General features: G+C 51.2%; 101 protein-coding genes. 69 read left to right on the forward strand and 32 right to left on the reverse strand.

Going from position 1 to position 114,327, the window contains the following annotated elements:
* Positions 1-116: 116 nt before the first annotated feature.
* Positions 117-437 (reverse strand): AzlD domain-containing protein, encoded by a 321-nt coding sequence (locus O9139_RS01970; protein WP_270877772.1) that lies wholly within the window; start codon positions 435-437, stop codon positions 117-119.
* On the reverse strand, positions 428-1,159 hold the full coding sequence (locus O9139_RS01975) for an AzlC family ABC transporter permease (RefSeq protein WP_270877773.1): 732 nt from the start codon (positions 1,157-1,159) through the stop codon (positions 428-430). The genes O9139_RS01970 and O9139_RS01975 overlap by 10 nt, the downstream gene beginning before the upstream one ends.
* Before the next feature lie 163 nt (positions 1,160-1,322).
* Here O9139_RS01975 and O9139_RS01980 point away from each other — a divergent pair, with 163 nt between their 5' ends.
* The 4 genes from O9139_RS01980 to O9139_RS01995 all read left to right on the forward strand — a co-directional run bounded on the left by O9139_RS01980 (position 1,323) and on the right by O9139_RS01995 (position 10,752).
* Positions 1,323-2,927 carry a GGDEF domain-containing protein gene (locus tag O9139_RS01980; protein ID WP_270877774.1) on the forward strand — a complete coding sequence of 535 codons (1,605 nt, stop codon included), beginning with the start codon at positions 1,323-1,325 and terminating at the stop codon, positions 2,925-2,927.
* 141 nt (positions 2,928-3,068) lie between these two features.
* The gene (locus O9139_RS01985; protein WP_377526947.1) at positions 3,069-3,239 is read left to right on the forward strand and encodes a hypothetical protein; all 171 of its coding nucleotides are present in this window, start codon (positions 3,069-3,071) and stop codon (positions 3,237-3,239) included.
* A gap of 26 nt (positions 3,240-3,265) precedes the next feature.
* A complete protein-coding gene (locus O9139_RS01990; protein ID WP_270877775.1) occupies positions 3,266-6,163 on the forward strand; it encodes an alpha-L-rhamnosidase in 2,898 nt (965 codons plus the stop codon).
* Between the two features lie 446 nt (positions 6,164-6,609).
* On the forward strand, positions 6,610-10,752 hold the full coding sequence (locus O9139_RS01995) for an S-layer homology domain-containing protein (protein WP_270877776.1): 4,143 nt from the start codon (positions 6,610-6,612) through the stop codon (positions 10,750-10,752).
* Positions 10,753-10,787: 35 nt separating this feature from the next.
* On the opposite strand, the gene O9139_RS02000 is transcribed toward O9139_RS01995, so the two are convergent.
* Genes O9139_RS02000 through O9139_RS02015 form a run of 4 tightly spaced genes read right to left on the reverse strand, consistent with a single transcriptional unit; the run spans position 10,788 to position 15,664 of the window.
* On the reverse strand, positions 10,788-11,954 hold the full coding sequence (locus tag O9139_RS02000; RefSeq protein ID WP_270877777.1) for a Ger(x)C family spore germination protein: 1,167 nt from the start codon (positions 11,952-11,954) through the stop codon (positions 10,788-10,790).
* A gap of 9 nt (positions 11,955-11,963) precedes the next feature.
* Positions 11,964-13,142, reverse strand: a complete 1,179-nt coding sequence (locus O9139_RS02005; protein WP_270877778.1) for a Ger(x)C family spore germination protein — start codon at positions 13,140-13,142, stop codon at positions 11,964-11,966.
* Between the two features lie 27 nt (positions 13,143-13,169).
* A complete protein-coding gene (locus O9139_RS02010) occupies positions 13,170-14,579 on the reverse strand; it encodes a spore germination protein (protein WP_270877779.1) in 1,410 nt (469 codons plus the stop codon).
* A complete protein-coding gene (locus tag O9139_RS02015; RefSeq protein ID WP_270877780.1) occupies positions 14,576-15,664 on the reverse strand; it encodes an endospore germination permease in 1,089 nt (362 codons plus the stop codon). The genes O9139_RS02010 and O9139_RS02015 overlap by 4 nt, the downstream gene beginning before the upstream one ends.
* A 212-nt stretch (positions 15,665-15,876) precedes the next feature.
* Here O9139_RS02015 and O9139_RS02020 point away from each other — a divergent pair, with 212 nt between their 5' ends.
* The 11 genes from O9139_RS02020 (at position 15,877) to O9139_RS02070 (ending at position 23,305) form a co-directional block, all read left to right on the forward strand.
* Positions 15,877-16,251 carry a hypothetical protein gene (locus tag O9139_RS02020; protein ID WP_270877781.1) on the forward strand — a complete coding sequence of 125 codons (375 nt, stop codon included), beginning with the start codon at positions 15,877-15,879 and terminating at the stop codon, positions 16,249-16,251.
* A gap of 215 nt (positions 16,252-16,466) precedes the next feature.
* Complete coding sequence (locus tag O9139_RS02025) at positions 16,467-16,805, forward strand: ArsR/SmtB family transcription factor (RefSeq protein ID WP_270877782.1); 339 nt, start codon at positions 16,467-16,469, stop codon at positions 16,803-16,805.
* Positions 16,774-17,238, forward strand: coding sequence for an SRPBCC family protein (locus tag O9139_RS02030; protein ID WP_270877783.1), 465 nt, complete (start codon positions 16,774-16,776; stop codon positions 17,236-17,238). The genes O9139_RS02025 and O9139_RS02030 overlap by 32 nt, the downstream gene beginning before the upstream one ends.
* 37 nt (positions 17,239-17,275) lie before the next feature.
* Positions 17,276-17,455, forward strand: a complete 180-nt coding sequence (locus O9139_RS02035; RefSeq protein ID WP_270877784.1) for a hypothetical protein — start codon at positions 17,276-17,278, stop codon at positions 17,453-17,455.
* A gap of 2 nt (positions 17,456-17,457) precedes the next feature.
* The gene (locus O9139_RS02040) at positions 17,458-17,847 is read left to right on the forward strand and encodes an SRPBCC family protein (protein WP_270877785.1); all 390 of its coding nucleotides are present in this window, start codon (positions 17,458-17,460) and stop codon (positions 17,845-17,847) included.
* On the forward strand, positions 17,847-18,293 hold the full coding sequence (locus O9139_RS02045; protein ID WP_270877786.1) for an SRPBCC family protein: 447 nt from the start codon (positions 17,847-17,849) through the stop codon (positions 18,291-18,293). The genes O9139_RS02040 and O9139_RS02045 overlap by 1 nt, the downstream gene beginning before the upstream one ends.
* A gap of 127 nt (positions 18,294-18,420) precedes the next feature.
* Positions 18,421-18,921 (forward strand): GNAT family N-acetyltransferase, encoded by a 501-nt coding sequence (locus O9139_RS02050; RefSeq protein WP_270877787.1) that lies wholly within the window; start codon positions 18,421-18,423, stop codon positions 18,919-18,921.
* Between the two features lie 72 nt (positions 18,922-18,993).
* Positions 18,994-19,935: a sensor domain-containing diguanylate cyclase gene (locus tag O9139_RS02055; protein ID WP_270877788.1), complete on the forward strand. Its 942-nt coding sequence runs from the start codon at positions 18,994-18,996 to the stop codon at positions 19,933-19,935.
* A gap of 158 nt (positions 19,936-20,093) precedes the next feature.
* Positions 20,094-21,038, forward strand: coding sequence for an aldo/keto reductase family protein (locus O9139_RS02060; protein ID WP_270877789.1), 945 nt, complete (start codon positions 20,094-20,096; stop codon positions 21,036-21,038).
* An 89-nt stretch (positions 21,039-21,127) separates the two neighbouring features.
* Positions 21,128-22,024 carry an aldo/keto reductase gene (locus O9139_RS02065; protein WP_270877790.1) on the forward strand — a complete coding sequence of 299 codons (897 nt, stop codon included), beginning with the start codon at positions 21,128-21,130 and terminating at the stop codon, positions 22,022-22,024.
* A gap of 21 nt (positions 22,025-22,045) precedes the next feature.
* The gene (locus O9139_RS02070) at positions 22,046-23,305 is read left to right on the forward strand and encodes a nickel pincer cofactor-dependent isomerase, group 22 (RefSeq protein ID WP_270877791.1); all 1,260 of its coding nucleotides are present in this window, start codon (positions 22,046-22,048) and stop codon (positions 23,303-23,305) included.
* 31 nt (positions 23,306-23,336) lie between these two features.
* Here O9139_RS02070 and O9139_RS02075 read toward each other — a convergent pair whose 3' ends face one another.
* Positions 23,337-23,834, reverse strand: a complete 498-nt coding sequence (locus O9139_RS02075) for a heme-degrading domain-containing protein (protein WP_270877792.1) — start codon at positions 23,832-23,834, stop codon at positions 23,337-23,339.
* Between the two features lie 48 nt (positions 23,835-23,882).
* The gene (locus O9139_RS02080) at positions 23,883-24,716 is read right to left on the reverse strand and encodes a sugar phosphate isomerase/epimerase family protein (protein ID WP_270877793.1); all 834 of its coding nucleotides are present in this window, start codon (positions 24,714-24,716) and stop codon (positions 23,883-23,885) included.
* 204 nt (positions 24,717-24,920) lie between these two features.
* Here O9139_RS02080 and O9139_RS02085 point away from each other — a divergent pair, with 204 nt between their 5' ends.
* Entirely contained in the window at positions 24,921-25,961 is a 1,041-nt protein-coding gene (locus O9139_RS02085; protein WP_270877794.1) for a LacI family DNA-binding transcriptional regulator, read from the forward strand.
* Positions 25,962-26,013: 52 nt separating this feature from the next.
* On the opposite strand, the gene O9139_RS02090 is transcribed toward O9139_RS02085, so the two are convergent.
* Positions 26,014-26,895 (reverse strand): 3-keto-disaccharide hydrolase, encoded by an 882-nt coding sequence (locus tag O9139_RS02090; RefSeq protein ID WP_270877795.1) that lies wholly within the window; start codon positions 26,893-26,895, stop codon positions 26,014-26,016.
* A gap of 355 nt (positions 26,896-27,250) precedes the next feature.
* On the opposite strand from O9139_RS02090, the gene O9139_RS02095 reads away from it, so the two are divergent.
* The 8 genes from O9139_RS02095 to O9139_RS02130 all read left to right on the forward strand — a co-directional run bounded on the left by O9139_RS02095 (position 27,251) and on the right by O9139_RS02130 (position 35,253).
* Positions 27,251-28,954 (forward strand): extracellular solute-binding protein, encoded by a 1,704-nt coding sequence (locus O9139_RS02095; RefSeq protein WP_270877796.1) that lies wholly within the window; start codon positions 27,251-27,253, stop codon positions 28,952-28,954.
* 78 nt (positions 28,955-29,032) lie between these two features.
* Positions 29,033-29,893, forward strand: coding sequence for an ABC transporter permease (locus O9139_RS02100; protein WP_270877867.1), 861 nt, complete (start codon positions 29,033-29,035; stop codon positions 29,891-29,893).
* A 19-nt stretch (positions 29,894-29,912) separates the two neighbouring features.
* A complete protein-coding gene (locus O9139_RS02105) occupies positions 29,913-30,812 on the forward strand; it encodes a carbohydrate ABC transporter permease (protein ID WP_270877797.1) in 900 nt (299 codons plus the stop codon).
* 48 nt (positions 30,813-30,860) lie between these two features.
* Positions 30,861-32,261: a mandelate racemase/muconate lactonizing enzyme family protein gene (locus tag O9139_RS02110; RefSeq protein WP_270877798.1), complete on the forward strand. Its 1,401-nt coding sequence runs from the start codon at positions 30,861-30,863 to the stop codon at positions 32,259-32,261.
* 21 nt (positions 32,262-32,282) lie between these two features.
* The gene (locus O9139_RS02115; protein ID WP_270877799.1) at positions 32,283-32,987 is read left to right on the forward strand and encodes an SDR family oxidoreductase; all 705 of its coding nucleotides are present in this window, start codon (positions 32,283-32,285) and stop codon (positions 32,985-32,987) included.
* Between the two features lie 73 nt (positions 32,988-33,060).
* Entirely contained in the window at positions 33,061-33,834 is a 774-nt protein-coding gene (locus O9139_RS02120; RefSeq protein ID WP_270877800.1) for a sugar phosphate isomerase/epimerase family protein, read from the forward strand.
* 60 nt (positions 33,835-33,894) lie between these two features.
* The gene (locus O9139_RS02125) at positions 33,895-34,776 is read left to right on the forward strand and encodes a TolB family protein (RefSeq protein WP_270877801.1); all 882 of its coding nucleotides are present in this window, start codon (positions 33,895-33,897) and stop codon (positions 34,774-34,776) included.
* 27 nt (positions 34,777-34,803) lie between these two features.
* Positions 34,804-35,253: a VOC family protein gene (locus tag O9139_RS02130; protein ID WP_270877802.1), complete on the forward strand. Its 450-nt coding sequence runs from the start codon at positions 34,804-34,806 to the stop codon at positions 35,251-35,253.
* A gap of 130 nt (positions 35,254-35,383) precedes the next feature.
* Here the strand turns inward: O9139_RS02130 and O9139_RS02135 are convergent, their stop codons facing one another.
* A complete protein-coding gene (locus O9139_RS02135) occupies positions 35,384-35,611 on the reverse strand; it encodes a hypothetical protein (RefSeq protein WP_270877803.1) in 228 nt (75 codons plus the stop codon).
* Between the two features lie 144 nt (positions 35,612-35,755).
* Here O9139_RS02135 and O9139_RS02140 point away from each other — a divergent pair, with 144 nt between their 5' ends.
* From O9139_RS02140 to O9139_RS02180, 9 genes are all read left to right on the forward strand, one after another.
* On the forward strand, positions 35,756-36,994 hold the full coding sequence (locus tag O9139_RS02140) for a D-alanyl-D-alanine carboxypeptidase family protein (RefSeq protein WP_270877804.1): 1,239 nt from the start codon (positions 35,756-35,758) through the stop codon (positions 36,992-36,994).
* A gap of 50 nt (positions 36,995-37,044) precedes the next feature.
* Entirely contained in the window at positions 37,045-37,884 is an 840-nt protein-coding gene (locus O9139_RS02145) for a polysaccharide deacetylase family protein (protein ID WP_270877805.1), read from the forward strand.
* Positions 37,885-37,974: 90 nt separating this feature from the next.
* Positions 37,975-38,742 carry a sugar phosphate isomerase/epimerase family protein gene (locus tag O9139_RS02150; RefSeq protein ID WP_270877806.1) on the forward strand — a complete coding sequence of 256 codons (768 nt, stop codon included), beginning with the start codon at positions 37,975-37,977 and terminating at the stop codon, positions 38,740-38,742.
* A 342-nt stretch (positions 38,743-39,084) separates the two neighbouring features.
* Positions 39,085-40,920 (forward strand): ABC transporter substrate-binding protein, encoded by a 1,836-nt coding sequence (locus O9139_RS02155; protein WP_270877807.1) that lies wholly within the window; start codon positions 39,085-39,087, stop codon positions 40,918-40,920.
* 101 nt (positions 40,921-41,021) lie between these two features.
* Positions 41,022-42,032 (forward strand): ABC transporter permease, encoded by a 1,011-nt coding sequence (locus O9139_RS02160; protein ID WP_333742439.1) that lies wholly within the window; start codon positions 41,022-41,024, stop codon positions 42,030-42,032.
* A gap of 2 nt (positions 42,033-42,034) precedes the next feature.
* Entirely contained in the window at positions 42,035-42,871 is an 837-nt protein-coding gene (locus O9139_RS02165) for an ABC transporter permease (protein ID WP_270877809.1), read from the forward strand.
* A gap of 3 nt (positions 42,872-42,874) precedes the next feature.
* Positions 42,875-43,942, forward strand: a complete 1,068-nt coding sequence (locus tag O9139_RS02170; RefSeq protein ID WP_270877810.1) for an ABC transporter ATP-binding protein — start codon at positions 42,875-42,877, stop codon at positions 43,940-43,942.
* Positions 43,872-44,675: an ABC transporter ATP-binding protein gene (locus O9139_RS02175; protein WP_270877811.1), complete on the forward strand. Its 804-nt coding sequence runs from the start codon at positions 43,872-43,874 to the stop codon at positions 44,673-44,675. Before O9139_RS02170 ends, O9139_RS02175 begins: the two co-directional genes overlap by 71 nt.
* A gap of 86 nt (positions 44,676-44,761) precedes the next feature.
* Positions 44,762-45,745 carry a phosphotransferase family protein gene (locus O9139_RS02180; protein WP_270877812.1) on the forward strand — a complete coding sequence of 328 codons (984 nt, stop codon included), beginning with the start codon at positions 44,762-44,764 and terminating at the stop codon, positions 45,743-45,745.
* A gap of 39 nt (positions 45,746-45,784) precedes the next feature.
* On the opposite strand, the gene O9139_RS02185 is transcribed toward O9139_RS02180, so the two are convergent.
* Positions 45,785-45,976, reverse strand: coding sequence for a hypothetical protein (locus O9139_RS02185; RefSeq protein ID WP_270877813.1), 192 nt, complete (start codon positions 45,974-45,976; stop codon positions 45,785-45,787).
* Positions 45,977-46,176: 200 nt separating this feature from the next.
* Between O9139_RS02185 and O9139_RS02190 the strand changes: the two genes are divergently transcribed.
* From O9139_RS02190 to O9139_RS02200, 3 genes are all read left to right on the forward strand, one after another.
* A complete protein-coding gene (locus O9139_RS02190; protein ID WP_270877814.1) occupies positions 46,177-46,590 on the forward strand; it encodes a protoglobin domain-containing protein in 414 nt (137 codons plus the stop codon).
* A 17-nt stretch (positions 46,591-46,607) separates the two neighbouring features.
* Positions 46,608-47,417 (forward strand): methyl-accepting chemotaxis protein, encoded by an 810-nt coding sequence (locus O9139_RS02195; RefSeq protein WP_270877815.1) that lies wholly within the window; start codon positions 46,608-46,610, stop codon positions 47,415-47,417.
* A 120-nt stretch (positions 47,418-47,537) separates the two neighbouring features.
* A complete protein-coding gene (locus tag O9139_RS02200; RefSeq protein WP_270877816.1) occupies positions 47,538-48,098 on the forward strand; it encodes a DJ-1/PfpI family protein in 561 nt (186 codons plus the stop codon).
* A 46-nt stretch (positions 48,099-48,144) separates the two neighbouring features.
* Here O9139_RS02200 and O9139_RS02205 read toward each other — a convergent pair whose 3' ends face one another.
* On the reverse strand, positions 48,145-49,707 hold the full coding sequence (locus tag O9139_RS02205) for a sensor domain-containing diguanylate cyclase (RefSeq protein ID WP_270877817.1): 1,563 nt from the start codon (positions 49,705-49,707) through the stop codon (positions 48,145-48,147).
* Positions 49,708-49,891: 184 nt separating this feature from the next.
* Between O9139_RS02205 and O9139_RS02210 the strand changes: the two genes are divergently transcribed.
* Complete coding sequence (locus tag O9139_RS02210) at positions 49,892-51,130, forward strand: hypothetical protein (protein WP_270877818.1); 1,239 nt, start codon at positions 49,892-49,894, stop codon at positions 51,128-51,130.
* Positions 51,131-51,158: 28 nt separating this feature from the next.
* On the opposite strand, the gene O9139_RS02215 is transcribed toward O9139_RS02210, so the two are convergent.
* The 4 genes from O9139_RS02215 to O9139_RS02230 all read right to left on the reverse strand — a co-directional run bounded on the left by O9139_RS02215 (position 51,159) and on the right by O9139_RS02230 (position 55,992).
* Complete coding sequence (locus O9139_RS02215) at positions 51,159-52,238, reverse strand: Ger(x)C family spore germination protein (RefSeq protein WP_270877819.1); 1,080 nt, start codon at positions 52,236-52,238, stop codon at positions 51,159-51,161.
* Positions 52,235-53,347 carry a hypothetical protein gene (locus O9139_RS02220; RefSeq protein ID WP_270877820.1) on the reverse strand — a complete coding sequence of 371 codons (1,113 nt, stop codon included), beginning with the start codon at positions 53,345-53,347 and terminating at the stop codon, positions 52,235-52,237. The genes O9139_RS02215 and O9139_RS02220 overlap by 4 nt, the downstream gene beginning before the upstream one ends.
* Positions 53,348-54,670, reverse strand: coding sequence for a spore germination protein (locus tag O9139_RS02225; RefSeq protein ID WP_270877821.1), 1,323 nt, complete (start codon positions 54,668-54,670; stop codon positions 53,348-53,350). It abuts the gene before it with no gap.
* A gap of 68 nt (positions 54,671-54,738) precedes the next feature.
* The gene (locus O9139_RS02230) at positions 54,739-55,992 is read right to left on the reverse strand and encodes an MDR family MFS transporter (protein ID WP_270877822.1); all 1,254 of its coding nucleotides are present in this window, start codon (positions 55,990-55,992) and stop codon (positions 54,739-54,741) included.
* Between the two features lie 157 nt (positions 55,993-56,149).
* Here O9139_RS02230 and O9139_RS02235 point away from each other — a divergent pair, with 157 nt between their 5' ends.
* Complete coding sequence (locus O9139_RS02235) at positions 56,150-58,021, forward strand: SgrR family transcriptional regulator (protein WP_270877823.1); 1,872 nt, start codon at positions 56,150-56,152, stop codon at positions 58,019-58,021.
* Positions 58,022-58,225: 204 nt separating this feature from the next.
* Here O9139_RS02235 and O9139_RS02240 read toward each other — a convergent pair whose 3' ends face one another.
* Complete coding sequence (locus O9139_RS02240) at positions 58,226-59,074, reverse strand: nicotianamine synthase family protein (protein WP_270877824.1); 849 nt, start codon at positions 59,072-59,074, stop codon at positions 58,226-58,228.
* Positions 59,075-59,335: 261 nt separating this feature from the next.
* On the opposite strand from O9139_RS02240, the gene O9139_RS02245 reads away from it, so the two are divergent.
* The gene (locus O9139_RS02245; protein WP_270877825.1) at positions 59,336-60,124 is read left to right on the forward strand and encodes a sugar phosphate isomerase/epimerase family protein; all 789 of its coding nucleotides are present in this window, start codon (positions 59,336-59,338) and stop codon (positions 60,122-60,124) included.
* 104 nt (positions 60,125-60,228) lie between these two features.
* On the opposite strand, the gene O9139_RS02250 is transcribed toward O9139_RS02245, so the two are convergent.
* Both O9139_RS02250 and O9139_RS02255 read right to left on the reverse strand, forming a co-directional pair.
* Positions 60,229-60,687 carry a hypothetical protein gene (locus O9139_RS02250; RefSeq protein WP_270877826.1) on the reverse strand — a complete coding sequence of 153 codons (459 nt, stop codon included), beginning with the start codon at positions 60,685-60,687 and terminating at the stop codon, positions 60,229-60,231.
* Positions 60,688-60,846: 159 nt separating this feature from the next.
* Positions 60,847-61,749 (reverse strand): DMT family transporter, encoded by a 903-nt coding sequence (locus tag O9139_RS02255; RefSeq protein ID WP_270877827.1) that lies wholly within the window; start codon positions 61,747-61,749, stop codon positions 60,847-60,849.
* 219 nt (positions 61,750-61,968) lie between these two features.
* Here O9139_RS02255 and O9139_RS02260 point away from each other — a divergent pair, with 219 nt between their 5' ends.
* From O9139_RS02260 to O9139_RS02375, 24 genes are all read left to right on the forward strand, one after another.
* A complete protein-coding gene (locus O9139_RS02260) occupies positions 61,969-62,673 on the forward strand; it encodes an ArsR/SmtB family transcription factor (RefSeq protein ID WP_270877868.1) in 705 nt (234 codons plus the stop codon).
* A 638-nt stretch (positions 62,674-63,311) separates the two neighbouring features.
* On the forward strand, positions 63,312-65,612 hold the full coding sequence (locus tag O9139_RS02265) for an AraC family transcriptional regulator (RefSeq protein WP_270877869.1): 2,301 nt from the start codon (positions 63,312-63,314) through the stop codon (positions 65,610-65,612).
* A gap of 225 nt (positions 65,613-65,837) precedes the next feature.
* Positions 65,838-67,472 (forward strand): type 2 periplasmic-binding domain-containing protein, encoded by a 1,635-nt coding sequence (locus O9139_RS02270; protein WP_270877828.1) that lies wholly within the window; start codon positions 65,838-65,840, stop codon positions 67,470-67,472.
* A 25-nt stretch (positions 67,473-67,497) separates the two neighbouring features.
* Complete coding sequence (locus O9139_RS02275; RefSeq protein ID WP_270877829.1) at positions 67,498-68,415, forward strand: ABC transporter permease; 918 nt, start codon at positions 67,498-67,500, stop codon at positions 68,413-68,415.
* Between the two features lie 12 nt (positions 68,416-68,427).
* Positions 68,428-69,303, forward strand: coding sequence for a carbohydrate ABC transporter permease (locus O9139_RS02280; RefSeq protein WP_270877830.1), 876 nt, complete (start codon positions 68,428-68,430; stop codon positions 69,301-69,303).
* 6 nt (positions 69,304-69,309) lie between these two features.
* Positions 69,310-72,693, forward strand: coding sequence for a glycosyl hydrolase family 95 catalytic domain-containing protein (locus tag O9139_RS02285; RefSeq protein WP_270877831.1), 3,384 nt, complete (start codon positions 69,310-69,312; stop codon positions 72,691-72,693).
* A 216-nt stretch (positions 72,694-72,909) separates the two neighbouring features.
* Positions 72,910-74,025 carry a 4-hydroxyphenylpyruvate dioxygenase gene (gene hppD, locus O9139_RS02290; protein ID WP_270877832.1) on the forward strand — a complete coding sequence of 372 codons (1,116 nt, stop codon included), beginning with the start codon at positions 72,910-72,912 and terminating at the stop codon, positions 74,023-74,025.
* 42 nt (positions 74,026-74,067) lie between these two features.
* Positions 74,068-75,021, forward strand: coding sequence for a hypothetical protein (locus O9139_RS02295; RefSeq protein ID WP_270877833.1), 954 nt, complete (start codon positions 74,068-74,070; stop codon positions 75,019-75,021).
* 4 nt (positions 75,022-75,025) lie between these two features.
* A complete protein-coding gene (gene fahA, locus O9139_RS02300) occupies positions 75,026-76,297 on the forward strand; it encodes a fumarylacetoacetase (protein ID WP_270877834.1) in 1,272 nt (423 codons plus the stop codon).
* 4 nt (positions 76,298-76,301) lie between these two features.
* On the forward strand, positions 76,302-77,459 hold the full coding sequence (locus O9139_RS02305) for a homogentisate 1,2-dioxygenase (protein ID WP_270877835.1): 1,158 nt from the start codon (positions 76,302-76,304) through the stop codon (positions 77,457-77,459).
* Between the two features lie 255 nt (positions 77,460-77,714).
* A complete protein-coding gene (locus O9139_RS02310; RefSeq protein ID WP_270877836.1) occupies positions 77,715-79,517 on the forward strand; it encodes a cache domain-containing sensor histidine kinase in 1,803 nt (600 codons plus the stop codon).
* On the forward strand, positions 79,514-81,028 hold the full coding sequence (locus tag O9139_RS02315) for a response regulator transcription factor (RefSeq protein WP_270877837.1): 1,515 nt from the start codon (positions 79,514-79,516) through the stop codon (positions 81,026-81,028). The genes O9139_RS02310 and O9139_RS02315 overlap by 4 nt, the downstream gene beginning before the upstream one ends.
* Before the next feature lie 189 nt (positions 81,029-81,217).
* The gene (locus tag O9139_RS02320; RefSeq protein WP_270877838.1) at positions 81,218-82,576 is read left to right on the forward strand and encodes an ABC transporter substrate-binding protein; all 1,359 of its coding nucleotides are present in this window, start codon (positions 81,218-81,220) and stop codon (positions 82,574-82,576) included.
* 68 nt (positions 82,577-82,644) lie between these two features.
* A complete protein-coding gene (locus O9139_RS02325; protein WP_270877839.1) occupies positions 82,645-83,511 on the forward strand; it encodes a carbohydrate ABC transporter permease in 867 nt (288 codons plus the stop codon).
* A complete protein-coding gene (locus O9139_RS02330; protein WP_333742440.1) occupies positions 83,508-84,395 on the forward strand; it encodes a carbohydrate ABC transporter permease in 888 nt (295 codons plus the stop codon). Before O9139_RS02325 ends, O9139_RS02330 begins: the two co-directional genes overlap by 4 nt.
* Before the next feature lie 175 nt (positions 84,396-84,570).
* A complete protein-coding gene (locus tag O9139_RS02335; RefSeq protein WP_270877840.1) occupies positions 84,571-85,503 on the forward strand; it encodes an AraC family transcriptional regulator in 933 nt (310 codons plus the stop codon).
* Complete coding sequence (locus O9139_RS02340; RefSeq protein WP_270877841.1) at positions 85,500-86,489, forward strand: Gfo/Idh/MocA family protein; 990 nt, start codon at positions 85,500-85,502, stop codon at positions 86,487-86,489. The genes O9139_RS02335 and O9139_RS02340 overlap by 4 nt, the downstream gene beginning before the upstream one ends.
* An 18-nt stretch (positions 86,490-86,507) precedes the next feature.
* Positions 86,508-87,311 (forward strand): sugar phosphate isomerase/epimerase family protein, encoded by an 804-nt coding sequence (locus O9139_RS02345; RefSeq protein WP_270877842.1) that lies wholly within the window; start codon positions 86,508-86,510, stop codon positions 87,309-87,311.
* Between the two features lie 13 nt (positions 87,312-87,324).
* Complete coding sequence (locus O9139_RS02350; protein WP_270877843.1) at positions 87,325-88,761, forward strand: sulfatase family protein; 1,437 nt, start codon at positions 87,325-87,327, stop codon at positions 88,759-88,761.
* Between the two features lie 20 nt (positions 88,762-88,781).
* Positions 88,782-89,795, forward strand: a complete 1,014-nt coding sequence (locus tag O9139_RS02355; protein ID WP_270877844.1) for a Gfo/Idh/MocA family protein — start codon at positions 88,782-88,784, stop codon at positions 89,793-89,795.
* 27 nt (positions 89,796-89,822) lie between these two features.
* A complete protein-coding gene (gene cysC, locus O9139_RS02360; protein WP_270877845.1) occupies positions 89,823-90,374 on the forward strand; it encodes an adenylyl-sulfate kinase in 552 nt (183 codons plus the stop codon).
* On the forward strand, positions 90,371-91,774 hold the full coding sequence (locus O9139_RS02365) for a sulfatase (RefSeq protein WP_270877846.1): 1,404 nt from the start codon (positions 90,371-90,373) through the stop codon (positions 91,772-91,774). The genes cysC and O9139_RS02365 overlap by 4 nt, the downstream gene beginning before the upstream one ends.
* Positions 91,775-91,779: 5 nt before the next feature.
* Positions 91,780-93,216, forward strand: a complete 1,437-nt coding sequence (locus tag O9139_RS02370) for a sulfatase-like hydrolase/transferase (RefSeq protein WP_270877847.1) — start codon at positions 91,780-91,782, stop codon at positions 93,214-93,216.
* Between the two features lie 48 nt (positions 93,217-93,264).
* On the forward strand, positions 93,265-93,429 hold the full coding sequence (locus O9139_RS02375) for a hypothetical protein (RefSeq protein WP_270877848.1): 165 nt from the start codon (positions 93,265-93,267) through the stop codon (positions 93,427-93,429).
* 123 nt (positions 93,430-93,552) lie between these two features.
* Here the strand turns inward: O9139_RS02375 and O9139_RS02380 are convergent, their stop codons facing one another.
* Complete coding sequence (locus O9139_RS02380; protein ID WP_270877849.1) at positions 93,553-94,626, reverse strand: branched-chain amino acid aminotransferase; 1,074 nt, start codon at positions 94,624-94,626, stop codon at positions 93,553-93,555.
* A gap of 292 nt (positions 94,627-94,918) precedes the next feature.
* On the opposite strand from O9139_RS02380, the gene O9139_RS02385 reads away from it, so the two are divergent.
* Complete coding sequence (locus tag O9139_RS02385) at positions 94,919-96,652, forward strand: methyl-accepting chemotaxis protein (RefSeq protein ID WP_270877850.1); 1,734 nt, start codon at positions 94,919-94,921, stop codon at positions 96,650-96,652.
* Between the two features lie 68 nt (positions 96,653-96,720).
* Here the strand turns inward: O9139_RS02385 and O9139_RS02390 are convergent, their stop codons facing one another.
* The 6 genes from O9139_RS02390 to O9139_RS02415 form a co-directional block, all read right to left on the reverse strand.
* Positions 96,721-97,797, reverse strand: coding sequence for a glycoside hydrolase family 130 protein (locus O9139_RS02390; RefSeq protein ID WP_270877851.1), 1,077 nt, complete (start codon positions 97,795-97,797; stop codon positions 96,721-96,723).
* A 15-nt stretch (positions 97,798-97,812) separates the two neighbouring features.
* The gene (locus O9139_RS02395; protein WP_270877852.1) at positions 97,813-99,369 is read right to left on the reverse strand and encodes an extracellular solute-binding protein; all 1,557 of its coding nucleotides are present in this window, start codon (positions 99,367-99,369) and stop codon (positions 97,813-97,815) included.
* 65 nt (positions 99,370-99,434) lie between these two features.
* Positions 99,435-100,334 carry a carbohydrate ABC transporter permease gene (locus O9139_RS02400; protein ID WP_270877853.1) on the reverse strand — a complete coding sequence of 300 codons (900 nt, stop codon included), beginning with the start codon at positions 100,332-100,334 and terminating at the stop codon, positions 99,435-99,437.
* A 1-nt stretch (position 100,335) separates the two neighbouring features.
* Entirely contained in the window at positions 100,336-101,250 is a 915-nt protein-coding gene (locus O9139_RS02405) for an ABC transporter permease (protein WP_270877854.1), read from the reverse strand.
* A gap of 5 nt (positions 101,251-101,255) precedes the next feature.
* Positions 101,256-101,423, reverse strand: a complete 168-nt coding sequence (locus O9139_RS02410) for a hypothetical protein (protein ID WP_270877855.1) — start codon at positions 101,421-101,423, stop codon at positions 101,256-101,258.
* A complete protein-coding gene (locus tag O9139_RS02415) occupies positions 101,410-103,728 on the reverse strand; it encodes a helix-turn-helix domain-containing protein (protein ID WP_270877856.1) in 2,319 nt (772 codons plus the stop codon). The genes O9139_RS02410 and O9139_RS02415 overlap by 14 nt, the downstream gene beginning before the upstream one ends.
* Positions 103,729-103,954: 226 nt before the next feature.
* Here O9139_RS02415 and O9139_RS02420 point away from each other — a divergent pair, with 226 nt between their 5' ends.
* Positions 103,955-104,467, forward strand: coding sequence for an acyl-CoA thioesterase (locus O9139_RS02420; RefSeq protein ID WP_270877857.1), 513 nt, complete (start codon positions 103,955-103,957; stop codon positions 104,465-104,467).
* Between the two features lie 75 nt (positions 104,468-104,542).
* Here the strand turns inward: O9139_RS02420 and O9139_RS02425 are convergent, their stop codons facing one another.
* Genes O9139_RS02425 through O9139_RS02440 form a run of 4 tightly spaced genes read right to left on the reverse strand, consistent with a single transcriptional unit; the run spans position 104,543 to position 108,581 of the window.
* Positions 104,543-104,704, reverse strand: coding sequence for a hypothetical protein (locus O9139_RS02425; RefSeq protein ID WP_270877858.1), 162 nt, complete (start codon positions 104,702-104,704; stop codon positions 104,543-104,545).
* A 7-nt stretch (positions 104,705-104,711) separates the two neighbouring features.
* Positions 104,712-105,941, reverse strand: a complete 1,230-nt coding sequence (locus tag O9139_RS02430; protein WP_270877859.1) for a Ger(x)C family spore germination protein — start codon at positions 105,939-105,941, stop codon at positions 104,712-104,714.
* Complete coding sequence (locus O9139_RS02435; RefSeq protein WP_270877860.1) at positions 105,928-107,028, reverse strand: GerAB/ArcD/ProY family transporter; 1,101 nt, start codon at positions 107,026-107,028, stop codon at positions 105,928-105,930. Before O9139_RS02435 ends, O9139_RS02430 begins: the two co-directional genes overlap by 14 nt.
* Entirely contained in the window at positions 107,025-108,581 is a 1,557-nt protein-coding gene (locus O9139_RS02440; protein WP_270877861.1) for a spore germination protein, read from the reverse strand. Before O9139_RS02440 ends, O9139_RS02435 begins: the two co-directional genes overlap by 4 nt.
* 177 nt (positions 108,582-108,758) lie before the next feature.
* Here O9139_RS02440 and O9139_RS02445 point away from each other — a divergent pair, with 177 nt between their 5' ends.
* The 3 genes from O9139_RS02445 to O9139_RS02455 are packed head-to-tail and all read left to right on the forward strand — an operon-like array spanning position 108,759 to position 109,768.
* Positions 108,759-109,106 (forward strand): hypothetical protein, encoded by a 348-nt coding sequence (locus O9139_RS02445; RefSeq protein WP_270877862.1) that lies wholly within the window; start codon positions 108,759-108,761, stop codon positions 109,104-109,106.
* 14 nt (positions 109,107-109,120) lie between these two features.
* Positions 109,121-109,306: a hypothetical protein gene (locus O9139_RS02450; protein WP_270877863.1), complete on the forward strand. Its 186-nt coding sequence runs from the start codon at positions 109,121-109,123 to the stop codon at positions 109,304-109,306.
* A 6-nt stretch (positions 109,307-109,312) separates the two neighbouring features.
* Positions 109,313-109,768 (forward strand): dihydrodipicolinate synthase family protein, encoded by a 456-nt coding sequence (locus tag O9139_RS02455; RefSeq protein WP_333742441.1) that lies wholly within the window; start codon positions 109,313-109,315, stop codon positions 109,766-109,768.
* A gap of 336 nt (positions 109,769-110,104) precedes the next feature.
* Here the strand turns inward: O9139_RS02455 and O9139_RS02460 are convergent, their stop codons facing one another.
* Positions 110,105-110,509 carry a CBS domain-containing protein gene (locus O9139_RS02460; protein WP_270877864.1) on the reverse strand — a complete coding sequence of 135 codons (405 nt, stop codon included), beginning with the start codon at positions 110,507-110,509 and terminating at the stop codon, positions 110,105-110,107.
* Between the two features lie 281 nt (positions 110,510-110,790).
* Here O9139_RS02460 and O9139_RS02465 point away from each other — a divergent pair, with 281 nt between their 5' ends.
* Positions 110,791-112,491 (forward strand): peptide ABC transporter substrate-binding protein, encoded by a 1,701-nt coding sequence (locus O9139_RS02465; RefSeq protein WP_270877865.1) that lies wholly within the window; start codon positions 110,791-110,793, stop codon positions 112,489-112,491.
* A 271-nt stretch (positions 112,492-112,762) separates the two neighbouring features.
* Here O9139_RS02465 and O9139_RS02470 read toward each other — a convergent pair whose 3' ends face one another.
* Entirely contained in the window at positions 112,763-114,214 is a 1,452-nt protein-coding gene (locus O9139_RS02470; RefSeq protein WP_270877866.1) for an IS1182 family transposase, read from the reverse strand.
* Positions 114,215-114,327 lie beyond the last annotated feature (113 nt).

Below are 114,327 nucleotides of genomic sequence, written 5' to 3' on the forward strand. Positions count from 1 at the left end.
AATCAAAATTAAAAGGCATGAGCCCGGTACAATACCGTGCTCACGCCCAACAGGTTGCATAAAATATTTGTCTAACTTTAAGGGGTCACTTCAAATCTGGAGCGGCTGCCTTTCTTTTATAACAAACGCAAAATCATCATCGAAACAATGCCGACCACGACCGTGCCGAGTAAACTGCGAGTGAATATAGCTACGGCAAACGTAGGTAAAGCGGCAAGAAGCTCGATATTATGTAATATCGAAATGTTGCCATCCTGCAGCAAAAGCTCCTGCCCGACCAAAGCGGCCATGACGGCGACCGGCACATAATTCAGCCAGCGCATCCCCCAATCCGGTAATTGGATTCGGCTAAGAACGATCAGAGGCAGCACCCTTGGGAGAACGGTGACAATCGATGAACCAACAATGATGAGAAAAATATACCATCTTATTTCCATTTTTCGACCACCATTCCAATCAACGATGCGATGCATGTAGCCACGATCACGCCCGCGCTCCCTGATACAAGCTTAGTAACGGCGATAACAATGACAACGGAGCATAGCACAACGATGACATCGATCATGATCTTGCGGCGGCTGACCAGCTGCAGGACAAGCAGCCCGATGAACATCGCGGGCAGTGCAAAATCCAGACCCAACCGCTCAGGATTCGTGATCCACTGGCCGAAAAAGGCGCCCGCAATATTCGCGGCAATCCAATTCAAGTAGGCCGTCACGTTGAGGCCATGCATCCATTTTTCGCTTATCGCTTTCTTATCTGCGGTCTGATTAATTGCGACGCCGAACGTCTCATCCGTGATCAAGCAACCGATAAATAGATTTTTGAGCGGGGTGAGGTGGCGAAAATAAGGCGACAATGCTGCGCTCAGCAGAAGATGGCGTAAATTGACAAAGAAAATCGTAAAAATAATAGCCATGACAGAGCCGTTCGCCGCAACCATCCCGGCGGCAATGAATTGTGCCGAACCCGCATAGACAAGGATGCTAAGCATGGTGATTTCGAGGATGCTAAGTCCAGAAGTTTTTTCCACAACTCCCGCGGCAAAACCGATGCTTAAATATCCCAATAACGTAGGAATACAAGCTTTTACACCTTGCAAAAAGCTTTCATCGCTCTTTTCGACGCCCTGACGTTCTATGTAAACATTCTCTTGCATCGTATGCGCTCCTTATCTGTATGGTATAACCTCCGAATTGTACAATATATGATACGAAAATATGTACGCAGTGTCTAGACTATTTAATTTTCTTTATAAAAGAGTTCGAGCAACCTATAATTGAAATTGGCATAAAATGACGACGATAAGGAACTTGCTCACAATGAATGATCTATTCATGGATTTCTTGACAATTTTGCTGCCTACCTATTTTTTCTTTTATATGGCGGTTGCACTTTTTGCCCGTAACAGGAAGAGTTTGCTGAATCGGATTGCGGCGCTTTTAATGCTGTCATTCCTCTTTTATTTTTTAGGTGAATATATCAAAACCTCCTTGCTTCCGCAGTATCAAATGCAGATCGTCCTATATGGAAGCGGCCCGATGCTGCTGTTGATCATCTGTTTTTTAGTCCATTTGTGCGTATTGATGGGCAGGCCGGTTACCACGCCGATGGTGAGGTGGCTGCCGGTTATTTACGCTTCTCCTTTTATTTGCTTATTTATTATGCTGTTCAGCCAGGACCATCGCGTTCTGTTCAACGCTAATGTGACAGACGGCCGCAGTCCGCTGGCCCCGATGCTATTGTTTCTGACGCTTTTCTTCGTGGCCGGTTATATTTTACTCTCGGTGATCATTCTGGCCTATTCGTGGTATCGGACTACCGAAACGAAAAGCAGAATCATTTTACGGTCTCTTTTGATCAGCTTATTTCTGCTATTCGCCTGGTTTATGGCGGTAACGGTCTTCTTACAGTCCCGATTTTTCACGAGCCGCGAGGCGATGATTTTTTATTTTATCGGCTATTTGTTGTGGGCGATGGCCTTGCGCCATCTCGTTACCAAATATGATATTTTGCCTGACTACCGGCAATTGTTCCATATCCTGTTCAAATCCGCGCCGACAGCGATCTTACTTTTGGATAAAAAAGGAAATGTCAAAGAGCTCAACCCGCAGGCCCAACTGCTCTTCAAACACTACCCGGTTCAAGACATTCCAGAGCTGTTGAGCGCAGATGGAGCGATACATGTCAGTGAAAGATTGGCCTTGTTCTTTCAGGAGCGTCGCGCGGAAGCTGCCCAGTGGGAGATAAGCTTGAACAATCCTGACAAAGGGCATCTGGATCTGATGGCCTGGCTCGAAAAGGTCGAGGAATCCGACGACGAACTGATCGTCATGCATTTGACGGATGTGACCTCGATGAAGGATACCGAGCGGAAGCTCCTGGAATCCGAGCGCAATTACAAATACTTGGCACATCACGATTCCTTGACTGGTCTATGGAACCGGGCGGCGATCCGGGAACAGCTGCTGCAAAAAATAGCCAAGCAAGAGCCGTTCGCTTTGGTGTTGATCGATCTGGATAATTTCAAACTGATCAATGATACGTACGGGCATGTGTCGGGGGACCGCTATTTGCAGCATATTGCGGCACTGTTGCAGCAGCATGCACAAGCGGATGAGCTGATCGGACGTCTTGGCGGCGACGAATTTGTCATGGTTATTCCTGGAGGGAACGAATCCGGCATTTATGAGGAATTACAAAGGCGGTTATTCCCTTTGCTGAATAATGCCTATTGCTCTGATTTGATTAAGCTCCCCATTACCTTCAGTGCGGGAGTCAGCTTATATCCGACTCATGCGGCGGATCTGACCTCTTTGCTGCGTAAAGCCGATGAAGCGATGTATGCGGTGAAAAAAAGCGGGAAGCATGAGATTTCTATTTTTTCGGGCGCCCCCAAAAAAGTGGACCAAGATCCAAAAAAATAGCAACGAGTGGCTTGAGGGTATGGGCGCCAAATAGAATCAGACCGCACCTGCCCTTCAAAAATAAGAGCCAAGAGCTATCTAAGGTCAGTGATATTTTTCCCGACACTCCTTAGTACAATAGCAGTAGGACTAACCTTCGGTGTGCTGATGCACCCTTCGCAGCGAATGATCAATGCGGCGCTGAACGCCATCGGCATCACCGGTCCGGACTTTATGAACATGTTACTTATTACACTACCGCCGTTTGTTTTATTTATTTTCTTTAATAAAAAAATCGTGGCCGGTATGACGGCAGGATCCGTCAAGGTATAGTAACCGGCACAAGAGGAGTGTTTATGATGTCCGAACTTAAGGTGACAGGTCTTACATGCGAATATCAAGTGAATCCGCTTGGAATCGGCGTTCACCAGCCGCGGCTAAGCTGGCTGCTGCAGTCGGACCGCCGCGGGACGATGCAGAAGGGGTACCGGCTCGTGGTGACGGTACGCGAGGACGGTTTCAGCGAGCCGCTTTGGGATACCGGCTACGTGGAATCGAACACGTCGATTCAGCTTGCCTATGCGGGAGGGGCGCTGCAGCCGCGGACCCGATACCACTACCGGGTGAAGGTGTGGGACAACTTCGGCCGTGAATCGGCGTGGAGCGAGGCCGCTTGGTGGGAGACGGGGCTGCTGGAGATAAGCGAATGGACAGCCCAATGGATCACCCCGCAGGCGAGCGAGATTGATCCGCAGACGGAGGCCTCTTTTCTGCTGCGCAAGCGCTTCCAGCTAGGCGACGGGATCGCATCCGCTCGCATCTATGCAACTGCAGCAGGGGTTTACGAGCTGTACGTCAACGGCAAGCAGGCGTCCGACATGCTGCTGGCTCCCGGATGGACCAGCTACCATCACAGATTGCAATATCAGACGTATGACGTGACGACGCTGCTTCAAGCAGGTGGCAACGCGATCGGCGTGGTGCTGGCTGACGGGTGGTATCGCAGCGGCATGGGCTTCGAAGGCAAGAACTTTACATATGGCGAACACCGCGCCGCCCTGCTGCAGCTGCACGTTCGTTATACGGACGGCACCGAAGCTGTGATCGGCTCGGATCTTTCGTGGAAAGCCTCGACTGGCGCAGTCCGCTATTCGACGATCTATCATGGAGAGATTTATGATGCCCGTGAAGAGCAGGAGGGTTGGAGTGAGGCTACTTTTGATGAAAGCGCATGGAAGCCCGTGCAAGTGGGAGCAGGCTTATCTTATGACGTGCTGGTCGCGCAAGAGAACGCACCGACGCGAGTGACGCAAACGCTGCGCCCGATTGCCGCGTTCGTGACGCCTGCCGGCGATCATGTGCTCGATATGGGTCAAAATATGGTCGGCCGCGTGCGCTTTACCGTCGATGCTCCTGCAGGAACACGAATCGTACTGAAGCATGCGGAAGTGTTGGATAAGAACGGCAATATTTATTTCGGCAACTTGCGCCCGGCGAAGCAAAAGGTTGAGTATATGGCCAAAGGGGGCGGGAGTGAAAGTTATGCGCCGCATTTCACTTTTATGGGCTTCCGCTATGTGCTCGTGGAGGGGTATCCGGGGCAGGAGAACGGCCTGCCGCTGAACGCTTTTGCCGGTGAAGTGATGCATACCGAGATGGAGCCTGCGGGCGAGTTCGAATGCTCGGATGCCAGGGTGAACCAGCTGCAGCGCAACATCCAATGGGGACAGCGGAGCAACTTCCTCGATGTCCCGACGGACTGCCCGCAGCGCGATGAGCGACTGGGCTGGACGGGGGATGCGCAAGTATTTATTAGCACGGCGCTGTTTAACTATCAAGGCGGACCGTTCTTCACCAAGTGGCTGCATGACTTGAAAGCGGAGCAGCATGCAGATGGCGGCGTGCCGTTTGTGATCCCGGATGTCGTCGGCGGTTCCAGCTCCGCGGCGTGGGGAGATGCCGCCGTCATTTGTCCGTGGACGGTTTATCAATATTATGACGATACGCGGCTGCTATCTGAGCAGTATGAAAGTATGAAGCAATGGGTCGGGTACATCCGCGCGCAAGGCGAGCAGGAGTTCTTGTGGAACACCGGCTTCCATTTTGGGGATTGGCTTGCGCTGGATGCCAAGGAGAACAGCTACATCGGGGCGACGCCGACAGCGCTGATTGCGACAGCGTACTACGCGTATTCGGCGCGTATTGTCCGTGATGCGGCGCTCGTCCTCGGTAAGGAAGACGAGGCACGTCATTACGGCGAGCTGTATGAACAAGTCAAACTAGCTTTTCATGACGAGTTCATCACGAAGAACGGCCGCATTGCTTCACCGACGCAGACTGCGCATGTGCTCGCCCTTGCTTTTGACTTGGTGGAAGGCGATGTGAAGGAGCGCGTTGCCCGTGAGCTTAATGAGCAGATCGTGGGCAACGATTATCATCTGACGACGGGCTTTGTGGGCACACCGTACCTGTGCTTTGCCTTATCGAACAGCGGCTACCACGATACGGCTGTGAAGCTGCTCCTGCAGGAGAGCTACCCGGGCTGGCTGTATTCGGTTTCCCAAGGTGCGACGACGATCTGGGAGCATTGGGACAGCATCAAAGCGGACGGCTCCTTCTGGAGCGATGATATGAACTCTTTTAACCATTATGCTTATGGCGCGATCGGTGACTGGCTGTACCGCAAGGTAGCCGGACTTAACATGGATCCGTCTGCGGCGCCGGCTTATAAGCACATCCATTTGGAGCCTTTGTTCGGCCTCGATAAACTGACGTCGGCCCAAGCTGCCCACCGCTCCTTGTACGGCCGCATCGCTGTAGCTTGGCGCGTGGAAGGCGAGCATATCGAAGTTGCCGCGGAAATCCCTGCGAATACAACGGCTAATCTCGTGCTGAAGGGGGCCGCGCTGCAAAAGCTGCAAGAGAGCGGCGGCGCTCTTGCTGAAGCAGAAGGGGTGCAAGCAGCGGTCGAGACGGATCATAGCGTCCGGTTGACGATTGGCTCGGGTAGCTACAGCTTTACTTACGCGAATAAGGAACTATTCCGGCATGTTTTTACAGAAAATACCAGAGTGGATGAGGTGTTGAATGACGAGACGGCTGCCGCCGTGCTTCGGAAGCATATTCCGCAATTTTTCTCTGGAGCGGGCTTTCATTTTATGAAGAAGTCCACGTTCAAGCAGCTGACTGAAAATACGATGGCCGGCATATCCCGAGGACAAGTCGACGCGATCCTGGAGGACCTTGCCCGTTTGTAACCTTGATGGGGAGCGGAATGTTGGCATTGGCAGGAGCAAGAGCATGCTTTAGAGGAGTCGCCTGACGTTTCGCGTGGGGCGTACGAGTGACTAGATGACTGGAAAGGATGTGAATCCTGCCAGTCTTTTTTTTGATCGGGGCTTGTAATTTGCGGCGGGAGGGGGCTCCTCCCCCCGAGATTGCAGCTGTCGTGGGATTGAGCCCAATTAAATGGGGCTATTGCCGTCCGTCACCCTTCATTGCGCGCTGCAAGCGGTTATTTCGGGCATAGCTAAGCAGATGCAAGGAGGCCCACTTGTCATTAACTCAGCCCAGGCACTTATACCTATTTAGGGGTATAGAGCAATCACAGTTTCGATGATATAATGGACAGGCTCTACATCCAATGTAGATCCTTAGTCCTAACAATACGAATTCATTGAAGGCGGTGACTTTTTTTCGCAGCATGAAAGTTAACAGATTGGCACTACCCTTTTTCGCTCCATTGCTCTCATTATCTTTACTCTTTGCATCACCTATGCAGGCATTCGCTCAGACGACGGTCGCCATAACGTATGAAGCTGACGGCACGGTCCGGGGGACTGTCACTTCAGACACTTATGTGGATTCATCCCCAAATAAGCTGATGCTGTTTAACGATTTCGCACCAGAGCATTCATGCCTGGATGTTCATGCATCGCCATGGACGGTAACCAACGGAGTGTACCGTTTCGAGTTTTCCGCTTTGCCGGACGGTTCAGGGGGGAATTCTGCGGAGGCAAGTGAAGGGGGCACCGGAGCAGGTGGAGGGTCATCGCAGTTCGGCGAAACCGCTCCTCCGGCAGCATTTGCCTACGGCTCATGTTCCGATACGAAGCTTCGCACCTATGCCACGCATCAGGACTTTGTAGGCGGCAAGGATTATTACTTTAATCAAAATCCGCTAACAGCGAAATCAGGCTCTGGACTTATTGTGTCGCCTGCAGAGGACGACGCCTCGGCATATGAGCTAAGCTGGGAGACGCCTAACGGCACAGGACCCTTCCAATACAACGTAAATGTGCAAATGGAAGCTGAAGACGATCCAACAGCCGTTGAAGAAACGAGCTTTGGCCCTTTGACCTCGACGAGCTATGTGCTGGATACGTCCACGCTCCCGCATCCGCCCGCCGGCCCTGTGACGATTTCCGTCTATGACACGGAAACCGGTGTAATGAGCCGCTTGTATGGCAACGATCTTCTGAATCCGATGAACACGCCGGTTTCGCCTGATGAAGATATCCGCAGCCAGACGAAAGCTACGGTTGACCTATACGACAACGGTCAGTGGGTGCCAATGCCGGATATCACCGTCCAAAATCAATTCGCAGGCCTGTATTCGGCCGGCTATGTGACGGCTGATACTTCCGTGCAGATGAACCTTGTGAATGCGCAAGGCTCCATGGATATGGAAGCTTATAAAGACCGGACGTTCAGGATAACCTACGAGTTTGGCAGCGCACCTTTTCACCCGGGGGTCCTTTCGACGCTTGATTTTGATACGCAGTTCGCGCCGAACGGGTGGACGTTTAATGCCGAAACCGGCACCTTACAGCTTTTTCTCAAACCTGCTCATTTTGAAGAGTCCGATGACGCCTATTGGAATGTGTATGCGGGCATTTACCAGACAGGGGGGAGCGTTGACCCGGATTTAGACGGAAGTACGCTGGCTACTTTTCATGCCCGGAGCAGTCTGCCCGAATTTATTACAAAATCGAATTACCAGGACGGCGCTGTTGCGAGCCTGTTCTCGGATGCAGGAAATGCGCATGGGAATGTGAAATGGTATCTGCCTGTTCGGTTGCTGAACAGCCTGCACATTTATCAAGCATCGGAAATCGCGTTAAATGAGTGGGACCCGGAGCAAGCTCAAGAGGCAGCCGTTCCCTTCGAACACAAAGATGACATCGTTCAAGGAACGCTGGAAGGGACGCTTATTGAGACTGAACCAGGGGCTGGTCTAACACTGCCAACCCTTTTGGTGGTGACCAAAAATCTTGCGGGCATGGAGCATGACGACCTGGCGATCATGAAATCTTTGGTCAAGGATGAAATGTATTTCGATCATGGGCAGATCAGCCCTGAAGCGATTGATGCAGCCGGCAGCATTCCAGATTTGCTCAAGGTTTTGAATGACCGGTACACCTATTACTTTACCAAAGAGGAATATGCAGGCTTTGTATCGCAATTTTCCGGTAATCTCGGTGGCATTGGCATCACAATGGGGGACGAACCGAGCGGAATTAAAGTGGTATCGATCTTACCCGGCAGTCCTGCGGCTGAACATGGCCTACAGCCAGGGGATTTACTTACAGCGATTGACGGTAAAAGCTTGGAAGGCATCCTTCCCGAATTACGATTGCTGCTGATGCGAGGGGAAGTCGGAGAGGATATAACGTTAACGGTGGTCAGAGGCAATGAAGTCCCGTTCACGGTAACGATGACTCGAGCCAATATTTTCCCTCCGGTCGTGGATGGGAAAGTGATCAACGATCATACGATCCATTTAACGATCCATTCTTTTACGAATAATTTGCCGCAGTTGATCGGGCAGTTCATGAACGAAAAAGCTTCTGAGCTGGATTTGAGCAAAAGCGTAGATCTCATTCTAGATTTGCGTGACAATGGCGGAGGCGATGCCAATGCCGCCTTTAACTTCCTGCAATCGGCGTTTGCCCAAGGGACACCACTCATTCAGCAGGAGTCGAAAAATAAAAGCTATCCACCGATCATCTACGGACGGGGAACCGAAAATAAATTTAGTCGAATTGTACTGCTGGATAACGAAAATACAGCTTCGGCATCGGAGATCACGTCGGTCGCATTGAAAGATAACGGCGCTGCACTCCTTGGTAAAAAGACATACGGCAAAGGGATTTCGCAGGTGCAATACATGTTCCCTGATGGCAGCGCCATGAAATTTACGGATGCCAAGTTTACCGGCACGAAAGGCACGGAGTATAACCACATCGGACTTCTGCCTAACTTAGATTTGAAAAATTTACCAAACGAGCAGTGGATCAAGCTGGCGGAGATGCTGATGTCTTCACCTGCCGACCAAGCACCGAAGGCAGGCGACTTGCGGATTACGCTGAATGATCAGGCGTATGATATAGACGCAGCCTGGTTCTATACGGCGGCGAATCAAGAGACCGCCAAACAACTGCTGCCACTTGTTCAGGCCCCTGATTCGCTCAGCATTTATAATGGCAGCGGGTTTGAGTCCAAATCTGCGGCTGAAGTTATGGCCTTCTATGGATTGCTCGCGAATAGCGATTCTCACCATGACGGAGCTTCCACAGAGTCTCAGCCGGCAGTTTCTCAACCTGTGGCGCCTGCTGAAACGAAACCTGGCACACCAAAGGTGGAGGTACGCTCCACAATCACCATGCAAAAGATGGCTGACGGCACACAGATTCCCGTGGCTGAAGTGGACAAAGCTGACGTTCTCGCCAAACTGTCCGCGAACCGGGAAGTGCAAAACTTCCTCGTTACGGTAGACAGCCCTTCTTCGGGTGCAGCTAAGCTGCGCATGCCAACTAGCTTATTGGCAGCGATTGCCGATAACAACGCAGGCAGCACCTTCACCTTGCAAACCGGTGATGCTTCTTACCAATTGCCTGCGGCGCTGCTTCTGAACCCGGCGGTCAAGGCACAGCTGCAAGGGCTCGATCCACTCGGAGCCGATACAAGCTTAGAGGTGCAAGTGATCGAGCGCAAGGACACGGTGTTGAAACAAGGCAAGCTGGTTTCCAAGGTCGCGCAGTTCGATATCGTGCTCACCTCGGGCACGAAGCAAGTTCAACTGGACGATTTCGGCAAACAGTTCGTCAACCGTACTTTGGCGCTGGACGCCAACACGGACACCAACCATGCAGTTGGCGTGCTCGTGAATGCGGACGGGACTGTGAGCCCCGTTCCTACCCAATTCGTGGCGGTGGATGGCAAAAAGGTTGCCAAACTAATGCGCAATGGAAACTCCGCTTACGCCGTGATAGAGAACGATACCATTGCCCCTTTGGCGGATGTGGCGGGCCATTGGGCGGAATCGAATATCCGTCATTTGGCGGATAAGCTCATTGTCACCGGCTATGCGGATCAGTCTTACCAACCGGAGCGCAAACTGACACGGGCTGAGTATATGGCTTTGCTCGGCAGATCGCTAGGCTTTACCTCGACGCCGCTGGTGAATAGTCCTTATTCCGATGTGCATGAAAGGGATTGGTTCTCCGGCTTGATCCCCGCCGTGACAGCAACGGGACTCATGAACGGGTATGAAGACAGCACGTTCCGTGGCGGGCAGTACGTATCCCGCGAGGAGGCGGTCGTGCTGATGGTCCGGGCGCTGGAACTGTTTAGAGGCGCGGATATGCCGGCCGGCACAGCTCCTACTTTCAAGGACGAAGCGGATATTTCCGCCTTCGCAAAAGCAGCCGTCGGCAAAGCGATGTCGGCAGGCCTGGTGCAAGGCAAGGAAGGCGAACGCTTCGAGCCGCATGACCAACTGACCCGCGCGGAAGCGGCGGTACTGATAGATGGGCTCGTTCAAGCCCTTGCCAATAGCAACTAACAACACAAAGCGGTTAGCCAGATTAGAGATCTGGTCTAACCGCTTTTTTCGTGAGGGGCATCTTTTCGTTCCTCGAGCATCCCCCCATGGACAAGCTGGACGGTCACTTTAACCGAAGTTAGCGACGACTTGGATAGCTCGAACGGTTGCTGCGCGGTGAGCTGTTTCCATGCTTTAAAGTTGTCCCGATAGGCGTAATATTCAAGCTGGTAAATATCGATATGCTCCTCAAGGGCAGCCTTAAATGTGGCTTGAATTTGCTGCTGGACCACAGCTTCGGCTTTTTGTTTCATTTCAGCTTCGCGCATCGGGTAGTCCATCTCGACAATATTGCCAAACAAATCCACTTCAATGGCAAAAGTAGGCTTGTCTGCGGCGAAGCTCGTCTTCACCCGCACCCTGGGACGTTCCAAGGACAACGTTTCGGAAGTGCTGTCCGTTCCGGGGATCACAATCGGCGACCGGTTCGTCTCCGGTGTCATCCAGCGTAGACCGATGAGTTGAGTTTGCGAGAGGTATCCCAAATATGTTCCATTTTTAATTAGGCAAGCGCCCCTCACGAGCATTTTTGGATCGTTCTGCTCATTTCGCTTCCACTGTGATTCTTGAATGGTCAGCGCCGGTAAAACGACGGTTTTGCCAGGTTCCAGCGAATCGGTCGAATATTGCATATACTTCAGCGGCTTGATCCATGAAAGCTGCTTATAATTTTGCACCGGATCATGTTGGATGGTGGCAAGTTCCGATAAGTTGAAAAACGCCGGTGTGACAAATAATTGCTCAATCGGCACTTTCGTTGCATATACCCACGGCGTAAGCCTGATTTCACGATAGCGGGTGATCGCATCATGAAATTCAGCCGTCCCGTGCTGTAAGGCACGCTCGGTAATAATGATCGATGTAATCTGACTCCATAAGATGCGCTGCTGTGCAGTACGATATAGATCATTCAGCGCTAGATTGAACGTTTCGCCTTTGCCTTTGCCTACCCATGCCTGCGCAGGCTGCGGCTTTCTTCCGCCTTCCTGCTTGGCGATCGTGCCGAAATCAAGCATTTGCCCGTAGGCGATAAATTGATTGTCGACATAGTCCAAGCCGAGGGCGGTCACGTAGTTAATATTTTCAATATAATGGCTGTCCCAGCAGCCGCTGAGCATGATGACGAGTGGGAGCCATAGAAGCTTTTTCGTGTTAATTGACAAAGTGCATCCTCACTCCTTATTTGTAAATCCATGAACAGGGCTCAAGTCACCCACTCTCGTCATACCTGTGTTCAAAATATCCACATGGACTTGAATATCTACGAGAGAATCCTCATCCAGGCGGAGAAGGTGCTGTTGATTTTGCGCCTGCCACTGCGGGTAATGGTCCTTGTATAAATAATATTCCAATTGAAAGACATCTGCGCGGATGTTCAGGCTTTCTTTGTAGGTCAAGCGTAATTCATTTTCGACGGCTGCTTCTGTTTTTTGCTGAATGGTTTTCTCCGTGATGGGCTTGTAGAGATCCACGATATTGCCAATCAACTGCACTCGAATGGAATATTTCGGCTTCTGGTCTTTGCCAGAACGACTGTTCACCTGCACATGAGGCTTCTCCAGCGATACCGTGGCAATCGCTTTGCCATCATCCCTAATGACGATAGGCGAACGTTTCGTTCGTGTGTTCATCCAACGCAGGCCGCGTAATTGCGCATTGTCCAGCCACCCTTTATATACATCATTATGGATGATAAAAGCGCCACTGATTTCGAGTTTCGCAGTCGCTTTCTGATTCGTGGTCCATTGATCCTTATTGATACTGACAGATGGCAGGGCAACAGTTTTGCCTGGCTCCAAAATATCCGATATGAAATAGAGGTAACGCATCGGCTGAATCCAGGATCGCTGCCTATACGTTTCGATAGGTTCATGCAGAAGTGTGGATAAATGAGATAAATTAAAAAAAGACTGGGTCGAGAACAATTGATCCATGTTCTCATGTGTACCATAGATCCAGGGGGTAACCCGCAGCTCACGATAGCGCAGATTGGCATCGTTCATGTCATCAAATCCGTGTTGAATCATCCGCTCGGATAGTACCATAGCGCCGACATGGCTCCAAATGATTCGGTTCTGAGCGGTTTGATATAAGTTGGTTATGGCCAGATTAACGGTTTTTCCCCGGCCTTGTCCGACCCAAACGATAGAGGGCTGCGTCGATTTTCCGTTCTCTTGCTTGGCTGTAGTGGCATAGTCAACCATCTGGCCATAGGCGATATATTCTTGATTCGCGTAATCCATACCGATGGCATTGACAAAATTCAAGTTCTCAATGTTATTTAAATCCCAGCAGCCACCCAGCAGCAGCAGCAACGAAGAAAGGATAAGGCATAACCCGATCTTCTTCATGAGCACCTAGCACCTCCTGGAACGGATTTATTTTTTAAACATTTTCGGTTTCGCAATTTTCCATTTTTTAGGGATGTCTAGTATAGCTTTAATGATGTCGCCAAAGGTAGGCGGGGAGAGCGGCTCTAAGTAGCCGAGCCCGAAGGACTCCAGACCGGCCATATAGATCACGATAAACATCACGCTGATAAAAAATCCGAACATCCCCAGAATCGAGGACAGCAGCAGCGAAAACAAACGCAAAATGCTCACCGACCCGCTCAGCGACTGATTGACCAAGATGAAGGTGGCTACAGCGGTAATCGCCGATGTCACCAGCATCGTCGGTGAGGTCAAGCCCGCGCGGATCGCGGAATCTCCGACAATGAGACCGCCTACGACGGCGACCGTCTGTCCGACGGCGCGCGGAAGCCGGATGCCGGCCTCGCGGAATAGCTCGAATAGCCCCAGCATGAGCAGGGATTCCATCGGGGCGGACAAGGGCAAGCCCAGCCGTGAGTTCGTGACCGTCGCCAACAGTTTGAACGGAATTTGCTCCATATTAAATGCGGTTAGCGCGATCCAGAAGCCAGGCAGGAAGATGGAGACGAGCAGCCCTACAATGCGCAAAAGTCTTTCAAAGGCAACGAAATAGTAAGGAAAATGAAGATCCTCTGGCGACTTGAGCTGCTCGGTCAAGTTGGTAGGCGCGATCAAGACCATAGGCGAGCCGTTGACTAAGATAACAAAACGGCCTCTCAGCAAACATTGTGCGGCAAAGTCAGGTCTGCCGATGTAATCGACCAAGGGGAACAACGAGTAGGGCTGATCCCCCAGTATTTCCTCGAACTGCATGCTGCTGAGCAGCGCAGAATTTTGATAATTCTTAATTCGCCTTCTCGCCTCTTCGAGGACGTCGGGACTGGCAATATTTTTCATATAGAGCAGGGAGACCATCGTTTGGCTTTCATCGCCGATGACATATTGCTCATTGTGCAAATTTTCCGTGCGCAAACGTTTGCGGATCAAAGCGATGTTCGTCGAGATTTCCTCTGTAAATCCGTCCCGGGGCCCTTTCAAGGATATCTCGGTGGCAGATTCTTCCGGATTCCGTTTGGGTATTGTATCCATATTGTAAGAAAACATGCGCTTGCCCGTTAAAATAATCAACTGACCGCTGAATAGGCTGACTGTCCAATTCTCATCGGGGTCCAGCTCTTGAATTTGCAGGCTCATGCTCATTTGCAAGGCGATCTGGTCTTCGGAGTATCCGTGGTCCAGAATGACCTTGAACACAGGGAAGACGGTCTCATTTAGCTGCCTGAAATCGGACATCCCTTCGCAGTACACAAGGGTGAACAAGGGCCATTCTTCATTCGGGTAGCATTCGATTATCACATCAGCGGTAGTGGCGAAATATTTCTTCAATGTCACATAATTCCATGGTTGTGCGGTCATGATGGCGCGTTTCCTTTCCGTTTGGATTTGGCGAACACCAGGACAAAGAGTAAGAGCGAGAAGATGAGCAGCGTTCCGAACACGGCTAAATAAAAATGCTTAATCAATCGGGTGTACATGCTGTCCGAGAGCTTGATGAGGCTAAGCAAGATCATCAATGCGCAGCCTGCCAGCACGTAGCTGATATTTCGTACTTTGCTGCTTTGCGGACGGAATAAATCGACTAGCAGGAACAGTGATAGCGAAATGCGAATAAAGGCGCCCGAAATCCACTGGTAAATGGATAAAAAGTCGACGTGGGAAACAAAGGCGCCCAGCTGCACTAAACGCCATTGCTCATAGGCCGGATATTTCAGTTTAGTCGCCTCATAGCCAAATGCAGCGATAGCACCCATGACAGGCCCAAGCGTCAGCCCGCTGATCATGCACACAAGGAGAGGCAAGTGCCACCATTTCAAATTATTTTTCAAGTGATGCTGCAGCACCACAACTAAGATGAGTTCCATCAAGCTTGCGCTCACATCAGCCATGCATTGCATGATAGGCCCACTCCCTGTTGTAAAAAGTGGGAACAGCAAGCTGTATCGTTTGACTTGGAAATTACTGCTCATAACAAAAAAACCGAGTATCCATACGAGCGGCAGTAACATACCTGCGGCAATCGCAATGGCTTTAATCCCTCTGGCTGCCGCATACACGCATAAGATGAGAAGTGTGAGCCTGGTGACGAACAAGGGGGTTTGGGGCAGATACGTAATTTTCGTCCATGTAATCACTTCCCGGATCGTAATGAATATATTGGCAGACAAATATGCGGCAAATAATGTGATAAATAATGGTTTGAACCAACTGAGCCGGTTCGTTTTGAGCCAATCCATGAAATTCGATTGCTTCGTTTTTTTGACAATGAAGAACGGAATGAAGACCCAAAGTGCGCAAAGCGGTATGGTGAATATAATGCTGATCCAGCTGTCTTTATCAGCATCGTCCAGTAAAATAGGAATAATCGTCACGTGGTTCACCAAGCCGACCGACATGATCATTAACATGCACATTTGGAGTATTGTGATTTTCGGGTTGCTCACTTCGGCCCTCCTTGTTGTGTGGATGATGTTGATCATTATCTCCATAATCTGCCAAGCGTAGACTAGCGGGTGGGGAGCGGGGAGGAATCGGGCAGGCGCATGAAACTTTGCGGCCAGATGCCCATTTTTTTACCGCGTAATCACCAACTGGGCGTCAGCACATACATTACATTAGGCAAATAACCATGAAGAGAAAATGGAGTGATTACAAGATGACAGCTTCAAATGAGCAAGAATGGCGCCCGCCTGTTGGCGGCGGCGGACACGGCGGTGGAGGCCATGTCGGCGGCGGAGGTAATCCTGGAGGCGGCGTTCATGGCGGCCCTGGCGGCATCCACGGTGGTCCAGGGTTCCATGGGGGCGGCCCGGGATTTCATGGAGGACCAGGATTCCATGGCGGCCCAGGTCATTTCGGTCCAGGTCACTTTACTGACATTGACGTAGTCCCGTTTGTCGTTCCAGTGCCTACTCCGTATCCGACTTATCCGGCCTACCCGACCTACCCAACTTATTATCCGTACCCTTGTCCATACCCGCCTTACCAATATCCATGCCCGTATCCATATCCATATCCATATCAATATTAAAATAGCAAGCTCCGAGCGCCCGGCGCGGCTTGAAGAGACAAATAGCGGAAGCATGCTTCCGCTATTTGCGTTTTGTGGCTGGCAGAGTCGGAATAGTGGAACAGTTCTTCCACTAATGAGACCCGTCGTCCGCCCGGCGCGGCTTACCGCTATTTTCTCTTCTGTCGAACTATACTTAAGTTGACACTTAATTAAGTGTATGCTAAATTAATGGTATGATCGATAAAGCCATTCAAGCCTTAACGGAGCCTAGGCGCAGAGATATTTTACATCTCGTCCGTGATGGGGAGCTGACCTCCAGCGCCATTGCGTCGCATTTTGACGTATCAGCACCAGCGATTTCGCAGCATCTTAAAGTTCTGGAAGAAGCCGGACTCGTCGTCGTGAGGCGGGCGGGTACCAAACGGTTTTATGGCATTAGGAGGGAAGGTTTCGCCGAATTGATGCAGTATATCGAGAGCTTCTGGGATGACAGCTTGTTACGTTTGAAAGAAGCCGCGGAAGCAGAAGAAAGGAGACAACATGAGTTCAATCAGCAGCAGCGACACGATTAAGAAAGAGATTTTCATCGAATGCCGTCCGGCGACATTGTTTTCATTTTTTACAGACCCGGACAAGCTAGTCCGTTGGATGGGGCGGCACGTACTGCTAGATCCTAGCATCGGCGGGAAATACCGGATTGATGTGAACGGAAGCGACATAGCGATGGGGGAGTATAAGGAGATTATTCCCAACGAGAAGATCGTTATGACTTGGGGCTGGGAGAAATCCAAAATTGTGCCTCCAGGTTCCAGTACGGTTGAATTTCAATTCATACCGCAAGGCAGCGGCACACGGTTGGTATTGACGCACTTTGATTTGCCGGCAAGCGAAGTGGCTTCGCATATTCAAGGCTGGACGCATTATATGCCGCGACTGCAGTCTGTCGCACAAGGTCAGGATCCGGGTATCGATCCGTGGTCTGAGCAAGCTATGCACGAACAATAACATTTAAAGCAAGCATGAAGAGGAGACGAACAATCGGATGAAAACATTATCTTGCAATTGCGGTTTCACAGCTAAAGGAGAAAATAGTTATCAAGTAGAGGCGGCTATGTGGCATCATGCTATCCACGATCACGCGGAAATGCTGAATAGCATGAGTGTTGAGATGCTGGAACAATGGCTTATGAGCAAAGATGAGCAGCTTAGGGCAGGTGCATAATCATGAGCAGCGTGATTCATCAAGAAGTTCGTTTTCAAGCTGCGCCCGAACGCGTTTACAGCATTTTGACGAACAGCGAGCTGTTTAGTCAAGCTACAGGAGGGGCCCCGACGGTTATTCATGCTGAGGAAGGCGGCACGTTCTCCTGCTTTGGCGGTATGATCCTGGGGCGTAACATTGAGCTGGTGCCTAACAAACGTGTTGTACAAGCTTGGCGGGTGGCGAATTGGGATGAAGGTGTGTACTCCATCGTCAGATTCGAGTTGCAAGCGCAAGGTGCTGAAACGGTTCTTGTGTTTGAGCATTCCAGCTTCCCTGACGGAACAGGCGACCATCTTGCAGCTGGTTGGCATACGAACTACTGGCAGCCCATCGCGAAGTTGTTAGCTTAATGGTCAACGTACTCACCGAGATTACGATTAATCGTCCAATAGCCGTTGTGGCTGAATATGCGGCGAATCCCGATCATGCACCTGAATGGTATGTGAATATCCATTCTGCTGTATGGCAAACGCCGAAACCGCTTGCTGTTGGTTCGAAAGTCGCTTTTAAAGCTAGCTTTTTAGGCCGAGAACTTGCTTACGTGTATGAAATCGCCCAATATATCCCCGGGGAACAGCTCGTCATGCGGACAGCGGACGGTCCCTTCCCGATGGAAACCACATATACCTGGGAGGCCAAAGGGGAGAATGCAACTCGAATGACGCTGCGCAACAAAGGGAATCCGAGCGGATTTTCACTCATATTTGCCCCGTTTATGTCAAGGATGATGACGAGGGCGAATCGCAAGGACTTGGAGAAAATAAAATCTATACTTGAAAAAATGCGCCTGGAGTAACGACTCCAGGCGTTTTTTATTTGAAGCGTGAGTCATTGTGAACTCTGTGGCATTTTCCCCATTGAAATCGTGTTGGGTGGAAGATAAAGTTAATCGTAGGGAAAGCAAAATCAAGGGAGGGGAACTCATGGACACGAGTAAAAAAGCCAATATAGAAGTAAGGCCACCTCAGAGCGCGGAGGATCAGGCATGGCTGGGACAATTGTGGCTGGATGAGTGGGGCGGCGACACCATGGTCTCCAGAGGCAAACTATACCGGTATGAAGACGTTAGTGCCGTTATTGCATGGCTGGATGGCTCCAGAGTGGGAGCAGCAACCTACTCGTTCGACAAGGATGATTGCGAACTCACGAGCATCAACGCTGTCATTACGGGATCAGGAATCGGCAGCCATCTGCTGTCGTTCGTCGAACAAACAGCGCGAGAGGCAGGACTAGGCCGCCTGTGGTTCGTCACCACGAACGATAATGTGGATGCGCTGCGGTTTTACCAGAAGCGGGATTACCGATTAGCAGCCGTACATGTGAATGCGATTGAAGCGGCCAGAAAGCTAAAACCATCTATCCCAGCGATCGGGTACTATGGGATTCCCATTCGGGACGAGCTCGAATTAGAAAAGCTTTTATGACGTGGAAGGTTTGGCGGATTTTGTGTTGAATCAAACTATATCATGAATATACATTTAGGGTGTGTAAGAAGCGTGCGGATCCAACTTAACGAATGGCAATTATACAAAAATTTTGATGAACTTGCGAATGACATTCTCGATATGGCCAAAGAATTTTTGCCGGACAGACTCATTTATTTGACCTCGTTCACCGAGCAGGAACAAATCATCCTGAAGCTTTCTGAAACGGATACGAATATCCAGCTCCATGAAGGCATGACGGTACCGCTGCAAGAAACGGTGTGCAACCGGATTGATTTTGCGAGCAATGCGCCATTAATTTTTGAAGACATGCGCAAAGAAGCGAAATTGGATGATCTCAGGCTGACCCTTATCCAAGCAAACATTAATGCTTACCTGGGGGTTCCGATTCTGCTCGCGAACGGGGATCCTTTCGGCACCTTATGCGCCGCACATTCAGAGGCGAGTGAGTTCAGCGCCAAAAGTATCGAAATGCTGCAGCGCATCGCGAAGCTGTTCTCCTACTATTTGGATTTGGAGCGCATGGCTTTTCGAGATGCCTTGACAGGACTGTACAACCGGCAGTTTCTTTTCCGAAACTATGAGGCTGTGTCCGCGGCAGGCGCTTTATTTTTCCTTGACTTGGACGGCTTTAAGCAAATTAATGACAAACTTGGCCATGATACAGGGGATTCAGTTTTAAGGGAAGTTGCGGTCAGGCTTGAAAAATTTGTCCAGCACCACGGCGGCATTGCCGTACGATTGGGGGGAGACGAATTCATCGTGAACATGATGGATAGAACTGACGTTGATGAGGTCCGCAAATTGGCGGAAGGCTTGCTTGATCGTCTATCCACTTGGGATGCCCAGCTGGAGGCTCTGCGTTTGTCGGTTAGTATCGGGATCGTCCTTTATGCCGCAAACGGCGACCACAAGTTGGACAGCCTGCTCAAGCATGCGGATAACGCCCTGTACCGGGCCAAAGCGAATGGCAAGAATACATATCAATTCTAGTAAACACAGATGCCTGAGTTACCTGGAAGTAAGCAACTATCGCTTATCTTACTAGGTAATCTATTTTTCACTACTTCTGCCGATTCCCCAGTTATTGGTATAATAATAGAGTCTATGTGCGGTTTTGCTAAGTACGATGAAAAGGGAGATGAAGCACAATGAAATATCGTAAATTAGGTCGTTCAGGTTTAAAAGTAAGTGAAATTAGTCTTGGCAGCTGGTTGACCTATGGCGGTTACGTGGAACGTGAGCGTGCGGTGAATTCCATTCACAAAGCTTATGAGCTTGGCATCAACTTTTTTGATACGGCCAACGTTTATGAGCGGGGTGAGGCGGAGAAGGTCGTCGGCGAAGTTTTGAAAGCGTACCCACGTGATTCTTATGTGTTGGCTACCAAAGTATTTGGAAAAATGGGCGAGGGGCCGAATGACCGCGGGCTTTCGCGCAAACATATTTTTGAGCAGCTGCATGCGAGTTTGAAGCGTCTTGGAACCGATTATGTGGACGTGTATTACTGCCACCGTTTCGATCCTGAGACACCGCTGGAAGAAACGCTGCGCGCGTTGGATGATTTGGTCACCCAAGGCAAAGTGCTTTACGTCGGTGTCAGTGAATGGACGGCGGCGCAAATGGTACAGGCTCTGGCTATCGCTGACAAATATTTACTGGACCGTATCATCGTGAACCAGCCTGTATATAATCTGTTGAATCGATATATTGAAAAAGAGGTTATTCCGTTAGGGGAGCAGCAAGGCATTGGCCAAGTCGTATTTTCGCCGCTTGCGCAAGGCTTGTTGACAGGGAAATACAACTCACTTGCGGATATTCCGCAGGACAGCAGAGCTGCGAAGCTGGATAATTTCCGTAACGGTTTGACGGAGGAGAAGATTGCCAAGGTGAAGCAGTTGGAGGCGGTGGCAGCGGACTTGCAAATGTCCATCGGGCAGCTGGCGCTTGCTTGGATTCTTCGCCAATCCAATGTAGCTAGCGCTTTGGTCGGTGCGAGCCGTCCTGAGCAAGTGGAGGAAAATGCCAAAGCTGTGGGCTTGGAACTGCCCGCGGATGTTTTGGAGCGCGTTGAAGCGATTCTGGGCAACGCTTGACGGATGCGGGCGTGCGCGCCGCCGATCCCGGCCTCATGGCCCGGCGGCAGCTGTTTATTATGACTACTTTTTCAAGGAGGCCCTTAATCGTGGAAAAAAGACGCTATGGCAACACCGGCATGGATGTGAGTGTACTAGGTTTTGGCGGTGCGGAGATTGGCTTTTTGAATGCTAGCGAGGAAGTGGTGGATCGGCTTCTGGGCAGCGCCCTGGATGCCGGGCTGAATGTGATCGATACGGCGGAGTGCTATAAGATCAGCGAAGAATTAATCGGCAAAACGATTTCGCACCGCCGGGACGAGTACTATTTGTTCACCAAATGCGGCCACGCCTCCGGCTTCGAGCTGCCGGACTGGGATCCGAAAATGTTGGAGCTGAGCATCGACAGAAGCTTGAAGCGACTGAACTCGGAGTATGTAGACGTGATTCATTTGCACAGCTGCTCGGAAGAAATGCTCCGCCGTGGAGAAGTCATCGAAGTGCTGCAGCGCGCCAAAGAGCAGGGCAAGACGCGTTTTATCGGCTATAGCGGAGATCATAAAGCCGCCTTATATGCGGTGCAATCAGGTTTGTTTGATTCGCTGGAAACTTCTATTAATATTGCGGATCAGGAAGCCATCGATCTGACAATACCCGAAGCGATTCGAAGAAATATGGGTGTCGTGGTCAAACGCCCAATTGCCAATGCAGCTTGGAAGTCGGGGCAAAAGCCGGAATCCGCCTACCACCATATATATTGGGATCGGCTGCAGCAGCTGAACTATGATTTCCTCCAAGCTGGCGTGAGTGAATCTGTCGGGGAGGCGCTTCGTTTTACACTGTCCGTCCCTGGTGTGCACACCGCCATTGTCGGCACGGCGAATCCGAACCGTTGGCTGGAGAATGCGAAGTTGCTTGAACAGGGCAATTTGTCTACTGAATCTTTTGAGGCGATACGTTCAAAATGGCGAGAGACCGCTGGCCAAGATTGGATCGGACAGGGGTAATTGTTCCAAGGAGGTGCAGGGATGAAGCTGCCGAAGATGGTGAAAGTGCGACAAATGTTTCACGGACCGCACATTGAGAATATCGAAGCTGCCGTATTCGAACAGCTGGAGCAAGCGGGCATTGGCCTCAAGCTCAAGCCTGGGGCGCGAGTCGCCGTGACGGCGGGGAGCAGAGGGATTGCGAACATCGCGCTCATCATCCGTTCGGCGGTACGCGCGCTGAAGCAGGCTGGCGCTTCGCCGTTCATCGTGCCGGCCATGGGAAGCCATGGCGGAGCTACGGCTGAAGGGCAGACCGAAGTGCTGCACAGCCTGGGCGTGACGGAGGCTTACTGCGAGGCGCCGATTCTGTCATCGATGGATGTCGTGCAAATCGGCGAGACGGAAAGCGGGCTTCCCGTCTATACCGATAAGTATGCTTGGGAAGCCGATGCCGTGCTGCTGGTCGGGCGGGTAAAGCTGCATACCGATTTTAAATCTCCGCTGCAGCTCGAGAGCGGCTTGATGAAAATGGCTGCGATCGGGCTCGGGAAGCACAAGCAGGCACTGCAGCTTCACAGCTATGGCGTGAAGGGGATCCGTGATTTGATGCCGCTGATTGGCGAGGTCGTGCTGAGCAAAGTGAATGTGCTGTGCGGGCTGGCGATCGTGGAGAATGCTTTTGATCAGACGGCGCACTTGGAGGCAATCCCCACAGATCAAATCGCCAAGCGCGAGCCGGAGCTGCTGCAATTGGCAGCGAAGCTGTTCCCCAAGCTGCCGGTGGAAGACATCGACATTCTTGTCGTGGATGAAATCGGCAAAAACGTCAGCGGCACCGGCATGGACACGAACATTATCGGTCGCCTGCGCATTCTTGGGGAAGAGGAGCCGCCGAGCCCCAGAATCAAATATGTCATCGCCGGTGACTTAAGCGAGGAATCGCATGGCAACGCCTTAGGGATCGGACTAGCGGATCTGACTACGAAACGGCTGTTTGATAAGATTGATTTTCAAAAAATGAACGAAAATGTGATCACGAGCTCGTTTTTAACGCGGGCGGCGATCCCTATCGTGCTGAAGAACGATCAGGAAGCGTTGGAAGTCGCGCTGCGCTGTAACTGGGGAACGGAGTCTAGTCAGGCACGCATCGTTCGCATCCACAGCACGTTACACTTGGAAACGATGTACGTATCTGAATCGCTGCTACCGGACATCGTCTCACTGCCCAATGTGGAAGTGATCGGGGAGCCGGAGGAAGTGGCGTTTGATGAGACAGGCAATTACGTAGCCAAGGTTTAAAAAGTGAAAAAAGGCAGCCTGATAGGCCACCTTAGACGGTGTCTTCTATCAGGCTGCCTTTTGCATGGAGATAATCCCTCAGCGCAGCAGTGATGAGCAGATGATCCAGGTCTCCGGCTAATCCGGAGACTGCGATTGTTCCGATCATGCCGGCACCGCGCACCCGGATCGGGAACGCGCCATTATACGGCGCATATTGAGTGGGGTCGAGCAAGTACCGATCGGCGATCGTCCGGCCTGCCGCCTGCAGCTCGACTTGCAAATAATAGGAGCTGCGCTGGAACCGTTCAACGACCCGAGCTTTCCGCGCAGCCCAATCATCATTGTCAGCGGAAGTACCGCTGCAGGCATAATGAAAAAGCTGCTGGCCGCCTCGCCGGATATCGATGGTGACCGCATGCCCGGCCGCCTGCGCGCGCTGAACGATTGCCAGCCCGATGTCCAGCGCTGTTTCATTGGTGAAGGAAACAAACTGCAGTTCCTCTTCCTCCCGCAATAACTCCTCTAATAGGAACGATTCCTTTGTCATCAGACAACCCTCCGTTAGGTGCGAATGTCAGGATTGGAACAATTTTAGCTACAAGGCAATATTCCGCTCAGCTGCGATGCTAGTAATATAGGCGGCAGCTTGACGGTATTCTACATTCGTTTTCAGATGTTCGATGATGAGTGCAGTGTCAGGGTTAAGTTTGTTCAGCTCGGAGAGGAAAGTGCGGTAATCCAGATTTCCCTTGCCAGGCAGGACTTCATCTAAGTGTACGGTTAACTGTCCGCGCAGCAATATGTCCTTGGCATGGCAGTTGTGAATGTACGGCCCCAGCTTAGCGAAAAAATCGCGTATCATGTCACCATTGCGGTAATAGACCCGTGGGCTGCTGATGATATTGACCGGATCGAAATGCACGCCGAAGCCTTTACGGTCAATGGCCTTTACGAGCGCAAGGTAGGTGTCTGCGGAGTCAGGAAAAACCCAAGGCATCATCTCCAGCGCAAATACGGTGCGCTCCGGGTTAACCGCATCAATAATGGTGCGGGTCGTCTCGACAATAAGCTCAAACGTATCATCGCTAAAATTATCGGGATCAGGCCCGTCCCATTGTTCACCCCGTGATCCGGCGATGTTGACGCAGCATGGCGCGCCGATCCGTTCAGCCAGCTCCAACCGTTTGATGCAGTAGGCGATAGCCTTCCGTCTAGTATCTTCATCCCGGCTAATCGGATTGCTCCAAGCGCCGACTTCCGCGATAAGGATATCATGCTGCTGAGCCATCGCGACATAATCATCCAGCTCGGACATATCTCCTTCACCGTTAATCGGGCAAGTTGTCGCCCGAAAGCCTGCTTCCTTTAAGGCAAGGGCCCAATTCTCCGGATTTTTCTCAGGCAAAAATACTTGGCCGCCAAGGCGCATGACAATCCCATCCTTTGCTATCGGATAATGGTGTGTCTGTATGATTGAATTGTGTTCAGTATATCATAAACGCGCGTTCACGCAAGAGGGCTGTCACCGATTGATAAAAATTTTCAATGTTTAACATAAAAAGTGTTGACAACGCTTTCTGTGCATGTGTATGATGTTTTCGTGAACACGCGTTTATGAAAGAGGTTGAGCAACATGAAAAAATCGGAGATCAACAGTACGGAGATTGCTCGGCTTGCCGGGGTATCCAGAAGCACGGTAAGCAGGGTCATCAACAATTATTCCAATGTGCCTGCCGAAACGCGTGACAAAGTTCTGAAGGTCATTCAACAGTATAATTATTTCCCCAACGTATCCGCACAAGTTCTTGCGGGGAAGCGGGCCCGCACGATAGGGCTGTTTTTAATTAACCAAGGGTCTGTATCCGGCGATATCTTGACCAATATGTTGATTGTTAGCGTCATTGAACATGCTTCCGCGCACGGTTATTACGTCCTGACGCACATTATCCGCAATGCCAAAGATACGGAAGTCATCCAGAACGTGAGGGAGATTTTCTTTCAACGCCGAATTGATGGCGGGATCTTCATCGGCGCATCAAACCGTGAACCGTTCATTGAAGAGCTGGTCGAGGAAGGTTTTGTCATCGGGATCGTGGACCAGGAGCTCTCGGATCATCCTGAACCGAACCGGATCGTCTCCAAATTCAATAATGATTCGGGGATGAAGCAGGCTGTGGCGTATTTGGCCGGTCTTGGCCATTCGCAAATTGGCGTCATTAATGGTGACATGAATCGACTGTCAGGGATGACCAAGTACGAAGGCTTTACTACCGCGATGGGCATGTGCGGTTTGCAAGTGAATCCCGACTGGGTTCTCGATGGCGATTTTAATGAAACAAGCGGATATCAGGCGATTCAAACTTTAATGCAAAAAGGGGTTGCCTTGCCAAGCGCGATTATCGCAGCGAACGACAGCGTTGCTTTTGGCGCCATCCGTGGACTTAAAGAGCATGGACTGCGTGTTCCTGACGATATATCTGTCATCGGCTTCGATGATCATGCGATGAGCGCCAAGCATCATCCGGCGTTGACGACGATCCGTGTCGATTTCGGCGACATGCTGAAGCGCATGACCTCTTATTTGATTACCAAGATAGAGCAGAATACACCGGATATAAAAGAGATTACGATAGATTGCAGTCTGGTCGTTAGAGACTCATGCAGAAGAATATAGAAATCGGGCCGTCCGATGGCAGACAACAGCTGCCGCAGGACGGCCCGTTTGTTTATAGCTCCCGGATGCGGATGTTGCGCCACCTGCAGGCCGCATTCGGTCCCCAGCGCGCATCGCCCATGCCGGGATCATTGTCATGGACTTCAAAGGCGATATGGCCCTGCGGTCCGAGCAAGGCTAGGACTTCATCCTGGCGATACGAGGGATGCTTCATCGCAGCCGTGTCGATTTCAGTCATTTTAACACCATTGATATGAACCGTGATCTTAGGCAGGGCACCTTCGACACGAATTTGGAACTCATTCCATTCGTTCCATCGCCAAATCGACAAAAACTGCTCGCCGGATGCGGCATCGTTGAGGAGCGCCGTTTTGTCGGGCGTCATGGGCTCAATTGTCGTCGCCGGATCTTCCAGCCGCAGGCCGATGGGACGGCCTTGCTCGTCGTACTCCGCATCGATCGTGAAATTAATGCCGTGGAAGCCGCCGATGCCGTTGCCATAAATGCCGCCAATATTACCCGAGCGGCGATGGTCGAGCAGAATCTGGTATCCTTGCGAGCCGAGCGCGCTGGCTCTTACGAGGATGCCGGTATCTGCCGGCCAGTCGGGACACGCTTCAAAGAGCAGCTCGAAGTCACCGTACACGCCGTCGCTGAGCAGATAACCGCCGTAGCCGCATCCCGGCGGGTCCTGCCGCCCGGTTAAGGCGCCGTCTTCAACGGTCCATGAGCCCGTTGTTTGCGCAGCGCGCCGATAGGTCTCGGTTGTCCGATCCGGCTCAGGACCGCCAGGGGCTCGGGAAACAGGCAGGCGGGGGACGGCATGCCAGCCCGCCAGTGTCTGTCCGTCAAAGATGGGGGTGAAATCCGCATTAGCTTTATCCATGCTGCCCACTCCTTTGGTTAGATGATGGTAGGGTGCTATTTTGTGCAATTATAACATAAACGCGTGTTTATACAACTTCATTTTGATCATGCTAAGGAATATTTATTGGAAATGCCTAGAAATTAATGATTGACAGCGCTTTTATGCGTTGTGTATGATGAGTCCATAGACACGTGTTTACGAATTGAAGGCTTAATGTGGTGGGAATTCAAGGGGTACGAGGAAAGAACAGAGAGCATTTGTGCAATTATTTTGAGCAATTGTTAATCTGTAACAGAAGAGTTTTTACGTGTTTTCAAAAATGAACGCGCGTTTATTTGTGCTGGACGCTGGTTCGACCAAGGAGTATTTTTACTAAAAAATGAACACGTGTTTACAAATCGAACATTCAGGAGGAATGTACGTGAAACAGCTGAAAGTCAGAAGAGTACTACCGCACGCTCTGGTGGCCCTATGCATGGTATTTACCATTTCAGCTTGTGAATCAGCTTCCACGGGAACCGATATGAGTTCGGGCAAGGAACAGGCGGACAGCGGGGCTAATAAAGCCACGGGGACTATTGATCCTGTCGGCAAGTATGAGAAACCGGTAACGATGACATGGGCGGTGCAGACAGCCGCAGCTTCGAAGCTCCTCGACAAGGAGACCTGGGAAGACAACCGTTGGAGCCGATTGTTTAAAGACAAGCTCAACATCGATCTGCAAGTCGCTTTCACGGCTGACAGCAGCACCGACGCCTACAAAAACAAGCTGAACGCGGTTATTGCCTCAGGTGATTTGCCGGACGTGTTCAAGACGCAGGATACGAATGTATTTTTGCAATTGGCACAAAATGGGCAGCTTGAAGATCTCACGGATGTTTATAACAAATATGCCACGGATTCGATCAAGGAATATCAAAAAAGGTTTGCCGATTCGTTCAAAGGCGCGACGATTGACGGCAAGCTGTATGCTATCCCGCGTATGAACGACAACTTCCATGAGGCCCCGTTCCTCTGGATCCGTGAGGATTGGCTCAAGCGCACCAACTCCCAGCCGCCGAAGACGATCGAAGAGCTGGTTGAGCTGGCCAAGAAGTTCGCTACCGGCGATCCGGACGGCAATGGCATCAACGGTGACACCTACGGACTAGCCCTGAACAAGGATCTCATCCGGCAAAATCACGCCAGCATTCTCGGTCTCGTATCCGCGTTTGGTGTTCCCGGACGTGATGAAAGCATGTTCTACCGCGATGCGAATGGCAAAATGACGTTCGCCTGGATCCAGCCGAACATGAAAGCTGCGCTTTCCGTGCTTGCCGATATGTATAAGCAAGGCTTAATTAATAAAGATTTTACGTCCAAAAATGAATCCGCACTGGTTGAAGACATTACGAGCGGGAAAATCGGGATGGCGTTCGGCAGCAACTGGGGAACCTGGTACCCGTACAATAACGTTTACAAAAAAGATGGCGTCATCGTTCGTCCTTATCCGATTCCTACGCAGTCCGGCTACGATTACAAGATCGGCATTGAGAGCAATGCGGTCGGCCAGATGACGATGGTCCGCAAAGGTTACAAAAATCCCGAAGCCGTCATCAAGATGCTGAATCTGTACGATCAGACGGTGAATTTCTCGACGAAGGCAGATTACGATAAATATTGGGCTAATGAACAATACAGGCTGTCTCCGATCTATATCGACCAGCCAGGCGAAGTTTATGCTGCAGATTTGTTGAAAGCGCTTGATAAAGGGTCGTCGGACGGCCTTCCTCCTGCAGCAAAGCCTTTGTACGATTATATCGTCGGCTTTGATAACGGATCGCTGGCCAAAGACGATAATGCCTTCGGCACGTGGGGCCAGATGTCGAAGTCGGGGTCTCTCCCGATCGTCTTGAACAAGTACATCCCTGACAAAGCGATTGTCCAAAGTATTCTCGGAATTCAAAGACCCGATGTATGGCTAACGAACGTAGCCTCCCTGGATACACTTACCATTACCACCTTCACCGATATTATTCGAGGCGCCAAGCCCGTTGATTACTTCGATACGTATGTGCAGCAGTGGCTGAAAGCTGGCGGTCAGCAGACGCTCGACGAGCTTGACAAGATGTACCCGGCGAAATAACAAGAAGGCGGTGGCGAATTCGTGTTTGCAAGCCTGAAGCGAAAAGATAAGCTCCTCCGAGAGCTGCCCTTGTATGTGATGCTGCTCCCCGCTGTCGTTCTGGTCGCGATCTTCAGCTACGGCTCGATGGCCGGTGTGATCATTGCCTTCCAGAAATTTATCCCGGCCAAAGGGCTTTTCGGACCGCAGCAGTGGGTCGGCTTTCACAATTTCAGCACGTTGTTTTCGATGCCCAATATCGGGCTGGTCATTCGCAATACGGTCGTTATTGCCTTGTGTAAAATGATTGCAGGCATCGTCGTTCCCGTCGTGTTTGCGCTGCTGCTTAATGAGGTCAGGCATGTGCTGACGAAGCGCATTTTCCAGACGCTGGTGTACTTGCCGCACTTCTTGTCATGGGTCATTTTGTCAGGTATTTTGATCAATCTTTTGTCCCCTAACGAAGGTTTTGTCAACATTATTCTGTCCAAGTTAGGCATTGAACCGGTGTTTTTCTTAGGCGATCCTCATGCGTTCCCGGCGACGATGGTGCTGACTGATATTTGGAAAACGTTCGGTTTCGGCTCTGTCATTTACTTGGCTGCACTGACGGGCATCGACCCTGCACTCTATGAAGCCGCCGTGATCGACGGCTCAAACCGTTGGCAGCAAACCAGACACATTACGCTGCCTGGGATCTCCTCGATGGTCGTGCTGATGACGGTGCTGGGCCTTGCCAATATCCTCAACGGCGGTTTCGACCAAATCTATAACATGTACAGCCCGGTCGTCTACTCCACCGGCGATATTTTGGATACGTTCGTGTTCCGGTTAGGCATTGAGCAGGCGCAGTACGCGCTTTCTACGGCAGCAGGCTTGTTCAAGTCAGCGGTATCTTTGATTTTCATCGTGGCCTCTTATTACTTGGCTGACAAACTTACCGGATATCGGGTGTTCTAAGAGAAGGGAGAGCAAATCCATGGGAATTAAGGTTTCCGCCTCACGCAAAATCTTCCTTGTATGCAATACCATTTTCCTGCTGATGGTTGCGCTTCTGTGCATTGCGCCATTCGTCAATCTGCTGGCGGTTTCTTTCTCCGACAAAGTGGCTGTCGCTGCTGGGGAGGTCACTTTCTTTCCCGTCGGTTTTACGACGATCTCCTATCAATTTATTACGAATACGTCGAAGTTTTTCATGTCGCTCCTGGTTTCCGTCAAGCGTACGGCGCTTGGCGTGCCGATCAATCTGCTGCTGATCATCTTGACTGCTTATCCCCTCTCTAAAACCAAGGAAGATTTCCGGGCGAGGAGCTTGTTCTCATGGTTTTTTGTCGTGACCATTCTGTTCAATGCCGGTTTAATACCTACTTATATGGTGGTCAAAAGCACGGGGCTGATGAATACGATCTGGGCCTTGGTGCTGCCTGGCGCGCTGCCTGTTTTCAGCATGCTGGTCGTGATGAACTATATGCGCAGTCTGCCTAAAGAACTGCTGGAGGCAGCGTATATCGATGGTGCGAACCATGTGCAGACGCTGCTTCGGGTTGTTCTGCCCGTCTCGATTCCGACGCTCGCAACCGTGACATTGTTTTCGTTTGTGGATCATTGGAACAGTTGGTTCGACGGCATGATTTATATGAACAAAATTCAAAACTATCCGCTGCAGACGTATTTGCAAACCGTGGTCGTGAATCCGGAAGAATTCATCCGCAACAACACCGATCTTAGCGGCAATCTGTCCAAGTATTTGTCCATGGTTAGCGCCAGGACGACAGGTGCAGCCCAAATGTTTTTGGCGATGATTCCGATTCTATGCATTTATCCGTACCTGCAAAAGTATTTTACAACCGGGCTTGTGATGGGCAGCGTCAAAGAATAAGGCGTGACCCTTCGGCGCAGGTATGGCAGCGAGAGGAGGCAGAGGAAGATGTCCGATCACTTCGAATCGACGTTAGGCCATGTCAACACGTATTCAAGACCTTCTGAGCTGAAAATTACCGACATGCGGTTTGTTGATTTGGCCGGAGCCCCGATGCATTGCACGCTTGTCAAAATTTATACGAACCAAGGAATTACAGGGATTGGCGAGCTTCGCGATTTTGGCAGCCGCACGTATGCAGCGATGCTGAAAGGGCGGATTTTAGGAGAAAATCCGTGCAATGTGGATAAGCTGTTTCGTCGTATGAAACCGTTTATGGGGACTGGCAGGCAAGCCGGAGGCGTGGCTGGAATCGAAATGGCGCTATGGGATCTCGCCGGCAAAGCGTACGGTGTGCCCGTGTACCAGATGCTGGGCGGGAAATTTCGCGACGAGGTACGTGTGTATGGCGACCTTGGCGTCAATACGCCTGGGCTTGCGGGTGACGGTTATTCGATGGGCAGGCGGCTGAAAGAAGTTGCCGATACCTATGGTTTCACCATGGTCAAAGCGGTATTAGGCGTCGAAAGTCTTCAGGCGATGTATCCGGACGAAGAGCTGATTTCCGCCCCGGCTGGCGAGGTGGAGAAGCTGCTGAAGGCTGCGCACTATAATTTTGACTTCATAAAAAACCGCAGGCACACGTCCTATGGACCAGAGTTTCAGGCGCGCAACCGGGCTTATGACCTCGTCAACATGCAGTCTCCTTACTGGATGTTCCGCATGACGGAACGCGGTCTCGACAGGTACGAAGAGGAAGTCGCGCATATGCGTGAAATCCTCGGCTACAAGATGCCTTTGGCGATTGATCATTTGGGCTATTTGAATGTGGAGGACGCCGCACGTCTGCTGCGAAGACTAGAGAAATATAATCTGCTATGGGCGGAAGACATGCTGCCTTGCACGTACACGGAGGAATATAAACGGCTAAGCCAGATGACGACAACGCCCTTGGCGACCGGCGAGGATTTATCGACGCTGGAGAGCTTTGAAGAGCTGCTTGTGAACAGGGCTGTAGCGATTATTCACCCTGACATTTGTTCTTCGGGCATCTACGAATGCAAAAAAATTGGCGATCTGGCGCAGCGCTATCATGTGGCGATGGCGATGCATATGTGCGAGACGCCTGTGGCGGCCTTGGCGACGGCGCACATGGGGGTGGCCACGGAGAACTTTATCGCGACCGAGTTTAATGCGCCCGATGTTCCTTGGTGGAACGATATCATCTCGGGTTATGGCGGTCAGGTGATTAACAACGGTTTCATCCGTGTGACGGATAAGCCGGGACTCGGCTTCGACGATATTAACGATGAAGTGATTAAGGACCATTTGATGCCAGGCTTCCCTGATTTGTGGGCTTCAACGGATCATTGGAACACGGAGTATGCGAATGATCGCTTATTTAGCTGATGCAGGTGAGGAGGAACAAAGATGAATATTGTCATTACCGGCGCTAACCGGGGGTTGGGCTACGAGCTGACGCGAGCTGCCGTGCAAAGAGGGCATAAAGTGATTGCCGGCACACGTTCCCTGCAGAGTGAGAGGAAATTACTGGAACTTAGCGAATTGTATCCAGGTCAAGTTGTGGCGGTCGAGCTGGATGTAACCCAAGAAGAGCAGATCAGCCGCTTGGCGCAAAAGCTGCAGAATGAGCAGCTCACAGTGGATGCGGTCATTAACAACGCCGGCATCCTGCTGGCCCGAGGTGTCACGATTGAAGAATTACCGCTGGACGATGTCGTTCGGACGTTCGAGATTAATTTGTTCGGGCCGATGATGGTCGTCAAGCATTTGCTTCCCTTGATGCCGAGCGGAAGTGAGGGGGCGCGGGCGATCCTCAATATATCGTCGGAAGCGGGCAGCCTCACCAACGCTTATGGCGGAGATTATCCGTATGCGATCTCCAAGACGGCGATGAATATGTTCTCCAAGCAGCTTCAAAAGTACTTAAAAGGCAGAGGCATCCGTGCCTACGCTATTCACCCGGGATGGATCAAGACTGACATGGGCGGGGAGAAAGCTCCCGGCGATCCTGTTGCCAACGCCAACGATATTCTCGATGTATTGGAGCTCAAAAAGGACATCGCTCCTGATGTCTTCTTCATGAACTTTAGAGGCGAACCGATGCCGATTTAACGGAACTGCTCGGATAATCAGGCACGGTACATGTTGGTCAACATTTCAACCGATTTTCAGGAGGCGCGTACGCATGTCAGACTTTTCAATTGGCTCGTGGTCGTTCCATGGGCTGTTCAATTCGGGAAAAATGAGCTTGTTTGGCTATTTGGAGAGCATCAAATATCGCTATCGGCTTCGCCATGCTGACATTTGGAACGGCATGCTGCTTTCGACGGAAGCCGCATATATCCAAAGCATCCGGCATACGCTGCGTGAAGAAGGCTTGACGGTGGCCAACCTGGCCGTGGATGGCGCCGACGTCTGGCATGACGATCCGGATGTGCGCGAGCGCAACCATCAAAAGGCGCTCCAGTACTTGGACATTGCCCGCCAATGGGGCGTGCAGACGCTGCGGATCGACCTCGGCGGCAAGACGGTGGACATGACCGAGGAGCAGGTTGAGTTTTGCGTCAAGCGGTACCGGGAATATGCGCAGTTCGCTGCTGATTACGGTTTTCGGGTGGGACCGCAGACGCATCAGGCGCCGGCACAAAGCCCGCGCAACCTGAAGCGGCTGGCCGATGAAATGGCTGCGCCCGGGTTTGGCATCATTCTCAACGTTAACCGCTGGCTGATGGACAAGGCTGTTGGCGATGAGATCGTAGCGCCTTTCACGATTCATGTCCAGTTCGACCGGGCATTCGTTGATTTCAAGGGAAGCGAGCTTTTGGATAAAGTAAAATTATTCCGGGAAGCGGGCTATCAAGGATGCTGGTCGATGGAATTCCGGGGCGGTACTGACGAATATTTGGAGATCGAGCGCGATTTGCTGGATATTCGGCAAGCGGTAGGGCTGGCAGACTGACGGTTCTGCAGGGTTTGGCAGACGTCGCACAGCAACAATTCAAATAAGGGAGAGTCATGCATGCAAACTTTAAAAGAGCCTCGCAAGGTCGAAGGCAGAGATGTGATCAGCTATTTGGAGACGATCGATATTCAAAGCGGCGAACGCACGTTGTTGGCTGAATTCGATAAGCTGATCGAGGCGCCGAACTGGACGCAGGATGGTAAGCGCCTGATTTATAACAGCTTGGGCCAGCTGTATGCTTTTCATATCGCGACAGGCGAAAGTACAGTTATTGAATCGGGCTATGCCGTTCAATGCAATAACGACCATGTGCTTTCCCCGGACAACACGCACATCGCTGTAAGCCATCATACCGCTGAAGATGGACAATCGCGGATTTATACATTCCCGCTGCAAGGCGGTGCTCCAGCCCTTATCACGGCGTTGGCTCCCAGCTATTTGCACGGCTGGTCGCCGGATGGCACTACGCTGTCCTACTGCGCAGAGCGCAATGGTGAATATGACATTTTCACCATCCCTGCAGCTGGCGGCGTCGAAACCCAGCTCACGCATACCGCTGGGCTGAATGACGGCCCGGAGTATTCACCGGATGGCAGGCATATTTGGTTCAACTCGGTGCGAACCGGCCTGATGCAGGTGTGGCGCATGAATGCTGACGGCAGTGAACAGGTTCAGATGACGTTCGACGAGAGCAACAATTGGTTCCCACATGTATCTCCGGACGGCGAACAGGTCGCTTATTTGACTTATCGCAAAGGCGATGTTGCTCCCGGCGACCACCCGGCTAATAAGCAGGTGGAGATTCGCCTGATGCCGAGCGCCGGTGGCGAATTCCGCACGCTCCTCCAACTGTTCGGCGGGCAGGGGACGCTCAACGTTAATTCCTGGTCGCCGGACAGCAGGCAATTGGCTTTTGTCAGCTATAAATTGAAGGAATAGGAATCCATCGAGCAAAGGAGAAGTAACATGGAAAAGGACAATACGATTCTTGGTACGACCTTCATTTGTCAGGTAGCTATTCTTGTGCGCGATGTGGAGAAGGCAACCCGCCGTTTTGCCGAATTATTAGGCGTTCCTGTTCCTAACATTATTTTGGCGAACGAAGATGGCAGCGATACGGTAACGTATTTGGGGCAGCCCACGCAGGGGAGGGTCAGGCTTTCCTTCTTCCGTATGGAAAACCTGGTCCTGGAGTTCATTGAACCTACAGAGGACCCGACAACGTGGAAAGATTTTCTGGATACCAAAGGTCCGGGCGTTCATCACATTGCCTTTAAAGCAAAGAACAGAATGCTTGAAACGGCAGCGAAGCTGGAGGATTTTGGATATCCGCTCATTCAGCATGGAGATAAGTATGCCTATGTGGAAAGCACAGCGGATTTAGGGGTTATCTTGGAGCTGCTGGATATTGATTAAGCAGGTAATGGCAAACGCGGTTGCTAATCGTTATGATTAGCAGCCGCGTTTGTGTTTGTGGGGAGCGGCGACGCGGGCACGCGCAGGAGCGCGGGGCACTGCAAAGCGGAACCTCCATCATACCGACGGTTCAGTCGCCATCCAGCGAAAAGAACAGACCAACAATGCCAATGACGAGCAGGGTCCCCATTAAGCCGAGTGTGAGGAAGCCGAACCCGCCGACAAACCAGAACAGGTGCGGAAAAAGAAAAAAACAGATAAGGCCAATCGGCACCAGCCAAATCAGCATTTTAAAGGTAACTTTTAAAATTTTCCAGATCAGCAGTGCGGCTAAAATCCCAATAATGAGATGAAGCATGTCGTATTCCTCCTTTATATGCCCATTCGATGGTTTAATCCGATTTTAATCTAGCTTTAATGAATGGAGTTTATAATAACATATGGCGTGGAGAACTCGCTAGTCGTGGGTTCTTTTCATTTTTTCTGCGCAGGAGGATCAGGAATGACGAAAAAAGTGATCATCATTATCGTTATGCTCACAGCAGTTTTAGGACAAACTGGGGTCGCATATGGAGAGAATCAATCACCGGCCATCTCAAGTGGTACCGGTGTTGTTATAGACAGCTCAACAGGGGCTGTTCTTTATGAAAAAAACAAAGAAGAACAAGCTTTTCCCGCCAGCTTAACGAAGCTGATGACAGCTATTTTGCTGGAAGATCATATGGCCAACGGCGAATGGATGACAGCGAGTAAGAAGGCTACGCTGCAAGAAGCGAGCAATTCTGTGTTCAATTTAAAAGTTGGCGAGCGGATGCAGAAGGAAGAAGCGCTGAAGGCGCTGCTAGTTATCTCGGCCAACGACGTGGCCATGATGATTGCTGAGCATATCGGAGGCGACGAGGCCGCTTTTGCCGAGTTGATGAATAAGCGGGCGGCGTCGATCGGCATGACGCATACGCATTTTGTGACGCCGAACGGGCTGCACGATCCCCAGCATGTAACAACAGCCGGCGACTTGGCGCTGCTTGCCAAAGAGGCAATGAAGTACCCGGACGTGATGGCGGCGATGGGCACGGAGAAGACCGAAGTGAAGACCGATCAACGGCAAGTGGTCATCCGTGATCGCAGTCTAATTTTTCAGAATCCGCTGGCTTTGGGCGGGAAAACGGGCTTTACGGATCAAGCGCATAACACGCTGATTGAATATTTGAAACAAGACAATAAGACCGTCATTGCGGTCGTCATGAAATCATCGCGGGAAGCTGAGTACCAGGATGTGGAAGCGATCGGCAAATATGGCCTGAACCGTCTCGAGGTACAGCGCACTTTGCAAAAAGGGGAGCTCGTCGGAGCAACGACTTTTTACGGTGAGCGGGTTGAGGGTGTGCTCAGTGAGTCCATGGTGTTAACCCGGCTGAAAGAAGATCATGCTGAATATACATATACGCCTGTTTATGGTACTCTGCATAACGGGCAGAAAACGATCGAAGCCGGCGAGGTTATCGGCGCTTATCAGATTCATAAGAACGGTGTGCTGCTCACGCAGATTCCGATTGTTTCTTTGAAGCGGGTCACGCATGTGGATCCGCCGCTAATAAGCAGCGAGAAGAGCTCCGTCCCGGCACCGAGGTGGGGGTGGATGGTAGTTTGTCTGCTTTTGCTGGCCTATGGCTTGTACAAGTCGCTATCTGCATCCGCACTCCGGTCCAAACAATACGAAGTTGAGAAAGAAGTTGTGTAAGCATGATTCCCCTGTTTAAGTCAGTGAACGCAAGGAGAACACAGAATGAGGTGCGTTCAAAAGAAGCGTTGAAAGCCATGAAGCCGCTGAAAGTGTGCATCCTATTGGCCTGCATAGGCATCGTAGGGTGCAGTCACACAGATCAGGCGAGCAGCATTTCTGTCCCTGTGCCGAGTGCGGACGCCGTTCCGGCCACCGTTCAATTAAGCTCGGCTCAGCAAGCATTGTCGGACAATCACAATTCAGCCAATGAGCAAATCAGCTCCGCCGTTAAAGTGATCAATAACGTGAAGACGGATCATCCCATGGCCGCTTTAACGTTTGATGATGGACCTGATGATAAGTATACACCCCGCATTTTGGACATTCTCAAAAAAGAAAACGTAAAAGGAACCTTCTTCGTCGTCGGGCAGCAAGCGAAGCAGCATCCGCAGATGATGAAGAGGATCGTAGAAGAAGGGCATGCCGTTGGCAATCATTCCTGGGATCATCCTGATCTAGCCAAAGCGTCGCCGGATAAAATTCAGAGCGAAATTATGTCAACAGACGATGTGATCAAACAACTTACAGGCGCAGTACCAACCCTATTTCGAGCTCCGTATGGTGCAGTTTCACCGCAATTAGAGTCAGAAGCAGAGGGCTCCGGCCACGAGTTGATCGGCTGGTCCGTCGATACGCTGGATTGGGACGGAAAGAGCGTCAGCCAAATTTTGACCAATGTCAAAAAAGAGGTTCGGCCGGGCTCGATTATTTTGCAACATTTTGCCGGTGGGAAAAAGGGGAATTTAAATAATACGGTGGAAGCTCTTCCGCAGATTATCGCTTATTTGAGGCAAAAAGGATATACCTTGGTCACGGTACCGGAGCTGATAGCTGCCAAGAAATCTTAAATGAAGCGAATTTGGGGACTACCCTGCTTTCGGACTATAGGCTAAGATAGATAGGGTAGTGACTCAAATTCGACGATTGGAGTGAGGGGAATGAGAATTGCCGCGCAATTGTATACGGTTCGTACTTTTTTGAAGACGCCTGAGGAAATCAGTGAAAGCATGAAAAAGGTGAAACAAATGGGGTACAAAGCCGTACAAGCTTCAGGCGTGGGGCCAATCGGCTACGCCGAATTTAAAGCGCTTGCAGACCAAGAAGGATTGACGATCTGTGCGACGCACATCGGGTACGACGAGCTGCTCAATGACATGGATGGTGTTATTCAGAAGCATCAGGCTTGGAATTGCAAGTATGTCGGTTTAGGCGGACTGCCGCAGCAGTACCGTGAGAGCAGCGCAGGCTATGCCGCTTTTGCCAAGCAAGCCACGGAATTCGGAAGACAGCTGAAAAGCGCCGGTCTGCAATTCATCTATCACAACCATGACTTTGAATTTGCCAAATATGATGGAAAGACGGGCATGGAAATTTTAATGGAAACGTCTGACCCTGACGCCGTAGATTTCGAAATAGACGTTTATTGGGTGCAGGCCGGCGGAGCCGATCCCATCGAGTGGATTCGCAAGATGGACGGACGCATGAAGGTCGTGCATTTCAAGGACATGATCGTGACGCCAGAGAGAAAGCAGCGCTTCGCGGAGATTGGGGAAGGCAACATGAACTTCCAGGGCATTATTCAAGCGTGCCAGGAGATCGGGGTGGAGTGGGCAGCAGTCGAGCAGGATGACTGTTATGAGCGCAATCCGTTCGAGAGCTTGGAGATCAGTTTCAACAACCTTGCCAAATTAGGTGTAAACGCGTAAGCGGGATTTGCCGAGGCCTCCTATTCGCTGCTTAGTGAATGGGGGGCTTTTTGCTGCACTGAATCTTTGTAACGGGAGACGTACGGACTCCCTGTTTGGTTAGGGGATACGCCCGTTCCCCAGACAGTCACACCGAAAATTTAAGATATTTTCCGAAAAAATGGGAACGCTTTCATTTCCATTTTGCTCTATGATGGATAGAGTGATTGTTTGTTAATATATGACAGCTGACGTGGAGGACTGGAAAGCGGTTATAAGAGGTACGGTACAAGATGCCGTGCTCTCATATACATATGGAAGCGCTTAAGCTTCCCTTGGATACATATGAATGGAGGGGTATCGATGAAATTCCAGAAAGTCGTTCATCCGATCTTAACGCTCGCCGCTGCTGCTGTGTTTTTTGCAGGGTGCGAGTCCACACCACCGCCTTCTGTCACACAGTCTAGTCAGCCGCCGAAAGATTCAGCACAACCGGCCACAGCCTCGGCAACGCCGGCAGCCACACAAGAAGCTAAAACAACAGACGCCAAAGAAACACCGCGGAACGAAACGATGTATATCAATGGTTTGCAGTGGGGCGCTCCGACGAACTTCAACTTGATCAGCGGTAACCCAGGGTTCCCGATCAACTATGGAGACTCACGCGAGCTGATTTACGAAACACTGTTTATGATCAACCAACTCGATGGCAAAATGGAACCGCTGCTCGGCACCAAGTACTCTTGGACCGACGACATGACACTGCGCATTGAACTGAACAAAGATGCCAAATGGAGCGACGGCAAACCGTTTACGGCAGATGATGTCGTCTACACGTACAAGTTGGGCCAAAAGTATGACATTAACTGGAAAAGTTACTGGACATACATCCAAGATGTCGTTGCCGATGGCACGAACGCTGTCAACATTAAACTAAATCCGAAAAACCCGAACAAGCTCACGGTTCTCGAAAGTATCGAGATCATTCCGATGCTCCCTAAACATATCTGGGAGGAGCTTGAGAAGAAATCTAACAATGACTTGGCTACATTGCGTAAGGAGATCAACCCGGACCCTGTCGGTACAGGCCCTTACAAAATGTATTTCTATAACGATCAGAAAATTGTTGTGCAACGCGACGATAACTACTGGGGCAAAGCCTTGTTCGGCAAGCTGCCTGCTCCTAAGTATATCGCTCATATTATCTACAAAGATAACGCTGCAGGTGACCTTGCCTTCAAAAACGGCCAAGTCGACATGTCGCAGCAGTTTACGCCGCAAGTATGGAACATGTGGAAGGGCGGAGCGCCGATTAAGACTTTCTTGAAGGACGCGCCTTACTACCTCCCAGGCTCCATGCCTTCAATCTTCTTCAACATGAGCAAAAAAGGTCTGGACAACGCCGATGTCCGCAGAGCGATCGCCATGAGTATCGACTATAAGAAAGTTTCCGACTTAGCGATGAGCGGTTACTCGGCAGCGATGCAGCCGTCCCTGACGCTTAATTCCGATTCGGAATCCAAGTACGTCGATCAAGCGGCGATCAAGCCGCTGCAGTGGACAACAGACGTCAAAGCCGCTAACGACCTGCTCGATAAAATCGGCGCGAAGAAAGGCGCTGACGGCATTCGTGTGCTGAACGGAACTAGACTTGGACCTTTTGAGGTTGAGTGTCCTTACGGCTGGTCCGACTGGAACGCCTCCCTGGAGATCGTCGCGCAGAGCGCGAAAGCGATCGGGATTGAAATCAGAACGAAATTCCCAGAAGCACCGGTCTGGACGAACGACCTGCAAACGGGCAAATTCGATATTATTATGAACACGCCTGCCGGCGGTGTCAGCCCGAGCCAGCCTTGGAACCGTGCTAGAACGATTATGTATTCGAACGGTGTGCCGGGTATTGGCGAGATGGCCTTCTGGAACTGGGGCCGATATAAGAATGAGAAAGCCGATGCGATCATCGACAAGATCCCGACGATTTCGGATGAAGCGCAGCTGAAACAACTGTACACGGATCTGACCAAAATGTGGCTGACCGATATTCCATCCATTCCATTGATGTACCGTCCATGGAAGTTCTATACCGTGAACGAAACCGTGTGGAAAGGGTTCCCGGTTCAAGGTGACGGAAGCAATACTCCGCCACAAATTGCGATTGACGGAGCCGGTGTGAAAGCGCTCTACCAGATTCATAACTAATTGAAAATGAGGCCTATATTGGGGATTTGTACATTCAACCCGATTATAGGCCTCTTTAAAGAACGAGGATTCTAAACCAGCAAGATTGGGGTGCGTATGAATTGAATGCCTATTCAAAGTATTTTTTCAAAAAGTTCTTTTGGTATTTTCTTACACTGATCATTGCTGTGGGGTTGAATTTCCTTTTGCCTCGACTTATTCAAGGTAATCCGGTGACAACCATCGCTACGCAAGTTACACAGGGGATGACAGACAGCGATTCGATCAAAAAGGTGTATGAAACGTTCATGAAAGAGTTTGGCGTCGATAAGCCACTAGGCACGCAGTTTGTGATCTATGTCAAGAACTTGCTGACAGGCAACCTGGGTACGTCATTCGGCTTGTATCCGAAAAAGGTGACAGACATTCTGGCTTCCGCCATTCCTTGGACGGTTGCGCTGCAACTGCCCGCCATTTTGGTCGGCTGGATCTTGGGCAACGTGCTTGGCGCGGTAGCGGCCTATAAAAAAGGCGTGCTGGACAAAGTCATTTTTCCCGTCGCCTTGTTTGTCAACTCGATTCCATTCTTCACTTTAGCGATCATCATGCTGTTTATTTTTGCGCTGCACTTGCATTGGTTCCCGCCTTCCGGGGGCTACGATTATCAGATGATACCGAATCTGAGCTTTGACTTTATCATTTCGGTCATCCGACACCATACATTGCCGTTTCTGTCCATCGTCTTGGTTACGATCGGCGGGCAGGCGATTGGGATGCGCGAAATGTCCATTTATGAATTGAACTCGGATTACGTGCTGTACAGCAAGCTGCTCGGCATCCGCGATTCGAAAATTGCCAAGTACGTCTTCAAGAACGCCATGCTGCCGCAAATCACCGGCCTTGCCTTATCCATCGGTACGATGGTCGGCGGATCGTTGATCTGTGAGATCGTATTCAGCTATCCGGGCATCGGCACTTGGCTGTTCACAGCCATCAGACAGCTCGATTATCCGCTCATCTCAGGCTGTACGCTGCTCATTGCGCTAACCGTGCTGGTGGCGAACTTCATCATTGAGATCATTTACGGGGTTGTCGATCCGCGCATTAAGGCCGCTCAAATGGAGGAACATTAATTATGACACATACAGCTCGTATCTTAATGAAATCTCCAAAATTCGTCATCGGAGCAGCGGCGATCATCGTCATGCTCGCTCTCGTCACGATCTACCCGCTGGTGAACCGGCACGATCCGCTGGAGATGGTGGCGCTTGCTTTTCAGCCACCGGGCAATGGCTATATCCTGGGATCGGATAACTTTGGGCGCGATATTTTTCTGGAGCTGATGTACGGGATTAAAACCTCCATTAAGGTAGGGCTGATCGCCGGCATCTGCGCAACCGTGATCGGCCTCATTATCGGACTGGCTTCCGGTTACATCGGGGGTCTATGGGATAACGTGCTGACGAGTGTGACGAACATTTTTATCGTCATTCCATCCTTTATCATTTTGATTCTTGTATCCGTCAGTATTAACTCACGCAGTTCGTTGGTGACAGCGCTCATCATCGGCTTAACGAGCTGGCCATGGACAGCCAGAGCGGTGCGCGCGCAGACGACATCTTTAAGAAACCGCGACCATGTCAATATTGCCAAAATATCCGGACACAGCACCCCGAGAATTATCTTTTTTGAAATTCTTCCTTACATTGCTTCTTATGTGGTCATGGCGTTCGTCCTGCAAACGGCATCGGGGATTTTATCGGAGGCTTCCATCTCGATGTTAGGTCTGGGACCGTATAATACGATATCCCTTGGCATCCTGTTGAACTGGGCTTTGGTCTTTGAGGCCCCTGTCGCTGGCGCCTGGTGGGCGTTCATTCCGGCAGCTTTCTCCATCGCCGTCATCACGTTCTCGCTGTATATGATGAATACGGGCATGGATGAGATTTTCAATCCAAAAATAAGGAGCTAGCCAATGAGCAAAAACATACTGGAAGTGAAAGGTTTAAAAACCTTCTATAAAACCCGGTTGAAAGAGAAAGTGTTTGCTGTTGACGGTGTTGATTTTGTCTTGGAAGAGGGCAAGACGTTGGGGATCGCCGGCGAGTCCGGCTGCGGAAAGTCGACTTTAGCGCTCAGCTTAATGGGTTTTTATTTCGCGCCGCTCCATTATGGGGATGGTTCGATCGTTGTCGATGGAACAGACATCATGAAGCTGAGTAAAGAACAACTGAGGAAACAGGTTTCCGGGCGGGAAATCGCCTACATTCCTCAAGCGGCGATGAATGCGTTGAATCCGACGATGAAAATCATCCGATTCATTGAAGATATTATGAAAGAGCATCGGCCGGAGCTAAGCAAGCAGCAAGTGTGGGAGCTGGCGGCGGAGCGGTTCCAAACGCTGAATCTATCGCCGAACGTGCTGAATTCGTACCCGAATGAGCTGTCCGGCGGGATGAAGCAGCGGACGGTCATTGCGATTTCCACCATTTTGAACCCGAAAGTGCTGATTGCCGATGAGCCGACTTCCGCGCTTGACGTGACTTCGCAGAAGGCGGTTGTGAAGCTGCTGAAAGATTTGCTGGACAAAAAGTTCATCAAGTCGCTGGTGTTTATCACACATGAGCTTCCTTTGCTCTACCATGTGACCGACGATATTGTGGTAATGTATGCCGGGGAAATTGTGGAGCGCGGTACGGCGCACCAGATGATCTTTGATCCGCTTCATCCGTACACCAAGAAGCTGATGGGTTCCATTATCGTTCCGGAAGAGGGCATGAAAGGGCATAAGCTTGCGGCCATTCCAGGGGCTCCGCCGAACTTGAAGAAAGCGATTGTCGGCTGCAGATTTGCTGACCGTTGTTCCTTTGCCAAGGATTCATGCCGAACCGGCAAAATCGAGAGCAGAACTGTAGATGGACGTATCTACAGATGTCATTTTGATATCCGGACGTTAAAGGAGTGGTATAGACATGAAGAGGAACAACAACATACTGATTACCGGGAAACAGATCACGAAAGTATTCGGATACGGAAAGCATAAAACAACGGCGGTGCAAGATGTGAATTTCGACTTCCATGAAGGCGAGATTATCTCGATCGTCGGGGAGAGCGGCAGCGGTAAAACGACGCTGGCGAAGATCATGATGGGCTTATTGAAGGAAACGGACGGCACGATTGAATATAAAGGCCAGCCGCGGGAATTGAACTCCCATAAGAGCCGCAAACAATATTGGAAAGATATTCAGGCGATTTTCCAGGACCCTTTTTCCTCGTTCAATATGTTCCACAAGGTGGAGAAGCTGCTCGTCGACTGCATTAAGCTGCAGGGGCTGCGGCTGTCGAAGGAAGAGCAATTCGCCAAGATGAAAGAGGCGTGCTCCTTCGTTAACCTCAAATTCGAGGAACTGTATAACAAATATCCGTTTGAGCTGTCCGGCGGGCAGATGCAGCGGTTGATGATTGCCCGTATTTTCATGCTGCACCCGAAAGTGCTCATCGCCGATGAGCCGACCTCCATGGTGGACGCTTGCTCGCGTTCAACTATCCTGGATATGCTCCTGAAGCTTCGGGATGAGAATAATATGACTATTATTTTCATTACGCACGATGTAGGTTTGGCCTACTATGTCAGCGATTCGATCTATATTATGGAAAAAGGTAAAATTGTGGAAAGAGGGCTGGCGGAAGATATTATTCTGAATCCGCAGCATCGTTACACGAAACAATTAATCGCCGACGTGCCAAAGATTCATACAGCCTGGAATTTGGCGTAACGCTTTAAGATGAGATAAAGATCTTGCTCGCTTCCCTGACAAGATCTTTATCTCATTATGCTTTGTCAAGGATAAGGAGGACCGAGATGCCTAAAGAAGACTGGGAGCGAACGCATGAGGCCCAGCCCGTAGAACTGGACCTTCAAGCTGTGAATGAGCTCGTGCGGCCCGCTTTGGCCGGTCAGCGGGTGACCGGCGTGGAGCGGATCGGCGTCGGGCTCAGCAATACGAACTTCAAGCTCCGCCTCGCGGGGACTGAGCAGCCCTGCGTATTACGCCTGTATCGCGGAGATGGGGACATTGCCTGCAAGGAGCTGGCTATTGCGCAGCTTGTGCGGGACAGCGTGCCGGTCGCGGACTTCTTGTACATGGACACAAGCTGCAGCGCGGCGGACAAGCCATGGGCGATACTGGCGTGGAAGGAGGGCTTCCTGCTGCGCGATGTACGCAAAAGCGGATCGCCGCAAGATATCGCCTCCGCCGCAGCTTCGGTCGCCAGCACCTTAGCTAGCATTCACAGCTATGCGACGCCCGATTCCGGCTTTTTCGGCGGGGATCTGAGAATCGCGCATCCGCTGCGAATGGACGGGGAACGATTTCTTGCTTTTATCGAACACTGCCTCTTCGTGAGGGGATGCGGCCAGTGGCTGGGAGAGGAGCTTGCGCAAGCGTTATGGACATTCAGCCAGACCTACAGCCACGTATTGTCGGAAGCAGCAGAATCGCCTAATCTCGTTCATTCGGATTATAACGGCTTAAATATATTGATGAAGCTCGGCCCATACGGATACGAAGTGTCCGCTGTGCTGGACTGGGAGGATGCTTTTTCGTGGAACCGCTATGCGGATATCGGCAATCTGCTGCGATACGAAGCTGAAGGGTCCATATTTGAGCACCATTTTATTCAGGCGTATAAGGAGCAAGGGGTTCCGCTCCAGACTAACTGGAGGCTTATATCCAAGCTCGAAGATCTTGTTGCCCTAGTTGACATGCTGAGCAGCTCGACCGCGGACACGCCGAATCGCGTGCAGGACCTGAGACAATTGATCGCGTGCATCGTGACGAGATAAGTTTTACACTGCGGGAGCGGGAAAAATAAAGAATGCTCCTTATACCCAATGAGTATAAAGATCCACCTTGACTTCGAGCCGCTCAAATCTTCCCTTGAAATGTTCAAGTTTCTCCTCAAGCTGATCCACTTTCCCCTCAAGCCGGTGAATACTCTCGTTCATTGGCTCAAGCTTCTCACCAAGCTTCTGATCCAGCAAAGCACTTATTGCGTTCAGCAGGTCTTCATTCATTTTATCAACTCCCATGGGAATAGTGTAGCACTCCTTAGGGCAGACGAATACGATTTCTATTGTTTACAGTAATTGCTCCAATTTTAATAAAAATATTTGTGAAATACTTTCAAGAAACTTATGTAATATTTCTGCTCTATAGTATAGATCTAAGTATAAATGAATGGAATATATGACATAGTTGAAAAGGTGGGTTATTTTTGAATAGATTGCTATCCTCACTATTTAGTCGTACGAATAACACAGCGCTTAGCGAGTTGAATTACGATCAGGCCGTAAGCATTGATGCCGCAGCTCATTCCCAACTAAGTGTTCAATTAAAACTCATTAATTTAACGACAGAGGATTTGAAAATAGTAAAAGCGGTTCAGCCTCTAATTGTTACAAATATTGATATGGCTGTCGATGCATTCTATGGAACGATTATTGAAATCGATGAATTGAGAAGAATTATTACGGATCACAGTACATTCGAACGTTTAAAAGGCACGCTGCGGCAGCATATGATCGAATTGTTCGACGGAACCATCGATATGGAGTTTATCCGCAAAAGAATGCGAATTGCAGAAGTCCATCAGCGAATCGGTTTACAACCGACAGCAATGAAAGTATGAAGATCGGAAACGCTATCATGAAATTGCTGAATTTTGAGCAGCAGCTTGTACTAGAGGCTTATGAACAAAAGAATCTTCAACATAGAGAAGAACAATATAATCAAATCAAGCAACAATTGAAAAGCAGCATTGGGCTAATTAGTCAGGATCTTGTCTCTCTAACGGAACTGACCAGCTTGTCAACCAAGCAGTTGAGTGCATCCAGCAATCACGTATATGACTCTTTCTTGCAAAGTGTCAGTGTCTCCAAAGGCTCTCAAACGTTAGCCGACACCGGACAGAAGAAAATAAATGAGCTGGAGAGCGGCATTCAAGCCATCTACAAGAGCTCATCGCAGATGGAGACAATGGTTGCGGAACTGAAGCAATCATCTGAACAAATCAGGAACATCGTCAAGATGGTTGAAGAGATCGCTAGACAGACCAACCTGCTATCGCTCAATGCGGCCATTGAAGCGGCTCGAGCCGGGGAACACGGTGCTGGCTTTGGCGTCGTAGCGAACGAAGTGAAGAAGCTGTCGGAAGATACGAATAAGGCATTACATGAAATTGGTCATCTGATCCAGCAATCCGAAACGTTCACGCAACAAGTTGTACAAGCGATTGGCGAGGTCCAATCACTCACGTATTCGGTACAGACAGAAGCAGGCACTACCAAAGAAGTATTTGGGAATATTACGGATTCGCTGCAGTCAGGGATAACGGTTTTTGATAAGGTGAAAGAAGAGATAGAATCGTTGCTAAGCGCCATTCATGAGGTTGGATCGGCTTCGATGAAAGTAGCGGGCTCCGCTGAGGAACTGAACAAAGCAACACAAAATTTATAGGCTGAATGAAGCTTAATCATGCTCGTTCAACAAATATCAGCAATTTACATCTCTTTACAGATTTCTCCTCTTCCGAGAAAATAGAATTGGGTCCTAATTTGTTCATGGAGCGTGATCGAATTGTCCAAAAAAATTCTCATCCTCACCGGAGACGCTGCAGAATCGCTGGAAGTTTATTATCCTTATTTTCGCATATTGGAGGAAGGGTACGAAGCTGTAATTGCTGCCCCAAGCGTGAAAACATTGCGAACGGTCGTCCATGATTTTGAGGGCTGGGACACGTACACGGAAAAACCCGGCTACCAGTTGAGCTCACACATCGCTTTTTCCGAAGTGGACCCTGCCGAGTACGACGGGCTGATCCTTCCAGGCGGCCGGGCTCCTGAATATATTCGGCTGGACGACAACGTGCCGCGCATCGTCAGCCACTTCTTTGAAGCCAACAAGCCGGTCGGCGCGATATGCCACGCAGCACTGATCCTGAACGTCGTCGGCGACCGTTCCTACTTCGAAGGCCGCTCCATGACGGCATACTCGGCTTGCAAGCCGGATGTCGAAGCGCTCGGCGCGACATATGCGAAGGAGACGCTTTGCGTCGACGGCAATATCGTATCCGGGCATGCTTGGCCGGATCTGCCCGGGTTTATGCGCGAATTCCTGAAGCAGGTGAACAGCCGCTAATAGCTGCCGTACAACAACAAATGAGCAGGCATCATCAGCCTGCTCGTCATCGGAAGGCCGTAACTTGGTTACGGCCTTTATTTTTGGAGCGGTACAGCAAATCGTCCGCTTCTTGGTAAATATCGGTGAATGATGATTGACCGTTTCTCGTCGCGGTAATCCCAATGCTGACCGTGCAGCGGATAGAAGTTCCCTTATCATGACCCGACACAATTGCCATTTCCACGTTTTCCCTTATGGATTCCGCTAAAGCAAGCGCCTCGGGCAAATCGACCTCGGGCAAAGCTGCGGCGAACTCCTCACCCCCCATCCTTCCGACCATGCCTTTAGCCCCCACCGCGTTTCGTATGATAGCGGCCACTTGGGATAGCGCCTCATCTCCTGCCCGATGGCCGTATTGATCATTGATGGATTTGAAGTAATCAATATCGATTAACATGAAGGAGAGCGGGGTACGCTGGCTCATCCATAGCGCAGTCTGCTCAAGCACGACCTGCCGGTTATAGACCTGCGTCAAACCGTCGATCGTTGCCCGCTTGACGAGTTCCTCTTCATAAGCGACGCGCTCGCTGATATCCGTGCAAATAAATAACGTACCGATATGCTGATTTCTTGAACGGATAGGAATCAGGTTGAAGGCATAATGATAGGGGGGGATATCTAGGCGGTACTCGGATGGTTGCGTTTTATCTGTTTGATCATATTGCTCAAGCATGTCCTGCTGCTCTTCAAGGATGGAGCGAAGGTTCGTGCCGAGCAGTTTACGGCCATTAGGATTCAAGCCGATCCGCTCAATCACACGCTTCGCCGAAGGGTTCACGTCTAGGATGATACCGTTCGTATCCATCACGAGCACACCTTCATGCATATGCTCAATGATGATATCCTTGGCAATCGGTCGCACGCGCAGCAATTTGTAATGAAAGATGGCCAAACAGAGCAGCAGCCCTCCAGGCACAGAAGACACGGATACACTGGCTTCAAAATGTAAGAAACCTGACAAAGAATTTAAGAGCAATGGGACGAGGGCACTAGCGAGAATGAGCCAATATTGAATACGGTTAAAACGCGATACACTTTTTAAACTGTAAAGCAGTCTGATCATGGCGATAGCTCCTATGATTCGCGTATAGCAGATAAACAGCATACTCAGCATCGTGGATTGAATCTGTATGCGGGAAGCATCTCCGAACGGCTCGATTTCGATATGACTGCGCATCAGATGATGGAACGGATCCGTAAAGATCAGAAGCAAGTAAATGACGCACGGTATCACCAGCCAAACTAATTGCTTGCGCACCTTCTTAACATCAATGCCGATCAATTCCATGACCATGCCGTATAAGCATAATGGAGCAATAAATAACGGAATTTGCTCGAAATTCCGCCACTGTAATTTCGCAGCAAGCCCGTGTGCCAGCAGCTCACCGATACTCGCGACGGCTAGGATCGCACTTAAAAACATGGAAATGATAAAATAATTGGCTCCGGGGGCGCTGCGAAACCGCAGTGTATACACCATTAACACTAAAAATACCAAGAAGCTAAAAAGTGTTGAGAACGGGAAGCTGGTATGCAGCAGCATGGTGATGACCTCGTTGTTAGACATTGTTCGTATCTAATTATTCTAATTTGAGCATGGATGCGATTTCAATGTTAAATTATACCACATGGATAAGCAAGCATGAATCTGAAGCCGTCGCTAGATGAAAAGCCGGATGTTCATGCAGGCACTCTTTCGTTTGTATAGATAGTTATACTATAATATAGCTATATTTTGAGAGAGCGATGAGGTGGGGAAAGTGTCAGGGCAGCCTTGGAAGGCCCACGAGGCGGAAGCGGATCATCACGGAAGAGATGTTCTTCATCTATACTTCATGGTCGCGGACAGCGCTAATGAGGGGATCGACGTATTGGCGGGCGATTTGGCCGCCGCCTTGCAGAAGATGATCTACATGCTGGATGACCGCAGCACTGGAAACAGAAAAAAGGCCGCCTTGCAAGATGAGCATGCATTCTACGAGGCGGTGCGGGGAGAGGCCTCGCTGCATCTGGTCTCCTGCGGCACAGCCGATTTGTTCGGCATCACGCCCGTTACACGTGCAGCAGGCAGGATGGTCCAATTGGTCAGCGATACGCGAAGTGTAGAGCGGCTGCAGCAGCGCTGCGCCGAATTGCCGGCAGCAACTGTCCTGGCATACGAGCACATGCTAAACCTCTTGGCGGCGAAACCTGCAGCACTGCGGCTGGAATGGACCGCACCAAGTGGTGAGCAGGCTGCCGCGGAATTGAGTATCGAAGAGCTGCAGCGCGCCTGTGCGATGATCAATGAAGTGACAGTAACTGAGGAACACTTTCCTGTTAAAGGAACTTTGACTATGTTGAATCCGGCCAAGAGGACTTTCCACATGGTAGGGGAAGACGGTCAGAGCTACAAAGGACGGTTATCTGACAGCGTCCGGCAGCAATACGGGAAGGAGCGGGAAGCTCCTATGCTGCCGGTCAAAGCGGAGGCTGTTATGGAGAGACGAACCACACTTCAGGTATGCGTCCAAATTAAATCATTTGCCGATACGCTCATCGAGCTGGATACGAATATCGGGCTGGATGTTCAGGAAACCTATTACACCATGCAAGAACTGTATGAACGGCTGGATATTTACTTGGACAGTGACGACAGCGATTTTATCCCGCGCCTGGCGCAGTCGCTGGCTGCTTACGCCGAGCTTGCGCCGCTGCTGGACGAGCTGGCTGCCAGTCCTCCGGCGAAGGGAGCGCACGGACGACTGGAGGCAGCGGACCTGATGGAAGCGCTGGACCTGCTGGCGCCGGGAAGGCCGATAAGCAGGCTGGTGCAGTTCAGCGAACAGCTGCTTCCTGCCCACGAGACGGGCGAGTATCACGGCGGCTCCGCGGCGCAGGCTTCACAGCGCAAGCATTCAGACAAGCTGTCGCAATATTTCACAGCCGCTTACGCGAATCATACGCGCCTGCTGAAGCTGCTGGTGGCAATGATTCACGCGCTGGAATAGCCAGCCTCCTAAGCGTGTGGCGATCGGCTCAACGAACGAGGCCGGTACTTTCGATGACGACCCGCGTATCGACTTGAAATTGAACGTTCGGGTAAACGTTCCGCCAATATTCGTAGTCCTGCTCACTGCCGAAGTATTGGGCCAAATAACGAAGACCGAAACCGTATGGGTCCACGCCGGCATCGCGGATTTTCACCAACAGGTCTTCCAACGATTTATTCAAGCTCTGTTCCAAGACCGATTGCGCTTTGGCCACGTTGCTGTCCATTAAACTGACGGTGCTTTCCTCCACCATTCCCGTAACCTTAAGGCGCAGATGGACGACAGGCACATCGCCTTTGTCGATAGAGACGTCACGAGACACGCGCGAAATGAACAAAGCGAGCCGTTTGCCTTTGTAATCGGCGGCAATGCCGGAACGGTTGAATTTATTTGCACTTAAATTGAAAATCTTTGTTTCTTCGGGATCCAGCGTCAGGGTCTCTTTTTTTTTGTTCAATAATACAAGCCGTTCCGCCACATAAGAGTCTCCGTCAAAGCTGACAACGGGCAAAAAGGGATCTAAGCCTTTCTCCTTGAACCTGCGGAAGCTGTCGAACAAATACTCTGTCACCGTGTAAGGAGATTCGGTTCCTTCCCGGCCGAAGGTGAGGAAGAAGGCATTGCCGGTCAGCCGCTCTGTCGTCGGATTGGCGGATAGCACATCGAAGGCGTTCGGTGAGGCAACGGCCAAGAAGGAAATGAGCTGCACATCCCGGCGCCGGCTCAGCCAATTCAGCGGTTCCGCCATCGATTCTTTGACCAGCTTGTCCCCGAACAGGAAAACCCGGCAATGTCCAAAGTCGAACTCCTTGTCGACATGGGCTTTGAGATTGCGGATCCCCTCAGCGATGCTGGGGGATTCCACCTTTTCGACCTGGCTTTCTGCCAGCCCTTCGCCTACTTTGGAGGCGGGAATGGCCAGCCGCAGGGTGATCAGATACGGTTTATCTTTTTTACCCGTCCAATCAACGCCCATCGCCACCACAAAAAAACGCTTGTCGATGTCTTTAAATTCACAGCCGCTGATCCAAACAAGAAGAATAAAGCAAAGCAGCGCTTTTCTCATTGGGTGGATCCCTCTTTTCTTTTTTTCCATACGAAATAGAGCATGATCAGGACAAAGACGATTTCGTTGAAAAATCGGGTAATCAGCCAAACTTCAGAAACCATCTGGTTTCGCTCCACATTGATGAACCGCATGTATAGAAAAGACAAAGCGGCTGCCGCCAGGGCGAACCACAGGTTGATTGGACTGGCCGGAGCTTCCTCGACCGAAGAGAAGCGGTTCATGGAATGGCGGATGAGCAGGATCGCGATATGCCACGTATTCATGATGAACAACAGGGACACACCGGTAAAAATTAACAGAAAAACGAACAGTACCCGATTGATGAAACCGTACTCCATGACCATGGAATCAGCAGTCATACTCCATAAGTAGACGTAGTCTTCGACAGCCTCTGTACCGTGAAAGCCAATGGGCACAAAAAAGGTGACGGCCAGGAAGAAAGTTGCGAATAAAGGCACGATCCAGCGAAAACGAAAGCGAAAGCCTTGCTGATGAAACCGGTTGAAAACGATCAGACTCATAAAGCCGGAAAATAAAAAGCTTCCGGCGGCAATCGTGATGAAGGAAGGCGGCCTCGAGATATAGCCGGAAACGTAGCGGATTGCATGCCAATCCATCCCTGGATTGAATATCGCTTTCATCAGAAACATAATCAGCAGCGGCGAAAAAATAATAATCATAATTTCATGGACGTATTGCACCGTCCGGGTCGAACGGCTGCTTGCCCATACTGCAGCACCGGCCATAAGCAGCAAGTTGATGAAGGGGTTCATCTCCGGGTAGAAGAACATACGTACGGTTTCGGAATACGAGTAAATGACGATGGCTCCGGCCGGTAACCAGGTGAGCAATGCGCCATACATGTTGATGGTAATTGTGAGCCAGCGGGGGAAGTACATATCGCACAGTTCCGGGAAACCGAGTCCGGGAAAATGTTCATAGCAAGCCATGGAGGTCAGCGACAGAACCGAGCCGATCGCAAGCGCGATCAGCATGCCCATGACGGCGCCGTGGAAGCGCTCTTTGATGAGAAAGTAGGGGACGAACATCATAATGTTGATCATCCCCACATATAAGACATGGTAATACGTATGCCGGGATCCCACTCATTTGCCTCCTCCATGCCTGCTCTTGTTTTTGGGGTTGTAAAGATTCAGATACGGTTCACCAAAGCTGCGAAGATTACACCAATACACGATTAAGGCAAAAAATAACACAACGACGCCTAACAAGCCGTAAAAGATCGCGATGGTCACGAACAAATATTTGACGAACCGGATGGAATAGCTAAAGCTATTGTTCGGTATGACGAAATTGGATATCGCCACAACGGAAGTGACGATAATCATGATGCTGCTCACGAGACCCGCTTGTTGAATCGATTGGCCCAGAATTAACCCCCCTACGGTTGTAGCCGTTGAACCGATGGAACGGGGAAGCCGGATACTCGCCTCATTGAGCGCTTCAATCATAAACAACATGATAATAACTTCTATAAATGAGGGGTAAGGGACGACCACGCGGCTCCCGGCGATGGATAAGGTGAGTTGAACACGCAGCAATTCGGGATTATAGGAAACGATTGAAATATAAAGCGCTGGAAGCGTTAAGGTCAGAAACATCGCTAAATAGCGGAGGATGAGCAGCAGTTTACTCATCCAGAAAGATTCATAATCATCATCCATCGCATGCAAAAAATCAAATAACCGGGCTGGCAAAATGAGCCCAAGGCGGTTGCCGTCTTGCAATATGGCTACCTTGCCTCGTTGGATCATGGCGGCAATCCGGTCTGGGCGTTCCGTCTGAATAATGACCGGGAACAGTTTATATTTTCCAGATAGCTGTTTCATCAGTTGACCGGCAGCGCGCAGCATCTTGATGTTGAGCTGGGCGATCTGCTGCTGGAGTTGAAGAAGCACCTGCTGGTTGACTTCGTTCTTGTCGTAAAGCACGGTCACGCGGGTCTTCGATGTGACGCCAATGATATGCTGCTCGACGCACAGCGTCGGCTCATTATAGCGCATGCGGATCAGGCTGATATTCAAGTCCAGATCCTCCGTAAGCGCCGTCTGCGGTCCTTGCAGCGCCGATTCGATCTGCGTCGAGTCCGGCTTATCCTGCATCTTGCGCTGCACGTCGAAGCGGTATACGCGGCCTTCGATTTGGAACAGCACGCTGCCTTTCAGCAGCAGTTCCGTCCAAATTTCAGGCGCGTCCGCTTCGGCGAAATTGGGATTGGAATGAATCATGCGAAAAAATTGATCGCGATCGAAATTGTAGGAATAAGGGGACAGGAGGATGTCCTGAAGCAGGTTCTGATCACAGAGGGTGGGGAAATAACATATCTCCATCTCGTAATAACCGTTGTTCAGAATATCATAGAAAAAATCGGACGGATTATTTAATTCTTTGCGAATCCGTGCGATCATGGAATTCCCTCCAATTTCCAATAACAATTTGGACATAGGTTACCCAAGAATGGACACATGCATGCAGATTAAGCTTTGTGAGCCAAGATTTTTTTTCCAGGTGCGTGTTCAGGAAGGATGCGCTGTTCGCGCAGCAGCTGCCCTTGGTGAAAGAACGGCAAGGCGGCGAAAGCGAGCAGCATGAGAATCGTGAACAGCAGTGGACCTTGGTCAAAGCCGAGTAACTTCAGCAGGATGCCGCCGATCCAGGCGCAAGCGCTTTGCCCGATAAAGGCGAATCCGCTCGCGCCATAATAAGCTCCTCGCAGATGGGCTGGCGAGATGTCCCCGATGAGCACATCACCGATGACGAAGCACAGAATCTCGCCGATCGTAAACACCACCATCGCTAACGCCAATCCTGCCATATGATCGAAGATGCCGAAGCCGAACAGCCCTAAGCCGAACAGCAGGCAGCCGGCTTTCAAGGCTGTAAGCGGCGGGTAACGCTTCATCAGCTTGGCAAGCGGGTATTGCAGCACCAGCACGGACAAGGTGTTGATCACAAATAGAAACGAGTACGATTCAATCCGATCGTGTCCGATATACTGCGATAACGTCGTATCGAGATGCGAATAAGCACCGGCGACGAACACGTTGCCCAGCAGGAAATAAAGAAAGACGCGATCCGTAAACACGATGCGGAACATCATTTTCATCGGGACGGCTTCGGACTTCTCCTGAACTTGCTGCTTGAAGGCGAACATGAAGATGACGAGAACGAGAGCGTAGATGAAAAAGATCGCTGCGCTGCTCACAAAAGGCAGGATCGGATAAGCGCTCCCGGCGCCAAGCTTCAATCCTGCCAAAGGGCCGATGGCCCCGCCGACGTTGATGGCGAAGTAGCGTGCGTTAAAAGCGGAGGTGCGGCGCTCGGCAGGCGTTACATCCGCCAATAAGGCCCGCGCCGCCGGCTCAAAGACGCTGCGGCACAGCCCATTCATGGCGCTTAGCAGAAAGAAGAGCCATACGTCGTCCGCGAATGCGAAGCCGATGAGCACGAGGCTCCAGGCGGCCATCGCGGTCACCATCACCGGAAAGCGCCCGTACCGGTCGGAGAGAGCGCCGCCGACAAAGCTGCTGAGCGTTCCCGCCAGTAAGCTGGCTGCTAGAATAGCGCCGACGAGCGCGGGATCGATGCCTTTGCCTTTTCCTAAGTAGATACCCAAGAAAGGCAGTGTCATAAAAAATCCAGTGCGGGCGAGGAAGGTCCCGATGATGACCCCCCAGGCGACAGGATGAAATTGCGGTAAAGCCAACATGTTTCTCCAAGATTTGTTCATTTCAGGTCCCCCTAAGCATAAGGCGTAATAACGATGTGATCGGTTCCGATCAGGTTGAATGCACGGCTCGATATGCTTTTAGTATAGCTATCCGAAAAGGGATAAAAAGAGTATGATTAGCTTTAAACTGTTCACCTTTTATCGAAGGAGGAGCGAAATGGCGGTTGTACTGCATTTTTTAGAGCTAAAGTTTCATTATCGGGACCAAGAAGCAGGGAGACCCTTTCCTGTAACTGTTGATGGTCTTTCCAAAATATGGTTTTGTTCACCCCGATACGTCAAACTGATCGTGCGCAAGCTGTCAGAACTAGGGTGGATTGAGTGGCAGGCCGGCCGGGGACGCGGAAATACGTCTGTCCTGACATTGTTGAAGGACGCGGATGAACTGCTGCTACGTGAGGCGCAAGACAAGATGGAGCAGGGGAATGTCAAAGAAGCGATGGAATTGATGAACCGGTTCGGGGGCGCTGCGGTTAAAGACCAGTTCAGGAATTGGCTGTCCGAAGGAATGGGCATCTCTACGGAGACGGTCTCCGATAAGCTGTACGATACGCTGCGCTTTCCCGTGTACCGGACAATTGTGACACTGGATCCTGCGCTGGTGTACTATACGTTCGATGCGCATATCGCCGGACAGATGTTCGATACGCTAGTCCACTATGAGCATGAAAGCGGCAAGGTGGTCCCTTGCATTGCTCATTCCTGGGAAAACAGTCCGGATGGCCGGGAATGGTTTTTTTATTTGAAAAAAAGCGTGATGTTCCATCACGGCCGGGAATTGACCGCTCAAGATGTCGTGTTCTCGCTGAACCGGCTGCGGCTTCAACCGGAGCGCTTCGAGTCCAGCTGGATGTTCCGGGATATTGAGTGGATCGCAGCTTGGGATCAGCGGACTGTGCACATTCGGCTTTGCAAGCCGAACTATTTATTTTTGCGCTTGCTGGCCACCCTTCCTGCGAGCATCGTTCCCGAGGATGTGGTGCGGGAGCATGGGGAGGCGTTTGCGGGTAAACCTGTCGGCACAGGGCGGTTTCAGATGATCCGGCTAGATGAGGGGATCTGCGTGTTAGAGGCATTTACGGGGCATTTCCAAGGCAGGCCGCAATTAGATCGCGTCGAGGTGCTGATCTTCCCCGAGTCGGAAGCCGGCCGCTTGCGGGAGCCGGATTGGACGTCTGTTAGGAGTTCGAGCGGGGGATCGCTTCAAGACGAGCCCGATGTGGATGTGACCCAGGCGCGCCATGCGGTCCAGGGCGGTTACGATGCGCAGTGGTGCAACGTAGAGACGCTGTACGCCTGCTGTACGTTGCTCGTTTTTAATCAAAAGAAACAAGGGCCGCAGCGTCAATTCGCCTTCCGCCAAGCCTTGCATGCGATCATTGACCGGCAGCGGATGATTGATGAGCTGGGCGGCGACCGGATTTATCCGGCGCAGGGCTTCCGCCCCAACCCGCAGCCTGGCGGCACGCACTACCTTGACCGTATGAGCCCTGAGGAAATTCATGCTCACTTACGGGAAAGCGGCTATCAAGGCGAGTCGTTCCGCCTGGCGACGACCTCTTACCACGAGGCGGACGCGCTGTGGATTCGGGAGCGCTGCCGGATTTTTGGCGTAGATGTGGCGGTGGAGGTCAAGCATTTGGGGGATATGGCGGATCACCTGGCTATGCAGCAGTATGACGGGCAGTTGTACGGCAACGTGTACAGCCAGGAAGAAATTTGCGAATTGGAAATGTATTTGCAAAACAATTACTTTCTATCCGCCTTCGATGTGCAAATGACGGCTGCTGTCAGAGAGGAAACGGAGGCTTTGTTCCGTGAGCCTACCGAGCGGGCGCGCCAGCACCGGCTTGCGAAATTAGAGGAGCGGATTCGGGATTCGTACGCCGTGCTCTATCTGGTTCAAAAGAAGAGCAACATCTCGCACCATAAATCGGTTCGCGGTGTGACCATTAATCCTTCGGGGTGGCTGGATTTTCATAAGATTTGGTTCGCGCCGAATGAGCGGTCGGCGGCTGAGCGGGCTTGAGTGCGTAAGCGTGCGCATGTGGCGGTGTCGGTTAGCGGGGTGGGAAAAACGGCCTAACCGGGGAAATTATCCTTCCAGAAATGTAGGATAAGTGTCCGGTTAGGCCGTTTTGCTCAAAAAATCCTGCCAATTTTTGCAGGATCGTGCACGTGGAGGCGTCGGTCGGCGCGAAGGCTGTGCGCTGCCGCCAGCTTTATGTCTTTGCTAAGCGTGATACCGGTAAAACAAAGTTGAGTTGATGACTTTGGCAGCGGTGGGCATCGCTTTGGAGAAGAGGCTCCAGCCGGATGCGGAAATCTCCTCTTCAGGTACCTTTACATAGGCCAGTTGCCGCATGCCTTCGACCGAACGGACAACGACGATCGCATCCGGGTTCGTCCGCTGAATTTGTTCGAACACTTCGGGCTTGTTCGTAACAAGGCTGGCGATAAAAATAAGCGGATACTTCGCATAGTCGAAGGTGGTTCCGTTCCCGTGGACTATGGTGATCCGATCGTCCAAGCCTAGGCGCTGCAGCAATAGCTGTGCGCTTGCACAGGCTTCGGGATTCGTATCGACACCAATCACTTTTACCTGCATTTTTTGCGAGATGAGTATGGCGCTTAAGGGCAGGGGACCGCTGCCGATGAACACAATCGGTGATGCGTGCTGAAGTTCATGGGGAAGATGGGCCAATTCCCGTTCAATCAGATTTACATAATTATTCCAGTTTTTGAATTGCTCTAGGTCTGTTACGGTGATTGGTATTAAGCTGCTGTAGCGTTCGGATTCGAATAACTCGACCTGATACTCGGCTTCCGCCAATTTGGCTAACAGCTCGCCTTGGATATCCTTAATGGCTTCATTGTCCAAAACACTCTGAATCTCATCCGTCGTGTAGGACTCGCGAATTCGATTTAATAAATGGGCGATCGTATCTGTGACTGTAGTGTTCGCAGGTGTTAAGTCGGTTTCCCGCTGCAGTGTGGCGTGTGCGTCTTGAATCAATTCGATGAGTGCTAAAGCGCGAGCTGTCAAAAGCTGATCTGAAGTTTGTAGATGATATGAATCCATGGTTAGTGCCTCCTTTCATCCGCTTATCCGGCATGTGTTCCCCATTATATTCGGAAGCTGCTTCAATTAGTCGAGCTGAAATGGCCGTCGTGTGAAACCCGGTTGCGGTATCCGTGGTGCGGGTGGCGAAAATTCGTATTTATGCACTAGGAATTCTGGTAAATGGTGCTTGCCTGCTCTTGCTGAAATCGGTTACATTTGGAGTGACTAGCTTGTGTTTGAACATACTCTTGGATGAAAAAAAATGCGCGAGAGGAATGGATGGACATGTATGCGTTCGGATGGTGCAGCGGGATTGAGCGGGCAGAGGCTCTGAAACAGATGGGGTTCGATTACATTGAATGTGCGTTAGCTTCATTAAACTTGGAGAATGATGGGGAGTTTGCTGAGAAGCTCCCTTTGTATGTGAACAGCCCGATCCCTGTGCGTGCGTTTAATATATTTTTTCCGGGGGATCTCAAGGTGGTGGGGCCGGACGTCGATGACGAGCGTGTGCGGCGATATGTCCATAAGGCGGCTAAGGCTATCCATCAGATCGGCGCTGAGACGGTTGTTCTCGGGAGTGGAAGATCGCGGAATTGCCCGGAGGGCTGGGAAATGTCCCGTGCAGAGGAGCAAATCCTGCAGCTGCTGGAGCAGATTGGCGAGGCGTTCGTAGGGACCGGAGCGAAACTGGTCATTGAACCGCTGAATAAGAAGGAGTCCAATATCATTAACAGTGTGTCGGAAGCAGTCAGGTTGGCGCAAATGGTCAATCATCCGAACATTCGGGTGCTGGCGGACTTTTATCATATGGATGAAGAAGGAGAGCCGCTGCAAACGCTGATTGACAACAAGATTTGGTTGCAGCATATCCATATTGCCGATACAGGGCGGTTTTCGCCGGGAACGGGGCAGTATCCGTATGAGCAGTTTGTTCCTGCGCTGCGGGCAGCGGGCTATGAAGGCATGATTTCCGCGGAATGCACGGTGCGCGAGCCAGATGTGGAGATGCCGGTGAGCTTGGCTTTTATGCGGCGGACATTTGGCGGGGGGAGCGCGGAGGCGTAGGTGACGTGGCCAAAAAAAAGAAGATAGCGGAAAAGTCTTTCCGCTATCCCCCACCAAAAGCCGCTTGCGATCGGCGCCGTCCTGCCCGAGTAGCAGCCGCTCCGCTAGGCAATCTTTTCAAAATGAATCTGCAGCGAGCCGAAAAAGATTCTTCCCTGATTATAGTGCAGCTCACAGCGGTACCCGTACTTACGGGAGATGGACTGCAGGGCTTGATAGCCCGGGAGCTTGCTGATCAGTGACGTAATCTGCTGCACGACATGATTGGGCAAGTTCGAAAACATCGTCGTTGCATTAATGCCGTCGACGACAGAGATGAAGCTGGGGAACGCCGACTTGCTGAATTGCGCAATAGCTGTGCTGTCCTCTGCGATGTCGAGAATTTCTTTATTCAATCGATTGAGATTGATCGTAATATTTTTGTAAAAATAAATGCCAAAACCGATTCGATTCGTTACCGGATTTAATCGTTTTTTCCATTTGAAAAGAGCCGCTTCCAAATAGATTTCAAGCTGATCGCTAAGTTTGTCCCAGTTTAACATGGATGCCAGTTTGTTCTTCATAATCGAACTCCTTCAATTAACATAATTCTATATAATAAGGTTCGTGTGCAATTCGCTATTTTTGACTCAAATAGACATAAATACGACCATGAACCCAGTCGTTCCGGCAAGTTGCCGAAGGGGTGGGTCCATGGTCTTGAGTTGCTTGTAAGCTATAATTTACTCGGCTTCCTTCAGGACGGCAGCGGTGCGCTGGGCGGGCTTGCGAGTGGTCAGAAAGACCCCGCCTAAGATGAAAGCTAGGCCGGCTAATAAGCTCCAATGCAAGGGCTCGTTCAGCAGCGTGCTGCCCCAGATGAGCGCAGTCGCCGGAACGAGGTAGGTGACCATCGTAGCAAACTGCGGGCTTCCTTTTTGCACCATAAAATAAAAAAGAATATAGGCGATGCCGGAGCCAAATACGCCAAGCCCGATCACCATCGCCATATTGGCGAACGAGGCGAGGTGCTGTAATGACACAGGCTCGACGTTGAACGCAACGGCGCCGCTTCCCAGCATCGCGGAAAGCAGGGTGCCGAACGTAATCTGGTACATGGAGACCTCTTTCAGCCGCCGTGACAATTGGGAACCGAACGCATAGCACAACGTGGCGGCCATCATGCTGAGAAATCCGAGCACGTCGACGGAGATGATCGAATGAGGGTTGATATCCAATAAAATGATCAACCCGAGAAAAGCGACCCCCATGCCGATCCACTGCATCCGGTTGGTCGCGGTTTTAAACACGAGCGCGCCTACGACAATCGTCCAAAGCGGCGTTGTGGCATTGAGAATCGAAGCCATGCCGCTCGTTAATTTTGTCTCACTAAATCCGATTAAAGCCCAAGGAATAGCCGTATTTACTAAAGCCATGATGGCCATCGGCATCCACTGGATTTTGCGAAGCTCGAAAGGCTTGCGCAGCACGAGCATAATCACTGTAATCGTGATCAACCCGAAGCTGGATCTGAGGAAGGCGATCGTCCATGGACCAAAATCGCGCAGCAATTGCTTGATGAAGAAAAACGAGCCTCCCCAAATCAAGCTTAAGACGAATAACGCCAAAAAAAGTAAACGTGCCATATGATTGCCTTCTCTCCCCTGTTATGCCGGGATCATTCCCTGACATTTGATATTGTAATCAAAAACCAGCCGAATTTCCAAAATTACGCCGATCGCCGACGCGGCTTAAAAAGCGCTTATGCTGGAGATAGGCGTATTTTGTATTGGGCAATCGTTATGGTACCATAATCATACTTCGATGTACGACGAATAATGATTGTATGAAGGGAAGGGATCATGATGGAAATAAACCCGAACGTCTCCGCCATAGCTGCCTTGATGGGCGATCCGTCGAGGCTGGCGATGCTGATGGGCCTGCTTGGCGGCAAAGCGCTGCCTGCCAGCGATTTGGCGCATGCAGCCCGCGTATCGCCGCAGACGGCCAGCGCACACTTGGCGAAGCTGGTCGAGGGCGGCCTGCTGGCGCAGGAAAAATATGGGCGGCACAAATATTTTCGCTTGGCCGCCCCGGAAGTTGCGCACGCACTCGAATCGCTGCTGGCGATTGCGCCTCCTAAGCCCGTACGCTCGCTGCGCGAATCGGATGAGCTGCAGCATCTGCGCCATGCGCGTACGTGCTATGACCATCTGGCCGGCAAAGTTGGCGTAGCGCTGACAGATCGACTGCTTGAGCTGCGCTATCTGGAGCCATCCGGCCAGGACTATGTTTTAAGCCCGCAGGGCGAAGCGAAGTTGCGGAGCTGGGGAATGGACGTGCACGCCGATCCGAAGAAACGCCGGCATTATGCCCGCCAGTGCCTCGATTGGAGCGAGCGCCGTCATCATTTGGCGGGCAGTCTGGGGGCAGCGCTGGCGATGCGGATGTTCGAGCTGAAATGGATCGAAAGAAGACCTAACGGTCGGGCGATTCGTGTGACTGAAGAGGGCATTCAAGGCCTTCACAGAGAGTTCGGCCTGTCCGCCTCCGCCTTTGCAAATTTATAGGCATGTAAAAAACTAGGGAAAGCGTCCAAGCATTTACGGGCATAAATTCGTACAGTATATAGTCACCACAGTTGAGAACACAAGGAGGTAATCACGATGAGCAATTTCGTAGGAAATTCGGCAGCTATCGTCTTGGTTCTTTTTATTTTGCTTGTTATCGTTTTGACAACATTCGCGATCTAATGAACTGCGCTACAGACGTTCTAGAGCTTAGGTTCGGATGAAGAATGAAGAATGAAGAATAAAGAGGTGAGCTAAATGGGAGTTGCAGCAACAGAAACAGTCGTAGGCGGCGGTAGAAATGCAGCAGCCGTGCTGGTGCTTTTCATTCTCTTGGTGATCATCACCATGACATTCGCTTGGTAATGACATGATGTCATGATCCGGTCAGACCCGTGGACCCTTGGTGCGCCAAGGGTCTTATTCATGTTCACTGATTATTTTTATACAGGACTGATTTGTTTTATTGCTGCAGGAAATGAAGCCGCTCCAGGACGTCTGCACCGATTTAGGGTATTGCCACACGAGGAAAGGCACAGTTATAATTTTTTATAACTTCAATGAGATGGGTGTGACTTGCTCTGAAAATTCCGCTGATTTCACGTCTGATTGCCAGTCGTAAGAGCGCGCTTTTGACGATGATTGTCTCCAGCTTGTTCGTGCTGTTGATCCCGCTTGCCATGGGCGTGTTTTTGTACGCCAAAGTGGAACAAAGCCTGGAACAAAGCACGATTCGTTCCAATGCGGCGCTGCTGGAGCAGTTGAAGCTGTCGCTCGACAACAAATTAACGGAAGTCGATAACTTGATGCGGCAGGTCGCTTTTGACCCGAAGATGGATTACATGCTGAAGATTCCGGTCCGCTCCAGTGACACCGACAAATACCAATTTGTTGAATTCATGCGGGATAAGCTCGGCAAGTACCGGAACTTGACCAGCAATTTCATATTCGATTATTACGTATACTTCGCCGCCAGCGATACGATTGTCAGGCCGGATTTGCTGACGGATTCACAGAAATTCTATTCCATCTACTACGCATTTAAGGATATGCCCTATGAGCAGTGGCGCAAGCTGCTGGAGCAGGAGCACAAGATGTCCTATTTGCCGGTCGCCACACTTAGCATGGAGCAAACGGAGAAAAAGGTCATTACGTACATCCAATCGCTGCCGATCCATTCGCAATCTGAACATTTGGGCAGCATTGTTATTTTGATTGACGTCGATTATGTCAAGGCGTTGTTTGCCCAGCTGGAGTCGGCGAGCCATAGCGCGGTGTACATCATCGATGATGCCGGGAACACGATCATGAGCAACAGTGAGCAGCCTTTTCCATCCGACTTGCTGGGGCGGCTGCAAGAGGAGCAGGAACCGTTCGACTACCGGCTAATGGGCGTGGATCAGGTCGTATCGGTAACCCCTTCGCAGAAGGCAGGCTGGAAGTACGTCTCGATCATGCCGAGCAATGTCTTCATGCAGCAAGTGAATCAAATCCAGCACTGGTCGCTGGGGCTGTTCATCCTATGCCTGGTCGCAGGACTGACGGCTGTTAGCATTGGTGTTCACCGTACTTACAAGCCTCTGCAGAAAACGGTGCGCGCGATTATGAACGGAAAAGAGATGATCAAGCGTCCTTTATCGAACGAATACGAGTTCATCAGACAAACGATCGAAGGATCGATCCACGAAGAGCAACATTTACGCAGTACGCTCAAGCAGCAGATTCCTTTCATCCGGGCTAACTATTTGACCCGTCTTTTAAACGGCCATATGGATGTCAATGTATCTGCGGGGAGTGAAGAATCGCTGCGGTTTATGGATCTTAAATTTACAAGCGATCAATTTGCCGTCATCTTGGTCAAGATCGAGGACATGCTTCCCATTACGGGGGAAGATGAGCAGCAGTGGGCGCATGCAAGATTTATCGTATCGAATATCGGGATTGATCTGATGGGCATCTATCATCAAGGATTTGCCGTCGAGCTGGACCGGGACCGGCTTGCGCTGCTGCTCAATTTGACGGAGAGCCGGGAGACGCTTGCGGAGTCCGATATCAGGGAGATCGCTCAATCGCTGTACAGCCTCCTCTCAGAGCGGTTCCGCATCGGCGTGACCTTGGCCGTCAGCAGCATTCATAAGGGGTCCAAGGCGATTCGTGACGCGTATCCGGAAGCGTTGGCGGCACTTGAGTACAGGCTGACGATGGGGAAACATGCGATCATCCATTTTCAGGATATTGCCGATGCCAAGCAGCATTACTATTATCCGCTGGAAGTGGAGATTCAGCTCATCAATTTTGTGCGCAGCGGGGACATCGACAATGTCGGTAAGCTGCTCGATAAAATTTATTCGATGAATTTTGACTCCAGTCATATTACGCCGGAATTAGGACGTTGCCTGTTTTTTAACGTGACGAGCACGTTCCTCAAGATTGTTAACGCAACGAACACGAGCCAGAGTGAAGTGCTGGGCGCGGACTTCGATCCGATCAAAGCAGTGTTCAGCTATCCGACAGCTGACGGCATGCAGCAGAAGACGAAGGAGCTGTACGAAACGCTGACGCGATCGCTCAGTGCCGAGCGCTCCGACCACAGCACGCAGCTGCTGCAGGAAATTATCGAGCTCGTGCACCGCAAACTCGGCGATTCCAATCTCGGGCTAGCGCTCGTTGCCGAACGTTTTCAGATGACACCGCCATACATATCGACCTTCTTTAAGAAAAATCAGGGCCAGAACCTCGTGGATTACATTACGCATAAAAGGGTGGAACAAGCCAAGCGGTTGATGGCCACGAAAGAGCTGACGATCGCCCAGATCGCGCAGACGGTTGGCTACAATAATGACGTCGTGTTCATTCGCGCGTTCAAAAAAATCGAGGGCATTACGCCAGGGAAATTCCGTGAAACGATGATATCGGACAGGACCGGCTCTAGTGCATAAAGGGCAGCCGCCATGGCTGTCCTTTTGTTTAACGTCAACTGATCCTGTTTAATGGGGACTGATTTATTTTTAGGCAGCGTGAAAATGTTACAAAAAGACAGCGGAAGTGAAAAGGAGAAAGTAGGCAGAGGCATAAACGGGGGGCTACACTTGGGTCATGAGCCGGCACGACACGCCAGGCTTCACACCGGATCGTGTAATGACAATTAAAGGGAGGCAAGATTCATGAAAAAGACATTGAAACAAGCAAGCTCATTCATGATCATTTCCATACTCACCGTGTACGTATCGGCATGCAGCGGTCAAAGCGCAAGCAGCTCCGGCCAGACCGGCTCAACGTCTGCACCGCAAGCGAATCAAGCTACTGAACCGCCAAAGCTGACAAATATGACATATTGGGTGGCGAACCACGCAGCAGCCTCAGCGCAAATGAAGACATTTGCAGAGATGGGCATGTATAAGGAGCTTGAGAAGATTACCGGTGTCAAGGTTGAATTTCAGCATCCGCCCCTCGATGTCCAGCAGGCCAAAGAACAGTTTAACTTAATGCTCGCCTCCAGCCAGCTGCCGGATGTTATTGAAACTAGCTGGACGACGGGGTATCCCGGAGGACCGGAAAAAGCGATTCAGGACAATAAAATCATTAAGCTGAACGATTTGATTGATCAATACGCGCCAAATTTGAAAAAACTGCTGGCCGATCACCCTGACTGGAAAAAGCAGGTGACTACCGATGAAGGCAGTATGTATATGTTCCCGTTCCTGCGCGGAGACGATAAGGTTCGCGTGTTCTTTGGGCCCGGTATCCGTCAAGATTGGCTGGATAAGCTCGGTTTGAAGATGCCGACGACGATCGACGAGTGGTACACCGTCTTGAAAGCGTTTAAAGAGAAAGATCCGAACGGCAACGGCAAGGCGGATGAAATTCCTTTTTACATCGATAAGGATTTGATCAATACGGACGCGCCTTTCCTCGGGGCTTGGGGCATCAACTACAGTTTCTATCAGGACGGCGGTAAAGTGAAGTTCGGGCCGATTCAGCCGGAATATAAAGATTTTCTTATCACGATGAACAAATGGTACAAGGAAGGTTTGCTGGATAAAGATTTTGCAGCGCCGAACGACAAAATGTTCGATAACAAGATGACGACCAATCAGCTTGGCTCATCCGTATTTTTCAATGGCGGCGGTATCGGTAAATACGCAGGCTTAATGAAGGACAAAGACCCTAATTTCAAGCTCGTCGCCGCACCTTATCCGGTATTGAAAGCGGGAGATAAAGCGATTTGGGGGCAAAAAGACTTCGCTTCCAACGGCTTCGGGGCCGCCATTTCAACGAGTGACAAGAACCCGATTGAGACGGTCAAATGGCTCGATTATGCTTACGGGGAAAAGGGCGACCTCTTATTCAACTATGGCATAGAAGGCGTCAGCTATAAAATGGAAAACGGCAAGCCGACGTTTTTACCGGAAATTTTGAACCCGCCGGCAGGTGTCAGCGTTCAGCAGTCACTGGCCAAATACAACCGAGCGACTTGGAGTGCACCATTCGTGCTGAGTGACAATTTCCAGCTGCAGTACCTGGTCTATCCAGCACAAAAAGAAGCGCTGCAAGTATGGTCGGCGCCGACGCTGGAACGTAAATTGCCGCTCATTACGCCAACGAAGGACGAGAGCAGCAAGTTCGCCTCGATCATGACAGACATCCAGACGTATCGCGATGAAATGCTGCTCAAATTTATTATGGGCGTGGAGCCGATCGATAACTTCGATAAGTATGTGAAGAAAATTCAAAGTATGGGCATCGACGACGCCTTGAACATCCAACAAGCGGCACTGGCACGTTTCAACAAACGCTAACAGCAGGAAAGGTTAGGGGATACGAATGACACAGAGCACCTGGTCAACGATTCGCTCCGACTTGAAGAGGCATTGGGCTGTGTATGTCATGGCGCTTCCCGTTATTGCCTATTATGCGATCTTTCATTACGGCCCGATGTATGGGCTGCAGATCGCCTTTAAAGACTTTTCACCGGCTAAAGGCATCTGGGGCAGCTCGTGGGTCGGCTTTAAGCATTTTGAGAGCTTCTTTAACGGCATTTATTTCTGGCGCTTGATCAAGAACACGATTCTCATCAATGTGTACGATCTGCTGTTCGGGTTTCCCGCTGCGATTATTTTGGCGCTGCTGCTGAATGAGATCCGACAAAGCGCGTTCAAGCGGGTCGTACAAACGATATCTTATTTGCCGCATTTCATTTCGATCGTCATTGTGGCCGGCATGATGGTCGACTTCTTAAGCCGTTCCGGCCTGATTAACCAAATCCTCGGGTCTTTCGGCGTTGAGCCGATCGACTTCCTGAAGGAGGAGGGCTGGTTCCGCTTCCTGTTCGTCTCTTCCGGCATTTGGCAGGGCATCGGCTGGGGTTCCATCGTATATCTGGCCGCCATGGCGACGATCGACCCGACCTTATACGAAGCCGCCCGCATGGACGGCGCGAACCGCTTCCAGCAGGTTCTGCACATTACCATCCCCGGCATTATGCCGACGATTGTCATTTTGTTCATTTTGAATATGGGCAACATGCTGACGGTCGGCAGTGAAAAAGTGCTGCTGCTGTACAATCCGCTGACGTATGAGACGTCGGACGTTATCTCGACCTACGTCTACCGCAAAGGCGTGCTGGAGGCCAGCTACAGCTTTACCGCAGCGGTCGGACTGTTCAACTCCGTCATCAGCTTTATTCTGATTGTTGCCGCCAACAGCTTCGTCAAGCGGATCAGCGAGAACAAACTTTGGTAAGGAGATCCAATCATGAAACCAACGACCGGGGAGCAACTATTCGGATATTTCAATGCCTTGCTGATGATCGGCCTTTGTGCGGTCACGCTATATCCGTTCCTGTATGTCCTGTTCGCCTCCTTCAGCGAGGCTACTTCTTTGCTGCAGCACAGGGGGGTCATGTTCCGGCCCTCAGGCTTTGATCTCGGCGCATATAAGGCGGTGTTCAGCAACCCGATGATCATGAAAGGGTATGAAAACACGCTCTTATACGTGATCTTAGGGACGACAATTAACCTGCTTATGACGGCGATCGGCGCCTATGTCCTATCGCGTCCAAATCTGTATTTTAAGCACATCATCATGTTTTTCATCGTGATTACGATGGTTTTCCATGGCGGGCTTATTCCTTCGTTTCTTCTGGTAAACGATCTCGGGATGATGAACACGATCTGGGCCTTGCTCATTCCCGGCGCGATCAATACGTTTAATATGATTATCATGCGCACTTCTTTTCAGGGTATTCCGGTCAGTTTAGAGGAGTCTGCGCGTATGGACGGAGCCAGTGACTGGACGATTTTGTTCCGGATCATCATCCCGCTATCGATGCCGGTCATTGCCGTCATGATTTTGTGGTATGCGGTGGGGCACTGGAACTCTTATTTCAGCGCGCTGGTTTACCTGCGCAATCGGGAATGGTATCCGCTGCAGCTCGTGCTCAGGGAAATCCTGATCGCCAACAACACGGACGCTATGATGACGAGCGCAGCCAGCGACGACAAATACGCAATCGGGGAAACGATCAAATATGCGGCGATTATCATCTCTTCACTGCCCATCATCTGTTTGTATCCTTTTCTGCAAAAATATTTCGTCAAAGGCGTCATGATCGGGGCCATTAAGGAGTGAATGCCAATGAGAACCGTGACATATGACAATGCGCCGAGCAGCTGGAATGAGGCGCTGCCGATCGGCAACGGGCATTTTGGCGGCATGGTCTTTTTCGAGGAACAGCAGCTGACGTTGGCGCTCAATCATTACGAGGTGTATTACCAGAAGCTGCATCGCTATAGTAAGGCCTATCAGCATGGCGGCGGCCGGGACTACACCCGGCAATACGGGATGTCGTTTCAGGAGCTGAAACAGCGGGCGAAGGACCTGTATCGCAATCCGGCGGAAGCGCCGATTTATTTGTACGGGGATGCTTTGTCCACGAGCAGTATGCACCGCAAGTACGGCAAGCCGTCTGGCGGAGCGTCGCATTATCCGACGGGAGAGATTATTCTTCACCCCGGCGGGGCGCTCACCGAGCCTGATGATTACTCGCTTAGCCTGAATATCGAACAAGGGGCAGTCGACTTGCGGATGGAGAAAGGCGAGGACAGGCTGAGCGTGCGTACGCTCATCGCCACAGAGGCTGATTATGCCATCATGGAAATCAAGCAAGCAAAAGCTGGCTTGCTGCAAGCTGTGTCCCTGTCCGTTCCGGCACGCAGATACGCCGAGACGACAGTAACGTACCATCAGCTGGATGCGACAACTTTTTACTATGAGGGGTCGTTCTATCCAGATGGGGAAAATAAAGCGCAATACGGCCCGTTCACGTTCCTCGTCATGATAAAGCTTATCGGAGCGCAAGGTTTTGTTGAACATTCAGCAGGCGCGCTTCGCATACAACTTGATGGGGCCGGCGAAGAGATCACACTGATGGCCACGGTGGTAACGGAGATGGAGATGGAGCGCCAGGAGCTGCTGTCTGCCGCATTGCAGCGGATGAGTCAGGCGGTAACTCGCGTGGATGCGATGAAGGCGGAGCATCAGCGTCATTGGGCTTGCTTTTTCGCCCGATCGTCCGTTACGATCCCCGATAAAATGCTCGAAGATTTATGGTACATCAACCTTTATGCGCTCGCCTGCAGCAGCGGAAAAGGCGGCCGCATGGCGGAGCAGTCGTGCGGTCTGAACGGTCTGTGGGACATCCGGCAGCCGACAAAATGGGGCAGCATGTGGTATTGGGATGTCAACATTCAGGCGGCTTTCTGGCCGCTTTATACGGCCAATCACTTGGAGATAGCCGAAGCGTTCAACGACGGACTACTGGCGTATGTGCAGGAGGCTGAGCGAATGGCGGATCAGTATTATGGCTTGGACGGCGTTGCCGCCGATTATCCGCATGCGCTTTATGTCAGCATTTGGCCTTGGTGCGCGCAGTTTCTATGGGACTACTACCGCTACAGTATGGATCATGAATTTTTGCGGGAAAAAGCGTACCCGGTCTTCAAGCGGATTGCCCGCTTTGTAGAGGGATATTTGCGCTATGATGCGGAAAAAGGGCAGTATGACGTCTTCCCTGACATATCTCCCGAGCAGGGACCGCTCACGCGCAACTCGACGTGTTCGTTAGCGGCGATCCGCTACTTGCTGCGCATAGCGGCTAGGAGCAATGAACTGCTGGGCGAAGCGGATGAGGACCGCCAGCGGTGGCAGGAGATCGCCGCACAGCTGGCGTCATATCGTGTGGCTGCTTCGCCTCGGTATGGCGAAGTGCTGCTGGACTCGGAGTGGGCGCCTCCGGGGCTGCACTTGCGCCACCCCTCGCTGCTTATGCCAATTTATCCGATAGGGGAAATCGGGAAGTGGAGCGAGGCGGTGTGGAAGCAGCGGGCGGAGCGTACGCTCCGCTATGCCGAGAACCATACCGAATATGGCGTGTTCCAATTCGGTTGGCTCTCTTGCGCCGCTTCCCGGCTGGGCGACGGCGATATGGCGCTGCGGCTGCTGTATGAGCAGGGCATCGATTTGTCTTTGCGCAGCAACGGACTGTTTGCTGAGGAAACGGAGCGGTGGATGAACTACTGCAACATCACCAACGAGCCGTTATATCACCCGCACATGATGGAAGCTTCCGGGGAAATCGTGGCGGCTGTCAACGAGATGCTGCTGCAAAGCTATAGCGGCGTGATCGAAGTTTTTCCGGCTGTGCCTACGGGAGAGCCGGAGCTGCAGCGATCGGCAGGGCTGTACGAGCATGAGGTGGCGAGAAAGGTTCGCGTCTATCCAGGATGGCGCGATTGCTCGTTCCGCCAGCTGCTGGCCGTTGGCGGCTTCGAGGTGAGCGCCGAGATGAAGGACGGCCAGGTGCGATGGGTCCGAATCCGCAGCATGGCAGGCGGCACGGTGCGGTTGCGGCATCCTTTTTCGGCGGATCGGGTGGAAGCGGTAGCGGTTTGGCGGGTTGATGGAGTTGAGGAAGAGACCGGGCATGAGGCTTTGGATAGGAGGAAGGATGAGGCTGGGCTTGAGGTTGGAGGCACACATGGAACGATAGTGATGGCGGAGGCAGAGAGCACAGATGAGTCCAGGCGGAGTGTTGAAGGCGGAGGCGTAGATGGGACGATAGAGGCGGCTGAGGTAAGGAGCGCAGATGCGTACAGGGAGCTGGTTAAAGGACTAGGCACAGCTGGAATCGGGTGCATATCGGCTGGAGAGGTACTTCATGGAGTGTTGCAGACGGTGTTTTATGAGGATGACGGACAAGTGCTGTCGTTTGAGTCGGTTAAGGGCGGGGAATATGTGATCTGTCCGCATCCGGAAGCCGATTCGAGCTGGCCGGATGGTTGGAACTTAGAGCCAGAGAAACCGGATACAAGCCACAGCTATCCTAGAGTCCATGAGGCGCACACGTGTCGTCGAGTCTTTTTAGGCAAAAACCGGGACACTTACCACTATAAAATGCTGGATCATTTCACATTCGATTATTATGCCGGGAATACGAGGGAATCTAGATTAGCCGCATATCGACTGGACTTTGGCGTGCAGGAGCAGCTTCAATCGAAAAACTATGATAAGGCGCTGCCTAGGCAAGTGCATGTCGATGGTATTTTGGGCCAAGCGTTTCGTCCGGTTACCACGACAAATGTTTTTACTGCCTATACGGGACTCGGCTGGGAGCGTGGCGATGGTCTGTTTGCCGCCGATCGCGGGGGACCGGACGAATTGCGCAGAGACTTCGTCGGCGGGGCGGAGGAAGCAGTGCTGATTGTGGAACTGCCTAAGGGCAGGTACGATCTGCTGCTAGTTACCGGCGACAGCGATGAGCCGTCGTACACGGAGGTTGATATTCCAGGACAAAGCGCATGGAAGCCGGATCAGCCGCTACAAGCAGGTGAGTTCGCAACCGAGCTGCTGCCTATCGCGCAGAGGAAGGATGGCTATGTGCAGATACGTTTTCGGACACGCGAGGGCTTGCAGTGGCGGATTAATGTGCTGATTATAAATAAAAATTATCCTTATTTATAGATGGTTGGGCGCCCTCAAGACCGGCGTAAAGGTAGCTTTCGTACCTTTGCGCCGGTTTTTTCATATGCTAAAAGAGAGAGACGCCATTTAACCGAGTAAAGCGGATGTGCGGCGATACGGGGCAACTTTGGCGTATGTTTTTGCGCGATTTTTGGAATCGCTCTATACTCGAATTAAGAATAAAAGGATAAATTTCCCAAGGGAGTTGTGCGTATAATGAAAAAGGAAGCGCTGAACAAAAAGGATCAACAGCAGGACTTTTTCCCGATTCACGATTTTGATTATGTCGAGATGTATGTGGGGAATGCCAAGCAGGCCAGTTACTTTTTGAGCAGAGCTTTTGGTTTCAAGATCGTCGGCTATGCCGGGCTGGAAACCGGCTTGCGGGATCGCGTGTCCTATGTGCTGGAGCAGAAGAAAACCCGCATTGTTGTCTCCGGTTCGCTCGCGGACGATCATCCGATCAGCACGTTTGTGAAGAAGCACGGCGAAGGCGTCAAAGATATTGCACTTCGGGTTGATGATGTTGAAAAGGCTTACAGCGAAGCGGTGGCCAGAGGCGCAATCGCGATTCAGGAGCCGCTTAAGCTCACGGATGCCCAAGGAACGCTGATTAAGGCGACCATTGGCACTTATGGGGATACGGTGCATACACTCATCGACCGGACCCATTACAAAGGCGTGTTCATGCCGGGCTACAAGCATGTGGATGCCAAGATCCCCTTTGAGGAAACAGGCTTAATCGGGATCGATCATGTGGTTGGCAATGTGGAAGAGATGGAGCCGTGGGTCGCTTATTACGAGAAAGTGATGGGATTCACGCAAATGATTCATTTTGATGATAAAGATATTAGTACGGAGTATTCGGCGCTTATGTCCAAAGTGATGCACAACGGCGGCCGGATCAAATTCCCGCTGAACGAACCGGCTACAGGCAAGCGCAAATCGCAGATTGAAGAGTTTCTTGAGTTTTATCATGGCGCTGGGGTTCAGCACGTGGCGATATTGACTAATGACATTTTGCAAACGGTCCAAAAGCTGCGGGAACATGGCGTCGAGTTTCTTGACACGCCGGATACGTATTATGAAATGCTTTCCGCCCGTGTCGGGAAGATTGATGAGGACCTTCAGAAGCTTCAGCAAAATAAAATTCTCGTTGACCGTGATGATGAAGGCTACTTGCTGCAAATTTTTACCAAACCTGTCGTCGACCGTCCGACGCTGTTTTTTGAAATCATTCAGCGCAAAGGCTCGCGTGGCTTCGGCGAAGGCAACTTCAAAGCGCTGTTTGAATCGATTGAGCGCGAACAGGCGCTCCGGGGCAATCTGTAACAACTGGAACCCGGATAGATCCGGAGGAGAGGGGGCAGGCGGATGTACTCGAGTGTTCGGCTATTCATGGAAAAGCTGATCGATTATGCGGGGATGTTCCCGCCGGCTGGGCTGCCGATCGATGCGGCTATTCGCAATTATTACGCTTACAGCCACGATCAGGACAGCTGGATGCTGGGCAAATTCGTCATCCCAGTGTCAAGATTGCCTGAGGTCATCCCTTATCTGCCTTTATTTACCCCTGATCATCCGCTCCGCTTGTCGGTGATTGGCCAGCGCAGCAGCGATGAGGAATCCTGCATCCGACTGCTGGCGGATAGCCTTCAGGCCTTAGAGCGGTTCAAGGAACAGGTGCAAGGCGCTGCTCAAGTGGAAGGCTTCGAGCTGCCTCTGCCGCCGATCCCGCTCTCGCCTGCTTTGCTGCAGGCCATCGGCAGGGGGACCGGCCCGCTCGGGCTGCATACTTTTTGTGAACTGACATATGGGTTAAACAAAGATTGGGAAAGCCGCATGCTTGCCGGCTTGGACGAAATTACCGCCCTCAAGGCGGCGGGAGGGATGAGTCTGGGGCTCAAGCTGCGAACCGGGGGCCTCTCTGCCGAGGACTTCCCGACTGCGTTGCAGGTGGCATTTGTCATAGCAGCGTGCAGGGATCGCCATCTTCCGTTGAAATTTACCGCCGGCCTGCATCACCCGGTTCGGATGTACCGTTCCGAAGTTCAGACGCACATGCACGGGTTTGTCAATGTGTTTGCGGCTGGCTTGCTGGCGCACTCGCATCAGCTGGATTTCAAGCGCATAGCGGAGATATTAGCGGATGAGCAGGCGAGCAGCTTCCAGTTTTCCAGCGAGGGCTTGCATTGGAAACAGTTCTCGATGACCTCATCGGAGATTGCTGCTTATCGCGATGAGGCGTTATGTTCATTTGGCAGCTGCAGCTTCGATGAACCGAGGGAAGAGATGCGGGCTGTTCAATTATTGGCGCAGAGGAGGTAACCGGATGGTTCGTTCCTTTATTCATGTAGAACCTGATTCCCATTTTCCGCTTCAAAACCTGCCTTATGGCGTATTCCGCCCACGATCAGGCGGGGACCCGCGCGTCGGCGTGGCAATCGGCGATCAGGTGCTGGATCTGGCCGTGCTGGACGCAGTCGGCTATTTGGACCCGGCCGAGGCAGCCGGTCAAGGCTTGTTCAGTAAGCCGTCGCTGAACGCCTTAATGGCCTTGCGCCGACCGGCGTGGAGCGAGCTCCGGCAGACGATTAGGCGGCTGCTGGATGCGGAAGAGCCGGCATTGCGGGACAATGCCGTGCTACGTCAAGCTGCCTTCCACAAGCAAGCCGAGGTCGAGCTGCTGCTGCCTGTAGAGATCGGCGATTATACGGACTTCTACGCCTCAAGGGATCATGCCACGAATGTCGGCAGCCTGTTTCGGGGGAAGGAACAAGCGCTGATGCCGAACTGGCTGCATCTGCCTGTCGGTTATCACGGGCGGGCCAGCTCGATCGTGATCAGCGGAACGGATGTGCAGCGCCCGCTAGGTCAGATGAAACCGCCTGATGCAGCTGCGCCGCTCTTTGGCCCTTGCCGCCAGCTTGATTTTGAGCTGGAGGTAGGCTGTCTGATCGGCACGGGGAACGCGCTTGGCGCGCCTATAAGTGTGGACGATGCCGAAGAATATATATTCGGGCTCGTACTGGTGAACGATTGGAGCGCGCGCGACATTCAGGCGTGGGAATACCAGCCGTTAGGCCCGTTCCTCGGCAAAAATTTTGCCACCTCGATCTCGCCATGGGTCGTGCCCTTTGAAGCGTTGGAGCCTTTCCGCGTTGCGGGTCCGGCGCAGGAGCCCAAGCCGCTGCCTTATTTGGAGCAGTCAGGTAAAGGAGCTTTCGATATTCGCTTGGAAGTCCAATTGCAGGCGGAATCGATGAAAGAGGCGGAATGTATCGCAGAGAGTAATTTCCGCTATTTGTACTGGACGATGGCGCAGCAGATCGCCCATCATACGATCGGCGGCTGTAATCTGCGCCCCGGAGATTTGCTCGCATCCGGAACGGTCAGCGGTGCGGAGAAGGGGACACGCGGATGCCTGCTGGAGCTTACTTGGCGTGGAAGTGACCCGCTGAAGCTGGCGGGCGGTGAGGAGCGGGTATGGCTGGAGGACAGCGACCGTGTCACGATGACAGGCTGGTGCCAAGGAGACGGTTACCGGATCGGGTTCGGCGAAGTAACTGGACGTGTGCGGCCTGTTGGGCAAGGAGGGGGATAGTGCGATGCCATTTTATCACCGTATGGGTGAGATTCCGCAAAAAAGACATACGCAATTCAGGAAACCCGACGGTTCGCTGTTCCGGGAGCAGGTGATGGGGACGAAAGGCTTTTCGGGTATCCAATCGATTCTTTATCACCATCACGCCCCGACAGACATCATGCGGGCCGAAGTAATCGCACCATTTCAGCTGGAATATGAGGATCAGGGAGCGCTGACCTGCAGGCATTTTTTGGCAGGACAGTTTTCGGATGTAGGGGATGCGGTCCTGGGGCGGCGCTACATGCTGGGGAATGAAGATGTGCTGCTCTCAGTGTCCAATCCGACGCAGTCAATGGATTACTATTACCGTAACGCCGACGGTGATGAATTGCTGTTCGTGCACCGGGGGACGGGCAAGGTGGAAACGGTGTTTGGCACGCTTGTTTACCGTCCTGGAGATTATATCGTCATTCCCGTTGGCACGATTTACCGGATCGTACCGGAGCCGGGAGATTCAAAGTTTTTGAACATCGAAACAAATAGCTGGATCAGCACGCCTAAGCGCTATCGCAATGAGCATGGACAGCTGCTGGAACATAGCCCCTTCTGTGAAAGGGATATGCGGCTGCCGGAGTCACTCGATACGCATACAGATGCCGGCGAATATGAGGTGCGAACCAAAGCGCGAGGGTATGTGCATGCTCACTTGTATCCGCATCACCCGCTTGATGTAGTCGGTTGGGACGGTTATCTGTATCCCTATATTTTCAATATCGGGGATTTTGAACCGATAACCGGACGGATCCATATGCCGCCGCCGATCCATCAGACATTCGAGGGCCACAACTTCGTCGTCTGCTCCTTCGTGCCAAGGCTGTTCGATTACCATCCGCAGTCGATTCCTTCGCCTTATTTTCACAGCAATGTGGACAGCGATGAAGTGATTTATTATGTAGACGGCAATTTTATGAGCCGCAAAGGGGTTATGGAAGGCTCGATCACCCTGCATCCTTCAGGGATTCCGCACGGGCCGCACCCGGGTAAGATTGAAGCCAGCATCGGCAAAAAAGAGACCTTAGAGCTGGCGGTCATGGTCGATACATTCCGCCCGCTGCGCGTGGTGAAAGGTGCCGCTCAGTTGGAGGATGTGAAGTATCCGTACAGCTGGGTTCAAGGGTAATCCGCCTGCACGCAGGAGGCAAGGTTAAAGAAGCTAACGTCGTGATTCTCCGGCGTTGGCTTTTTTGTGTTCAGGTTGGCGGAATCCCCTGCAAACATGGCGCAAATGACAATGCAAACGGCGCGATTTCCCCTTTACAATAAAATGGACACCCCTGCCGATGATTGTACAGGTTTAAGGCAGGTGAGGGAGGATAACTAGCTAAATACATCGAATAACTTGGAAATACCGCCAGACAAGGACTGGGGGAAGCCGATGCTTAAGACAAAGATGTTCCTGTATTTCTCCATGGTATCTTTATTCATTGTCGGAATGACCTGCGGTATTTTTTATTTTAAGAACACGAAAGACGTCAAAGATCAAACCTTCTCTTTATCTTCGATTATTTCCAGGCAATTTTCCGAAATGGTCGATCTGTATATGCAAAATATTGAGGAGCTTTCACTCGCTGTCTCGATATCCCCTGCTGTACAAAGCGGTCTTCTTGACTATCAGCGGGCAACGAAGTCATTGGAAAAGGAAATTATCGGGTATAAGCTGAATCCGATTCTGTTTGATTTTTCGTATCCCAAACCTTACGTACAGAGCGTTTCGATCTACACCCCTGATGCTTACATGTATTACTACACCAAGCTGGTGGAGATTAAGCCCACCGTTCCTTACACAGCCTCGGAACTATCGCAATTCAACCAATCGCTCAATAATAAAAAATTCGTGCTAAGCCCTTCCATCGGAGGGGAAGGCGTCGGCGAGCCTGCGAAACAAATCGTTTCCTTTATCCGCCGAATTAACCGCATTCCGTCACAGCAAGTCATCGGATTTCTGAATATCACGATCAATCTGAACGCCTTCAAAGCGCTTGAATCGTCGAACCGCAAAGCGAGCGAGTTCGATAGCAGCATGAGCATGCTGCTGGTGGATGAGCAGGGGCACATTATTTACGATAAAAATGGGATGAATGATACGACGCTCCAAACGTTTGATGCTCATTATGTACAGTCCGGACAATCGGAGGGCGAGCTCACATGGAGGGGGAAAAAGTATTATTACTCCTATGAGTCTTCCAGCTACACCAGTTGGAAAACCGTCGTGCTGATCCCCAAAGATGTCGTGCTGCTCAAACAGAAACGAATTCAGGAAATCGTGCTCGTCGTAGGCATTCTCACAATGCTGCTGATCGCGTTAGTCTCCTATATTTTATCCCATCAGATTACAGGTCCCCTGCGCAAATTAATGTCCAAAATGTCCAGCGTCGAGCTCGGGAATTTCAACGAACGCATGGACTACAAAGGGAAGAACGAGCTCGGCAAATTAAGCCGGATGTACAACCTGATGCTGGACAGCATCTCCAGATTGATTCATGAAGTCTATGAATCCAAGCTGGCGGAAAAAAATGCGCAGCTCGCAGCGCTGCACGCGCAGATTAATCCTCATTTTTTATATAATACCTTGAATATTATGAAATCGATCAGCCGGCTTAGGGGGATTGAAGAAGTGGCGGAAATTTCCGAGTCGCTGGCCAGCTTATTTCAATACAGTATGAAAAATTTGCATCAGCCGGTCACGCTGGAGCGGGAGTTGGCGCATATCGGCCATTATTTTAACATTCAGCAGCATCGGTTTGGCCAACGTTTGGCGCTGGATGTCGACATTCCGGCTTCGCTTCGGCAAGCCGAACTGCTCAAGCTGACGATTCAGCCGTTGATTGAGAACGCTGTAGATCACGGACTCAGAGGCATGAAAGCAGGCGGCTGCATTCGCGTAGCAGCGCAGGAGCACGAGGGCATGCTGCTGGTAAGTGTTTCCGACAACGGGACAGGAATCGAGCCGTCAAGCTTGCAGGCGTTGCAAGAAGCGCTGCAGACCACGAATGCGCTGCAAGGCCTGCGCGATGCGGCCGATGGGATCGGCCTCTTGAATATTCATGGTCGGCTTCAGCTGTATTACGGCACAAGCTATGGCCTTACGATTAGCAGTCCGCCCAGTGGCGGGACGATAGTCACGATGAGGTTGCCTTTACGACTTGTTATACAAGAGGAGGCGGATGGAAGGACATGAATATTTTTTTGGTTGAGGATGAGTATTGGGCTTTAGCGGAGCTGGTGGAACTGTTCAAAGTATATGAGCCGGAGCATTGCGTCTATGCTTTTGAGAACGGAGAGGATGCGATGCTCGCTGCAGCGACGATTCATCCACATCTGGTGCTGACCGATATCAATATGCCTGGCATGGACGGACTCGCGTTGGTAGAGCGACTGAACCAAATGGATCCGAACATCCGGAAAATCATTGTGAGCGTCCATGATCAGTTCGAGTACGCGCGCAAGGGGATGAAATTTGGCGTGGCCGATTTTTTGGTGAAGCCGGTCAAGAAGGATGTGCTGTATAAAGCGGTGGACCACATGCTGGAACAGCTTCAGCAGGCTCGCAAGCATTCGGCACAATGGCTGCAGGGCGCGCTGGCGAAAATGCTGCTGACCCCGGACCGCATTCAGCACCCGCAGCTGGACCGCTTCTATACGGAAGCCTGCCAAATCGTGCTGATCCGGCTGGATGAGGGCGATTTCCGCAGCAGCTGGAAAGAAACGGAAACCAGCCTAGAACAGCTCATCGCTTCGCTGGCAGGCGGGGCGGCCGCTGAAGTGGTCGGCGTGGAGCTCGATTGCCGCCAGCGGGTGCTGATCGCCATGGATCAGCAAACATGCCAGGCGCAAGCGGACATTCACAAGTCAGCTGCCGCCTTGCTCGATCAGCTGAAGCTGTCGGGGCATCATGTCCATATCGGCGTGGCGAAGAAGCCTGCCGGCCGCTCGCTGTTTGAGGTGTTTAGCCCGTTCAGCCAGCAGCTTAAAGACAATCGCTTGTTCGGGATGCCAAGTCTGGTTATGGCTGAGGAGAAGAGATCGGATGCCGATCTTACCGCTGTCTGGGAGCGGGTCAGGGTGCTCGAGACGCATTATCGGAAAGGCGAGCTGGCCAAAGGCAAGGGCGTGCTGCAAGGCTTGCTCAAGGAGCTGCGGCACAAGGAAATCACGAAGCGGCAGCTTGAGCTGTTCATGGGCGATATGCTGTTCTCGCTCCGCTTCAACAAGTATGGTATACGCACTGGCGTGAACGGCGTTCACGGGCTTTACGAGGATCCGAGTACGCTGCAGCATATTTCGAGCTATGACGAGCTGTTGATTTGCCTGCATGATAAGATCATCGCGCTCTACGGGGAAGAGCAGGTAAGTGAAACGACCCCGAAGGAATTGATTGCCGTCCTGGTCAATCAGATTCATCATCACTATCAGCGTGCGATCTCCCTGCAGCAATTTGCGGCAGAGCACCACGTCAGCCTTGGCTACTTGTCGCGGATGTTTAAGGCGCAGACGGGATTGACCTTCTCCGAGTACGTGACGGAGTATCGCATTCGCAAGGCGAAGGAGCTGCTTCAAGGCGGCGTTGAACGTCTGCAAGAGGTGAGTCGTTTGGTGGGTTACGAGGACCCGAAGCATTTCAGTTTGTTGTTTAAAAAGCAAGTGGGCGAAACGCCGATGATGTACGCGAAGAAAAGGATGGAGCCTTAGCTAACGAAGCACAAAGCAGCAATAAGCAGCAAAAAGGAAAAATTGCCCCCCTGATTCAGTTCAATCCGTATGTAGGCGAAGCGGAGCAAAGTTCTTACAATGAGACTATAGCTCGGTGAAAGCGTAATCACATACGGGTTTCCAAGGCACCGGAGCTCGGAGAAGTTCGAAAAGGGAGGAAATAAAAGGATGAATCAGAACAAGTTCCTTGCAATGCTTTCTTGCGCCGCTTTACTGACTGCAGTAACAGCGGGATGCTCCCAAGGCCAGACCCAGACGACAAGTGGCACGACACCGGCCACGACAGACACGAAACCGGCGCAAACAGCTGACAGTAAGCCAGCTGAAGTGAAAACGCTCACATTGCTTACGGGCACGACAGGAACGGCCTACCCGGCTCTGCAGGCCGTAGCTGCCGAAGCTGAGAAGAAGTTGAATATCAAGATTAAGTTCGATATTAAGCCAGACGGTACGGAAGGCGATAACCTGGTGAAAACAAGGCTGGCAACCGGCGAGATGTCGGACATCCTGTTCTACAACTCCGGTTCCCTCTTCCAAGCGCTAAATCCAGAAGAGAACTTCGTGGAGCTGACGAAGGAGTCTTACATGGATAAGCTGTTGGATTCATTCAAACAAACCGTTAGCTCGAACGGCAAAGTGTACGGGGTTCCCGGAGGCTCGTCGAACGTCGGGGGCATTATGTATAACAAGCGAGTTTATAGTGAACTCGGCTTGTCCGTTCCGAAAACGTGGGCGGAATTTATCGCCAACAGCGATAAGATCAAGGCAGCCGGCAAGACGGCCGTTATCGGTTCCTACAAAACAACGTGGACCTCGCAGCTTTACGTGCTGGGCAACGAATACAACGTGCAGGCGCAGGACGCGAGCTTTGTTCAAAACTACACGGGGAACAAAGCGAAATTCGCGACAACACCGGTGGCATTGCGCGGTTTTGAGATGACGGCGGAGACATTCGCCAAAGGTTACATGAATAAGGACTTCTTGGCCACAACCTACGACAATGCGCTGAAAATGCTGGCGGAAGGCACAGGCGTCCAATATCCGATGCTAACTAGCGCCGTCGACGCGTTGGCAGCCAACTATCCGGACAAAATTAAAGATATCGGCGTTTTCCCGATTCCAAGCGACAATGCCAGCATTAACGGCTTTACGGTATGGATGCCGAGCGCGTTGTATATCAATAAGAAGAGCAAAAACGTGGACGCAGCCAAGAAGTTCCTGGACTTTCTGATCTCCCCTGACGGCATGAAAGCTTATATGAGCAAAAGTAAGGCGAATGGTCCTTATGTGATCAAAGGCATCAATGTGCCGGACGACGCTTACGACGCCATTAAAGATATGCAGTCTTACTTCGATGCAGGTAAAACGGCGCCAGCGCTGGAATTCGTCTCTCCGGTGAAAGGACCGAATCTGGAAAGCATCCTGATTGAGGTCGGCACCGGCCAAAAATCGGCAGCAGACGGCGCAGCCGATTACGACAAAGACGTGAAGAAGCAGGCGCAGCAATTGAACTTGCCGGGTTGGTAATCAAGTAGTTATGTCGAATTCCGGTCCCGCCGATCCCGGCGGGACTGGGCTTTAGGGGAGGGAAACGGATGACCTTATCGCAAAAAAAGATGTATTCGCTGTTCTTTTTGCTGCCGGCAGGCATCATTTATTTTACGTTCTACCTGCTGCCGACCATCATGTCGTTATTTTTCAGCATGACGCGCTGGACACTGACCAAGTGGACTTATATCGGTTTTGAGAACTACCAGATGTTCTTCGAAGAAACATCTCTCCGCATCGGTTTCAGGAACACACTGATCTATGCGGTCGTCACCTGCGGCCTGAAAGTAATTCTGGCCCTGCTGCTGGCGACGCTGCTGACTTCGAAAATTTGGTTCAAGGATTATTTTCGCTCGATGGTGTTCTTTCCGACACTGCTCAGTACGATCGCTGTCGGGATCGCCTTTAGCACGATGATGCATCCTACGCAGGGGGTCATCAACACGGCGCTCTCCGCAATCGGGATTCCAGGGCCGGATTGGCTGGGCAATACGAAGCTGGCGCTGTTCTCGGTCGCTTTCATTGATGTGTGGAAAGGTGTGGGTATCGCGACGGTCATCTATATCGCCGGGATTATGTCCATCCCCCAGCATTATTATGAAGCGCTCCGCATTGACGGCGGCAGCAAGTTCCGCAGCTTCTGGCATATTACACTTCCGCTCAGCAGGCCTGCCATGAACTCGGTCATTATTTTGTCCTTTATCGGAGGCTTGCGTACCTTCGACTTGATCTGGGCAACCACTCGGGGTGGTCCGGGCTTCTCCACCGACTTGATCGCTTCGATCATATATAAGCAATACCAAGCTGGCTTCTATGGATTGGCGACGGCGGGCAACGTGATTTTGTTCATCGGGATATCCGTGCTGGCCTTCCCGCTGTACATGTTCTTAAACAGACGGGAGGTTGAGCTATGAACAGCATCGTGCGCGATTCCGCAGCCAGTACGGCCGTGCGCAGAAGCAGCGCTGGCGCAATGACCGGGAAGGTGCTGGTGACGCTGGTGCTGCTGGTCCTGTCCACCGTCATCTTCTGGATTCCGTTCTACTTCGTCATCATCAATTCATTCAAATCCGGAGCGGCAGCTGCCGATATGACGATGGCTTGGCCGACGGCTTTCCATATTATAGATAACTATGCCGCCGTTCTCAGCGCCTCGGAGCATATGCTGATCCGTGCCTTCTACAACAGCACCTTGCTGACGATTCTGTCCCTGGCGGGCCTCATATTTGTCAGCTCCTTGGCCGGGTTCGTCCTGCAGAGGCGCGAAAGGACGCGGGGGGCGGCTACGCTGAACTTCTTCATTCTCGCCGGCTTGATGATTCCGCCGGCCGTGGTGCCGACGATTTGGGTGCTGAACTCATTAAACCTGTTCAAAACATTAGCGGGCCTGACCCTGGTGGAAATCGCCCTGCACTTTCCTTTTTGCGCCATATTGTATAAGGCGTTCACCGCTTCCGTTCCGCGTGACATTGACGAGAGTGCCTTTATGGACGGCTGTGGCGGGTTTAAGCTGTTCACGCACATTATTTTTCCGCTGCTGAAACCGGTCACGTCCACGATCATTATTATTACATCAGTGAATATTTTCAACGATTTCGTTAATCCGCTGTACTTTCTGCCAGGCGCTGAGAACGCTACGGTGCAGCTGACGCTGTACAATTTCATGAGCATGTATTTGACGAATTGGAACTTGCTTTTCGCCGACGTTGTCTTGATTTCGATTCCTCCGTTGGTGATGTTTTTATTCTTCAATAAGCGGATTATTGCGGGGATGACGGCTGGTGCGGTAAAAGGATAATCCTTGGCCGCCCTTTAAGGGCCGAATCCAACCTTGCGATGGCGCAATCGCCTATGATGATGTCGCAATCGGCAATGCAAGCTATCCCGGACGCTTTTATGATTAAGATGAAAGCGGAACAAGAAGCGCCGGTGATGTTCACGATGACAGCGAATGACGAGCAGTAGAGAGGGGCGTGTGGCAAACGATGGTAAGTCAGCTGCGCAAATCACAGTTCATGCAGGACAGCAATTGTCCTTTCAGCATCGGTACCTACGTCCACGACAGAGATCATCGGACTACGGAGCATTCTCACGATTTCGTTGAGCTTGTGTTTCTGGTAGACGGTCAGGCGGAGCATCTGTTCGAAGGTCAAGGCTATACAATCCGCGCCGGCGACGTGTTTATCATTAACCCTGGCGAAGTGCATGCCTACCAGACGAAGCCGGGGGAACGGATCGAAATCATCAACTGCCTGTTCATGCCGGAGCTGATCAGTGAAGTGATGTTGAGGGAGCTGGGCGTGTGCCGCTCGATGGACTACTTCTACGTGTATCCGTTCCTGGACGCAAGCGAGCGCTTCCATCATCGCTTGAACTTGGCCGGCGGAAAAGCCGAAGAGGTGTACGCGCTGCTCAAGGCGATGATGGTGGAGTGGGAGCAGCGGAGGCCGGGGTACACGACGATTATTCGTCTGCAGCTGCTGCAATTGCTGATCATGCTGTCAAGGTTTTATGCCGAAGGCGCGAGTCTTGCTTACAAGCCTGCTGTGAAAGAGCGCACGGTGCTGATCCGCCGGATCAACGGATTTTTGGAGCGGCATTTTGACCAGAAGCTGGCCGTGCCGGACTTGTGCACGTTCTTTAACATCAGCAGCCGACAGTTAAACCGGATTTTCAAACAGGAGACTGGGCAGACGGTCACAGAGCGGATTCATCAAATCCGCATTGAGCGCGCCAAGCAATATTTATTGGACGGCGACGATAAAGTGATCGACATTGCCAATCGGGTTGGGTATGAGGATCCTTCCTTTTTCTCCCAGTTGTTTCGCCGTAAAGTAGGCTGCTCCCCAGGACAGTACAGGGAATCATCCTTGCAAATTCAATCACAAACGGAGGTTATATCATGACGCTGAAAGTAGCGGTTGTCGGAGTAGGCAATATCGGTTCCATTCATGCCGGTGTGTATAAAGATCATCCCAAAGCAGAGCTCGTGGCCGTATGCGACATTGTAAAGGAAAAAGCGGATAAGGCCGCCGAGAAGTTCGGCTGCCGGGCGTTTTACAGTGTGCAGGAGATGCTGGCCAGCGGTATTGCGCTGGAAGCTGTCAGTGTTGCCACGAAGGGTGAAGAGAACGGCGGCGAGCACTTCGCGCCGACGATGGAGCTGCTGCGCGCAGGCATTCCGGTTCTCGGCGAGAAGCCGATTTCGAACCGTATCGAAGAGGGCGAACAAATGGTAGCGCTTGCCCGGGAGAAGCGGCTGCCTTATGGCGTGAATTTGAACCATCGCTTCACCCCGGCAGCGGAGCGGGCGAAGCAATGGGTGGATGAAGGCCGCTTGGGCAAGCTGCATATGATCAATATGCGGATGTGGATAAACAATCCGGTGGAGACTTCGCCATGGTTCCATTTGCGCGCTTTGCATCCGCACTCCTTTGACGTAATTCGTTATTTCTGCGGCGATGTGAAGCGGATCGGGGCTTTTATGATGAAAGGAGAAGGCCGGCAAATCTGGTCCAACACGCAAATCATCATGGAGTTCGAGAACGGGGCCATCGGCAATTTGGTGGGCAGCTATGATGCGGGAGCCAGCTATGGGCTGGAGCTTTGCGAACTGGTCGGCTCCAAGGGCCGCTTCGTGCTGGAAGATGCCTGCGAGCAGCTGACGTTCTATCCGCGCCAGGGGATTGAGACAGAAAGCTACAGCTATTTAGGCGGGATGAAAGCTTTCCCTGAAACGTTCAAAAGCCGGATCAGCGACTGGATCGAGCAGCTCTCTGCTGGAACGCCTTATGACAAAATCAACGGCTCCGGCGAGGATGCGCTAAGAGCGCAAAAAATTATTGAAGGTGCCATTCGTTCGTTCGAAACATCCAGTATTGTCGAACTTTAATCCGAGGAGGCCAATCATATGGTTCAATTAGGTATCAACTCCGTGTTGTTCAAGGAGTACGATTTTGCCACTGCAGCCAAACATATTCAGCTTTGCGGTTATGACGGGATAGAAATTGCAGCGATAAAAGGGATGTGCGAGCATCTGGAGCTGGACCGCTGGAGCGAGCAAGCTGCCGGCATCAAGCAAATTACGGAGGAGCTGGGCTTGAAGCTGCTTGCGATGGAGGTTGCGTCTTTGGATGAAGAGCGGCTGAAGCTGGCCTTCCAAGCTGCGCGTGAGCTGGGGATTCCGATTGTCAACGTAGGCCCAGGCGGGAAGTCCAATGTCGAGGAAGACTTGGCGACCTCCATTGACAAGCTGTCCCGGCTGTCCCAATTGGCTGGCGAGCATGGCGTCACCCTGTGCGTAAAAGCGCATGTCGGGCAGTCGGTTTATAATACGCCGACAACCTTACAGGCGATGGAGCGTATTGATTCGCCTTCGTTCGGGATTGATATGGACCCCAGCCATATTTACCGTGCGAACGAAGATCCGGAAATTGCGCTGGCCCAGGTGGTCAGCCGGGTCAAGCACATCCATATCCGCGACTGCAAAGGACGTCAGGCGGGACCGGGACCGATCGAGGCGCAAGCTTGCGGCCGAGGCGATATTAACTTGATTGACTATTGCAAAGTGTTAGTGGAAAGCGGCTATGACGGTCCGGTCAATCTGGAAGTCATCGGCGCGAACGGCCACTCTTTAGCGCAGCTCGCCACCGTGGCTGCCGAGAGCAGAGGCTATCTGAACGCGGTGTTTCAATCGTTAAAATCCACTGTATAAAGGAGCCTGCGCGATGACTCAAAATAAACGACCGAACCTGCTGCTGCTCGGTATCGACAGCCTTCGCAGAGACCACATGAGCAGTTATGGCTATCACCGCCTGACAACGCCGCACCTTGACCGCTTCAGCCAAGAGGGAGTGCTGTTCGAGCAGCACTTCTCCCCCAGCATTCCGACAACGCCTTGTTATGCTTCCATGCTGACAGGGATGGACTGCTTCGGCACAGACGTCGTCGCGCTGCGCCATGGCGGACCACTCGGCGCTCATGTGCAAACGCTGGCCGAAGTGCTTGGCGAGCAAGGCTACAATACGACATGCGTCGGTTTCACGGGCAATCCTTCCGCCAGAGGCTTCCAGTCGTATTTAGATTATGAAGCATGGCTGGCGGATGAAACAGGCCGCTGTCCAAAGGCGGAGAACCTCAACGCCGTCACCCTTCCCGAGCTGAAGCGGCTGGCTGCGGACGACAAGCCTTTCTTCTTATTTTTGCGGCATATGGACCCGCATTCGCCTTATTTGCCGCCGAAGCCGTTCGAGCGCATCTTCTATGGCGGGGATGAGAAAGATCCGGACAATCATTCCCTCGATGCCCTGTATGAATTTAAACCTTTCGTCGACTACTTCAAATCGTGGTTCCCGGAAGGCTGCACAGACAGCGCCTACATTGACGCGCAGTATGACGGCGCCATTGCTTATATGGATGCGTCGATTCAGGCACTTTTTACCCAATTGGCCGAACTTGGACTTGAAGAGGAAACGTTGGTCGTCGTCACGGCGGACCATGGTGAGACTCTAAATGAGTACGAATGTTATTACGATCATCACGGTCTGTACGAATCGAACCTGCGCATCCCCCTTATCCTGCGGTATCCGGGCAAGCTTCCGGCAGGCAAACGCGTGAGCAGCGCTACGCAAATTAAGGATGTCATGCCGACCATTATGGAGCTGCTGGGCATCGAGACAGGCATTGCCTACGACGGACGCAGCTTAATGCCGCTGGTGCGCAATGAGCAGCATGTCACAGAGAGCGAAATGTATATCACGGAATGCACATGGATGCGCAAACACGGCTGGCGGACGCCAGAATGGAAGCTGATCGTTGCGTTGGAGCCGGATCTTCATTATAAACCGACGGTAGAGCTCTATAATCTGGTTCAGGACCCGGATGAGCAAACTAACGTCGCCGAGCAGGAGCCGGAGATCGTGAAGCTGCTGGCCGCCCGCATGGAAGCGCATATTCATGCCAGGGAGCAGGCGACAAGCCGGACGAATCCGATCTATACGAATCTGAACTGGCACGGTCTCGGTGTGGGGGCGTTCACTTCTTCCCAGCAAGCGTACGATTCCATGCATATTAAATCGCCGTCCTCGGCACGGAAGCTGCAAGCCAAGGAAGCGAAGGAAGCGGCTGAAGCGAAAGCTGCGACTGCGGCTGCCAAGGAAGTATAATGATTGGGGGAGATGGCGCCATGCCAAAAAAGCAAAAGATTGCGGTCGTCGGCCTTAACAATATCGGACGCATTCATTGCCGCTCCTATAAGGAGCATCCGGAAGCTGAGCTAGTCGCCGTCTGTGACCTGAACCGCGAGCTGACGGACCAAGCCGCCCGGATGTTCGGTGCGAAGGCTTACTACGATGTGTCCAGCATGCTGGAACAGGAAGACATCGATATCGTCAGTGTCGCGACGGGCGGGGTCGAGAATGGCTCGCATCATTATGCGCCGGCCATGGCGGCCATCTCCGCCGGCAAGAGCGTTTTGGTGGAAAAGCCGCTCTCCAACGACCTGGGTGAAGCGAGAGAAATGGTGAGCTTTGCCAAGGAGCAAGGCGTGCGCTTGGGGTGCAACCTGAACCATCGGTTCACCCCCATGGCGCTGAAAGCCAAGCAATGGATCGATGCCGGGGAGCTGGGCACTCTGCTTTTTGTCAACATGAAACTGACGATCGGTAACCCCAAGGAATCAAGCCCTTGGCTCCATATGCGGGCGCTGCATCCGCACTCCTTTGATGTGCTGCGGTATTTTGCAGGCGATGTGAAGCGGGTTCAAGCGTTTATGACCAAAGCTCCAGGCAGATCGGTGTGGTCCACCGCTTCGATCAATCTCGAATTCGCTTCCGGTGCGGTCGGTCATCTCATGGGGAGCTATGATATGGACAATAAGCATCCGATTGAATCCTGCGAAGTAGCCGGACAGCGGGGACGTTTTCTTTTGGATAATGTATATGAAGCGCTGACTCTATACCGGCATGGCCAGGAAGAACTTAGCGTTTACCGCAACCCTGTATTGGGCGGCTTTGCGGGGTTTGACGGCACGTTCCGCTCTCGGTTGGATACGTTCATCCGGCAAGTGCAGGCTGAAGTGCCGCCTGAGCAGATTGAAGCTTCCGGCGCGGACGGCCTGGCCGTGCAGTCGCTGATTGAAGCTGCGATTCAATCGCAGGAGAACGGCGGCAAGGTGATTGAGTTGACTGGAGCGTCTTAACGGCGAAGCGATAGGAGGAAGCGCAGCATGAATCCATTAAACAGCCCTGTCATCTGGTTTACGGGCTTATCCGGAGCAGGGAAGACAACGACCGCGCGAGCGTTGTTGAAGCGTCTGCAAGCAGCAGGCCGGCAGGTCGAGCTGCTGGACGGCGACGAGCTGCGCGCCACGATTTCCAAAGGCCTTGGCTTTAGCAGGGAAGACCGGATGGATAATATCCGGCGCATGGTGTACGTAAGCAAGCTTTTGTCACGCAATGGCGTTACGGTGCTGGTGTCGGCGATTACGCCGTACCAGGAGATGCGCGATTATGCGCGCAGCGAACTGCCTGGGTACGTGGAAGTATTCGTCGACTGTCCGCTGACGGAGTGTGAGCGCAGAGATGTGAAAGGCTTGTATGCCAAAGCGCGCGAGACGAAGCTGGCGAATTTTACAGGGATCAGCGATCCCTACGAACTGCCGGAAGCGCCAGACCTGACGGTGCGGACGGAGCTGGAAAGCTTGGAGAACAATGTGGAGCTGATTCTGAGCTATTTGGCACGAAGCGGAAGCGGGCAAAAATGGAGGGAATCGGTGTGAATATTGTTTTCGTCTCCCTCGATACGTTACGAGCTTCTCGCCTGGGATGCTACGGCTATGCCAAGCCGACATCGCCTTATATCGACCGCATCGCTTCGCAAGGTGTGCTGTTCGAGCGGGCTTATGCCGCCGACATCCCTACGGAGGCTGCGCATACGGGGATTTTCACGGGAAAGCTGGGCATCCATACCGGCATCGTTTCACACGGCTCGTCGCTAACCCATCTGCCTAAAGGCGGGAGCTGGCTGCCCGAGCTGCTGCGCAGGGAAGGTTTTACGACCGCGGCCGTCGATAATCTATATCAGTTGAAAGAATGGTTTGCACGGGGATACCGCTATTACATCAATTCGGTCGGCGGACAGCGGCATATCGACGGGAGTACCGTGAATGCCCTGGCTTTTCCGTGGATTCGTGAACATAAGCAGGAGCCATTTTTTCTATTTTTGCATTATTGGGATGCGCATACGCCTTATTTGCCCCCGAAGGAATACGTGGCTCCGTTCTACGAGCAAGGGCGTGATCCGTACGACCCTGCCAATCGCAGCATGGACGGGGCTTACAACCATCCGGCTTACCCGTTTTTTAAGCATCATCACTATGAGCATTTGGGTCCGGTAACGGATTCCGACTATATCGATGCGCTTTATGACGCGGAAGTCCGTTATCTGGACGATCGTCTTCGCGAGCTGGATCAGCTGCTCATTCAAGAAGGGCTGTACGAGGACACGCTGCTGGTCCTGTTCGGGGATCACGGTGAAAGCTTGACGGAGCATGGCATTTATTGGGACCATTGCGGGCTTTACGAAACGACGGTGCGCGTCCCGGTCATTATAAGATGGCCGAAGCGGATCGCGCCGGGCAAGCGGATCAGTGGACTTGTCCAACATGTGGACTTGATGCCGACTGTGCTGGAGGCTGCTGGGTTGTCTTTGAATCCTACGGAGCGAATCGATGGCAAGAGCCTCTGGCCTGTCATCGACGGTGCGCAGGAAGGGACGCAGGAGGCCATCTATTTAAGTGAATGTGCCTGGCAGGCTTCGCGTGGCGTCGTGACGCGCGATTATAAGTTTATTCAGACGCTGGACTCGGGTCCTTATATCCGTCCGATGCGCGAGCTGTTCGATCTCCGTGCGGATGCGGAGGAGAATGTGAATCTGGCCGACCAGCTTGTTGAGCACGCTGACCGATTCGAGCGACAGCTCGCCGGCTGGGTGGAGCAGCAGCTTGCAGGCCGGCCCGATCCGATGCGGGCACAGCTGGAGGTCGGCTTGCCGTTTCGCAATCGGATTCAGCAGATATTGCAGCAGTACGGTTTGAGCTGGGATGCATGGGTGAAGTATCCGCAGCGGGAAATTTTTGATGAGGCGGTTCTGAAGCACCGTGATGGAGCGGGGAGGTAGTGGGCGTGGGGCAGCGGGAAGCGGCGCGTCCGCATATTTTGCTGATTATGGCCGATCAGCTGCGGTATGACTGTCTCGGTTATGCGGGGATTGCGCCGGTGCATACCCCGCATCTGGATCGCTTGGCTGCCGAAGGGGTAGGGTTCGATGCGGCTTATACGCATTTTCCTGTGTGCGCGCCGGCTCGGCAGTCTTTGGGATGCGGGCAGCGGCCGGAGGTGTTCGGCGGCTTATGGAATTACAACATGGGGCTGAAGGTCGGAGCACTGGAGCCGTCGGCTTACTCGTGGGCAAGATCGCTTCAAGAGCAAGGCTACCAATGCGGTTATATCGGCAAATGGGATGTACACCCGGAGTACACACCTGTCTCCTACGGGTATGATCATTACATAGACAGTGCGGCTTTGCATCGTAAAATGGTGGCAGCGGATTATCCGGAAGTGGCGTACACCAACGGATACTTCGGTGAGCCGGACCCGCTGCCGCTGGCGCATACGTTAACCCATTTCACTGCCATGCAGGCGGAGCAGCTCCTGGAGCGATTGTCCGCGACGGGGCAGGGGCAGCCATGGCATCTTCGGGTTAACTTCAACGAGCCGCATCTGCCATGTCGGCCGGCGCAGCCTTTTGCGGACCAATATGCGCCTGCAGATGCGAAAGAATGGGAGAGCTTTACCGATTCGCTGCAAGGTAAGCCCTATATTCAATCGCAGCAGCTTCGCAATTGGGGGATCGAGACGTTCGGCTGGGAAGATTGGGCGCCGATCGTTGCCCGCTATTACGCCGTCATCAGCCAGCTTGACGATGCGGTCGGCAGGCTTCTCCAGCGGCTGGATCAGCTTGGCCTGCGGGAGGAGACGTGGGTTATTTTCACCTCGGATCATGGCGATATGTGCGGTGGACACCGGATGATGGATAAGCACTATGTGATGTACGAGGACGTCGTGAAAGTTCCGCTCATCATGCGGATGCCGGGTGTAATTCCAGCCGGACAGCGGACTGACGAGCTGGTCTATAATTTGTTGGATTTGCCGCCGACGATTATGGAGGTATGCGGGATTGCCGCGCCGGGCCAGCATGCGCTGCACGGGAGGTCGATGCTGCCGTGGATGACGGGGCAGGGGGCAGCTTTGGCGCCGGCCTTGGCGAACTCGAGAGAAGAAGTGATAGCGAGTTACAATGGCCAGCAATTCGGGTTGTATACGCAGCGCATGATTCGGACCAAAAGCTGGAAGTATGTGTGGAATTTGACCGACGTCGATGAGTTGTACGACTTGGAGGATGATCCACACGAGCTGCACAACCGGATCGGTGATCCTGCCCGGCATGAGCTGGTGCAGCAGCTGCGCAAGCGACTATACGCTGCATTGTTAAAAGACGGAGATCCTATGGTCCGCAACGAGTGGATGCAGCGGCAGCTGCTTGGCGGGCATAAAAACTGATGCCAGCGGTACGGTGCTTGAACGAAGCTGGCGAAGGAAGCGGCCGCTGTGGTGCGGCTTGCAGCTTGCGGCGTCGGCTGCTTTGGCTGCTGCATCGGCCTGCTCGCAGAGAGACTAGGCGAGGTTATCCTGCAAATTGCGCAGGATATTTTTGTTTTTGCGCAAAATTGCCGTTATTGGGCGGTAATTCTGCCAAAATTGCAAGATAATTGAATGCTGCGGCTGCTGATAGGGCCCCGAATATCCTGCCGCTTTTGCACGATAGGCTCGCTCAAACCGGAAGGTGAATTACAGAAAAAGGTCAACCCGTTCCAACGGGTTGACCTTTTTTATTCCCTAGGATTTCACTTCCACGACCCAACCAAACGGATCGGCGACAGTTCCATTTTGAATGCCGGTGAGCGTGTCATAAACCCGCTTGGACAGCTCGCCCGTCTGTCCCTGATTGATCTTCATCTGGTGCGTATCCCAGAACAGCTCACCAATCGGGGAGATAACGGCAGCAGTACCGGTTCCGAACGCTTCCTCCAGCGTGCCGTTGACATAGCTGTTATACAGCTCGTCGATCGCAAGCTTCCGCTCAACAACCGGCACACCCCAGTGCTTGAGCAGCGTAATGACCGAGTTTCTGGTGATACCGTCGAGGATACTGCCGTTCAACACAGGGGTCACGACTTCCCCGTTGATTTTGAAGAAGACGTTCATGCTGCCGACTTCTTCGATATATTTGCGTTCCACGCCGTCTAGCCACAGCACTTGCGAATAGCCTCTATCGCTAGCGACTTCCTGCGCTTTGAGTCCAGCGGCATAGTTGCCGGCTGTCTTGGCTGCACCCGTACCTCCAGGTACTGCACGCACGAAATGGTTCTCGACATTGATCTTCACCGGGTGAATGCCTTCGGCATAATAGGAGCCAACAGGAGACAGGATGATCATGAACTGGTAATTATGCGATGGAGCTACGCCCAGCGCGGCTTCTGTCGAGATAATAAACGGTCGGATATATAAAGACGTGCCCTCCGCGGACGGGATCCAATCCTGATCGACCTCCACCAACTTTTTCAGGGCATCCAACAGGAAGTTCTCGTCGATCGGCGGAATGCTTAGACGGTTGTTGGAATGATTCAGGCGCTCAAAATTTTTGCCAGGTCTAAACAACAAAATGCGGTTGTCGGAAGTACGGTACGCCTTCAGGCCTTCAAAAACCGTCTGTCCGTAATGGAACACTTTCGCGGCAGGATCCAAAGTGATCGGCTGATATGGCACGATGCGCGGGGAGTGCCACCCTTGTTCTGTTGCATAATCCATGATGAACATGTGATCTGTAAAATATTTGCCGAATCCAAGCTGATCGGGTTGTGGCTTTGTTTTCTTCGATGTGCTTAATGTGATTTCTAGGTTGTTAGTCACGGAATGTCATCTCCTTCAAAAGTCTCTCTCTATGAAACAAGCCGCCTCGACATGAGACGGGGTCCACCGTTAATGATTCTTACATTATTCTACAACAGAAGCGGGTAAAAGACTAGGCGCAGCTCGCAGTGGTTTTTTTGTACAAAAAGATGCGTCCATTTTGGATATGTATACAAAAACACACAATTTGCACATACATTTTATACACACTTTACGAATCTGTTTTAAACTCATCTTATCAGATTTTGTCGATAAATTTAGGAGACATAAGGAAGAGAGAGGAAGTCTGTCTATGCGATTGCCAAAAATGACGGTAGGAAGAAAGCTATTTGTTAGTTTTACAATTATTTTGATGCTAACCGGAGCTGTCGGATGGATGAGCTTGACCAACATGCAACGGATCCAGAGCAAAAGCGACGAGATCAGCCAAACTTGGATGCCTGGTGTTGAAGCGATCAATTCGCTTAGCTATTTAACGGAAAATGTGCAATCGTTGGATATGCAGCTTTTGATTTTGAGCGATCCAAGTCAGCTGCAGACAACAGCGACTCAAGCGCTTGCAGGGATATACAAAGTGGACGAGCAGGTGAAACAATTCGCGGGATCGCTAGGCGATGAGCAGGAGAAGCGGAATTTTGATGCCTTCCAATCGCAATGGGAGGCTTATAAAAAGTTTCATGAGCGATTCGTCGCGCTCAGCAAAGAAACTCCAGCCAACAAAGCTTCGGGCAACTGGGGGACTGAGGTGCAGGCGCTCATCGGCGATGCGGGTAAAACATTTGGGAACTTGCAAAAATATCTCGATGTTCTCGTCCAATTGGAGCATGAGGGGGCTGGTGCGGCCTCAGCGAGCAGCGCAGACATTTATCATCGCGGACAAATGAACATGATCTATGTGCTGGCAGCAGCTGTATTGCTTGGCATTATGCTGGCTACCTGGATTACATATATCATCTCCAAGCCTGTGCGGATGGTTTCCAGATCGTTACAGGAGGTATCGCTGGGGAATCTGCATGAAACTGACATGAAGGTTAAAAACCGGGATGAAATCGGCGAGCTGGTTGCTTCCTTGAACAGTATGAAGACGAATGTTAGGCAGATTTTACAGCAAATTCGCGAAGCGTCTGCGCAGGTGGCCGATTCCTCGCAATCGCTGCTCGCGCATTCCGAGCTCAGCTCACTGGCATCCAATCAGGTGGTGGAAGTCATGCATAAGGTTGCCGTCGGGGCAGAGAGCCAAGTGATGAGCTACTCGGATACATCAACGGCGATGACGGAAATGGCGACTGGCGTGCAGCGGATTGCGGAGACATCGTCCGAAGTGGCGGATATTTCGATGGAAGCTTTCCGGGAAGCAAAACAGGGGGAGCAAGATTTGCAAATGCTGATGTCCAGCATGGCGGGCATGGCAGATATCGTGCACCGGGCGCATGAGGTGATTCAACTGCTGGAAAGCCAATCGCAGGAAATTGGCGATATGATCGGCATGATCGGCGGCATCGCCAAGCAAACGAATCTGCTCGCCCTGAACGCGGCGATTGAAGCGGCGCGCGCCGGCGAAGCGGGCAAAGGCTTCCACGTTGTCGCCGGTGAAGTGCGCAAGCTTTCCGAGCAATCGGCGCAATTCGCGAGCCGCATTACGGAGATGATTGCGCTCATGCTCGGCAATACCGGAACTGCCGTGCAAACGATGGAAGACTGCTTGCAGGCCGTGGGCGAAGCCAAAGTCATGGTGCACACAGCTGAGACGTCGTTCCAGCGGATTTTTGAAGCGACGGGAAAAGTGGCGGAGTGCATTCAAGAGGTGGCGGCCGGTGCGCAGCAAATGGCGGCGACGTCCGAGGAAGTGGCCGCTTCGGTGGTGGAGACCAACGCCCATGCGCAAAATTCGTATCACTACGCTCAGCACGTAGCGGAAACAGCAGAGCAGCAGCTGTCCTCGCAGCATGGAATTACGGATTCGGCCAGCAGCTTGAATGTCATTGCGGAAGAATTGAACGCAGCGGTTGGCAAGTTCAAGTTCTAAGTTTAACGGCTGGGGCGACCACAAAGAGAAAGCCCTAACGGAAGCGAACTTCCGTTAGGGCTTTTGTGCTAACCAGCATCTTGACAGACAGCGACGGCAATCTTCGAATCCGCTGTCCCGTAATACAGCAGCCACTCTTCGTTGTGGTAGACCAAGCCTTCGACAAAGCAGACATGGTTCACTTGCCCGCTAGTTTCGTAATCTTTGTCTGGCACAAGGAAAGGGGCTGACGACCGGGCAATGACGACCGTCGGGTCCGCGAGGTCGAATAGCGCCTGCCCGGCGCAGTACGCCCCAGCGGCATAGGCGGGATCGCCATGCACCTCATCGTTGCGGCCGTTGTAAATGAGCAGGATGCCATGCTTTGTGATAACCGCTTGCGGCCCCGGCTCAACCAGCGTACTGTCAAACCGGTGCAGCCGCCTCCGCAGCACCGGAGCCAGAATCGGCTCCTCGGAATAGTCGCGAAAATCGTTCGTTTCTATAGGTTCCCAACGAATCAAATCGTCGGATGTCGCCGCATAAATATGTGACTCGCCCCAATACATCCAGTATTTGCCATTAATCTTCGTGGCAATAAACCGTTCGCCCTCCCGGCGTGTCACGATGGAGCCTGATTTGCACCAAATATCGCTGTATTTGCCGTTCAAGGCAGCGCCGAAAGCTGTGCCGTGTTTCGTCCAGGTCAGCAAATCCGGGCTTGAGGCCACACACAGCCTCGCTTTGTCGCCGTCATAGGCGGTGTACGTGAGGTAATAGATGCCGGCTTCATCCTGGGCAATTCGCGGGTCCTCACAGCCGCCTTCCCATTCCAGATGCTGGAACACATCTGGAGCGGGGGAGAGCACCGGCTCGGGCCGCTTCGCGAAATGCCGCCCATCCGCGCTGCTGGCCAGACCGATCCGGGACGTCCCGGCATGGCGGCCGACCGTATCCTCGGCCCGGTAGAGGAGGTGGACGCTGCCCTGGCGAACAACCGCCGCGGGGTTGAACACGTCTTTCTCCTCCCAGCGGACATCGCTGCCGGTAATTGGACAGACGAAGCGGTTTTGGATATCCGGTTCCAGGCATGGATTACATGCATCCGCTTTGATAAAAGGCCCTAACTGCCAACTGATGCTCTGGGTATCTTTGGTCATGGTCATGCGCGCCGCACTCCTTTATTGCTTCGCCGTGGCGAGATAAGCATCCAATTGCTTTTGATACTCGGCAATGACTTTATCGACACCGGCTGCTTTCAATTTATCCTGAGCTTGCTTAATATTTTTGTCATAGTCGGCAACCCCGGAATAGATCGGAGCCACATCGGATGTGATGACCGCTTTGACGTTGCCCATCTCCGTCTTCACCGGCGAAGCGTCGAAGAAGAAGCCGGAAGAGATGAAGTTTTTGGCATCAGGCTGAACTTCGTACAGCTTGCGGGTCGCTTTGACAATATCGCCGACGCGGATGAAGTTCAAGTTGCCGATCATCCAGTCGGCATTCGGAACGAGCGAAGCTTTGGTATCCGCATCCAGCACAGGCGTCATCCCTTTGTCGCCGGCTTTGTTATACGTTTTGCCTTCGATGCCATAGATGAAGAGGTCGTAGTTTTCTTGGTTGGCGTACAGCCAGTTCATGAATTTCACTGCGGCATCCGGGTGTTTGCTGTTGGCTGCGACGACGTTCAAGTTTTTCGCATTCGTGAAGCGATAGTGACCTTTGTCAGGATTAAATTCTTGCAAAGTAAAGTCTTCTAGCTTAGCCCCGTTCAAATATTGATCCAACTGGGTTTGTGTTGCCGAAATGGTGCCCATCGTGAAGCCCCAGTTCGCTTCATTGACCGATTTTTGCACCTGATCTTGCTTCAGCGTCAAGACGTCAGGGTTAATCAGCTTCTTTTGATAGGCTTGTCGGAAAAAGGCGCTTTCCTGTTTGAATTCATCGCTCTCGATCCAGTTCTTCGCTTTACCGTCTTTCGTAATCATGGCGATGCCATCGCGAACGTCGAACGGATAAGAGTCGAAGGTGCGGTGCAAGAAATCTTCACCCGTCGAAGAAATATGGCTCAGCGTGAACGGATATTGCGGCTTCGGCGCCGGCGCAGCGTTATACAATTTCTCCATCGCATCGAGCATTTCTTGCGGTGTTTTCACGAGCGGATTGATGCCGTACTTTTTGAAAAGGAAATCATTGGATGTAAACACGTCGACCGTAGCCGGCTCCATCCAGTTCGAAGGAATCCCATAGGTTTTGCCGTCTTTGGTTACCGCATTGAAGATATCGGTGGAGATCACCTTTTTAATGTTCGGTCCGTATTGATTAAGCTCTGCGGAGATGTCTTTCACAGCGCCCCGGGCGATATAGTTGGAAAGCGAGACTACATCGTTCATAACATGGAACATATCCAGGTCTTCGCCCGTGGACAGCATTAAATTCAGCTTCTGATCCCAGGCGGACCAATCGATATATTGTTCCTCAATTTGCACGTTGACCCCGTCAGCCAGCAGCTTTTTATTCACGGCTGCTTTCACTTCCTGCCAGCTTTTCGGTTCGGTGCCTGGAATGACGTACTTAATCGTAACCGGTTTATCCGAGGAGACGGTGCTGCCTTTGTCCGCAGTGCTTGTGGAATCAGGCTTGGTGGAACTTGCAGCAGGTTCACCGCTGTTACTCGTACAACCGGCCAATACGCAGACCAATAACAGTGTGGAAAGAATACTCAAGCTTTTCTTCAATCGAACCCTCTCCCTTAACGTTTGTTATTTTTTATATAAACCCCTAACGGAGGCCCATATCAAGATCAACCTTTGACGGATCCGATGATTAACCCTTTGACAAAGTAGCGCTGTAAAAATGGATAAAGCAGCACAATCGGCCCGATTGTCAGCACCACGGTCGCCATTTTTGTCGTTTCAGCAGGAACGGTCGCATTCAGTGCGCCGCTCGGAATCATTTTCAAAGCATCAATATTCGATTTGATTTGCAGCAGCAGATATTGAACCGGGTACAGATTTTTATTGGAGACGAGCATAATCGCATTAAACCAATCGTTCCAGTAACTAATGGCATAGAACAAGCAGATCGAAGCGAGAACAGGCACGCATAAAGGCAAATAAATTTGGAACGCGATGCGCATATCGTTGGCCCCGTCCATATAAGCGGATTCGCGCAGCTCATTGGGCAAGCTATCCATAAAATTTCGCACGAGGAACATGTTAAAAGGGTTAAACAACTGGATCGGGATAATGAGCGCCCAAATATTATCTTTCAGCCCCAGCTTCGTACACATGATGTACCATGGAACAAGCCCGGCGCTGAACAGCATCGTAATGAAAAAGTAGAGCGCCAGTCCATTGCGATACTTCACATTTTTGTTGGCCAGCGTGTAGGCGGCCATGCCTGTAATGACGACGGCGAGCACGGTGCCGATAATCGTAACGAATACGGAGACGAAGTACGCTTGCGCAAGCACGTGTCCTTGGGCGAAGACGAGCCGGTACGCATCTAGCGATAAACGGTCGGGAAATAAACTGTAGCCGTGCTTGGTGATGCTGTCTTCGCTGGAGAGCGAGACGATGACCGTCAGGAGCATGGGGAATAGGCAGATCAAAGCGAATAGCGCGATAACGACATAAATACCGAAGCTGGCGAGATTGAACGTGCTGCGTGGAGCGTAAGACGAATCGTGATGTCCAGACATCTTAATACAGCGCCCCTTCCTTATAAAATCTTCGCGTGAGCCAATTGACCAGATAGACGAGAATGAAGCCGACGACAGATTGAAAAAGGCCGATGGCAGCGGCATTCGAAGGGTCGCCGATCTGCCGCAGGGCACGGAACACATAGGTGTCGATGACGTCAGTCGTCGGGTACAAGACGCCGTTGTCGCCGATGATGGCATAGATCATGCCGAAGTCGCCATAAAAAATTTTGCCCAAGTTCAACAATGTCAAAATAGCAGCGGTAGGCGCCAGCAGCGGAAGCGTTATGCTCCTTATTTTGCGCCAGCGGGAGGCGCCGTCGATATCTGCGGATTCGTACAATGCTTGATCGATGCCGGTGATGGCGGCCAAATAAATGATCGAGCCCATGCCGGCTTCTTTCCAAATCTTCATGGCGGTAAGCAGCCAAGGCCACGCTTCCGGTTTGGAGTACCAGTTCTGCGATTCGCCGCCGAACGCTTCGATGACATGGTTCATCAAGCCGGCGTCCGTTTTGAACAGCATATACATCAAATAGCTGACAATGATCCAGGAGAGGAAGCTGGGGAAAATCATGGTGGACTGGGCGAACTTAATAAAAATCCGCTGGCGGATTTCATTGAACAAGACGGCGAGTCCGATGGCGGCAATCGTGCCAAAGAATAGAAACAAGAGATTCAGTTTGATCGTGTTGGACATGACCAGCCAGGCGTCACTGGATTTGAAAAAGAACTCAAAGTTGCGAAAGCCGATCCAATTGCTGTGGAGGATGCCTTTTTGATAATTAAACTGTTGGAAGGCAATGACCAGATACGGGTATGTCGCATAGGAGAAGATGAACACGTAAAGCACAGCTGGAAGCGCTAACAAATAAGAAAAACGATTTTTTAACAGTTCACGGATGACGTTCGGCAATTTGCTCACACCTCCTGTTTGTTGTTTTCAGCATAAATGGCGGCAGCCGTGCATGTAAATTTTAAGATTCCAATTTCGGTTGCAAATTCGGGTGATGGCTGATTTTCGAAAGTGATGGCGCGAAATAAAAAGACGATGGACCTCTGAGAGGCCACACCGTCATCTGGATTCATGGAAGTTTTCCCGGTATTGGGAAGGAGACATGCCGACATGCTTCTTAAACACGGTGGAAAAATAGGACGCCCCGGGAATGCCGACCCCTGCTCCGATCTCCGCCACAGACCCGTCCGTTGTGCCCAGCAGCCGCTTGGCCTCTTCGATGCGCAGGAGCGTTACATAATCGTTAAACGTCGTTTTCCCATAGCTCTTGAACAGCTTGCCCAAATATCCGGCAGATAGGCCGACTTGATGCGCAACCGAGTCCAACGACAGATCGGGATTATGATAATGCTGCTGGATGAAGTGTTTGACTTCATCGATGACCTTTTCATTTTTCAACATTGAGACATTGTGCCGCGTTTCTTCTAATGCGTTGACGATGTTACGGCAAAGCCCGGTAAGCAGCTCCTCCATATCCGTTAACGTCTCAGCTTGCTGGATCTCGTTCAGCCCGATATAAAAGAGCTGCACATCGATGCCCCAGCCTTCGGTCACATGCTCGAATTCCCGGGCCATCGCCAGAATCAAAAAATTCGTATATTGAATGGCCTGCATATACGTGCAGCCGGATACATAGTCGATCCAATGGCGGATTTCTGCTTGAATCGAGGCGGCATGGTGCATTTTTACCGCTTCCAGCAGCTTTCTCTCCGCTAGCGCCGGGTAGCGTTTATCCGTGTCGCGGTCATCCATCACGCGGTTGGCATCGACGATGCAATTCGTACCCAGGAATAGGCGATGGCAGATGTACTCCTGCGCAGAGCGGTAGGCATTGCTTAAGCGATCGATGGAATCGCACCAGTCGCCGATGCTGGCCGAGACCGTGATTTTATAATAAGCATGCACCGCATCTTGAATTTCCGTTAGGGATAAAAAGAGATGGTCATTGCGATCCGGATTGGCGGATTGGACGATTAGCACGATCTCATCTTCCGTGACCGTGACATCCGTTTCGATGTGCTTACTGAGTATTTCCTGGGCAATATTCCCGATGGCATAGGCGATCAATTCCCTGTCAAACGTGGAAAATGCTTGTTTAAACCGCTGCAAGCCATCGACTTTCATCACGATAACGGAGAAGAAAGGGCCTTTGAGATGGTGAGCCCATTCCTGCTCAATTTGCGCCAGCGCTGCTTTGTTGATGCCTTGTAATAAAGACAGCATCGAGCTGCTTTTCAGCACCTGGTTGGAGCGCTGCAAATTCAGCTCCAGCCGTTCGGCAGACTCCATCGTCGTTTTGAAAGCGTTCGAGAGCAGTGTGTATTCATCACTGTTGAGCAGGGAGCCTTTGTTGAGCTCCGTTCCTCGGGATTCCAACACACGGTCCAATAACGAGCGGATGGGATTATACATGGTTCCGGTCAGTAGGAGGGCGATAACGGTACCCAGCACCATCAGCAGCAGGGCAATCACCAATGTCCAGGTGCGCAGCGTATAGATATCGGACAGTAACTCGCTATAAGGCCGCACGGTGACAAAAAACCAATCCAATGTCGACGATTTTACATATGTCACCATATATTTCTGGTGATCCATCGTTTCGGCGAAGCTGCCTTGATTGTCTGATCTTTTCAAAATGGAGGCCACATAGCTCTTTCCCGAGAAATCCGCCATGAAATATTGGGGATCGGAATGGGAGATCACCTTCCCGGCTGCATCCATCACGAACGTATCGGCGTTCTGGATCGGGGTGTTGATGCTGTTGATCGTATCGCGGATATACGATTCATTCAGATCCAGAACAAGCGCTGACCTGGGAGTGTTTTTGACAGGCAGCCATTCCGGCACGATGCGAAAGGTTAGCAACCGCAATTGTTTGTTGCTGTTCTCATCATCATTCTTCTGCACTTTGCGCTGGTAAAAGCCAAAAAACTGCTTTTGCTGCTGTTTTTGCGCTTTCGCAGCGACATCCGGGTCTCGCTCCAGCCCTAACGTGTCGATGTACTCGCCGTTCGTAAAATTGTAAAGGCTGATGTTGGCGATGAACGGGTAGACGCTTTGCACTTTGGAGATGACAATGTACGCTTGCAAATTTTGTACTTTATCGACTTGATCCGCATATAAGTATGCGTTTACATGATTATCGATGAGCAGTTGGCTGACGACATCCTGAATCTGCTTGTACACGACATTGGCTGTAAAGCTGACATGTGACAGCATTTGCTGCGAGGATTTATCAATTTCTTTAACTGCTCTGGATGAAAATAACGTGTAGAGGATTGTGCTTACGATCGCGATAGAGAGCACAATGAGGAGGAAAAAAGAAATGACCAATCTGCGATAGACCCGATATTGGCGAATCCGGTTCAAGAACGTCACGTGCCGATTCCTCCGATCCGAAACAAAAGTGGAAGTAACGGATAATTCGGCGGCGCTGTCTGAATTTCCTTTTTTGGACAAGCCTTGGGCAACTACACTTAAGATTCGAAATGTGCCGGATGTTTATGCATCGGCGGTGGGCGTCACTTTTTGCAAAGATATTCATAGTGAATCTTGTTTCCTGAGGGCATTCTAAGCATAAAGACCGATGCGAGGAGGAATCCACTTGGAGCAGAAATTTGTGAGGGAGACGAGATGTTTCAAAATATCAAGGGTGTTTCCGCTGGATGTCAACAACCACGAGACGATGTTCGGCGGCAAGCTGATGTCACTGATCGATGACATTGCTTCGATCTCCGCGTCCAAGCTGTGCCGGGTTACCGCAGTTACGGCATCTACGGACTCCGTCGATTTCTTAAAGCCGATCCGGCCGACGGATTGCGTCTCTTTGGAATCGTTCGTCACCTGGACGGGAAAAACCTCGATGGAGGTGTTCGTGAAGGTGATCACGGAAAATTTGCGCTTTGGAAAGCGGGATATTGCTGCGACGTCGTTTTTAACTTTTGTGGGCATGGATGAAAGCAATAAGCCCATTCCAGTTCCGCGGATCGTGCCGGAAACCGAGGAGGAGCGCAAGCTGTACGAGACGGCAAGTCTCCGTGCGGAGATGCGCAAAACAAGGCGCGAGGAAAGCAAGAAGTTTGCCGATTATTTGGTGACGACATATCCATGGGAGTAACCGCATTTTCCAAAGAGCCAAAGAGCTAAGCAGCTTGCTAGTGCTTAGCTCTTTTTTTATCATGAACCCCGGCATTCATTTCATGTACAAAATGAACGATAAAGGAGGAAAACAGGCCGCTAGCAGGCCAATTAAAGCTCCTGCGGTTTTTTTGCCAGTGGTCCATGTCATTTTGGCGTAAACGAACGTGTAATAGGTTAAATAGAGCCCTGCGAGGACAACAATAATTTTTGTCATAACCGATTTACTCCTTCTGTTCCATATGCTGAGGATCCATTTGCTTGCCGAAGCTCTCAATTTTTACATCAAAATCAACGGTGACTTTAGCATCGGCATATTTTTTTTCCCATTCGTATGCTTCAAAAGCTTGGAGCGTGGCAAACTGCTTCCGCGCGTCCAAAAACCAGACAAAGGGCTCGGCTCGATACTCTTGCTGCGTTTTTTGAATGAGCCGCGTTGATATTTCTTTTAAGTCATTGGAGATGGCTTTGGTGAGCAAGCGTTGGTTTCCTTCATCCGTTACATAATTATTTAAACTAGGGATCGACAGCACCTGTGCTTTAATAGGAACCTTTACATGAATGACCGGAGGGTCCTTTTTGACATTGATTTGAATCTGGGTATTGCTGCTTTTGAGCAGACGGACGGTTACACGGTATTTGTTGTCGAGCGGGTCGGGATACGAGGATACGAACACATGGGAGAGCGCTTTTCTCCGCAGCAGCAGGACATGGCGCGTCTCCTCGCCAGTTAACTTGCCGATCATAACCCCATCCTTGAGGACCGCAGAACCCATGATTTGCACGGGGTCTCCCGAGATTTGCGGAATCTCTCCAGCGATATAATCATCCTCATCTTTCTTTTCCTTAGCCGCGACACGATTTGTCGTGCCATAAATGGTTAGAAACAGCTCCTCGTGTACCCTTTGCATAAAACGGTTAATGGTGGCATACGGCACATGTCCTGTGTCCCGCCATCTTTTCTGCATAAACGCATAGTACTTATGCGGCCGCGTCTCAAGCTTCGGCTTGTTGTGATGAATGAAAGTCACCGATTTCTCGTGGGAAACGATGACATTAATTTCCCGCCGCATCTCAGGATCACGCAGTGCAGCTACAATGATGTTGGGCAGCAATTTTGTTTTGGCCAACTCCTCCCCGATGACGAGTGTGCGAAGATGCGCAAAGCTGATCTTGCGAGTAACAACGCTGTTGGCCAGTTCCTTGGCTGACAGAATATCAGGGGCAGTAAAGGTGAGCGTATCGCTGGGAGGCTCATTGGGGGCATTCCCCTTATCAGTAGAACCTACCTGGGGGTTGGCGATCTGAAAAGTGACATTGACCAAGTTCTTTTCGGCAAGATCAAGACCCAGAACGACCACATAGGCTTGTTCTTCCAGTTCCAGCTTGTCCCAACAGCCGCTCAGCAGCAATGCTGCCATAGTGAAGATCAGGATAGACTTAAGCACCTGCATGTCGGAATCGCTCCTTCCAGCGGTCTACGACCCAGAGAACAAAGGGTAATGACAAGATCAAAATGGAAGAGAATTTAAGCAGCATTTCACGGAACGATGTCGTCATGATGACATTAACCGGCAGCATGCCGATCATAAAGACGAGACCGGCAAAGGGCAGCAACAAAGGCTCAAATTCGTTCATACATATCGTTTTCGCAAACAAGAGAGTACTTAAATACAGCAAGATGGAGAAATGAATCACCGTTCCAATCATCCAAAAGCCAAAAAACAAAGCTTCCACGTTCGTAATGTTTTGTCCGATATTGGCCGTGCGGGTCAGCTGATGGAACGGGTAAACCATATGCTGGATAGCCGGGTAGTCGAAAACGAAAACGTAAATGCTTACAAAAAAAGCGGTCTGTATGCAGGTGAAACCTAAACCTATTAAGGTGCTGAACTTGAAAACTTTGTAAGACTTGCTGTATGGATAGAAGGCGGCCAGCAAAATGATTTCTCCGAATATGGAGCTGTGGCTCGCGCTTTCGATCACAATTCGACCCAGACCAGGACCTGCTAGCGGATAGAGATGCATCCAGTCGCTATCCTGCCAAACAAAAATAATGAGCAAGATAATCATAATTTGAATATAAGGAATGATGAGCCAAGCCGTTCGTCCGATCGTCTCGAAGCCGCGATTCGCCACAAAGAAACAAGTGGCCATAAGAATAATAAGTAAATAAAAGATGGGGGTACGCGGATAGTACATACTGTTCACAATATCGATGTAGTTCCGGGAGTTCGCGATCGTGCCTGAAAAAATACTCAGAAATAAAGCAAATCCGATGACGGAAGCGGCATACTTGCCCATTAGACTATGAATAAGCTCAATTAAGCCTTGATTCTGGTGTTTCTTCAGCAGTCCCAGCAAAATCAGCAAGGGGATTCCGACGATGAGGCCTGATACAAGCGGGATCATCCAGGCAGCGTTTTTGCCATAGTTGAACAGGAGATCAGGTGTCGTATCCGAAAATTTAATTCCGATTGTGAACAAGACGACGGAAAGAAGCTCTCTTTTCCCCAATTTCCCATCGGATATTTTGATCATTGGCTTGAATTCCCCTCAGGCTTTTGTCCTCGCTTCTTTTGGATCGGCCATGCGGTTGATGGTCGCAGCCACATCTTCCAAACAGGAGGCCGGGTAATCAAATCTTTGGAAGAGCGCGTGTACGGAGCAAGCGGCGATAAAAACGGCACCCCGAACGATTTTAGTGAAACCAAATAGGCAAGTAATCCACTCAGAAATAAGGCAATGCCAAAGAAGCCGAGGAATGACGAGATGAACAGGACGACAAAGCGCAGCGAGCGAACGCCGAAGTTAAAGTTGAGCTCCGGAAGGGCAAACGATGACAGACCCGTCAAGGCGACGACAATAACGAGTATAGGGCTGATAATATTGGCATCTACGGCGGCCTGGCCGAGGATAAGCGCCCCGACAATCCCGATCGTCGGTCCCATAACCGTCGGGATGCGGATGCCTGCTTCCCGGACGAGTTCGAAGGCAACCTCCATAATGAGCACTTCGATTAATGCGGGAAACGGAACTCTTTCCCTTGTCGCGGCGATCGCCAGCAGCAGATCCGTCTGGATCATTTCCTCATGAAACGTGCTGACGGCTACGTAGATGGATGGCAAGAGCAGCGCGACGACCATGGCGAACAGCCTCACAAACCGGATGAAATTTCCGTACGCCCAGCGGGTATACATATCTTCGGCAGTTTGAAATAGTGCCCAGAACGTAACGGGGACGACCATCGCATACGGAGCATTTTCCATTAAGATGGCAATATGCCCTTCCAATATAAATGAACAAGCCCGATCCGGCCGCTCCGTAATGAGGGTGCTCGGGACGAGCGAGTAAGGCCGCTCTTCGATGTGCTGGGCTAATATGGAGAGCGTTTGTACCGAAGTGTCCCCGACCTCTGCGATGCGGTGTTTCACCTTTGCCACAAGCTCCGGATTGGCGACATCTTTTAAATAAATGATTGAAATCATGCTCTGGGCACGTTTGTCAATCACCATCGTTTCAAACATCAGCTTCTCATCTTTAATGTGCTTGCGGATCAAAGAGCGGTTCGCGTAGGCGGATTCCACAAACGATTCCTTCGGCCCAATGATGACATTTTCTGATTTGGGCGTGGAAATAGCACGCTTCTCGAAGCCGGGCGTATCGATGCTCAAGGCTTCGGGCATGCCTTCGAACAGGATCAATGTGCCGCCGCTGAACAACGTGTTCAGACAATCGCGAACACCCTGTAATTGGTGGCCGTTCGAGGTGGTCAGCGAGCTTTTCAGCAGCCCCAGTGCCAGATCTTCTTCGCCAGTTTGCATAAGCGCCGGATCAAGGAGCGGTTCAATAATATGCTTTTCTATCGTAGTCGTGTCCGCGGTTCCCTCGATAAACAAAATAACGGCACCCATCCGCAGTGTCGGGATAAAAAGCTCGCGGATTTTAAGCGAGATGTTCTGTGGATAGGAGAATAGGTCTTTAAAAGTTTGAACGTTAGCGGCTAAATCTGATGTCAGCATCAGCTGCTCGTCTGCCTGTGGATGATGCTGGTTGATGACCGCATGGCGAATTAATTTATTAATAAAGTTCATAGCACTTTGAGCCCCGCTGACCATGTTTTTGGATATTTTGTCCAATTGGGAAATTTTCATTCGCGATCGTTCGGCCGTTGAAAATTATGGAACCGATCCGGACGACTATTCCTTCAAGGTCAAGGCATAATAAGTTCCGGCAGTAATAGCTTGTTATTCTAAGGAGGCGTGGTAATCATGCATCAACTCGTACAGCAAATTGGCCAATGTCAGCAAATCATTTCGCAAATGATCTCGCAAACTCAGCAAGCTAACGGCATGTATCAGCAAATGAGACAGCAGGAGCTGCAAAACTCCCAGCAGCTGCAGCAGTTGGCACAGCGTGAGCAGCAAGCTGCGCAAATCATTGAGCATGCACTGCAAGGACATGCCCAGGCGCTGCAGCAAATGAATCATTGCCTGCAAATTTGCTCCCAGCTGGAGCAATCGGTGCAGCAGCAAATGATGGCCAACCAGGCTGGGCAGATGAGCTCTTATGGCAACGCTTATGGTAACCAAGGGATATCCTCTTACCAGCGCCATTAAGACGCTATTGAGCCATGCTTAAACAATATTTTGCTGAGATTATGCTAAGTGAGGACGATTCGTTGAGCGGAGCGCTGGAAAATTTGGTCAATGAAGCCGAGAACCGCTATCACACGCCTTATGTAGAGGTTTACCAAGTGATACAGCGTGGTGACGACGCGTTCACCGTCATCTTGAATATGGATTTTCCGAGCGTATAGGAAAAGATGGATGGAGGGAACCGCGGTGCAGATCCGCGGTTTCTTTATTGCTGCGACTTGGAGCTGCTCCGGGCCAAGAAGCAGGCGGTGGAAGGCGCACGGTTGAATATTTACAATGCCAACTCGGCAACTTTGTTGGAGTCACTCAAATTCGGTATTGCCGGCTATAGCGGCATCATGGCTAACTTTCATCCGGAATGCTATGTATGGCTGCTGCGCAATTGGGAGCACGCGGAAGCGGAAGCTGCCGACCATCTGAGCAGCTTCCTCACCATGTCATCCTGGATCGAGAAGCAGCTGTATCCGGTCAATGCCAAATACTATCTGATGCTCGAAGGCGTTCTGAGCAATTACCGCTGCCGAGTGAAGGATCACTCGCAGTTCTCGGCTACGGATCGACTTGAAGTGGAGCAGGTGCGCAGGTTTTCGAAGGCGATGGCCCAGCAATACGCGATTTCGTGAAAAAGGGTGCTGCAGCTCGGGCGGCACCGCTGCGGCCACTGCGTCGATTATCCTGCAAAAACAGAAGGATAATAGGGCTATATCGCTTATACCGCCGCCGATTCGTGCTGCTTATCCTGTCATAAATGCAGGATAAGCAAAAGAGGCTGTTCCCCGTCATCTTAGATGACTTGCGGGACAGCCTCTTCTCTTTGCCATTTGGCATATTTACCCACACCACACACCGATGCCGCGCAACAAGCCATGGGTGAGCATCTGGCCCGTGTCATGAGGCCAAAAGGCCGCCTTGTCGATCATCGGTGATGACGGCGGGTAGCCTTGTTGCTCGTGTACTTATTAGTCGGTAATGTTCCTCATGTAGTAAGCGATAATATCTTTCCTGCGGATAATGCCGATGAAAATGTGATTGTCGTCGACCACCGGCACAAAGTTTTGATCAGCAGCCAAAGCCAGCATATCCTCCATATCGGCGTGAATCGAAACGGACTCGTTATGAATATTTTTCTCGATATCGCAAATCGGAACTTCATGCATATTCTCGAAAGTAAGGCCGGGCTTATCTTTCAACGCCCACAGCAGGTCACCTTCGGATAAGGTGCCAACATATTTTCCTTCCTCATCGACAATGGGCAGCGCGGAATAATAGTGATTCTCCAACTGCTCCAGCGCTTCTTTCACCGAGGCGCACGAGGTGATAAAGGCGACTTTGTCTTTTGGTAATAAAAATGAGGCTACGCTCATGGTTAAAACTCCTTTCCGAAAATTTCATTATGTACATTTAACCACAACATCATTCGTTTTGAAAGAAGTTTCCAGTATTTTCAAGTCGATTCTCAGCTGTTTATGGCGTTTTTGAAAAAATATTTTGAAAATATGAATGATTCTGAAAGGAATTCATGACTCATTATGGAATTATTTTCTATATATACGAATGACAATAGGAGCCGCTCTCTTCTCACCGGGTTTATGGCGGTAAACCGCCTGGCCATATTCTAGCCATACATACATAGAGGAGGAATTTTATGAAAGCAACAAAATGGGTGTCGACTGCAGTAGCTCTAACCCTGATGGGTACCGTTGCCGTCGGCTGCGGCAGCAACGAAGCCGCTCCATCTCCATCCGCATCGCCGAGCGGTGACGCGAAAAGCACAACGGCTCCTACCGCTTCTACGGCTTCCGCCAAGCCCCAAGAAATTAAGATTAACTATCCAGCCGAACCGCCGGTCATGGATAGCTCCATTGCGACTGCAGCCGCTGCATTCACTTTTATTAGCGCATTTAATGAAGGGCTGTATCGCATTGATAAAGACGGCAAGGCTACCCCTGGTCTTGCGAAAGATTTCCCGAAAATTTCCGCTGACGGCTTAACGTACACGATAGATATTCGTGATGATGCGAACTGGTCTGACGGTCAGCCGGTGAAGGCGCAAGATTTCGTGTACGCCTACAAGCGGACTTTGGATCCTGCAACGAAAGGACAGTACAGCTTTGTTGTCGCTTGGATTAAAGGCGGCGAAGCGGTAACGAAGGCGAAAACGCCGGAAGAAGTGAAAGCGGCTCAAGATGCGCTTGGCGTCAAAGCATTGAGCGACAAGCAATTGGAGATCAAGCTGGAAAGACCGGTGGCCTTCTTTACATCGATGCTCGCTTTCGCTACGTATTTCCCGCAGCGTGAAGATATCGTGAAGAAATACGGAGACAAATTCGGTGCTGACGCCGATAAAGTGATCGGTGCCGGCCCGTTCATTTTATCCAAATGGGATCACGGTCAAAGTCTCGAGCTGGTGAAGAACGATAAATATTGGGATGCGGCTAACGTAAAACTGACAAAAGCCACGGTCAACATCGTCAAAGATACGAACACAGGCTTGAACTTGTATGAAACCGATGCGGCAGATTTGACGGAAATTACTCGCGATCAATTGAAATTGTATGCAGGCAAACCGGACAATCTATCGAATCCCGAGCTGCGCAACGCCTACATCCTGTTCCAAATTAAGAAAGTGCCGGCGCTCGCGAACAAGAAGATCCGTCAAGCGCTGGGCATGGCGATCGATCGGCAAGCGCTCGTGGATGCCGTGCTCGGCAACGGCTCGGTTCCATCCACCGGTCTAGTGCCCGCGGGCACATCGGACGGTGCTGGCGGCGATTTCCGCAAAGCAGCTGGCGATACACAGCCGAAATACGATCCCGTGAAAGCAAAGCAACTGTTCCAGGAAGGTTTGCAAGAACTGGGCATGACTGCGCTGCCGAAGATGAAGCTGAACGGCGACGACACGGAGGTTGCCAAGAAGTCGCTTGAGTTTATTTTGTCACAATGGAAGCAAAATCTTGGCTACGAGGCGGAAGCGAATCCGGTTCCTTTTGCCCTGCGGATCGATCTCTCGGCCAAGCATGACTTCGATATGGTTCTATCCTTATGGGGAGCGGACTATAACGATCCGATGACCTTCCTTGATATGTGGGTAACCGGCGGCGACTTTGACGAAGGCGACTACAGCAACCCGCAGTACGATGCTCTAGTGAAACAGGCACAAACGGAAACCGATGCTGGCAAGCGGACGAAAGCGATGGTAGACGCGGAGAAAATTCTCATGGAAGATCAGGGCGTAGCACCGCTGTACTTCCGTTCCCGGGCATTTTTGAAAAAACCAAATATTGAAGGCCTCATCATGCCATCTTTCGGTGAAGACTGGGAGTTGAAATGGACTTCGGTGAAGTAATCCGCCCGTGCTAAGTCTTGAACGATCAGCCACAATGCGACGAACCTTTGGGTTCTCTGATCTGGACCCTCTGTCAAGGACACTTGAAAAAAACTTAGTTTATATCTAGGCAGCTAACAAAAGATGATTCCTGTATTGCACGAGGCCACTGAAAAACTTGTGATTTTTACGGAACAACTGAAGAACATAAAATAAAAGACGACCATAATTCCCAGTTTTTGGGTATTGGGGCCGTCTTTTACTGTCTAGGAAAGCCTTTATAGCTGGTTGCTCACTTCATCAGTTTCAATATTCTCTTTAAGTTAACGGTAAATATCGTCATCGCCCCCTGTAACTCCATGCCAACCAGACCCGAAGATGACGCAACGTCATATCCGTGTCTATGTTTTAGTTCACTGTTCTTCGCCTCTATTTTGTAGCGTTCCTTCGCCTTTTCTTTGAAGTACTCACTTTCCTGAAAGGCGATGTGTTCAGTATGCTCGCTAGACTTAATACTCACCGAGTAGGTCTTGCTTTTTGCTCCTTCGGTGTAGCATCCCTCTTTGAACGGGCACCTCTTACACACTTCTATATTGAAGTAGTAGGTATTCTTTTGGTTATCGTTTACTCCCTTTTTCCCTGTCCGTGCCTTCTGAGTCGCCATATGGCCAGCCTTGCACACATACATGCCTGCATCTTTATTAAATTGAAATTCATCTTCTTTCTTACGCGCCCCTTGTGTAATAAGCGGATTTAGTTTTGCAATAAGTTCAATATTATTGGTTTTCGCATAAACGATATTGTCTTTTTCAGAGTAAGCTGTATCTCCGATGACGGACTTGATTTCCATGCCTGTTGCCTTGCTTTTTTCGATGAGTAATTGCAGTTGCTTTCCATCATTCTTTTCACCCGTCGTGACAATGGCAGCTGTTATGATTCGTTCCTCGGTCATGGCAAGATGGGTCTTATAGCCAAAGAACGAAGAGTCCGCGCTTTTGTGACCGACCTTTGCATCCTGATCTTCTGAAATCCGTAATTGTTGCAGGTCATCGGCAACTGTTTCTTTCAAGAAATTCAATGGTTCTTTAATTTTTGGTAATTCGCAAATACCACCTTCAGCTTCAAGAACAGCTATGAGTTTTTGACAATAGTCGATCTCGTCTTCAAGTACATTACTGGTATTCTTAACTGGGAACTTGGCTTTCAGCGACTCATCAGCTTTATAGACCGCTCTTCTTAACTTGCGTGAACGATCCAGCAAGATTTCCCGCGGGGATTTTTGGTTGTAACGGGCTTTGGTATGAGTAGCATCGACAATGATGGCTTTGCTTTTAATAATGCCCTTCTCCAATGCAATTTCAACTGTTTTACCCACGAGCATGTCAAGTAAATTCGAGTCTTTCAGTCGCAGCGTCCGAAACTTGGTTAAGGAACTAGCGTCAATCACTGGATCTTCAGGTGCCATATCAAGAAAATATTTAAACGACATGTCGTACTTCGAACGTTCGACGATGTCGTTGTCGGACAGTTCAAAAATGGCCTTCAATAGCAAGTACTTGAACATTCGGATGGGGTCGATCGCATTTCGGCCGTTGTCTAGACAGTAACGTTCCTTCAGTTCTTCATATACAAAAGAGAAGTCAACTAGTTCGTTGATTTGCCGTAACATATTGTCTTTCGGTACCACCAAGTTATAAAGTTCCAAATAAGGGCTAAAAGTCATAGATTGTTGTTTTTGAATCATTTTTTCACCTACTTGGTTTAATACCTTAATTATACAGAGAAAAGACACACCATCCTCACAAAAACTTGAGCAGGGTGTGTCTTTATCATACGAAGGACTTTTTCAGTGGCCTC

It is taken from the genome of Paenibacillus aestuarii, assembly GCF_027789125.1.
In the GTDB taxonomy this organism is placed as follows: Bacteria; Bacillota; Bacilli; order Paenibacillales; family NBRC-103111; genus Paenibacillus_E; species Paenibacillus_E aestuarii.

What these genes read in the sequence shown, in the direction of transcription:
- O9139_RS01970 (WP_270877772.1), bottom strand. Translation starts at nt 437, where the DNA reads ATGGAAATAAGATGGTATATTTTTCTCATCATTGTTGGTTCATCGATT.
- O9139_RS01975 (WP_270877773.1), bottom strand. Translation starts at nt 1,159, where the DNA reads ATGCAAGAGAATGTTTACATAGAACGTCAGGGCGTCGAAAAGAGCGAT.
- O9139_RS01980 (WP_270877774.1), top strand. Translation starts at nt 1,323, where the DNA reads ATGAATGATCTATTCATGGATTTCTTGACAATTTTGCTGCCTACCTAT.
- O9139_RS01990 (WP_270877775.1), top strand. Translation starts at nt 3,266, where the DNA reads ATGTCCGAACTTAAGGTGACAGGTCTTACATGCGAATATCAAGTGAAT.
- O9139_RS01995 (WP_270877776.1), top strand. Translation starts at nt 6,610, where the DNA reads ATGAAAGTTAACAGATTGGCACTACCCTTTTTCGCTCCATTGCTCTCA.
- O9139_RS02005 (WP_270877778.1), bottom strand. Translation starts at nt 13,142, where the DNA reads ATGAAGAAGATCGGGTTATGCCTTATCCTTTCTTCGTTGCTGCTGCTG.
- O9139_RS02010 (WP_270877779.1), bottom strand. Translation starts at nt 14,579, where the DNA reads ATGACCGCACAACCATGGAATTATGTGACATTGAAGAAATATTTCGCC.
- O9139_RS02020 (WP_270877781.1), top strand. Translation starts at nt 15,877, where the DNA reads ATGACAGCTTCAAATGAGCAAGAATGGCGCCCGCCTGTTGGCGGCGGC.
- O9139_RS02025 (WP_270877782.1), top strand. Translation starts at nt 16,467, where the DNA reads ATGATCGATAAAGCCATTCAAGCCTTAACGGAGCCTAGGCGCAGAGAT.
- O9139_RS02030 (WP_270877783.1), top strand. Translation starts at nt 16,774, where the DNA reads ATGAGTTCAATCAGCAGCAGCGACACGATTAAGAAAGAGATTTTCATC.
- O9139_RS02035 (WP_270877784.1), top strand. Translation starts at nt 17,276, where the DNA reads ATGAAAACATTATCTTGCAATTGCGGTTTCACAGCTAAAGGAGAAAAT.
- O9139_RS02040 (WP_270877785.1), top strand. Translation starts at nt 17,458, where the DNA reads ATGAGCAGCGTGATTCATCAAGAAGTTCGTTTTCAAGCTGCGCCCGAA.
- O9139_RS02045 (WP_270877786.1), top strand. Translation starts at nt 17,847, where the DNA reads ATGGTCAACGTACTCACCGAGATTACGATTAATCGTCCAATAGCCGTT.
- O9139_RS02050 (WP_270877787.1), top strand. Translation starts at nt 18,421, where the DNA reads ATGGACACGAGTAAAAAAGCCAATATAGAAGTAAGGCCACCTCAGAGC.
- O9139_RS02060 (WP_270877789.1), top strand. Translation starts at nt 20,094, where the DNA reads ATGAAATATCGTAAATTAGGTCGTTCAGGTTTAAAAGTAAGTGAAATT.
- O9139_RS02070 (WP_270877791.1), top strand. Translation starts at nt 22,046, where the DNA reads ATGAAGCTGCCGAAGATGGTGAAAGTGCGACAAATGTTTCACGGACCG.
- O9139_RS02075 (WP_270877792.1), bottom strand. Translation starts at nt 23,834, where the DNA reads ATGACAAAGGAATCGTTCCTATTAGAGGAGTTATTGCGGGAGGAAGAG.
- O9139_RS02080 (WP_270877793.1), bottom strand. Translation starts at nt 24,716, where the DNA reads ATGCGCCTTGGCGGCCAAGTATTTTTGCCTGAGAAAAATCCGGAGAAT.
- O9139_RS02085 (WP_270877794.1), top strand. Translation starts at nt 24,921, where the DNA reads ATGAAAAAATCGGAGATCAACAGTACGGAGATTGCTCGGCTTGCCGGG.
- O9139_RS02100 (WP_270877867.1), top strand. Translation starts at nt 29,033, where the DNA reads ATGCTGCTCCCCGCTGTCGTTCTGGTCGCGATCTTCAGCTACGGCTCG.
- O9139_RS02105 (WP_270877797.1), top strand. Translation starts at nt 29,913, where the DNA reads ATGGGAATTAAGGTTTCCGCCTCACGCAAAATCTTCCTTGTATGCAAT.
- O9139_RS02110 (WP_270877798.1), top strand. Translation starts at nt 30,861, where the DNA reads ATGTCCGATCACTTCGAATCGACGTTAGGCCATGTCAACACGTATTCA.
- O9139_RS02115 (WP_270877799.1), top strand. Translation starts at nt 32,283, where the DNA reads ATGAATATTGTCATTACCGGCGCTAACCGGGGGTTGGGCTACGAGCTG.
- O9139_RS02120 (WP_270877800.1), top strand. Translation starts at nt 33,061, where the DNA reads ATGTCAGACTTTTCAATTGGCTCGTGGTCGTTCCATGGGCTGTTCAAT.
- O9139_RS02125 (WP_270877801.1), top strand. Translation starts at nt 33,895, where the DNA reads ATGCAAACTTTAAAAGAGCCTCGCAAGGTCGAAGGCAGAGATGTGATC.
- O9139_RS02130 (WP_270877802.1), top strand. Translation starts at nt 34,804, where the DNA reads ATGGAAAAGGACAATACGATTCTTGGTACGACCTTCATTTGTCAGGTA.
- O9139_RS02135 (WP_270877803.1), bottom strand. Translation starts at nt 35,611, where the DNA reads ATGCTTCATCTCATTATTGGGATTTTAGCCGCACTGCTGATCTGGAAA.
- O9139_RS02140 (WP_270877804.1), top strand. Translation starts at nt 35,756, where the DNA reads ATGACGAAAAAAGTGATCATCATTATCGTTATGCTCACAGCAGTTTTA.
- O9139_RS02150 (WP_270877806.1), top strand. Translation starts at nt 37,975, where the DNA reads ATGAGAATTGCCGCGCAATTGTATACGGTTCGTACTTTTTTGAAGACG.
- O9139_RS02155 (WP_270877807.1), top strand. Translation starts at nt 39,085, where the DNA reads ATGAAATTCCAGAAAGTCGTTCATCCGATCTTAACGCTCGCCGCTGCT.
- O9139_RS02165 (WP_270877809.1), top strand. Translation starts at nt 42,035, where the DNA reads ATGACACATACAGCTCGTATCTTAATGAAATCTCCAAAATTCGTCATC.
- O9139_RS02170 (WP_270877810.1), top strand. Translation starts at nt 42,875, where the DNA reads ATGAGCAAAAACATACTGGAAGTGAAAGGTTTAAAAACCTTCTATAAA.
- O9139_RS02175 (WP_270877811.1), top strand. Translation starts at nt 43,872, where the DNA reads ATGAAGAGGAACAACAACATACTGATTACCGGGAAACAGATCACGAAA.
- O9139_RS02180 (WP_270877812.1), top strand. Translation starts at nt 44,762, where the DNA reads ATGCCTAAAGAAGACTGGGAGCGAACGCATGAGGCCCAGCCCGTAGAA.
- O9139_RS02185 (WP_270877813.1), bottom strand. Translation starts at nt 45,976, where the DNA reads ATGAATGAAGACCTGCTGAACGCAATAAGTGCTTTGCTGGATCAGAAG.
- O9139_RS02195 (WP_270877815.1), top strand. Translation starts at nt 46,608, where the DNA reads ATGAAATTGCTGAATTTTGAGCAGCAGCTTGTACTAGAGGCTTATGAA.
- O9139_RS02205 (WP_270877817.1), bottom strand. Translation starts at nt 49,707, where the DNA reads ATGTCTAACAACGAGGTCATCACCATGCTGCTGCATACCAGCTTCCCG.
- O9139_RS02215 (WP_270877819.1), bottom strand. Translation starts at nt 52,238, where the DNA reads ATGAGAAAAGCGCTGCTTTGCTTTATTCTTCTTGTTTGGATCAGCGGC.
- O9139_RS02225 (WP_270877821.1), bottom strand. Translation starts at nt 54,670, where the DNA reads ATGATCGCACGGATTCGCAAAGAATTAAATAATCCGTCCGATTTTTTC.
- O9139_RS02230 (WP_270877822.1), bottom strand. Translation starts at nt 55,992, where the DNA reads ATGAACAAATCTTGGAGAAACATGTTGGCTTTACCGCAATTTCATCCT.
- O9139_RS02235 (WP_270877823.1), top strand. Translation starts at nt 56,150, where the DNA reads ATGGCGGTTGTACTGCATTTTTTAGAGCTAAAGTTTCATTATCGGGAC.
- O9139_RS02240 (WP_270877824.1), bottom strand. Translation starts at nt 59,074, where the DNA reads ATGGATTCATATCATCTACAAACTTCAGATCAGCTTTTGACAGCTCGC.
- O9139_RS02245 (WP_270877825.1), top strand. Translation starts at nt 59,336, where the DNA reads ATGGACATGTATGCGTTCGGATGGTGCAGCGGGATTGAGCGGGCAGAG.
- O9139_RS02250 (WP_270877826.1), bottom strand. Translation starts at nt 60,687, where the DNA reads ATGAAGAACAAACTGGCATCCATGTTAAACTGGGACAAACTTAGCGAT.
- O9139_RS02255 (WP_270877827.1), bottom strand. Translation starts at nt 61,749, where the DNA reads ATGGCACGTTTACTTTTTTTGGCGTTATTCGTCTTAAGCTTGATTTGG.
- O9139_RS02260 (WP_270877868.1), top strand. Translation starts at nt 61,969, where the DNA reads ATGGAAATAAACCCGAACGTCTCCGCCATAGCTGCCTTGATGGGCGAT.
- O9139_RS02265 (WP_270877869.1), top strand. Translation starts at nt 63,312, where the DNA reads ATGATTGTCTCCAGCTTGTTCGTGCTGTTGATCCCGCTTGCCATGGGC.
- O9139_RS02270 (WP_270877828.1), top strand. Translation starts at nt 65,838, where the DNA reads ATGAAAAAGACATTGAAACAAGCAAGCTCATTCATGATCATTTCCATA.
- O9139_RS02275 (WP_270877829.1), top strand. Translation starts at nt 67,498, where the DNA reads ATGACACAGAGCACCTGGTCAACGATTCGCTCCGACTTGAAGAGGCAT.
- O9139_RS02280 (WP_270877830.1), top strand. Translation starts at nt 68,428, where the DNA reads ATGAAACCAACGACCGGGGAGCAACTATTCGGATATTTCAATGCCTTG.
- O9139_RS02285 (WP_270877831.1), top strand. Translation starts at nt 69,310, where the DNA reads ATGAGAACCGTGACATATGACAATGCGCCGAGCAGCTGGAATGAGGCG.
- hppD (WP_270877832.1), top strand. Translation starts at nt 72,910, where the DNA reads ATGAAAAAGGAAGCGCTGAACAAAAAGGATCAACAGCAGGACTTTTTC.
- O9139_RS02295 (WP_270877833.1), top strand. Translation starts at nt 74,068, where the DNA reads ATGTACTCGAGTGTTCGGCTATTCATGGAAAAGCTGATCGATTATGCG.
- fahA (WP_270877834.1), top strand. Translation starts at nt 75,026, where the DNA reads ATGGTTCGTTCCTTTATTCATGTAGAACCTGATTCCCATTTTCCGCTT.
- O9139_RS02305 (WP_270877835.1), top strand. Translation starts at nt 76,302, where the DNA reads ATGCCATTTTATCACCGTATGGGTGAGATTCCGCAAAAAAGACATACG.
- O9139_RS02310 (WP_270877836.1), top strand. Translation starts at nt 77,715, where the DNA reads ATGCTTAAGACAAAGATGTTCCTGTATTTCTCCATGGTATCTTTATTC.
- O9139_RS02315 (WP_270877837.1), top strand. Translation starts at nt 79,514, where the DNA reads ATGAATATTTTTTTGGTTGAGGATGAGTATTGGGCTTTAGCGGAGCTG.
- O9139_RS02320 (WP_270877838.1), top strand. Translation starts at nt 81,218, where the DNA reads ATGAATCAGAACAAGTTCCTTGCAATGCTTTCTTGCGCCGCTTTACTG.
- O9139_RS02325 (WP_270877839.1), top strand. Translation starts at nt 82,645, where the DNA reads ATGACCTTATCGCAAAAAAAGATGTATTCGCTGTTCTTTTTGCTGCCG.
- O9139_RS02330 (WP_333742440.1), top strand. Translation starts at nt 83,508, where the DNA reads ATGAACAGCATCGTGCGCGATTCCGCAGCCAGTACGGCCGTGCGCAGA.
- O9139_RS02340 (WP_270877841.1), top strand. Translation starts at nt 85,500, where the DNA reads ATGACGCTGAAAGTAGCGGTTGTCGGAGTAGGCAATATCGGTTCCATT.
- O9139_RS02345 (WP_270877842.1), top strand. Translation starts at nt 86,508, where the DNA reads ATGGTTCAATTAGGTATCAACTCCGTGTTGTTCAAGGAGTACGATTTT.
- O9139_RS02350 (WP_270877843.1), top strand. Translation starts at nt 87,325, where the DNA reads ATGACTCAAAATAAACGACCGAACCTGCTGCTGCTCGGTATCGACAGC.
- O9139_RS02355 (WP_270877844.1), top strand. Translation starts at nt 88,782, where the DNA reads ATGCCAAAAAAGCAAAAGATTGCGGTCGTCGGCCTTAACAATATCGGA.
- cysC (WP_270877845.1), top strand. Translation starts at nt 89,823, where the DNA reads ATGAATCCATTAAACAGCCCTGTCATCTGGTTTACGGGCTTATCCGGA.
- O9139_RS02385 (WP_270877850.1), top strand. Translation starts at nt 94,919, where the DNA reads ATGCGATTGCCAAAAATGACGGTAGGAAGAAAGCTATTTGTTAGTTTT.
- O9139_RS02390 (WP_270877851.1), bottom strand. Translation starts at nt 97,797, where the DNA reads ATGACCATGACCAAAGATACCCAGAGCATCAGTTGGCAGTTAGGGCCT.
- O9139_RS02400 (WP_270877853.1), bottom strand. Translation starts at nt 100,334, where the DNA reads ATGTCTGGACATCACGATTCGTCTTACGCTCCACGCAGCACGTTCAAT.
- O9139_RS02410 (WP_270877855.1), bottom strand. Translation starts at nt 101,423, where the DNA reads ATGAATCCAGATGACGGTGTGGCCTCTCAGAGGTCCATCGTCTTTTTA.
- O9139_RS02425 (WP_270877858.1), bottom strand. Translation starts at nt 104,704, where the DNA reads ATGACAAAAATTATTGTTGTCCTCGCAGGGCTCTATTTAACCTATTAC.
- O9139_RS02430 (WP_270877859.1), bottom strand. Translation starts at nt 105,941, where the DNA reads ATGCAGGTGCTTAAGTCTATCCTGATCTTCACTATGGCAGCATTGCTG.
- O9139_RS02435 (WP_270877860.1), bottom strand. Translation starts at nt 107,028, where the DNA reads ATGATCAAAATATCCGATGGGAAATTGGGGAAAAGAGAGCTTCTTTCC.
- O9139_RS02440 (WP_270877861.1), bottom strand. Translation starts at nt 108,581, where the DNA reads ATGAACTTTATTAATAAATTAATTCGCCATGCGGTCATCAACCAGCAT.
- O9139_RS02445 (WP_270877862.1), top strand. Translation starts at nt 108,759, where the DNA reads ATGCATCAACTCGTACAGCAAATTGGCCAATGTCAGCAAATCATTTCG.
- O9139_RS02450 (WP_270877863.1), top strand. Translation starts at nt 109,121, where the DNA reads ATGCTTAAACAATATTTTGCTGAGATTATGCTAAGTGAGGACGATTCG.
- O9139_RS02455 (WP_333742441.1), top strand. Translation starts at nt 109,313, where the DNA reads ATGGATGGAGGGAACCGCGGTGCAGATCCGCGGTTTCTTTATTGCTGC.
- O9139_RS02460 (WP_270877864.1), bottom strand. Translation starts at nt 110,509, where the DNA reads ATGAGCGTAGCCTCATTTTTATTACCAAAAGACAAAGTCGCCTTTATC.
- O9139_RS02465 (WP_270877865.1), top strand. Translation starts at nt 110,791, where the DNA reads ATGAAAGCAACAAAATGGGTGTCGACTGCAGTAGCTCTAACCCTGATG.
- O9139_RS02470 (WP_270877866.1), bottom strand. Translation starts at nt 114,214, where the DNA reads ATGATTCAAAAACAACAATCTATGACTTTTAGCCCTTATTTGGAACTT.